The sequence below is a fragment of the Azospirillum sp. VT-I1 genome (assembly GCF_055698305.1).
Window position 1 is genome coordinate 775,001 of sequence record NZ_CP168803.1, and the last position, 109,043, is coordinate 884,043.

Here is a 109,043-nt window from a genome sequence, read left to right on the forward strand (position 1 = left end):
GCAAGGCGGTCGCCAAGCTGCTGACCGAGCACAACATCGCCTATGTGGCGCTGGACCTGGAGCCGCAGCGCATCGCCGCAGCCCGCCATGACGGGCTGCCGGTCTATTACGGTGACGCCAGCCAGGGAAGCGTCCTGCGCGCCGCCGGGATCGAGCGTGCACGCGCCGCCGTCATCACACTGAACCGGCCGGACGCCGCGCACCGCGCAGTGGAAGCCATCCATGCGACGGCGCCGACGCTGCCGATCATCGCGCGCGCCCACGACCTGGGGCAGAGCGCCGCCCTTGCCGGCGCCGGCGCCACCGCCATCGTGCCGGAAACCATGGAGGCGAGCCTGCAACTGGCCGGCCTCGTGCTGCGCAGCGCGGGGGTCGAGACCGCCGCGGTCGACATCAGCCTGAAGGCCTACCGCGACGGCAATTACCGTGCGCTCGCCGACCAGAAGAACACCGACTAGAGTGCGATTCACGCTTCAGACGGGATCGTCTGAAGCGTGAATCGCGCGGAAAATCAAATGCCTTACCGGGCGAAGACCCGCGCCCGGTCGATGTGGATGGCGCAGCGGTCGCCGGCGACGATGCCGAGGGTGGCGAGCCGCTCCCGGTCCATCTCGGCCTCCAGCGCCAGACCGGCGAGGTCGATCTCGATCCGCGCGTCGGGACCGACGACATGGATGCCGGAGATGCGCCCCGGACCGGCCGTGGCGGGCGTGACGCCGAGGTCGTGCGGGCGGACATAGGCGACCGCCGGCCCCTGCACGCCCCCGTCGGTCGGGATCGCCAGGGCGCCGCCGCCGACATGGGCGACCCCGCCCTCCACCGTGCAGTCGAAGCGGTTCACCTGCCCGAGGAATTCATAGACGAAGGCGGAGGCCGGGTGGTCGTAGACCTCCGCCGGGGTGCCGATCTGCTCGATCCGGCCCTGGTTCATCACCACCACGCGGTCGGCCAGCTCCAACGCCTCCTCCTGGTCATGGGTGACGAAGACGGAGGTGATGTGGATGTCGTCATGCAGCTTGCGCAGCCAGCGCCGCAGCTCCTTGCGGACCTTGGCGTCGAGCGCGCCGAAGGGTTCGTCCAGGAGCAGCACCTTCGGTTCGATGGCCAGCGCGCGGGCGAGCGCCACGCGCTGGCGCTGGCCGCCCGACAGCTGCGCCGGGTAGCGGCCAGCGAAGGGCGACAGCTGCACCAGTTCCAGCAGTTCGGCCACCCGCTGGCGGATCTGGGCGCTGCCCAGACGCTCGCCGCGCGGCCGCACCTTCAGCCCGAAGGCGACATTGTCGAACACCGTCATGTGACGGAACAGGGCGTAATGCTGGAAGACGAAGCCGACCTGCCGGTCGCGCGGCTTCAGCCCCAGCGCCTCCTCCCCGTTCAGCAGAAGGCCGCCAGCATCGGGGCTTTCCAGCCCTGCCATGATGCGCAGAAGCGTGGTCTTGCCCGAGCCGGACGGGCCGAGCAGGGCCAGAAGTTCGCCCGACTTCACTTCCAGGTCGACGGAATCGAGGGCGGTGAAATCGTTGAAGCGCTTGGTGATGCCTGAAACCTGGATCGCCATGGGTCGCGTTTTCCTCTCCAGAGTCCGGCGATCAGTGCCGGGCCGCCGCCAGCTCGTCCCCGAATCGCCACTCCAGCGCGGTCTTCACGACCAGCGTGACCAGGGCCAGCATGGCCAGGAGCGAGGCGACCGCGAAGGCGGCGACGAAATTGTATTCGTTGTAGAGAATCTCGACATGCAGCGGCATCGTGTTGGTCTCGCCCCGGATATGGCCGGAAACGACGGACACGGCGCCGAACTCCCCCATCGCGCGGGCGTTGCACAGCAGCACGCCATAGAGCAGGGCCCATTTGATGTTGGGCAGCGTGACCCGCCAGAAGGTCTGCCAACCGGAGGCCCCCAGCACCAGCGCCGCCTCCTCCTCGTCGGAGCCCTGTTCCTGCATCAGCGGGATCAGCTCGCGCGCCACGAAAGGGAAGGTGACGAAGACGGTGGCGAGCACCAGCCCCGGCACCGCGAAGATGATCTGGATGCCAAGATCGCGCAGATAGACGCCGAACAGCCCGTTCATGCCGAACAGAAGCACATAGATCAGGCCCGAGATCACCGGCGACACCGAGAAGGGCAGATCGATCAGCGTGATCAGCAGGTTCTTGCCGCGGAAGTCGAATTTCGCGACGCACCAGGACGCGGCGACCCCGAACACCAGATTGGCCGGCACCGAGATGGCGGCGACGATCAGCGTCAGCTTGATCGCGGCGACGGCGTCCGGTTCGATCAGCGCCGTCCAGTAGGCGTCGAACCCGCGGCGCAGCGCCTCCACGAACACCGCGATCAGGGGCAGCAGCAGGAACAGCGCCAGGAACAGCAGGGCTCCCCCGATCAGGACGGCGCGGACCCAGGCCGGTTCGGTCAGGGCCGACTGGGCGGGCGGCACCGGGATGGAGGCCGGCGCGGAGATGCTGGTATCAGCGGGCATGGCGCGACCTCATCCACTGCTGCAGAAGGTTGAGGATCAGGAGCATGATGAAGGAAACGCCCAGCATCGCCGTGCCGACCGCGGCGGCGCCGGCATAGTCGTACTGCTCCAGCTTGATGACGATCAGCAGCGGGACGATCTCGGTCAGGCCGGGCATGTTGCCGGCGATGAAGATGACCGACCCGTATTCGCCGACGCCGCGGGCGAAGGACAGGGCGAAGCCCGTCACCAGCGCCGGCAGGACGGCCGGAAGGATAATGCTGCGAAAGGTCTGGAAGCGCGAGGCACCGAGGGAGGCCGCGGCTTCCTCCTCCTCCGCCGGAAGATCCTGCAGGATCGGCTGCACCGTGCGGACGACGAAGGGAAGGCCGATGAAGGTCAGCGCGATGGCGATGCCCAGCGGCGTGAAGGCGACCTTCAGGCCGAACAGCTCGTTCAGCGGCTGGCCCAGCCAGCCGTTCGGGGCATAGAGCGCGCTGAGCGCGATGCCCGCCACCGCGGTCGGCAGGGCGAAGGGGAGGTCGACCAGCGCGTCGACCAGCCGCTTGCCGGGGAAGTCGTAGCGCACCAGCACCCAGGCCACCAGGAAGCCGAATACGGCGTTGGTCAGCGCGGCGGCGAGCGATAAGCCGAAACTCACCTCGAACGCGGCGATCACCCGGGGCGTCGTCACCGCCGACCAGAAGCCGCTCCACCCCAAACTGCTGGACCGCAGGATCAGGGCGGCCAGCGGGATCAGCACGATGAAGCTGAGATAGGTGAGCGTGAAGCCCAGCGTCAGCCCGAAGCCCGGGATGACGCTGGGTTTCCGGAAGAGGGGAACGGGGGCGCGGACCGTCACCGCACCCCCTTTCCCGCAAGAGCGCTGTCGCTGTCGGCAGCGGCGACCATAGGTCAGCGCCCCTTCTGGAAGATTTGGTCGAAGACACCACCGTCGGAGAAGTGCTTCTCTTGCGCGGCACGCCAGCCCCCGAATTGGTCGATGGTGACCAGCTTAACATCCGCAAAGCGTCCCGCATACTGGGTCGCCAGCTCCGGAAGACGCGGACGGTAATAGTTCTTCGCCGCGATCTCCTGTCCTTCACGGGTGTAGAGGAATTGCAGGTAGGCCTCGGCCACCTTGCGGGATCCCTTGCGGTCGACGACCTTGTCGACGACGGCGACCGGCGGTTCGGCCAGGATCGACAGGCTGGGCACCACGATCTCGAACTTGTCGGCGCCGAATTCCTGCAGCGACAGGTAGGCCTCGTTCTCCCAGGCCAGCAGCACGTCGCCGATCCCGCGCTGGGTGAAGGTCACGGTGGAGCCGCGGGCGCCGCTGTCCAGGACCGGGACGTTCTTCAGCAACTGCGACACGAATTCCTTAGCCTTGGCCTCGTCGCCGCCGCTGGTCTGCGCCGCATAGGCCCAGGCGGCCAGATAGTTCCAGCGGGCACCGCCGGAGGTCTTCGGGTTCGGGGTGATGACCTGCACGCCCGGCTTTACCAGGTCGTTCCAGTCCTTGATCCCCTTCGGATTACCCTTCTTCACCAGGAACACGATGGTCGAGGTGTAGGGGGAGCTGTTGTTCGGCAGGCGGCTCTGCCAGTCCTTCGGCAGCAGGCCGGCATCGGCGATGGCGTCGATGTCATAACCCAGCGCCAGGGTCACGATGTCGGCGTCCAGGCCGTCGATGACGGACCGCGCCTGCTTGCCGGAGCCGCCGTGCGACTGGCGCACGGTCAGGACACGGCCGGTTTCCGCTTCCCACTTCTTGGCAAAAGCCTTGTTGAACTCAACATAGAATTCCCGCGTGGGATCGTAGGACACGTTCAGCAGGGTGTCCTTGGAATCGGCGGCGGCGACACCCAGCCACGCCAGCGTGAGGCCGGCGGCGAGAAGGGTCAGGCGGCGAAGCGACATGGCAGGGGTCTCCTTCGGTGGCTCCTGAATTGCACGAATTTCTTTCGTGGTATCCGTGCCGTCTTTTCTATTTCTTGTGTAGAGTTTGCCCATTGGTGGTGCGCTTGGGAAGTGGTTTTTTCGCATCCACCCGCGGGAAAAATGCGGATTCCAATCAACCCGTTGGCGTTAAAGCGGAAAGCGCGTCCGGCGACCTCCTTCGGCACGCCCCGGCGGATCCTGCGTCGGATGGGGAACCGCATCCGGAACCGGCAACCTTGCCGCCTCCGCCCTGTTGATTACCGACAGATCGACAAACTCAGGAGCGCACACGATGGCTGGCCCTTTCCGGAAAGTAGGCACTGAACTCCCGAAGGCCGGCACCTCGCGGGGCTTGGGCCGTCCCGCCATGTGGACAATTCTCGGCATTCTCGCGGTCATAGCCCTGCTGCTGCTGTTCTTCCCGACCTGGTGACGGCGGCCGGCGGGGACGGGCCATGCTGGTCTATGGCGACCGGGAGACCTGCGAAGATCCCCGCCGCACCATCGCACGGCTGATGCAGGGGCTTGCCGACGCCGCGCCGCTCGCCCCCGGAACGGAGCGGCACGGCACCCTGGCGGCGCTGTTCATCGAGGCGGCGGAACTGGGCCAGGGCCTCGCCGACTCGGAGTTCCACGGCAGCGGCGAGGATGATTGCACGCCGCTGCAGCGGGCGGCCATGGCGGTCGTGATGGACCTCGCACAGCGGGTCGCCGCATCCTGGCGGCCGGGCGGGCGGGCCGAAGCCGCAGATCCGCCGGACACCTCTCCGCTGGAACGCTTGTCCGCCCTTCCCCTGCCCGACCTGATCCGCATGCGCCGGGCCGAAGGCCATGCCTTCTACGCCCTGTACCCGGAAGCCTATCTGGAGGCTGCGGCGGGATTGCCGCCCCGCTTCCGCGAAATGCCGCCGGTGGTGATCGGGCTGCGCAGCATCGGCACCGGACTGGCGGCCCTGGCGGCGGTTACGCTGAAGGCGCGGCAGCCGGTGACGCTGCGCCCGGTCGGACATCCGTTCCGACGGGAGCTGCGGATCTCGGACCGCCTGCGCGCCATGTTGCTTGCCGATCCGAACGCCGGCTATGTCGTGGTTGACGAGGGGCCGGGGCTGTCCGGCAGTTCCTTCGGGACGGTGGCCGACTGGCTGGAATCACAGGGGGTCGGCGCGGACCGGATCGCCTTCCTGCCCGGCCATGGCGGCGACCTCGGCCCCCAGGCATCCGAGCCGCACCGCAGGCGCTGGGCCGAGGCCGCACGTCCGGTGGCCGATTTCGAGTCGCTGTTCCGATCGGTCGACGGACCGTTTCCACCGCTGGAACGCTGGTTCGAGGATCTGCTGGGCCCACCCACCGCACCGCTGGAGGATTTATCGGGCGGAGTATGGCGGCGGCAGTCCGATTCCGCGGCCACCCTGCCGGCCAATCCGCGGCAGGAACGCCGCAAATTCCTTCTGCGTACCGGCAACGGCCGCTGGCTGCTGAAGTTCGCCGGGCTGGGGCGCGCGGGGAAGGATCTGCTGGACCGTGCCCGCACGCTCCATGCCGCCGGCTTCACCGCCGAACCGGCGGGCCTGCGCCACGGTTTCCTCGCCGAGCGCTGGCTGGAGGATGCCCGGCCGCTGACCGAAGTCCCGCCGGACGCCGTGGCCCGCCTCGCCGGCTATCTCGCCTTCCGCGCCCGGCATTTTCCGGCCGCTCCGGACTCCGGCGCCGGCCTGACCGACCTGCTGACCATGGCCCGCATCAACGTCGCGGAGGCGATGGGTGACGACGCCGCCGCCCTGCTGGACCGCTGGACGCCGGACCGGCTTGCGTCCCTGGAGAGTGGCGTCCGTCGGGTGGTCACCGATGGCCGGCTGCAGCGCTGGGAGTGGCTGCGGCTGCCGGACGGACGCCTGATGAAGGCCGATGCGCTGGACCATGCCGCGGCGCACGACCTGATCGGTTGCCAGGACATCGCCTGGGACGTGGCCGGCGGCATTGTGGAGTTCGACCTGTCCGATGCGCAGGCCGGCACCCTATGCCGTGCGCTGGACTCGGCGGTGGGGCTCGACCGGCTGCTGCTGGAATTCCTGCTGCCCTGCTACATCGCCTTCCAGATCGGCTGTTGGACCTTCGCGCTTGGCAGCGACCCGACCGCCGAGGCGGAACGCCGGCGCTATGAGGAGCAGTGGCGCCGGCGATCGGGGATATCGGTCGGACCGGTTAGGCCATTTCGGCCGACGGCGCCGCGCCGGCCAGCGCCTCGTGCAGGGCCTGCATCAGACTGTCGATGCGGTAGGGCTTCGACAGCACCCGGATGCCTTCGGTCCGCGCCACGTCCTCGCTGTAGCCGGTCGTCAGCACCACCGGCAGGCCGGGACGCAGGACGAGGGCCTCGCGGCAGAGGTCGATCCCGCTCAGCCGGCCGGGCATCACGACGTCGGAGAACAACAGGTCGATGCGCTCCCCGCCGGTCAGCATCGGCAGCGCCTCGTCCGCGGTGGCGGCGCGCAGCACGATCCAGCCGGCATCCTCCAGCGCCGCGGAGACGGAAGAGGCGACCACCGGATCGTCCTCCACCATCAGCACGCGGGCGCCGTCCAGGCGCGGGGCGGCGATGCGGACTTGCGGGGCGCTCGCCCGCGGCGCCTGGGCGGACGCGCGCAGAAGCAGCGTGATGGTGGCGCCCTGCCCCGGCCGGCTGTCGATCCAGACGGTGCCGCCGGCCTGCCGGGCCAGCCCATAGACCTGCGCCAGGCCGAGGCCGGAGCCCTTGCCGACCTCCTTGGTGGTGAAGAAGGGGTCGAAGGCCTTGGCGATCACCTCCGGCGGCATGCCGGTCCCGGTGTCGCTCACCGACAGGCGCACGAACTCCCCCTCCAGGCCGGTGGGGTCGCCGGGGCCGAGCGTCGCGTTCTCCGCCGCGATGGTCAGGCTGCCGCCCTGGGGCATCGCGTCGCGCGCGTTTACCGCCATGTTGATCAGCGCCAGTTCGAACTGGGTCGGGTCGACCTCGATCGGGCGCAGGTCGGGGGCGAAGCGGGTCTCCACCCGGATATCGGCGCGGAGCGCGCGCTCCAGCAGACCGGCCATGGCCAGCACCCGGTCGCGGAGGTCGATAGGCTCCGGACGCAGGCTGTCGCGGCGGGCGAATCCCATCAGCTGCTGGACCAGCTTGCTGCCGCGGTCCACCGCCTGCATCCCGGCCTCCAGCAGCGGCGCCACCCGCGGCTCCGCGGTGCGGCGGCCGATCATGGTCAGGCAGCTGCTGAGCGCCTGGAGCAGGTTGTTGAAATCATGAGCGACCCCGCCGGTCAGCTGGCCGACCGCCTCCATCTTCTGCGCCTGCCGCAGCTGGTCCTCTGCCCGGCGCAGGGCGGCCTCCGACTCCTTGCGTGCGGTCACGTCGCGGCCGACGGCGTGGATGAAACGGTCGTCGGGAACCGCGGTCCAGGAAATCCAGCGGTAGGACCCGTCCCGGTGGCGGTAGCGGTTCTCGAACCGCATGGTGGTCAGGCCCGATTCCAGCCGGGCCGCCTCGGACTGCGTCGCCTCCCGGTCGTCGGGATGGACGTAGTCGAGGAAGAGGGTTCCCGGCAAATCCTCTTCCGGCCAGCCCAGCAGAGCGGTCCAGGCCGGATTGACCGCGGTGATCGTCCCGTCGAAGCGCGCGACCAGCATGATGTCGGTCGACAGCCGCCACATGCGGTCGCGGTCGGCGGTGCGCTCGGCCACCCGCTGTTCCAGCGTCGCGTTCAGTTCGCGCAGGGCCTCCTCGGCGCGCTTGCGGTCGGTGATGTCGTAACAGGCGCCGAGCACCCGCGTCGCGCCCCCCTCCCCCTGCGGCCCGGCTTGGGTTATCGCCTGCGCACGCCGGGCGATCCAGCGCACCTCGCCGCTGCCGTGCCGGAGGATGCGGTATTCGACATAGCCCAGCCCCTCCGCCGGCACGCGGCCGGGCTGCAGGGTCGGCAGGGACGGCCGGTCCGCCGGATGGATCAGGGTGACCAACTCCACGAGGGGGACCAGGGGCCGCGGCTCGACACCCCACAGGCGGCAGAATTCGGGCGACACCGCCAGCATGCCGTCCTCGCGCAGTTCGAAGGTGCCGACCCCGCCGGCATCCTGCGCGATGCGCAGCCGCTGCTCGCTTTCGCGCAGCGCCTCCTCGGTGCGCTTCATTCCGGTGACGTCGTTGCCCTGCACGAACATGCCGGTGACCTGTCCCTGGTCATCCCGGATCGGCTGGAACACGAAGGTGACGAAACGGTCCTCCAGCGGTTCGCCGGGCCGCCGCGCCAGCCTCGCCCGCATGCCTTCACCGACGAAGGGCTCGCCGGAGGCATAGACCCGGTCGGCCAGCTCGAAGAAGCCCTGCCCCACCACCTCCGGCAAAGCCTCCCTCGCCGGCTTCCCGACGATGTCGCGGCGGCCGATCAGGTCGAAATAGGCGTCGTTCGCCATTTCATAGACATGGTCGGGACCGCGCCAGACATACATGAAGCCGGGAGCCTGCCGGAACAGGGCGCGGAACCGTTCCCCCTCCGCCCGAAGCTGACGGTTGGCGCGGCGCAGCTCCGCCTCGGCCTGCACGCGCTCCAGCGCCGACCAGGTGCGCTCCGCCACCTCCTTGACCAGTTCGACCTCGTCGTCGCGCCAGCGCCGCGGCGTCCGGCTGTGGACGTAGAGCGCGGCGACCATCCGCCCCTGCTTCACCAGGCTGGCGGTGATGACGGCGGAGAATTCCAGCGCCTCGAAGGCCGCCCGCAGGGCCGGCGCCGCCGTGCGCGGATCGCCGGCGGCATCGTGGATGACCAGCGTCTCCCCGCTGCGCAGCGCTGCCAGCACCGGTTCCCCGAAGGCCATCAGGTCATGGGTGCCGATGTGGGACTGCACCGTCCCGTCGGTCCAGTTGCGCTCGGTGGTGAAGAAGCGCTCGCCCTCGTCCATCGTGCCGTAGCCGACGCGGCTGACGCCGAGATGACGCCCGATCTCCTCCGCCGCCGCGACCACCACGTCGAGCGGATCCGACAGCTCGCGCAGGCGGTGCTCCAACTCGACATGGAAGGCCATGCGCCGCTGGGCCTGCACGGCCGCCGTCGTCTCCGTCACGATGCAGAGGAAGCCGCCAACCTTTCCCGCCGCGTCCATGATCGGCGTATAGGAGAATGTGAAATAGGCGTCCTCGACATGGCCGCCCCGCTCCAGCGGCACCGTCCAGTTCTCCTGCCTCAGCGCTTCACCGCCGAGGACCTGATGGACGAAGCCCTGCGCCTGCGGCCAGGCATCCGGCCAGACCTGCGCCATCGGCCGCCCCAGCGCGTCCGGGTGCCGGGCGCCGAGAATCTCGAGATAGGCGTCGTTGTAGAGGAAGGTGACCTCAGGCCCCCAGCCGATGAACATCCCCTGCCGGGAGCGCAGCATCATGCCAGTCGCGGCGCACAGTTCCGGCGGCCAGCCGGAGGGCGGACCGAGAGTCGTCGCCGCCCAGTCATGGCTGCACATGAGTTCGCCGACCTCGCCACCTCCGGTCAGGAAGGCGGGCGGCACCGCGAGGGAGGAGGACGGTTTCACCGGCGAGGCCCGGCGTTGGCGGAATTCGGGCAGCCTTGGGCGTCCATCATCGGCAAGCAAATGTTCAGAGTCGAAGCGCTCCGTTATCACACGCCTGCAGGTGCCGAGGTAGCTGTCCAATCGTCAGCCCCGTTCGGGGTATCGCCCGCGCCGAGGGGACGGCACCCATCAACGGGCTTTGCACGGCTCCACCATACTAATATATTGCAATCGGTGCCGCACGCTGCCCCACCCGGTCGCCTCATGCGGCCGTTCCGCGGGGCAGTTTCCGGATGCTCCTCTCGGACTTGAGGCCCGCCGTGCTATTTTGGCCGGCGGCTTCCTTTTCCGTCCTGCGGACGCTCCCCCTTTCAAGACCTGCAAACGGGACCTGGACATGACCTTGCCCTGCCAAGCGGTCCTGTTCGATTTCGACGGCGTCATCGTGGAATCGAACGCGATCAAGCTTGAAGCCTTCCTCAGCCTGTACCGCGGGCACGGCCCGGAGGTGGACCGGGCAATCGCCGATTTCTACCACCGCAACGGCGGGCTGCCGCGGGGGCAGATGCTCCACCACTTCGATCAGGTGCTGCTTGGCCTGCCGCGGGACGACGAACGCATCGAGGAGATGGTCCGCCGCGTCGGCGCGATGGTGGAGGATGCCGTCGCCGCCTGCGAGGAAATCCCCGGCGCGCTCGATTTCGTCCGCCGGCACGGCGAGCGGCACCCGCTGTTCGTTGCCTCCGGCACGCCGGAGACGGAGTTACGGCGGATCGTGGAGCGCCGCGGCTGGACGCCGCTGTTCGCCGAGGTCGCCGGCAGCCCCCGCCACAAGACCGTCGTCGTCGCCGACCTGATCGCCCGCCACGGCATCGACACCGGCCGCAGCGTCTTCGTCGGCGACGCCCTGACCGACCTGGAGGCGGCGCAGACCAATGGGCTTCCCTTCATCGGGATCGTCCGCCCCGGCGCGGAGAACGTGTTCCCCGCCGGCACGCACATCGAACCCGACCTGACCGCGCTGGAAGGCGCCATCGCGATGGTTCTGGGCCGGGCGTGAACGCCCCCGCCCGGACTTGAGCCGATACGGAACGGCTGGCCGTCGACCATTGCGCCGGCCGGCCCGGTTCCCCCGCCGGATGCCCGGCGATCCCGCTGAATTCCCCGTCCCTGCCGCCTCCGCCTGCGGCAAACTGTCCGTCCGGGTCCGGAAGCGCGGAAGCGGTTTGCCTCGCGCTCTAATATATTAGTATAATAATGCCATGATGCTTCCGGTGAGGCCCTGACCATGACATCGGACCCATTGGAAACGGCGCTGCTCCTGCGTGTGGTGATGATCCTGGGGCTGCTGCTTCTCGGTTTCTCTAACCTCTTCCACGGGGATGCCCGGACCATGGCGACCTACACCGACCTGAAGCGCGACGATTACCGCGCCACCATCGACGGCAAGCCGGTGGACCTGTTCACTCTGCGCAACGGCCGGGGCATGGTGGTGCGGATCACCAATTACGGCGCCAAGATCGAACAGATCCTGGTTCCCGACCGCGACGGAGCCCTGGGCGACGTCGTCCAGGGCTATGACACCATCGACGGTGCTATGGGCGGCCAGCCCTCCATGGGGTCCTTCATCGGGCGCTATTGCGGGCGCATCGACGGTGGGCAATTCACGCTGGACGGCGTGGCCCATCAGGCATCGGTCAACAGCCCGCCCAACGCCGTTCATGGCGGCCAGCGCGGCTCGCGCTTCCGCGTCTTCGACGCCCGCCAGCTGGACAAGGCCAGCCTGGAACTGACCTACGTTTTCGAGGACGGGGAGGAAGGCTTCCCCGGCACCCTGCCGGTGCGGCTGGTCTACACAGTCGGCGACGACAACGCCCTCACCATCGCCTGGACCGCCGTGGCGGCCGACAAGACCACCATCGCAAACTTCACCGACCACACCTTCTTCAACCTGTCGGGCGATCTCGGATCGTCCATCCTCGACCATGTCGCCACCGTCCATGCCGGCCGCTATCTGGCACTCAGCGACACCGCGGTGCCGACGGGCGAGGTGGTGGACGTCACCGGCACTCCGCTCGACTTCCGCACCCCGGCCGCCTTCGGCGACCGCATCGCCGATGACCACCGCATGCTGGCGCTCGGCAAGGGCTATGACCTGCATTACGTGATCGACCGGCCGGCGTCCGGACCGGCGCCGGCGCTCCATGCCCGCATCCTCCACCCCGGCAGCGGCCGGACGCTGGAGGTGCTGTCGACCGAGCCCGGCCTTCAGCTCTACACCGGCAATTTCCTGGAGGGCAAAGCCCCCCGCGACGTCGGCAAGGGCGGCACGCTCTACACGAAGCACAGCGCCTTCTGCGCCGAACCGTCGAAGTTCCCGAACTCCGTCAACATCCCCTCCTTCCCCTCGACCGTGCTGCGCCCCGGCCAATGGTATGCCGGGTCCATCGTCTACCGGTTCGGGGTGGCCTGAGGCGGCGACGCCGCCCGCCCCCACTCTTTCAGCCCCGCACGGCCGCCATCTTCTCTCCGGAGCCAGTTACCCCCATGAGCACTGACAAGCCGATCCGCCGTTACCGGCAGACGAAAATCGTCGCCACGCTCGGACCGTCCTCCTCCTCGCCCGCGATGATCCGCCGCCTGTTCGAGGCCGGCGTCGACGTCTTCCGCCTGAACTTCAGCCATGGCAGCCACCAGGACCATGGCGAGCGGGTCCGCGCCATCCGCGCGCTGGAGGAGGAAACCGGCCGCCCCATCGCCATCATGGCCGACCTGCAGGGTCCGAAGCTGCGGCTCGGCCGCTTCGCCGACGGTCCGGTGACGCTGACCCCCGGCCAGTCCTTCTGCCTCGACCTGCTGTCGGAGCCGGGCGACGCCCGCCGGGTCGGCATGCCGCATCCGGAGATCTTCGCCGCCCTGGTGCCCGACGCCGAACTGCTGCTGGACGACGGCAAGGTGCGGCTGCGGGTGACCGCCTGCGGCGCCGACTTCGCCGAGACGGTAGTGGTGTCCGGCACGAAGCTGTCCGACCGCAAGGGCGTCAACGTCCCCGGCGTGGTGCTGCCGCTGTCGCCGCTGACCGCCAAGGACCGCGCCGACCTGGACTTCGCCCTCGACCAGGGGGTGGACTGGGTGGCGCTCAGCTTCGTCCAGCGGCCGGAGGATGTGGCCGAGGCGCGCAAGCTGATCGCCGGCCGCGCCGCCCTGCTGTCCAAGCTGGAGAAGCCGCAGGCCATCCAGCATCTCGACCACATCGTCGAGATGTCGGACGGCGTCATGGTGGCCCGCGGCGACCTGGGCGTGGAAATGCCGCCGGAGGACGTGCCGTCCATCCAGAAGCGCATCGTCCATGCCGCCCGTCTGGCCGGCAAGCCGGTGATCGTTGCCACCCAGATGCTGGAATCGATGATCTCCGCCCCCGCCCCGACCCGTGCGGAGGCGTCCGACGTCGCCACCGCGGTGTTCGACGGCGCCGATGCCGTCATGCTGTCGGCGGAAACCGCGTCGGGCGAGTACCCGGTGGAAGCGGTGTCGATCATGGACCGCATCGCGCGCCGGGTGGAAGGCGACACGCTCTACCGCAAGATGATGGACGCGCAGCACGCCGATCCGGAGCAGACCGCGTCGGACGCCATCACCGCCGCCGCCCGTCAGGTCGCCCACACGATCGGGGCGGCGGCCATCGCCACCTACACCACCAGCGGATCGACCACGCTGCGGGCCGCGCGCGAACGGCCGGAGGTGCCGATCCTCTGCATGACCGAGAAGGCCGCCATCGCCCGCCGCCTCGTGCTGGCCTACGGCGTCCATGCGGTGCTGACCGAGGACGTGCAGAACTTCTCCGACATGGTGCACAAGGCCGCCCGGCTGGCCTTCGTCCATGGGCTGGCCGAGGAAGGGCAGCGGCTGGTCATCACCGCCGGGGTTCCCTTCGGCATGCCGGGATCGACCAACATCCTGCGCATCGCCTGGGTCGAACCGCCGAGCCGTCAGGACCGCGATCGCGACGCCCAGGCCCGCCGGCCGTTGGAGTTGACCGAGGCCTGAGCGCAAAGCGCGACACGACCGCAACCTCCGCCAATAGCCGTGCTTCCGTTTCGAATAAACGGAAGCACGGCCGAGTACAAAACGAATAGCCGATCGGCCTTGCGGACTATCGGCCTCGGAACACTTGACATCGATCAAATTAAGATAGCTTTTTAGCTAACTGCCGGGCGTCACCGCGACACCGGTTCGGCCGTGCCTCCCCGAATGCGACAGTCCCCTAACCCATTTCCTGCCTGAGACGGCGGGTTCCCCGGGATTGGCGGCGGCGGGGGAAGGGGCGGCGCATCGGTGTTTCAGGAGAGTTCCGGGATGACCATAGAACTGGCCGGACTGTGTTTCACGTCGGCGTCCGGCCTGCCCTTCTCCCACCAGCCCTGGCTCGTGGCGCTGTCCTATGCCGTCGCCGCCTTCGCCTCCTACTCCGCCCTCGACATGACGGAGCGGATGCACCGCACCGACGGCGCCGCCCGCCTGCTGTGGCAGGCCTGCGCCGCCGCGGCGCTGGGGGGCGGCATCTGGGCGATGCACTTCATCGGCATGCTGGCGCTGACCATCGCCTTGCCGGTCTCCTACGATCCCTTCAAGACCCTGCTGTCGCTGGCGACCCCGATCACCTTCGCCGCCGTCGGCTTCGCCATCATCCGGCACCGCCGATCCCGCGGCGCCATCGTCGCGGCTGGCGGCATCGTCGGGCTCGGGGTGGCGGTGATGCATTATCTCGGCATGGCCGCCATGGTCCTGCCCGGCCGCATCGCCTACGATCCCGGCCTGTGGGTCCTGTCGCTGGCCATCGCTGTCATCGCCGCCACCGCGGCGCTGTGGCTGTCCACCCGCATCCACCGCCCGCGCGAACGCGCAATCGCCGCGCTGGTCATGGCGGTGGCCGTCTGCGGCATGCATTACACCGGCATGGGCGCCCTGGTGGTCCAGTTCGACCCGCTGCTGATGGCCTCCGCGGACGAGGCGATGGCCGAGGGAGTTTCCAGCGGCCCGCTGGCGGCCGTGGTGGCGATCGCGACCTCCAGCCTCCTGCTGCTGGCGCTGGTCTCCACCGCCGCCGACCGCCGCATCACCGCGGCGGTCGCGCATGAGGCCGCGGCCCTGCGCACCGCCAACCTGGAACTGCAGGCCACGCGTCTCCAGCTGGAAGCCACCCAGCGCGAGATCATCCGCCGCCTGTGCAGCGCCGGGGAGTTCCGCGACAACGAGACCGGACAGCATGTCGCCCGCATGGCCCAGATCGCCCATCATCTGGCATTGGCGGCCGGCTGCACGCCCGCCTTCGCGTCCCAACTCCTGGAAGCGGCCCCCCTGCACGACATCGGCAAGATCGGCGTTCCCGACCATGTCCTGCTGAAGGCCGGCCGGCTGGAGGCCCAGGAATGGGCGATCATGCGCCAGCACGCGATCATCGGCCGGCGGCTGCTGGCCGGCAGCGGGCTGCCCCTGCTTGACCTCGCCGCCGAGATCGCCGGGACCCATCACGAGAAGTGGGACGGCAGCGGCTATCCCGAGGGGCTGCGCGGCACCGACATCCCGCTGTCCGGCCGCATCGTCGCCATCGCCGACGTGTTCGACGCCCTGCTGTCGCACCGCCCCTACAAGGAGCCCTGGCCGGTGGAGGCCGTCGTCGCCCATCTGCGGGAACAGGCGGGACACCATTTCGACCCCGATCTGGTGACGGTCTTCCTCGCCAATCTCGACACCATGATGGCGATCCGCTCCCGCTTCCTCGACGAGGCGGATGAGCATCCCATGCTGATGGAGTCTGGGACTGCCTGACAAATATCAGGGTTTTCCCCAATGGCATTTTCCTGAAAAATTTATGCAGGGCCTGAAATATCATCAAAATAATATGGCGCCTCTTCTTCATGCCTACTGACAACCTGGATGGACTGTTAACGGTTTATTCGGCGATCCACGAATAAGGATGATCCTGGCACTTTAGTGCCGACCCTCGTCATCCTTATCGATCCGGGACAATGCGCCACGCCCTGACCGCCGAACTGACAGCCGGGTTCGACTGGCTCCCGGACCGCGAAGCAGGGTCGGCGTATGCCGTCCATGACGCGCTTCCGGTGGGGATCGCGGTCCTGGATCGACAGCTCCGTTGCCTGCGGATGAACCGGCGCATGGGCGCCATGGCCGGGCTGCCATCCTCCGCCGCGGCGGGCGTGTCGCTGACCGGCCTCTGGCCGGAGGCGGAGGAGGCCCTGCTCGCGGCACTGCCGGCCGTGCTGGACGGCGCGGTGGTGGAGGACATCCCCCTCGCCGGCGGGGCCCTGGCCGCCGCGCTGCATCCCCACGCCGACGGAACCGGAGCCGCCCTGCTCTGCATCGTGGAGGACCGCTCCGAACTGCGGCGGCGGGAAGCCGAACTCCGGCGGTTCGAGGAGCTGCATCGCCACACGCTGGAGCAGAGCAACCTCTATCCCTGGTCCAGCGACCCCGACGGCACGCCGCGGACGACGCCGCGCTGGCGGGAACGCACCGGCCTGAGCGCCGACGAGACCGCCACCGCCGAGGGCTGGAGCGCAGCGCTCCACCCCGACGACCGCGCGCCCTTCGCCGCCGCCTGGACCCTGGCGCTGGAGAGCGGCACACCGCTGGAGATCGACCTGCGCCTGCGCGTCGCGGAAGGGAGGACGCGGGGCGGCGACGGCTATCGCTGGTTCCGCCGCCGCGCCTCTGCCCACCGCGCCGGGGATGGCGGCATCCTTCACTGGTACGGCACCGACGAGGACATCCACGAGCGCCGTCTTGCCGAGGATGCGCTCCGCGAAAGCGAGGACCATTACCGCCATTCGGTCGAGCTTAACCCGCAATTCCCGTTCACGCTCGACGCCGAAGGCCGGCTGCTGGAGATATCGTCGCGCTGGCGCGCCCTGGTCGGCCTGACCCACGAGGAAACGCTGGGCCATGGCTGGATGCGCGTCGTCCATCCCGACGATGTCCGAAGAACCCAGGAAAATTGGGCCGACGCCATGGCGACCGGTGTGCGGATCGACCATGAAAAGCGCATCCGCATGGCCGACGGCAGCTATCGCTGGTTCCGCGGGCGTGCCGCCGCCCGGCGCGATGCGTCCGGCCGGGTCGTCCGTTGGTACGGCTCGACCGAGGATATCCACGAACGGAAGATGACCGAGGCGGCACTGCGCGAGAGCGAGTCCTTCGCCCGCCAGATCCTCGACAACACGCCGGAATGCGTGAAGGTCCTGGACATGGAAGGGCGGCTGACCTTCATGAGCATCCCCGGCCTCGCCCTGATGGAACTGGACAGCTTCGACTGCGTGGACGGCCAGCTCTGGGAGTCCTTCTGGCCGGAGGAACGGCGGGCGGAGCTGCGCGCGTCGGTGGACGTTGCGCGGCAGGGCGGCACCGGCCGCTTCCTCGGCTTCTGCCCGACGGCGAAGGGCACGCCGAAATGGTGGGACAACCTGATCTGTCCCCTGCCCGGCCCCGACGGACGGCCGCAGCGGCTGCTGGCGATCTCCCGCGACGTCACCGACATCCAGACGGCCCGGCAGAAGGTGGACGAGACCACGGCCCTGCTGTCCGGGGTGCTGGAGAGCACGACCGACAGCGTGGTGTTCGTCGACCGCGACTGGCGCATCACCTACCGCAACCCGGCGGCGGCGGCCATCCATGCGGGATGCGGCATCCGGCTGGGCGACGATTTCTTCGGCGCCTTCCCGCAGCAGACCGGCACGCGCGGGCATTTCCGCAAGGCGATGGCGGAGCAGCGGCCGGTGGTCTTCGAGGAGTTCGTGACGGCGCTCGGCGAATGGACGGAGATCCATGCCTTCCCCACCGCGCAGGGCCTGTCGGTCTTCTTCCGCAACGTCACCGAACGCCGCCGCATGGAAGAGGAGCGGCGCGCCGCGCAGGAGAAGATCGCCCGCCTCGCCCGGCTGGATCGCTGACCGGCCTGTCCAACCGCCTCTATTTCCAGGAAAGACTGGAGCAGTCGCTGCGCCAGACGACGCCCGACTGCCTGATGGCGGTCCATTACATCGACCTGGACCAGTTCAAGGCGGTCAACGACACGCTGGGCCACCCGGCGGGCGACGCGCTGCTGCGGCAGGTGGCCGACCGGCTGCGCGGCTGCATCGGCCCGGCCGACCTCGTGTCGCGCTTCGGCGGCGACGAGTTCGCCATCCTCCAGCCCGGACTCTGGGGGGCGGGAGAGGCGGAGGAGCTTGCCCGCTGCATCGTCTCCGCCCTGGCACAGCCCTTCGACATCGACGGCGCACAGATCCAGACCGGCACCAGCATCGGCATCGCCCTGTCCCACCGCGACGGGACCGACGCCGATTCGCTGATGAAGGCGGCCGACATCGCGCTCTACCGCGCCAAGTCCGACGGGCGCAACACCCACCGCTTCTTCGCGCCGGAGATGGCGGAGCGGCTGAAGGCCTTCCACGACCTGAAGCTGGGCCTGCACGACGCCCTGCGCCATGACGAGTTCGAGCTGCATTACCAGCCGCTGATCGCTACCGGCGACGGCCGCATCCGCGGGTTCGAGGCGCTGATCCGCTGGCGCCGGCCCGGCCGCGGCCTTGTCAGCCCGGCCGACTTCATCCCGGTGGCGGAGGAGACCGGCCTGATCGCACCGATCGGCGAATGGGCGCTGCGCACCGCCTGCCGCGAGGCGACGCGCTGGCCGGACGGCATCGCGGTCAGCGTCAACGTCTCCTCCGTCCAGTTCCGCAACAAGGGGCTGGTCGAGGCGGTCCGCAACGCCCTGGCTGACACCGGCCTCGCACCCGGCCGGCTGGAGTTGGAGATCACCGAATCGGTCCTGCTGCAGGACGACGACACCAACCTCGACACCCTGCGGGAGTTGCGGGCGCTCGGCACGCGGATCGTCATGGACGATTTCGGGACCGGCTATTCGGCACTGGGCTATCTCTGCCGCTTCCCCTTCGACAAGGTGAAGATCGACCGCAGCTTCGTCGCCGACCTGCCGCGCTGCACCGGCTCCACCGCCGTGGTGCAGGCGGTGGCCGGCATGGGCCGCAACCTCGGCATCGTCATCACCGCGGAGGGGGTGGAGGACCGGGCTCAGCTCGACGCCGTCCGCCGGCTGGGCTGCCACGAGGCCCAGGGCTACCACGTCTCCCGCCCGATCCCCGCCGCCGACGTCCCGGCGCTGATCGGACGGCTGCAGGGCGGGGGCTGATCGCCGGACCGGCGGGACCACAACGCCCAGCGCAACGCCTTTCCGCCGTGGCTGTTCTGGTGGGGGAACGCTTCCTGCCAGGACACCGACCCGGAGGGCACCGATGGCAAAGACCACCACCGACCACGACGAGATCCGCCGCTGGGCCGAAAGCCACGGCGGCAAGCCCGCCGTCGTCCGCAGCACCCACGACGAAGGCGGCGGCAAGAACCGCAAGACCGGCGTCGGCCTGCTGCGCCTGATGTTCCCCAAGGCCCGCCAGTCCGACCATGGCGAGCTGGAGGAGATCGACTGGACCGAGTTCTTCCAGCAGTTCGAGGATCGAAGTTGGCGCTTCTCTATGAGGAAGGCTCCAACTTCAACAAGCTGATCGGCCGCGATACCGCCGAGAAGCGGGAGCATGGCGACCACAAGGCGGCGCGGCACTGAGGGAGCGCGGCCCGACGACGCACCCGACGCCGCCGGGCCGCGCATCTGGCCGTCCGGCTCGTCAGAAGCTGGTGACCACCGTAGTGCCGGTGCCCTGGAAGCTGTCCATGGCCACCAGGGCGTCGATCGACTCCTCCAGGCCGATTTCCCGTCCGACCAGGCGCTCCGGCTTCAGCTTGCCGGACAGGATCATCGGCATCATCGCGTCGTAACGGTGCGCCTGCATGCCGTGGCTGCCCAGGATCTCCAGCTCGTGCGCGACGATGCGGTCCATCGGCACCGCCGGTCTGCTGTGGTCGCCCAGCATCAGCCCGACCTGAACATGCTTCCCCCGCCGGCGCAGGCTCAGGATCGAATTGAAGCAGGTCTGGGAGTGGCCGAGAGCGTCCAGCGAAACATGGGCTCCCCCTTCGTCGCCTCCATCACCGCCCCGGGCACGTCCTGAACCGACCTGGCGTTGATGGTGACGGCCGCCCCGAGGCTTTTCGCCAGCGCCAGCTTGTCGTCGGCAATGTCCACGGCGACGACGTTGGCGCCGAGCGCGTCGGCGATCATGATCGCGGCGAGGCCGACGCCACCGCAGCCGTGAACGGCCACCCATTGCCCCGCCGAGACCTTGCCCTGGTCCACGACGGCGCGGAAGGAGGTCACGAAACGGCAGCCCAGGCTGGCGGCGGTGGCGAAGCCGACCGTCTCCGGCAGGGCGACGAGGTTCAGGTCCGCCTTGTGGATCGAAACGAACTCGGCGAAGGACCCCCAATGGGTGAAGCCGGGCTGGAACTGGCTGTGGCAGACCTGCTGATGGCCGGCATGGCATTCCGGGCAGGATCCGCAGCCGCCGACGAAGGGCACGGTCACGCGCTCGCCCCCTTCCACCTGCGGACGTCCTTGCCGACCGCCACCACGACACCCGCCAGTTCGTGGCCGGGCACATGGGGCAGCCGGATGTCCGGGTCATGCCCGACCCAGCCGTGCCAGTCGCTGCGGCAGACGCCGGTCGCCTCGACCTTGATGACCACGCCGTCCGCTTCCGGCGCGGGATCGGGCAGGCTGACGAGTTGCGGGCGCTCGTTGAAGGCGGTGTAGAGGACGGCTTTCATCGGTGTCTCTCACGTCTGGCGGATGGACCTGTCGACCTTCGCCGAGGATAGCCCATCGCGGCTGGAGGAGCCTTGCCAAAGACACTTCCGAACTCCCCTGCTTTGCGGCATCCTTTCAGAAATGGCGGAGTTGGAGAAAGAAGCTTCCCCGATGCAGCAGATCGACAGGGTGGATGCCGAGATTTTGGACCGATTGCAGAAGGACGGGCGGCTGACCAATGCCAAGCTCGCCGCCCAGCTGTCGATGAGCGAAACCCCATGCTGGCGCCGCCTGAAGCGGCTGGAGGAGAGCGGGATCATCGAGGGCTATCAGGCAGTGCTGAACCGCCGGAAACTCGGCCTCGGCCTGATGGCCTTCGTCCAGCTCGGCTTCTCGGAGCATAGCGAAAAGGTGACCAGGGAATTCCACGCGGCCATCCAGGACTGTCCCAATGTCCTGTCATGCCACAACACGACGGGAGAGGCGGATTACCTGCTTGTCGTGGTCGCGCGGGATCTGGACGACTACAGCCGTTTCGTCGAGACCGTCCTTCGACATCTGCCCGGCGTCACCAGCATCCGCTCGAACCTGTCGCTCCGCGAGGTGAAATCGTCCAATCAGTTGCCGATCCTGATCGGAACGCCGTGACGGCGGAGGTTCGTCCAAGGGCGGAAATGAAAAGGGCCTAGCCGCGGCAACGGCTAAGCCCTTGAATTCATGGCGGACCCGACGAGATTCGAACTCATGACCTCTGCCTTCGGAGGGCAGCGCTCTATCCAGCTGAGCTACGGGTCCATCGCTGGTGGAGGTGGACCATAGTGCAAGCCTTGCGGCGACGCAAACACTAATTTTGCTCTTCGAACTAACGCCCTCTGCCTTCGGAGGGCAGCGCTCCATCTGGAGGCCAGCGCTCCGGAAACCATTGTCCTCCCACCCCCATGGAAACGTTTCCATTCTTCATGAAACCGTTTTCCTGACGTCACGCGATTGCAACACGCCGCCGTCACTCTGCCCCGCGCCGGATCGGACGGCGATGGAAGGACGGGTGGTCGATGGTGCGGGACGGGATGCGGTTCACGGATGGGCAGACGCCGCGGGGCACCGCCCGCGCGGTGGAACGCGTGGCGACGATCCGCGATGTGGCGGCGCGCGCCGGGGTGTCCATCGCCACCGTGTCGCGCGTCCTCAACGGCAGCGGCAACGCCACGCCGGAAACCATGGAAAAGGTCCGCGTCGCCGCCTCCGACCTGTCCTTCCGCCCCAGCACCATCGGGCGCAGCCTGAAGGCGGCGCGCACGCGCACCGTCGGCGTGCTGGTGCCGTCGCTGACCAACCCCGTCTTCGCCGAAAGCGTCGCCGGCATCCAGGAAGCCGCGGCGGAGGCCGGATACAGCGTCCTGATCGCCTCCACCGACTATGATCCCGGCAAGGAATCGCGCGCCATCGAAGGGCTGCTGTCCAACCGGGTCGAAGGGCTGGTTCTGACCGTCGCCGACGCCGACCGCAGCGGCTCGCTCGACACGCTGGACGAGGTGCGGCTGCCCTATGTGCTGGCCTACAACCAGCCGGAACGCGCGTCCCGCGCCCATGTGTCGGTCGACAATGTCGCGGCCTCCCGCGCGGTGGTGGAGCGGATGGCGGTGCTCGGCCACCGGCGCATCGGCATGATCGCCGGGCGCTTCCGCCAGTCCGACCGCTCGCGCCGCCGCCATGCCGGCTGGCTGACCGCGCTGGCCGACGCCGGCCTGCCGCCCGGCCCGGTGGTGGAGGTCGATTTCAACGATCTGCGGCTGGCCCACCGGCTGGCCCCCCATCTGGACGGGCCGGAGCGGCCGACCGCCCTCTTCGCCTCCAACGACATGCTGGCGCTCGCCACCATCCGGGCGCTGCGCGACCTCGGCCTGCGGGTGCCGGACGACGTGTCTGTCTGCGGCTTCGACGGGATCGAGGTCGGGCGGCTGATGTCGCCCAGCCTCGCCACCCTGGTGCAACCGGCCCGCGCCATGGGTGCCACCGCCTTCGAATGCCTGCGCACCGGCTTTTCCGGCGAGCTGCAGAGCCGCGCCGTGATGCTGCCCTTCACCTTGCGGCCGGGCGAATCCCTCGGCCCCGCACCTTGCGAACCGATCCAAACGCTTCCCGAACGGAGATAGCCCCGATCATGATGAAGCAATTCCTGTTCGGCGCCGCCCTCGGCGCTGTCTCGCTGGCCGCCGCCCTCTCCGCCACGGTCGCTCCCGCCACGGCGGCGGAGCCGACCGCCATCTGCTACAACTGCCCGCCGGAATGGGCCGACTGGGCGTCGCAGCTGAAGGCGATCAAGGCCGATCTCGGCATCACCGTGCCGTTCGACAACAAGAACTCCGGCCAGTCGCTCGCCGCCATGCTGGCGGAAAAGGACAAGCCGGTCGCCGACGTCGTCTATCTCGGCGGGCCGGTCGGCATCCAGGCCAAGGCGGCCGGCGTCGTCGCGCCCTTCAAGCCGGCGGCCTGGGCCGAGATCCCCGACGGGATGAAGGATTCCGACGGCAACTGGTTCGCCATCCACAGCGGCACGCTGGGCTTCTTCGTCAACACCGAGGCGCTGGGCGGCAAGCCGGTGCCGCAGAGCTGGGCCGACCTGCTGAAGCCCGACTATTCGGGCATGGTCGGCTATCTCGACCCGACCAGCGCAGCCGTCGGCTATGTCGGCGCGGTGGCGGTCAATCTGGCGCTGGGCGGCGATTACGGCAGCTTCGACAAGGCGGTCGGCTGGTTCAAGGACCTGCAGAAGAACCAACCCATCGTGCCGAAGCAGACCTCCTACGCCCGCGTGCTGTCGGGCGAGATTCCGATCCTGATCGACTACGACTTCAACGCCTACCGCGCCAAATACACCGACAAGGCGCCGGTCGCCTTCGTCATCCCGAAGGAAGGCACGGTGTCGGTCCCCTACGTGATGGCTCTGGTCAAGAACGGTCCGAACCCGGAGAACGGCAAGAAGGTGCTGGACTACGTCCTGTCCGACAAGGGCCAGACCCTGTGGGCCAACGCCTTCATGCGCCCGGTCCGGGCCGAGGCGATGTCGCCGGAGACCGCCGCCAAGTTCCTGCCGGCCGCCGACTACGCCCGTGCCAAGCCGGTCGACCTCGCCCGCATGGCCGAGGCGCAGAAGGGCTTCATGGACCGCTATCAGGCGGAGGTGAAGTGAGCGCCTGCGCGCAGGGCGCCTCCCTCCCCACCGGCCGGCGGCATCGCCGCGGGCCGGGTCAGGGGGGACGGGCGAACCGCTGCGGCTGGCGGCCCTGCTGGCGCCGGCGGCGGTGGTGTTCGCGGCCTTCTTCCTGCTGCCGCTGGTCCGCCTGATCCTGATCGGCGCCGGCGGGGCGGAGGGATGGTCCGCCTATCTCACCACGCTGGCCGATCCCGGCCATCTCGACAGCCTGATCTCCACCCTGGCGCTGTCGGCCGGGGTGACCCTGGTGACGCTGGCGGTGTCGACCGTCGCCGGACTGTTCCTGGTGCGCCACCATTTTCCCGGCCACGCCCTTCTGGTGGCGCTGCTGACCTTCCCGCTGGCCTTCCCCGGCGTGGTCATCGGCTTCATGGTCATCATGCTGGCCGGGCGGCAGGGGCTGATCGGCACCATCACCCAGGCGCTGACCGGGGGGAAACTGGTCTTCGCCTATTCCATGGCCGGGCTGTTCCTGGGCTACGTCTATTTCTCGATCCCGCGCGTCATCCTGACCGTGATGGCGGCGGCGGAGAAGCTGGACCCGCGGCTGGAGGAGGCGGCGCGCTCGCTGGGGGCGTCCCCCTGGCGCGTGGTGGCCGACGTGATCCTGCCGGCGCTGAAGCCGGCGCTGATCTCCGCGGGCGCCCTGTGCTTCGCGACCTCGATGGGCGCGTTCGGCACCGCCTTCACGCTCGCCACCCGGATCAACGTGCTGCCGATGACGATCTATACCGAATTCACGCTCCAGGCGAACATCGCCGCGGCGGCGGCGCTCAGCGTCCTGCTCGGCCTCATCACCTGGGCGGCGCTGGCGGTGGCGCGCAGCATCGCCGGCACCTCCGTCGCGGCGGCAGGGTGACGGCCATGCGGGATCTGTCAAATCGCCGGGGCTGGGGGTTCTGGCTGCAGCTGGGCTTCACCCTGCTGGTCTGCGCGCTGCTGACCGTGCCGATGGTGATGTCGATGCTGGCCGGGCTGACCGCCAACTATTTCGTGGGCTTGAAGAGCGGCCTGACCCTGCGCTGGGTGGAGGAGGTGTGGCGGGTCTATTCCGGCACCATCCTGCTGTCCCTGCAGATCGCCTTCGCCTGCCTTGCCTGCACGCTGGTGCTGGGGGTGCCGGCTGCCTATGCGCTGGCGCGCCGCCCCGGCCGGATCGCCCGGCTGGTGGAGGAGTTGCTGATGATGCCGGTCGCCATCCCCGGCCTCGCCACCGCGCTGGCGCTGATCGTCACCTATGGCGGTGTCGGCGACCTGCGCAGCAGCTGGCTGTTCATCCTGGTCGGCCATGTGCTGTTCACCCTGCCCTTCATGGTCCGCGCCGTGCTGGCGGTGCTGGGCTCCATCGACCTGAAGACGCTGGAGGAGGGGGCGGCCAGCCTGGGCGCCGGCTTCCTGCGCCGCTTCGCCACGGTGGTGCTGCCCAACTGCCGCTCCGGCATCCTGGCCGGGTCGCTAATGGTGCTGACCCTGTCGGTGGGCGAGTTCAACCTGACCTGGCTGTTGCACACGCCGCTGACCAAGACGCTGCCGGTCGGGCTGGCCGACAGCTATGCCTCGCTGCGGATCGAGATCGGCAGCGCCTACACCCTCGTCTTCTTCCTGATGATCGTGCCCAGCCTGATCCTGCTGCAGGGTCTGGCCAAGCGCGGCCGTCCGTCCGTTTGAGGCCACTCCCAGATGCCCGACAGCCTGATGCCCGACAGCTTCCACCTCGACGCCGTGCCGATCCGCCTGGAGCGCTGCGGCAAGACCTTCGCCGGCAGCGCCCGCGCGCTGGAGCCGCTGGACCTCACCATCCGCGGCGGCGAGACCATCGTCTTCCTGGGCCCCTCCGGCTGCGGCAAGACCACGACGCTGCGCATCATCGCCGGGCTGGAAAGCCCCGACCCTGGCGGCCGCGTGCTGTTCGGCGAGGAGGACGTGACGGCCCTCCCCATCGAGCGGCGCAATGTCGGTATGGTGTTCCAGAGCTACGCCCTGTTCCCCAACATGACGGTGGCGGAAAACGTCGCCTACGGCCTGAAGGTGCGCAAGCTGCCGCGCGCCGACCGCGCCCGCCGGGTGGAGGAGATGCTGGATCTGATGCATCTCGGCGAGTTCGCCGGGCGGCGGATCGACCAGCTGTCCGGCGGCCAGCGGCAGCGCGTGGCGCTGGCCCGCGCGCTGGTGGTGCGGCCGCGCGTGCTGCTGCTGGACGAGCCGCTGACGGCGCTCGACGCCAAGCTGCGCGACAGTTTGCGGCTGGAGATCGACCGGCTGCTGCGCGGGCTGGGCATCACCGCCGTCTACGTCACCCACGACCAGGGCGAGGCGATGGCGCTGGGCGACCGCATCGTGGTGATGGCCAAGGGGCGCGTGGCGCAGATCGGCACCCCGCGGGAGATCTATTACCAGCCGGCGGACGGCTTCGTCGCCGACTTCATCGGCACGATGAACCGGCTGGGCGGCACGGTGCGCAGCGGGATGCTGTCCATCGGGACGGCGTCGCTGCCCTGGTCGGGGCCGGACGGTGCGGTGGAGCTGCTGGTCCGGCCGGAGGATCTGGCGCTGGCAGGCGAGGCCGACGGGCATCTCGGCGGCAAGGTCGCCGCCGCGGTGTTCCTGGGCGACCGCACCCGTCTGGTGGTGGAGCCCGCGGAAGGGCCGGCGCTGACGGTGGACACCGCCGGGCGGAGCGAGCTGGGCCGCGGCGACCGGGTGTGGCTGCGCATCGATCCGGCGAGGGTGCTGGCGGTTCCGTGAGCTCCTTTGATGCAGAGCTAGACCCCCACCTAACCTCCCCGCTGGGCGGGGAGGGACTGCCGCCACTCTCCCGCATAAGCACTTGCTCCTTCCCCCGCCCAGCGGGGGAGGGTTGGGGTGGGGGTCTAAGCCCTCCAAGATTCAATCACTCAAGGCCCACCCAATGATCATCGTTCAGATCACCGACACCCACATCAAGCCCCCCGGCCGCCTCGCCTACCGCCGCGTGGACACCGCCCCCTTCCTGGAGCGTGCGGCCGCCGCGATCCTGGCGCTCACCCCCGACCCGACGTGATCCTCGCCACCGGCGACCTCGTCGATGCCGGCCATGCGGAGGAGTACGAACGCCTGCTCGGCCTGCTGCGTCCGCTCGACATCCCGCTCTTCGCGGTGCCCGGCAACCATGACGAACGCGCCGGGCTCGCCAGCGCCTTCCCCGACCTCAAGGCCCGCGTCGGCGACAGCCCATTCTTCCACTACACGGTGGAGGACTGGCCGGTCCGCCTGATCGCCATGGACACCGTCCTGCCCGGCTCCGGCGCCGGTGAGGTCTGTGCAGATCGCCTGTCCTGGCTCGACGCCCGACTGTCCGAGCAGCCGGACCGGCCGACCATTGTCTTCCAGCACCACCCGCCGTTTGCCACCGGCATCGGCCATATGGACCGGCTGGGGCTGAGCGGGGCCGACGCCATGGCCGCGGTGGTCCGCCGACATCGCCAAGTGGAACGGGTGCTGTGCGGCCATCTCCACCGGCCGATCCAGGTGCGCTGGGCCGGAACCATCGCCTCCACCGCGCCGTCGACCGCGCATCAGGTGGCGCTCGACCTGCGCGACGACGCGCCGTCCGCCTTCGTGATGGAGCCGCCGGGCTACCAGATCCACATGTGGCGCGCCGACACCGGCGTGGTCAGCCACACCGCCGTGATCGGCGACTATGACGGCCCCTATCCCTTCTTCAAGGACGGAAAGCTGATCGACTAACTCGGCTATTCGGCCGGCTGTCACGCGCCTGTCACGGGCTTCGCGTAAGACACAGCTCTCACCGCCGTTCCCACGGAGACGACAGAGATGAAGGCGTTTCTCGCCACCCTCGCCACGGTCCTGACGCTTGCCCTCGGCCACACCGCACTGGCGGACGGCGCCACCGGCAAGCTGGTGCTCTACACCTCGCAGCTGGAGCCCGATGCCCGCCAGACGGTGGAAGCCTTCAAGGCGAAGAACCCCGGCGTCGAGGTGGAGTGGGTCCGCAACGGCACGACCGAGCTGATGAACAAGCTGCGCGCGGAGTTCGCCGCCGGTGCGCCGCAGCCCGACCTGCTGCTGATCGCCGACGCGGTGACGATGGAATCGCTGAAGGCGGAAAAGCGGCTGCAGCCCTATGCCGAGGCTCCGGTTTCCGGCTACCGCCCCGGCACCCACGATGCGCAGGGTTACTGGTTCGGCACCAAGCTGATCACCACCGGCATCGTCTACAACACCGCCGCCCCGTTGAAGCCGACCTCCTGGCAGGATCTGCTGAAGCCGGAGGCCAAGGGCAGCACGGTGATGCCGAGCCCGCTCTATTCCGGCGCCGCCGCCATCCACATGGCTTCGATCAAGGCGCAGCCGTCGCTTGGCATGGCGTATTATGAGGCGCTGCATCGCAATGCCGTCACCGCGGCCAAGGGCAACGGCGGCATCCTGAAGGATGTGGCCGGCGGGGCGAAGCTCTACGGCATGGTCGTCGATTACCTGCCGATCCGCGAACAGCTGAAGGGCGCCCCCGTCGCCTTCGTCTTCCCCAAGGAGGGCGTCAGCGCGGTCAGCGAGCCGGTGGCGATCCTCAGCACCGCCAAGAACCCCACTGCGGCCAAAGCCTTCATCAACTTCCTGCTGAGCCGCGAGGGCCAGGATCTCGCCTCCCGCCAGGGCTTCCTGCCGGCGCTGCCGGGCGTCAACCCGCCGCCGGGCTTCCCCGATCCGGCGACCATCACCCTGCTGCCCTACGACCCGGCCAAGGCACTGGCCGAGGACGAGGCCAACAAGCGCGCCTTCGCCGACCTGTTCGGCGGGTGAGAGTGTTGGTACGGACCGGAAAGGATCCCCTCTCCCCCTGGGGAGAGGGTTAGGGTGAGGGGGTGCGTTGCAGGGATCCTCAAGAATCGCGCACTCCGACCCACCCGTGAAAATCCACGCCATGCGTCCCCCTCACCCCGACCCTCTCCCCGGGGGGAGAGGGGGATCGCCCCGGGTGGTCGAAAAGCCACGGAAGGCTTCTTGCGCACCCTCCCCGGCTGGCCGCTGCTGGTCGGGCTGCTCGTGCTTCTGCCGATCCTGCGCCTGCTGTGGGAGGCCGGCGACCCGGCGGTGCTCGGCCGCGTGCTCGACTCCCCAGCCACATGGCGCGCGACCACCAACAGCATCGCCGTCGCCGCCGGCGCCACGCTGGCGGCCGCCCTGATCGGCGGACCCTTTGCCCTGCTGATCGGGCTGACCGACCTGCGCGCCCGCACGGCGATGACCTTCGCCCTGATCCTGCCGCTGATGATCCCGCCGCAGATCGTGGCGATGGCCTGGACTCACCTTGCCGGGTCCGGCAGCCCGATCCTGAAGCCGCTGGGCCTCGCCCCGCCGGTCGGCACGCCGAACCCGGTGCAGTCGGCGATGGGCATGGTGCTGGTGATGGGCATCGAGCATGCCCCGCTGGTCTTCCTCGCCCTGCGCGCGGCACTTCGCGCAATCCCCGGCGATGTGCTGGAGGCGGCGCGGGCATCGGGCGCCGGCCCGTGGCGCGCGGTGCGCGGCGTGGTGCTGCCGCTCTGCCTGCCGGGGCTGATCGCCGGGCTTGCCCTGGCCTTCGTCGCGGCGCTGGGCAATTTCGGGGTTCCCGCCCTGCTGGGCGTGCCGGCCGGCATTCCGATGCTGCCGACGCTGATCTACCGGCGGCTGGCCGGCTTCGGCCCATCGGCGCTGCCCGAGGTGGCGGTGCTGGCCGCCCTGATCGGCCTCATCGCCTGCCTGGGCATCGCGGCGCAGACCATCCTCCAGGCGCGCATCGCCGCCCGCCTGCCCGGCGGCGCCCGGCCGCTGGCGCCGCTGCCGCTCGGGGCCGCCCGCGCGCCGGTCGAGGGGCTCGCCTGGGGCGTGCTGGCGCTGATCGTCGCGGCACCGCTGGCGGCGCTGCTGGCGACCAGCCTCGTGCGGGTCTACGGCCTGCCCATCGGTCTCGACACGTTGACGCTGGCCCATTACCGCGAGGTGCTGGCGCTCGATCAGGTCGGGCGCGCCTTCGCCAATTCGGTTCTGCTGTCGGGGTCGGCGGCGCTGCTGCTGGCATTGCTGGCGGTGCCGCTGGCCCATGCGATGGCGCTGGGCGGCGGAAGCGGGCGGATCGCGCGGGCGGTCGGCGTGCTGGTGGAACTGCCGCATGCCGTGCCGGGGGTGGTGCTGGGCATCGGCTGCATCCTGCTGTTCCTGAAGCCGCTGCCGGGGCTGGGCGTCAGCCTGTACGGCACGCTGTGGATCATCCTGGCGGCCTATCTGGTCCGCTTCCTGCCGCTGGCCCTGCGGCCGGTGCAGGCCGCCTGCGCCGCGCTCGACCCGACGGTGGAGGAAGCCGCCCGCGCGCTGGGCGCCGGGCCGCTGCGGCGGCTGGTGACGGTGGTGGCGCCGCTGGTCGCCCCCGCCGCCGCGGCTGGCGGGCTGCTGGTCTTCCTGACCGCCTTCAACGAGTTGACCGTCTCCATCCTGCTGTGGTCGCAGGGGCGGGAGATTTTGGGCGTCGTCGTCTATGCGCTGGAGGAAGGCGGCAGCCCGACGTTGGGGGCAGCGCTCGGCATCGTCGCCATCCTGGTCGTCCTGGCCGCTATGCTCGCCGCCGGGGCGCTGGGCCGCCGCCTGCCGCCGGGTGTGGTGCCCTGGCGTGATTAGCCGGTCAAGCCGGCAGCCCCGCCGCCCGGCGCACCGCCTCCAGCACCGCTAGCACGTCGCGCGCCTGCTCCGCCGTCACCGGCGGCGGGGCGCCGTCGAGGATGGCGGCCGCCACGCCGCGGTAGAAGGCGGGATAGTCGCCGCGCAGGGTCTCCACCCGCCGCTCCGTCCCATCGGCCTGGACCAGCAGGGCGAAGTTCTCCGGATCGTCCAGGCCCCAGTCGGCTTCGGTCGGCATGCGCCCGGCGCGCAGGGCCGCCTCCTGCCCGTCCATGCCGTGCTTCAGGAAGCTGCCGCCGTCGCCATGCAGTTGGAAGCGCGGCCCCGGCCGGCAGACCACCGTGCCGCAATGGAGGATCGCCCGCATCGGCCCATAGCCCAGCACGATGTGGAACCAGTCGTCCACCTGCGCGTCCGGCCGCTGGGATCCCACATCGGCGAGGATGCGGTCGGGCATGCCGAACAGGGTCAGCGCCTGGTCGATCAGGTGGGCACCCAGGTCGAACAGCACGCCGGAGCCTGCCAGCGTCTGCTCCCGCCAGCCCTGCTTGATCTGCGGCCGGAAACGGTCGAAATGCGCCTCGTAATGAAAGGGGCGGCCGATCTCGCCCTTTTCCAGGCAGGCGCGCAGCGTCAGGAAGTCATTGTCCCAGCGCCGATTCTGGAAGACGGTCAGCAGCCGGCCCTGCCGCTTGGCGAGGTCGATCAGCTCGCCGGCCTCCGCCGCGGTGGTCGCCATCGGCTTGTCGATCACCACATGCTTGCCGGCCAGCAGCGCCGCGCGGGCCAGGGGGGCGTGGCTGGTGTTGGGGGTGGCGATCACCACGAGGTCGATGGCCGGATCGGCGATCACCGCCTCGGCCGTCGTCGCCTCCGCTCCCGGTGCCGCGCGGCGGATGTCGTCGATGCGCGAGCTGGCGATTGCCGTCAGGCGCAGGCGCGGTTCGCTGAGGATCAGCGGCGCATGGAACACCGACCCGGCGAGGCCGAAGCCCAGCAGACCGACCGACAGGCTGTTCATCGTCGCAAAACCTCCTATTCAAAGTGCCGGAACGTCCGGCTTTCCAAACGGTCGCCATCAACCCCTCTCCCGCCCCGGGAGAGGGAAGGGGCCCATGCAGAGCATGGGAAGGGTGAGGGGTTAGGCACGAAGCCATGCGGTTCGGGATTCTCGGACTCCCCCTCACCCTCCCCACTTCGTGGGTCCCCTCCCTCTCCCGGGACGGGAAAGGGTATTTATCAGGGCGCCCAGCAGACCATGGTGTCCGCCCCGCCCCGGCGCAACAGGGCACGCACCGGCATGGCGTCCTCCGGGCCGGCGGCGCGGGCCTGCTCCAGCACCGCGCGCTTGGCGCTGCCGGAGATCAGCACGACGGTCCGCCGGCTGTCGAGCAGGCGCGGCAGGGTCAGCGTCATGCGCGGATGCGGCGCGGTGGGGAGCGCATCGCCCGGCAGGGTGCCGGACCTTCCCAGGCGGAGGCGAGGTTCGGCGCATCGGGAAACAGCGAGGCGACATGCCCGTCCTCCCCCATGCCGGTCACCATCAGGTCGAAGGGGCCGTCGATGGCGCGCAGCGCTTCGGCGCAGGCGGCCTCCCCCTCCTCCGGCGTGGCGGCACCGGTGTAGAGCGGGATGAAGCGGATGGCCGGCGCGGCGGCGAGCAGCGTGGCGTGCAGGGTGGCCGCGTTGCTGTCCGGGCTGTCGGGCGGGAGCCAGCGGTCGTCCACCAGCGTCGCCGTCACCCGCCCCCAATCGACATCGCGCCGGCCGAGCGCCGTCAGGAAAGGCGTCGGCGTCCGCCCGCCCGGCAGCGCCATGGTGGCGGACCCGCGTGCCGCGATGGCGGCGGTCAGCAGGGCCGCCGTCTCGCCGGCCAGCGTTTCGGCAAGGTCCTGGGCATCGCGGAAGACACGAAGGCGCGCGGTCATGGTGGACGCTCCCCACTGGTTCTTGTCAGTTTGCACGGACCATAATCCGCCCGCCCGGCCGGGGCGCGGCCATCTGTGTAACAGCTGCGTAACAACGCGGGCGCCGGGAAAGCGCCGCGTTACCAAATTGTCCGCCCCGCGCATCATCGGCAGCGTACAGTGACCGCCAAGCGAACGACCGCCGGACGAACGACCGTCTCGCAGCGGTCCAACAGCAACGTGTCACGGGAGGGAACCGACATGCGCGACCTGCATCCGTGTGCGACGCCGGCCCTGAAGCCGGCGAGGATCGCACCATGACCTTGCAGACCCCATCCTACCGGCCGTCCGCCGGCGAGGACGCCGGGGCCGCACCCGACAGCGCCACCCCGCCGCGGGCGAACGGGCTGCGCGCCGCGGCGCAGCGGCATCTGTCGAAGCTGGTGGTCGCCCCGTCCTTCGCGGCGATCCTGCTGTTCGTCTACGGCTTCATCGCCTGGACCGCCTATATCAGCTTCACCAATTCCAGGATGCTGCCGTCCTATGAACTGGTCGGGGCCGACGCCTTCGCCAAGCTGTGGCGGATTGAGCGCTGGTACGTCGCCATCGAGAATCTGCTGATCTTCGGCGGGCTGTTCATCGGCATCAGCCTGGTCATCGGCATCCTGCTGGCGGTGCTGCTCGACCAGCGCATCCGCGGCGAAGGGGCGTTGCGCACGGTCTATCTCTATCCGATGGCGCTCAGCTTCATCGTCACCGGCACCGCCTGGAAATGGATCCTGAACCCGTCCATCGGCATCCAGCAGTTCGTGCGCGACCTGGGCTTCCCCGGCTTCACCTTCGACTGGATCGTCCAGCAGGACACCGCCGTCTACACGCTGGTGATCGCGGCGGTCTGGCAAAGCTCCGGCTTCGTGATGGCGCTGTTCCTGGCGGCGCTCCGCGGCGTCGATCAGGAGATCATCAAGGCGGCCTATCTCGACGGCGCCAGCCTGCCGCGCATCTATTGGGGCATCGTCCTGCCGTCGATCCGGCCGGTGTTCATGAGCGCCTTCGTCATCCTCGCCCACCTCGCGGTCAAGAGCTACGACCTCGTGGTGGCGCTGACCGGCGGCGGTCCGGGCTATGCGTCGGACCTGCCGGCGACCTTCATGTACGAGATGACCTTCCGCCGCAACCAGATCGCCATCGGCTCGGCCAGCGCGCTGATGATGCTGGCGACGGTGGTGGCGATCATCGTGCCCTACCTCTATTCCGAACTGAAGGGAGGCAAGCGTGTCTAGCCTGACCTCCGCCCTGCCGCCGGCGCAGGGCACCGGCGCCCGCATCGCCCGCTGGGGCCTGTACCTGATCCTCCTGCTGTTCGCGGCCTATTACCTGCTGCCGCTGCTGCTGATGATCACCACCTCCTTCAAGAGCCCGGAGGAGATCCGCACCGGCTCGCTGCTGTCGCTGCCGCGCGACTTCAGCCTGGATGCCTGGAGCTATGCCTGGAACCGCGCCTGCATCGGCGCCGACTGCCGCGGCATGGCGCCCTATTTCCTCAATTCCCTGGTCATCGTCGTGCCGGCGGTGGTCATCTCCACCTTCTTCGGGGCGCTGAACGGCTATGCCCTGACCAAGTGGCGGTTCCGCGGCGCCAACATCGTGTTCGGCATGATCCTGTTCGGCAGCTTCCTGCCGTCCCAGGTGATTCTGCTGCCGATGGCGCAGACGCTGGGCGCGCTCGGGCTGGCCGGCAGTGCCGGCGGGCTGATCCTGGTCCATGTGGTGTACGGCCTCGCCTTCACCACTTTGTTCTTCCGCAACTATTACGTCAGCATCCCCGACGATCTGGTGAAGGCCGCGACCATCGACGGCGCCGGCTTCTTCCAGATCTTCACCAAGATCATGCTGCCGCTGTCGCTGCCGATCCTGGTGGTGACGATCATCTGGCAGTTCACCCAGATCTGGAACGACTTCCTGTTCGGGGCGTCCTTCGCGGCGGGCGGCGCCCAGCCGGTGACGGTCGCGCTGAACAACCTCGTCAACACCACCACCGGCGTGAAGCAGTACAACGTCGACATGGCGGCGGCGATGATCGCCGGCCTGCCCACCCTCGTCGTCTATGTGCTTGCCGGGAAATACTTCATCCGCGGTCTGACCGCCGGCTCCGTCAAGGGGTGATCTTCCGATGGCGACTCTCAGCATCAACAACGTCCGCAAGCAGTATGGCAGCGTCGAGGTCCTGAAGGGCATCGACCTGGACCTGACGGACGGCGAATTCCTCGTCCTGCTCGGGCCGTCCGGCTGCGGGAAATCCACCCTGCTCAACATGATCGCCGGCCTGGAGACGATCAGTGCCGGCGAGATCCGCATCGACCAGCGCGTGGTCAACGAGGTCCATCCCAAGGATCGCGACATCGCCATGGTGTTCCAGTCCTACGCGCTCTATCCCAACATGACGGTGGCGCGGAACATCGGCTTCTCGCTGGAGATGCGCGGCCAGCCGAAGGCGGAGCGCGACGGCGCCATCCGCCGCGTCGCCAAGCTGCTGCAGATCGAGCATCTGTTGGACCGCAAGCCGGCGCAGCTGTCGGGCGGCCAGCGCCAGCGCGTCGCCATGGGCCGCGCCCTGGTCCGCGACCCCAAGGTGTTCCTGTTCGACGAGCCGCTGTCCAACCTGGACGCCAAGCTGCGCGTCGACATGCGCACCGAGATCAAGAAGCTGCACCAGCGGCTCGGCACCACCGTGGTCTACGTCACCCACGACCAGATCGAGGCGATGACGCTGGCCAGCCGCATCGCCATCATGAAGGAGGGGGTTGTCCAGCAGTTCGCCCCGCCGCAGGAGGTCTACGAGCGGCCGGCCAACATGTATGTGGCGAGCTTCATCGGCTCCCCCACCATGAATTTCGTGCGCGGCACGCTGTCGGCCGAGGGCGACCGGCTGGGCGTCAGCGTCGGGCGCGAGCGCAGCGGCTTCCTGCCGCTGTTCCAGGCGCCGGAGCAGGCCGGCCACTGGCTGGGCCAGGAGGTGATCCTGGGCATCCGTCCTGAGGCCATCACCTGCTACGACCCGGCACTCGCCGCCGGCAACCCGGCGCTGGTGAAGGTCGCCTGCGGCGTCAACGTCCTGGAGCCGACCGGCGCCGACACCATCACCTATGTCGAGCTGAACGGGCATGAGGTGGTCGCCCGCATCAAGCCGAGCGACCGGGTGGCCGAGGGTGAGACCGCCGACTTCATGATCGACATGGCGCGGGCCAACCTGTTCGACCCGAAAACCGAACAGCGGATTTGATCGGCTGATAGCCCTCTCCCGTCCCGGGAGAGGGAGGGGACCCGCGCCGTAGGCGTGGGGAGGGTGAGGGGTAAGGCAAGGATCAAAAATCCATGTCTGGATCACCCCTCACCCTTCCCATGCTCCGCATGGGCCCGAGGTCGCTCGCAAGTCTCGCGACCGCACTTCACCTACGACCGCTTTGCGGTCGTCCGGCCTTTGGCCGTCGGTTCCGTGCCCTCTCCCGGGGCGGGAGAGGGTTTTTCTCACCACCCAGCGTGATTTCCAGCGCCGCTGACGGTTAACAGGCCGGCCCAATCCGTCCGGATGGCGGAGGGCAGGCCGCGGGCTGCCGTCGGCCAGAACCCGTTCCGAATTGGGGAATGCGCTGATGAACTTCACGATCAATGGACAAAGCGTCGAGGTCGAGGCGGATGTCCGCAGTTCGCTGCTCGACCTCCTCCGCAACAGTCTGGGATTCACCGGGACCAAGAAGGGCTGCGACCAAGGCGCCTGCGGCGCCTGCACCGTGCTGGTCGACGGCGAACGCATCAATTCCTGTCTGGCGCTGGCGGTCCAGTATCAGGGCCGCAGCATCACCACCGTCGAAGGGCTGGGCAGCGACGGCGCCCTGCATCCGCTGCAGCTGGCCTTCGTCGAGCATGACGGCTTCCAGTGCGGATACTGCACGCCCGGACAGCTCTGCTCCGCAATCGGCATGGCGCGCGAGATCGAGCGCAACATCCCGAGCGTCGTCACCGCCGACCTTACGGCGGCCGGCGTCACCATCGACGAGCGGGAACTGCGCGAACGCATGAGCGGCAATCTCTGCCGCTGCGGCGCCTACAACGGCATCATCGAGGCCATCTCGGAAACGCTGGAAAAGATCCCGGCCTCTACTCAGGAGAGGGTGCGGGCATGAACCCCTTCACCTATGAACGGGCGTCCGACGCGTCCGCCGCCATCGAGTTGGCGAAGGGCAACGCCGCGGCGCGCTATCTCGGCGGCGGCACCAATCTGGTCGATCTGATGCGCGAGACGGTCGAACGGCCGGAAATGCTGGTCGATGTCACCGGCCTGCCGCGCAAGATCGAGCCGCGCGCAGACGGCGGATTGCTGATCGGGGCGGCGGCGACCAACACCGCGCTCGCCGCCGATGGCCATGTGCGCGCCCACTATCCGCTCCTCGCCCGCGCGATCCTCGCCGGGGCCAGCGCCCAGATCCGCAACATGGCGACGGTCGGCGGCAACATCCTGCAGCGCACGCGCTGCCGCTATTTCTACGACATTGCTGCGGCCTGCAACAAACGCCAGCCGGGGGCCGGCTGCGACGCGCGCGACGGCTTCAACCGCTACCACGCCATCCTCGGTGCGTCGCCGGCCTGCGTCGCCACCCATCCGTCCGACATGTGCGTGGCGCTCGCCGCACTCGACGCGACGGTGCATCTGGACGGCCCCGCGGGACCGCGCAGCATCGCGTTTGCCGACCTGCACCGCCTGCCGGGCGACCGGCCGGACATCGAAACGGAGTTGAAACCGGGCGAGCTGATTACTGCCGTCGAGATCCCGCCCCTGCCCTTCGCCCGCCGCTCCACCTACCGCAAGGTGCGCGACCGCGCGAGCTACGCCTTCGCGCTGGTCTCGGTCGCCGCCGCCCTCGATATCGACGACAGCGGCGTGGTGCGCGACGTGAGGCTGGCGCTCGGCGGCGTCGCCCACAAGCCGTGGCGGGCCTCGGCGGCGGAAGCCGCGCTGAAGGGCCGGCCGGCCGGCCCGGAGAGCTTCCGCGCCGCCGCGGAGGCGGAACTCGCCGCCGCAACCGGGCTTCGCGACAACGCCTTCAAGATCGAGCTGGCGAAACGGACGATCGTCGCCGTCCTCGGCGAGCTGACGGGAGACGACGCATGAGCATGCAATCCGACTCCACAAACACATCCGCAAACTCCCTGCCCGGCCGCTGGCGACCGGCGGTCACGCAGGATCCGATGCTCCACAAACATGGGGCACTGGGGCAGCCGGTCTCGCGCATCGACGGGCCGCTGAAGGTTCAAGGGAAGGCGCGCTTCGCCGCCGAGTTTCCCTATGAAGGGCTCTGCTACGCGGCACTCGCCTACAGCACCGTCGCGCGCGGGCGGATTACGGCACTCGACACCGCGGCGGCGGAGGCGGCCCCCGGCGTGGTGCTGGTCATGACCCACCGCAACGCGCCGCGGATGAAGGCGCCGTCGCTGATGATGTCGTCGCCGAGCGCCGCCGGGGCGAGCGACCTGCCGGTCATGCAGGATGACGAGATCCACTGGAACGGCCAGCCCATCGCCGTCGTCCTCGCCGAGACGCAGGAACAGGCCGACCATGCCGCCTCGCTGGTGACGGCCGACTATGCGCCGCTGCCGGCCGTAACGTCCTTCGACGAGGCGAAGAAGACGCCGCGCCAATTGGACAACATCTTGGGGCAGCCGCCGGTCGTGGAGATCGGCGATGCCGAAGCCGCCCTGAAAGCCGCTGCGGTACAGGTGGACCAGATCTACCGGACGCCGCGCCACAACCACAATGCCATCGAACTGCATGCGGCGACCGTCGCCTGGACCGGTGACGAGCTGCGGGTGCATGACGCCAGCCAGCTTCTCGACCTGACGGCGGGACAGCTGGCCGACATCTTCGGCCTGGAGCCCGACAAGGTCCGCGTCTCCTCCCCCTTCGTCGGTGGCGGCTTCGGCGGGAAATGCCTGTGGGACCACCAGATCCTCGCCTGCGCCGCCGCGAAGCTCGCCGGCAGGCCGGTGCGCATCATGCTGTCGCGCGAAGGCGTGTTCCGGATCGTCGGCGGCCGGACACTGACGGAACAGCGGGTGGCGCTGGGCGCCGGCACCGACGGCCGGCTGGATGCGCTGATCCACACCGGCATCGTGGCGATGACCACCCACAACTCCTGCCCCGAACAATTCACTTTCCCGGCCCGCCACCTTTATGCCGCCAAGTCCATCCGGCTGGCCCAGGAGGTTGCCGACATGGACATGCTGGCGAACACCTTCATGCGGGCGCCCGGCGAGTCCGTCGGCACCTTCGCGCTGGAATGCGCCATCGACGAGCTTGCGGAAAAGCTGGGACTCGACCCCATCGAGCTGCGGCGGCGTATCGAGCCGGCGACGGATCCGACCAGCGGCAAGCCCTTTTCCTCCCGCCACCTGATCGACGCCTATGACAAGGGCGCGGAACGGTTCGGCTGGAACCGCCGCAGCCCGACTCCGCGCCAGCAGCGAGACGGCGAGTGGCTGATCGGCATGGGCTGCGCGACGGCCACCTATCCCTACCACCGCTTCCCCGGCGGTGCGGCGCGGATCAGGCTGACGGCCGGCGGGCAGGTCACCGTCTCGACGGCGGTACATGACATGGGCATGGGCACGGCGACGGCGCAGGTCCAGCACATCGCGGCACGGCTCGGCGTTCCGCTTACCCAAGTCAGTTTCGAGTATGGCGACACCACCCTGCCGCGCGGGGTGATCGCCGGCGGCTCGACCCAGACGGCTTCCATCGGCGGCGCCGTCATCGCTGCCGCCGAAGTCTTCGTCGAGGAGTTGCTGAAGCTCGCCGGCAATGATTCGCCGCTGGCCGGCTTGTCGCTCGCCGAGGTCGAGACGCGGGATGGCGGTATCGGCCACCGCGAGGATGCGGCGCGCTTCGAAAGCTATGAATCGATCCTGCGACGCGCCGCACGCGACGAGCTGGTCTGCGAGGCCGACGCCCCGCCGCCGGCGGAGATGGAAGCCTTCTCCATGCACTCCTACGGCGCGCAGTTCTGCGAGGTCCGGGTCAGCGAGATCACCGGGGAGGTCCGTGTCTCACGCTTCCTCGGCTCCTTCGACGCCGGCCGCATCCTCAACGCCAAGACGGCGACGAGCCAGTTCAAGGGCGGCATCATCATGGGGATCGGGCTGGCGCTGACCGAGGAAACCAACTTCGATCCGCGCAGCGGCCGCATCGTCAACGCCTCGCTCGCCGACTATCACGTGCCGGTGCAGATGGACGTTCCCGCCATCGAGATTCTCTACACCGACATCCCCGACCCGCAGGCGCCGATGGGGGCCCGCGGCATCGGCGAGATCGGCATCACCGGCGTCGGCGCAGCAGTCGCCAACGCCGTCTACAACGCCACCGGCAAGCGCATCCGCGACCTGCCGATCACGCTCGACAAGCTGATGTGACGCTCTGCCGGGTTCGATCTGGGAATTGAATTCACAAGTGATATGGCGGGAGAGGCGGTTTGCAGACCGCCCTTCCCGCCATATGTCTGCATCGACCCAAGTGACGCGCCCCAGTGACCCGCAACGGCGCAGTTCAGGAGAGCAAGCAGGATGCAGACAGTGAAGGCCAATGGCGCCGAGATCCCCGCCCTGGGGTTCGGCGTGTTCCGCATGTCGGACGAGGAGGTCGAACGGGTGGTTCCGGCGGCGCTGGAGGCCGGCTTCCGCCATTTCGATACCGCGCAGATCTACCGCAACGAGGCGGCGCTCGGCCGCGCCCTGCAGGCCGCCGGTGCCCGCCGAGACGATTTGTTCCTGACCACCAAGGTCTGGGTCGACCAGTACAGCCCCGACCGCTTCGCCGCGTCGGTCGACGAAAGCCTGGACAAGCTGAAGGTCGACCGGGTGGACCTGCTGCTGCTGCACTGGCCGGGCGACCAGGTCGCCATCGCCGACCAGATCGGGATGCTGAACGCCGTGCAGGCCGCCGGCAAGACCCGCTTCATCGGCGTCAGCAACCAGAACATCGCCCAGCTGCGGAAATCGGTACAGCGCAGCCAGGCCCCCATCGCCACCAACCAGATCGAGGTGCACCCCTATCTCGACCAGGGCGCGATGGCGGCGGCGGCGCGGGACCTGGGCGTGGCGATCACCGCCTATTACGCCATGGCCGACGGCAAGGTGCCGCGCGATCCGGAGTTGCAGCGGATCGGCGCCAAGTACGGCAAGACCGCGGCCCAGGTGACGCTGCGCTGGCTGATCCAGCAGGGCCACATCGTGCTGTCGAAGACCGCCCGGCCGGAACGGGTGGCGGAGAATTTCGCGGTGTTCGACTTCGCGCTGGACGACGGCGACATGGCCGCCATCGCCAAGCTTGCCCGGCCCGACGGGCGGATCGTGAGCCCGGCGGGGCTGGCGCCGGTTTGGGACAAGTGAGCAAGGGGTAATCGCGTCGCGGGGTGGGAGAGTCGTTATACGACCATCCAATCGGCCATCCCATCGGCAACCCGCGGGCATGTCGGGCTGTTAACCAGGGCGATACCGAATCCGAACGGAAGGGTCGCCCCAATGCTCCGCCCCCTGATGCTCCTGCCCGCCGCATTGCTGCTGATGTCCGGCACCGCTATGGCCCAGACCGCGCCGGCGCCCGGCGCCACGCCCGACTCCGCAGCGCCCGACACCATGGCGCAGGGGACCGCACCGCCGCTGATGACCGCACCGCGGCCGGACGACCGGCCGGCCACGGGCGAGGTCACCTCCCCGCCGGGCGTCAGCGGCGAGGCCCCCTCGCGGGAGATGCAGAACCAGGCCCCGCCGGTCGCCAGTTCGCCGGCCGGCTCGCCCGCCGGCTCACCGCCGGTGGCCGCCCTGCCCTCCGCCGCCCTCAACCCCGATCAGGCGCGGTCGATGGTAGGGACGGAGCTGCGCACCCGCGACGGCCAGCCGGGCGGCCGCATCCTGGACTTCACCCTGAGCCAGCCCGGCGACCGCATCGACCGCATCGTCGTGGCGCCGAACGACGTGCTGGGGCTGGGCGAAAAGCTGGTGGCGGTGCCGGCCGGCGCCCTGACCAACGGCCCGGACGGGCCGGTGCTGGACATGGAGCAGGCCGACCTTGGCCGGGCGCCGGTCTTCGCCTACGGCAACGAACCGACGGTGACCCGCCCCGACGGCCAATAAGTTGCGACCGCCAGTAATGGCTCAGGCGGCCGGGCGGCGGCGGAAGAAACCGGTCAGGCAGGCGACCGCGCACAGCCCGGCGCCCAGCCACAGCACCGTGACGCTGCCGTCCGCCTTGCCCACCGCGCTGAAGACCAGCCCGACCGTCGCGGCACCCAGCGTCTGGCCCAGCAGCCGGCCGGTCGCCTGGATGCCGCTGGCGCCGCCGCTGCGTTCCTTCGGCGCGCTGCTGACCAGCACCTTGTTGTTCGGGGTCTGGAACAGGCCGAAGCCGAAGCCGGCCAGCGCCATCCGCCATACCACGTCCAGCGTCGCCGGGTCGGGCGGCAGCAGCGCCATCAGCGCCAGCCCGGTCGCGAACAGTGCCAGACCGGCCGCCGCCAGCCGCGTCGGCTCGTAGCGGTCGGCCAGCCGGCCGGAGATCGGCGCCACCAGCGCCACCATCAGCGGCCAGGGCGTCATCAGCAGCCCGGATTCGGCCAGCGACCGGTGCAGCACGTCCTCGAAGAAGAAGGGCATCGCCACGAAGACGATGTTCTGCGAGGCGAAGGAGCAGACCGAGGTCACCACGGTCAGGGCGAAGACCGGCCGGCGCAGCAGGTCGACCGGCAGCAGCGGCGCCGTCTGCGACAGCTCCCGCCGCACCAGCGTCACACCCAGGATCAGCGCGCCAGCCAGTTCCGCCGCGACCAGCCAGCCGGGCTGGCTGCCGTCCACCCCCTTGAAGCCGACGATCAGCAGGCCGAGCATGCCGGCGTTCAACAGGGCGCTCACCCAGTCGAACCGGTGGCCGGCGGGGGTGGAGACCGGCATCGCCCGCGCCGCCACCACCAGCGCCGCCAGCCCCAGCGGCACATTGACGGCGAACAGCCAGGGCCAGGAGGCAACCGACAGGATCAGCGCCGCCAAACTCGGCCCCGCCGCGGAGGACACCGCGACGATCATCGCGTTGTAGCCGACGCCGCGCCCGAGATGGGTGGAGGGGTAGATGTGGCGGACCAGCGCCAGATTGACGCTCATGATCCCGGCGCCGCCGATGCCCTGCACGACGCGCGCGGCGGTCAGGACCGACAGGCTGGGCGACAGGGCGCAGGCCAGCGACGCCAGTGTGAAGACGGCCAGCCCGCACCAGTAGACCTTGCGGTAGCCGATGATGTCGCCCAGCGAGGCCAGCGGGAACAGGGAGACGGTGACCGCCAGCTGATAGGCGTTGACCACCCAGATGGCGCCCGCGGCGTCCACACCGAACTCGCGCTGGATGGTCGGCAGGGCGATGTTGGCGACCACCCCGTCCAGCACCGCCATGATCAGCGCGACGGTCATCGCCTCCATCGCCCAATAGCGTTGCGGGACCGGCAGACCGTCGGCGACGGCCGGCGGCTTCGGGACTGCGGACGGGGCGGCGGAGACGGTCGGCATGGAGGGACTGGACATGGTGGTCAGCATAGTGGCCGACCCCCATTGCGCGGTCGCAGCAATTTCGCATGAAAGCATTGCGGAAGCCGAGCGCGCCGGTCGGTCTCTCACTCCGGCGCGGAACCCCTCCCCCGCCCTCCTGTTGGAAGGAAACGCGAGCCAACAAAAGGAGCGCCATCATGACCAAGCACATCCCGCCCGTCCCGCCCGAGGGCCGCAGCGACAAGGGTCCCGGCGAGCCGGCGACCAGCGCCTCGCCCGACGACGGCGCCGGCAACCGCGGCGCCCCCAACACCAAGGAACAGGGCCAGCCCGGCAACACCCGGCAGAACACCACCCACCAGGGCTACCAGCAGGATCGGTGAGGCATGACCAAGCGCCATGACGCGACCGACCGCCACCATGGCGGTCCCGGCAGCAGCCAGCAGAACGCCGACAAGCCGGAAGCGCCGCCGGAAAAGCACCCGCATCCGGGTGAACCCACCAACAGCCGCCAGTCCGGCAGCTCCAGCGGCGGCGGCGAACGCGACATCCACCACACCCACGATCCGAAGACGAAACGGTAGGGTGTGACGCCCTTCCCCCCGGGGATTCCCCCCCCCCCGGGGAGAGGGTCGGGGTGAGGGGGAAGCATGGGGTGGATTTTCTGAAAAATGGAGCGTGGCTTCGGTTCAACAGGCCACGCCGCGCATCCCCCTCACCCTAACCCTCTCCCCGGGGGAGAGGGGATCCAGGGGCGGTAGAGGGAATCCTCCCTCACGACGACAAATCCTTCAAAATCGGACATTCCGGCCGTTCGTCGCCGTGGCAGGCGTCGGCAAGCTCGTGCAGCGTGTCGCGCATCGCCTGCAGTTCCGCGATCTTCGCCTCCAGCTCGTCAATGTGCTGGAGCGCGATCCGCTTGACCTCCGAACTGCAGCGGGAACGGTCCTGCCACAGCCCGACCAGCTTCTGGATCCGCTCGATCCCGAAGCCCAGCGTCCGCGCCCGCTTGACGAAGCGCAGCACATTCACGTCTGTGCCGCTGTAGACGCGGTAGCCCGACGCCGTCCGCCCGGCCTCCGGGATCAAGCCGATGGATTCGTAATAGCGGATCAGCTTGGCGTTGACGCCCGACGCCTTGGCGGCGTCGCCGATGGTCATGCCGTCCTTCATCACAGAGCCTCATTCTTCGGCGGCGCCCAGCCGCGCAAGGTCAGGGCGTTCACCACCACGCTGACCGAACTCAGCGCCATCGCCGCCCCCGCCAGCACCGGGCTGAGATTGCCCGACGCTGCCAGCGGGATGCCGACCACGTTGTAGGCGAAGGCCCAGAACAGCCCCTGCCGAATCTTCGAATAGGTCCGGCGCGAGACGTCGATGGCTCCGGCCACCAGCCGCGGGTCGCCGCGCATCAGGGTGACGCCGGCGCTGTGCATCGCCACGTCGGTGCCGGTCGCCATGGCGATGCCGACATCTGCGGCGGCCAGGGCGGGCGCGTCGTTGATACCGTCGCCGACCATGCCGACGCTCTTGCCCTCCCCCTTCAGGGTCGCGACGACGGCGGCCTTGTCGCCGGGCAGCACCTCGGCGAACACCCGCCCGATGCCCAGCGCCGCCGCGACGGACCGGGCGGCTCCCCACCCGTCGCCGGTCACCATCACCGGCTCCACCCCCTGCGCCTTCAGCGACGCGACCGCCGTCACCGCACTGTCCTTCACCGTATCGCCGAAGGCGACGAGGCCCAACAGGCGCGGCGCCTCGCCGACCTCGATCAGCCAGGACAGGGTGCGGCCGGATGCCGCCAGATCGTCGGCCCGTTCGGCCAGCGCGCCCGGCCGCAGGCCGGCCTCCTCCACCGCGCGGGCGTTGCCGAGTTGCAGGCGCCGCCCGGCTACCGTGCCGGCGACGCCGCGGCCGGGCAGCGCGCGGAAGTCGCTCACCGGCTCCGCCGCCATGCCGGCTGCCTTGGCCCGCTCCCGCAGCGCATGGGCGAGCGGATGCTCGCTGCCGGCCTGGAGCGCGGCGGCGAGGCGCAGCAGGGTCTCGCCATCGGTGCCTTCGGCCGGGATCAGGTCGGTGACCTGCGGCTTGCCCTCCGTCAGGGTACCGGTCTTGTCGAAGGCGATGGCGGTCAGGGCGTGGGCACGCTCCAGCGCCTCGGCGTCCTTGATAAGGATTCCGTGGCGGGCGGCGGCGCCGGTGCCGACCATGATGGCGGTCGGCGTCGCCAGACCCAGCGCGCAGGGGCAGGCGATGACCAGTACCGACACCGCGGTGACGATGGCGGCCTCCAGATCGCCGCCGACGATCCACCAGCCGGCCAGCGTCAGCACCGCCACCACCAGAACCGCCGGGACGAAGACCGCGCTGACCCGGTCGACCAGCCGCTGGATCGGCGCCTTCGATGCCTGGGCGCCCTCCACCATGCGGACGATCTGCGCCAGCATGGTTTCGGTGCCGACCGCCGTCGTTTCCACCACCAGCAGGCCGTCGCCGTTGATCGAGCCGCCGGTGACGCGGGCGCCCGGCTCCTTGTCGACCGGCAGGCTCTCCCCGGTCAGCATCGATTCGTCGACGCCGCCGCTGCCCTCCACCACCCGGCCGTCGACCGGCACCCGCTCGCCGGGACGGACCACCACATGGTCGCCGACGCGCACGCGCTCCACCGGCACCTCGGTTTCCACGCCGCCGCGGCGCAGCCGGGCGGTGGCCGGCCGCAGATCCATCAGGGCGCGGATCGCCGCAGCGGTCTGGCCCTTTGCCCGCGCCTCCAGCCATTTGCCGAGCAGCACGAAGGTGATGAGGACGGAGGAGGCTTCGAAATACAGGTGCGGTTCATGCCCACCGTGAGCGGTCAACATCAGGTACAGGCTGAGCCCCCAGGCCGCCGAGGTGCCGAGCGCCACCAGCAGGTCCATGTTGCCGGCCCCCGCCCGCACGGCGTTCCAGCCGGCACGGTAGAAGCGCGCACCCAGCCAGAACTGCACGATGCTGGCAAGGATCAGCTGCACCCAGCCCGGCAGCATCCAGTCCGCCCCGAACGGGTCGCCGACCATTCCGGCCAGCAGCGGCAGCGACAGCGCCGAGGCGATCAGCACATGGCGCAGGTCGCGCCGGCCGCGGTCGGCCCGCGCCTCCTCCTCCGCATTACCGCCGTCCTCGACGACCGGAGCGGCGCCGAATCCGGCCTTCTCCACCGCGGCGGCCAGATCGGCGGCCTCCAGGCTGCCGGCGAAGGCAACCACATGGGCACGCTCGGTCGCGAGATTGACCGCCGCCGACTCGACGCCCGGCAGCCGCTTCAGCGCCTTCTCCACCCGGCCGGCGCAGGAGGCGCAGGTCATGCCGGTGACCGACAGGTCGAACTTCCGCCGTTCCGCCTGGAAGCCGGCGGCCTCGACCGCTTCAGCCGCGGCCTTGGCGTCGGGCGGGCCGGCGAAGGTCAGCCGCGCCCGCTCCGTCGCCAGATTGACCGAAACGGCGGTGACGCCCGGCACCCGGCCCAGCGCCTTCTCCACCCGGCGGACGCAGGACGCACAGGTCATGCCCGACACGCCGAGGTCGAGGTCGGTCGGGGGTGCGGCAGCCGTCGCGGTGCTGCCGCCGTGCTGGGTCGTGGTCATGCCGGTTCTCCTTCGATTTCTCTCGGCATGGAGTGATATGGGGCTTCCAGCCATTGGAAGGTCAAGGGGCCGATCGACGCAGATTGGCCCGCTCATGAACAAATGTCCGCGTGGGTGCGTTCGTGTCCTGACCGCAAGCCAGAGGAAGGGACCAGCCCCTTGACCCGCCTGACCATTGCCGAGGCGCAGAGCCGCGTTTCCCGCATGCTGACCCATGACGTGGTCGAGGACCTGCGTGCCGTTGAGTATGAGACGCCGCCGCTGGCCGACGCTCCATCCGCCACGCCGCTGAACGAGCTGCGCCGGGCGGAGGTCACCTTCAGCCATGCGCCCGGCTCGCCCGACTGCCTGTACCGCATCGGCGCCTTCGGTGATTCGCTGCTGATGCGGTTGCAGCTGAATGTCTGGCGCTTCGTCGCGATCTATCAGGTGCCGGTGAAGGACCCAATCGACAGCAACACCATCGCCCCGCATTTCGAACGCTGGGCCATCGGCGCCGGTCATGCCGGCTGGACCATCGGGTGGCGCGACGGCGTCGATCCGTGGAAGCCGGATGTCCGGGTGGTGGAAACCTACTGCTACGCCATGATGCCGGAGGATTTCCTGGACGAGCCGCTGACCCAACTCTATTGGCGCACCGACCTGCTGCAGATGACCCGCGCCTTCATGCTGGAGGCGCGGCGGATGGGCATCCGGCTGTCGGCACCCGACACCGTGTAGCGCAGGTTTCGCTTGGCTCCGCGGGGGTGGCCGTGCTCAATCGGTGGGCATTTCATTCCCCCGTCCGAGTCCAGTCATGCCGCCGATCCCTCTTCCGATGCCGACCGACCTGTCCGCCCTGCTGACGGTGATGGATTTCGTCGGCGTGTTCGTCTTCGGGCTCAGCGGCGGCACGCTGGCGGTGCGCAAGCGGCTGGACCTGTTCGGGGTGATGGTGCTGTCGCTGGCCGCGGCGCTGGCCGGCGGCGTGGTGCGCGACCTGCTGATCGGCGCGTTGCCGCCCGCCAGCCTGCAGGACGACCGCTATCTGATGGTGGCGCTGGCCGCCGGGCTGACCGCCTTCCTGTTCCACAAGCCGATCAACCGGCTGGGCAAGCCGGTGATGGTCCTGGATGCTGCCGGGCTTGGGCTGTTCACCGTCGCCGGCTGCGGCAAGGCGCTGGCCTTCGGCCTCAGCCCGCTGCCGGCAGCCCTGCTGGGCGCATTGACCGCCTGCGGCGGCGGAGCGGTGCGCGACCTGCTGGTGGCCGAGGTGCCGCGCGTGCTGCGCGAGGAGATCTACGCCATGGCCTCGCTTCTGGGGGCCGCGGTGGTGATCGTCGGCCAGCAGTTGGACCTGCCGCCGGTGCCGGTCGCGGTGGTCGGCGCGCTCGCCGTGTTCGTGCTGCGCGTGGTGAGCGTGCTGCGCAACTGGAGCGCCCCGCGGGCACCGGGGAGTTGAGAAGCGCCCTCTCCCGGTACGGGAGAGGGCGACCAGATCATCGCAGGCTTACGCCCGCTTACCCCAGCCCGGCATCGGGAAGACCGGCTCGGCTTCGGCCGAGGCCTTCGGCAGCACAACGGTCGGGCGCAGCTTGTGGTTCTGGATGCAGGCGGACACCAGGCTGGTGTTCTGGCCCTTGTCGTCGAAGGTGATCGCCGGCCCGACCATCAGCTTGTCCGACAGGTTGGTCTGGCGCAGCGCCGTCAGCAGGGCCGCGGACTCCGCGGTGCCGGCGCGCTTGAAGGCGTCGGCGGCGACCAGGATCGCCTCGAAGGTGAAGGCGACGTTGAAGGCGTAGCCCTCGAACCGGTCGTTGGGGAACTGCTTCTTGAAAGCCGCCTCGACGCGCTTGGTCATCGCCGCCTTGGGGTCGTACCAGGGCAGGTTGGTGATGGCGAAGTCGGCGTATTTGCCCAGCACCTTGTAGAACTGCTCGTCATACAGGCCGGGCGAACCGGGGGAAACGATGCCCTTCGGCTCCCACCGCTGCTTCACCATCTCGCGCACCATCATGATGGCGTCGTTGGCGCGGGTGGTGACGATGGCAAGCTCGGCGCCGGTGGCTTTGGCCTTCGCCACCTCCACCGCCAGATCCTGCGCCTTGGGGTCGTAGGCGATGGATTCGAGGATCTGGAAGGGCATGTCGAGCTTCGGGAACAGCGCGTCGATGGCCGCCTTGTTCGCCATGCCGAAGGTGTCGTTGGCGTGCAGGAACACCGCCGTCTTCGGCGTGGTGCCGGTCGCGGCGAACAGGTCCTTCATCAGCGACATCCCGTTCGACACCAGCATGGTGGAGGTCGGGAAGTTGCGGAAGACGGTCTTGTAGCCCTGCTCGGTCAGCTTGTCGGCGGCGGCGATGTTCATCACCAGCGGCACGCCGCGCTGTTCGCACACCTGGGCGGCTGCGGCGGTCTGGCCGCTGTCGAAGGCGCCGACGATGACATGGGCGCCGTCGTTGATGAGCTTTTCCGTGCGCGAGCGGGCGACGTCGGCGTTCGATTCGGTGTCGGCCGACATCACCTCCACCTTGTAGCCGAGGTCGGACAGAACCGCCGGCGCGATGTCGGCACCGCGCTGGCAGGCCTGCCCCGCCTGGGCCAACAGGCCGGACCGCGGCAGCAGAACGCCGACCTTCAGCGTCTTGTCCTGGGCGAAGACCGGAGCGCGGCCGAAGCCGGCCAGCACGCCGCCGGCAATCGCCGCCTGGCCGAGCGTGCGGCGGGAAAGGGCGAGTCCTCCGATGGAACGGTTCTTATGATCGTTGGTCATGATGCGACGGGGGCCTTTTGGCTGGACGCGGTGCGATTTGGTCGACCGAAGAGTCCAACGGTACGCCCCTTCCTGTCAAAGTAGAATCGTCCAGGGCCTTCGATGCGCAATGGAATGGCGGGAACGCGGGAGCAAGTGGCGTTTTGCGGTGCAACAGGATGATCCGTTCGAAAAGGCTCTTGAAGGACGGGCAGCCCGTCCACAGGTGACGGAACGGGATGTGACGACTTCGAGAACGACCACGTGTTGAGCTTGGCGCGGAAGCTGTGGACGGAGGCCATGTCGGGTGGCCCCTCAGCCGGTCGCTTCGGCGGTCGGGGCGGACCCGCGTCGGTGCCGCGCGGCATGCGCGTCTATGCGGTCGGTGACATCCACGGCCGGCTCGACCTGCTGGACCAGATGCTGGGCCAGATCGCCCGCGACGCCGACCAGACGCCGAACCTGCTGAAATACCTTGTCTTCCTTGGCGACTATGTCGACCGCGGACCGGATTCGCGACTGGTGATCGAACGGCTCGCCTGCGGGCTGCCGCCGGCCTTCGGCGCCGTGTTCCTGCGCGGCAACCACGAGGACACGATGCTGGGCTTCCTGTCCGACCTGCGCGTCGCGCCCGGCTGGCTGACCTATGGCGGCGACGCGACGCTGGAAAGCTACGGTATCCCGTCACCCGATCCCGATGCCCCGCCGGAGCATCTGCTGCAGGCGCAGACGATGCTGAACAGCCTGCTGCCGCCCCACCACCGCGCCTTCCTGACCGGCCTTCGCAACCACCTGACCATCGGCGACTATCATTTCGTCCATGCCGGCGTCCGCCCCGGCGTCCCGCTCGACCGGCAGGAGGACAAGGACCGGCTGTGGATCCGCGACGCCTTCCTGACCTCGCGCGCCGACCATGGCAAGATCGTCGTCCACGGCCACACCATAGCACCCGAACCGGAGATGCTGCCCAACCGCATCGGCATCGACACCGGTGCCTACGCCACGAACCGGCTGACCGCCCTGGTCCTGGAGGGGGCGGAGCGGCGCTTCCTCTGCACGATCTGAGCGGCGGCCCCTTGCCCTGCGCAAGATTGCCAAAAGGTTAAGCACTTTATCGGGAAGGGTTGCGAATTGACGGGACGGCTCCGGAGAATCATCTGAATGGAGCATATCCCGGGAGCCCCGCGTCGCGAGAGCGGTCACGGCGGCCCGGCGCCGGCCAGGGAGGAAGCGCATGCGGACCGTCAGTCTCGCCGTCGTCGCGGTTTGCACCCTGGCAGCCGCAACACCCGCTGCGACGCCCGCCACCGCTGAAACGCTCAGGATCTACAGCGTCGATGCGCCGCCGTTGACCATGGAGCGGCCGGACCAGCGCGGCTTCGTCGCGGAGATCACGCTGGAGGCGCTGAATCGCGCCGGATACCGCGGAGAGATGAGCTTCATACCGTGGAAACGCGGACAGCAGGAGGTCGCCGAAGGCGAGAACCTCCTGATCATACCGTTCGCGCGATCTCCGGCACGGGAACCGCACTACACCTGGATCGCCAACATCTACACGCTGGACCGAAGCTTCGCGGCGGTGGGCAAGTCGATCGACAGCTACGATCAGGCGAGGGCGGAACTGACCAGCATCATCGTCGGCCAAGGCACCGCGCAGGAAGAACTGCTGAAAAGCAAGGGCTTCCCGCCAAGCCAGCTTCGCATCATCCGGGTCGGGCAGAAGGAAACCGAAGTCCTCAGCGCCAACGGCGACGAAGCCTGGTTCAACGGGACGCCGGAGACCCTGTGGAAATGGAAGAATTCCGGCCGCCCGGAAAAGATCGTGATCGGCAAGGCCGTCGATCGGAACGACGTCTATCTCGCCTGTTCCCTCAGATGCTCGCCGCAGATCGTCGAGAGGCTGAAGGCGGCGGTCGATGGCATGAAGGCCGACGGCACCGCCCAGCGCATGATCGACGCCTATCTGAACTAGCCGCCCTGGAAATGCCTGCGAAAAGAAAAAGGGCTTCCGGATTTCTCCGGAAGCCCTTTTCTGTTGGTCGGAGAGAGAGGATTCGAACCTCCGGCCCCTGCCTCCCGAAAGCAGTGCTCTACCAGGCTGAGCTACTCTCCGGTCCTGTCACCGCCGGACATGTCGTCCGCCGGTGGAGCGGGTGTATAAACGGTTCCGCGCCGCCGCGCAATGCAAAGTCACAGGTTGGATGCTGCATCTTTGCCATTCGCGAAACACATGAAGTCCGGGTCGCCAATGCCCGCAGATCGTGGTCGCGAAAAGGAAAAGGGCCTCCGGATTTCTCCGGAAGCCCTTTTCTGTTGGTCGGAGAGAGAGGATTCGAACCTCCGGCCCCTGCCTCCCGAAAGCAGTGCTCTACCAGGCTGAGCTACTCTCCGGTCCTGTCACCGTCAGACGTGTCGTCCGCCGGTGGAGGGGGTGTATAAACGGTCCGGCCCCGGCGCGCAACGCAAAAAATGCGTCATCTGCAAAAAGATCCGGTCCGCCGATCCACCCCTTCCAGCCGGGTCAGAAATCGCGATCGATCACGAAATCAATGACTTCCAGCAGGGCCTGTTTGATCGGCCCCTCGGCGAACAGCCCCAAGCTGTCGCGGGCAATGGAGCCGTAATGGCGCGCCCGCTCCACCGTGTCCTTCAGGGCGTTGTGGCGGGCCATCAGAGCCTGGGCATGCTCCAGGTCGCCGTCCTTCTGGTCGAGATCCTCCATCACCCGGCGCCAGAAGGCGCGCTCCTCGTCGTTGCCGCGGCGGAAGGCCAGCACGACCGGCAGGGTGATCTTGCCCTCGCGGAAATCGTCGCCGACCGTCTTGCCCAGCTTCGCCTGAAGGGCCGAGTAATCCAGCACGTCGTCGACCAGCTGGAAGGCGATGCCCAGATTCATGCCGTAGTCGTAGAGCGCCATCTCCTCCGCCTGCGGGCGGTTGGCGACGACAGCGCCGACCCGGCAGGCGGCGGCGAACAGCTCGGCCGTCTTGCCCTTGATGACCTCGAGATAGGCCTGCTCGCTGGTCTCGGTGTCGTTGGTGGTGCGCAGCTGCAGCACCTCGCCTTCGGCGATGATGGCGGACGCACCGGACAGGATGCGCAGCACGTCGAGCGACTGCACCTCCACCATCATCTCGAAGGCGCGGGAGAACAGGAAGTCGCCGACCAGCACGCTGGCCTTGTTGCCGAACACCGCGTTGGCCGACGCCATGCCCCGCCGCAGGTCGCTTTCATCGACCACGTCGTCGTGCAGCAGGGTCGCGCTGTGGATGAACTCCACCACCGCGGCCAGCAGCCGGTGATGCTCGCCCTGATACCCGCACATGTTGGCGGCGGCCAGCGTCAGCACCGGGCGCAGGCGCTTGCCGCCGGCCGCAATCAGATAGCCGGCCAACTGGGGGATCATCTCGACCTGCGACTGCATGCGGTCGAGGATGATCTGGTTGACGGCGCTGAGGTCCTCGGCCACCAAAGCGGTCAGGTCGTCGAGCGGGGTAGACTTGCGCCGTTTCGGCTCGAAGTTGGTCACGACCGCCAAGGTCGACTCCACGGATGATTGACGCCAGAATTTGCGCTAGGGAGCATAACGGCCTAGCCTCTTCGGTCAAGTCCGCAGGGGACCGTTCTTTCGAGACGCCCATTCTTCCGAGACGCGATGATCGAGCTGCTGCGCACCACCGACCCCGTCCGCCTGTCCTGGCTGGTCGCCCTGCTGGCCGACGCCGGGATCGAGGCGGTCGTGCTGGACACCCACACCAGCATCCTGGAGGGGTCCATCGGCGCCATCCCGCGCCGGCTGATGGTCGATGCCGACGATGCCGACCAAGCCGTCCGCATCCTGCGCGAGGCCGGCGAAGCGTGAGTGACGACATCGTTCCGCATCCGGAAGCATCCCTGGAAACAGTGCCTGGGACGAAGCCGGACTTCCTGCTGAACGGGCGGGTCCGGCTGTTGCAGCCCGACGGCGGCTATCGTGCCGCCATCGACCCGGTCTTCCTCGCCGCCATCACCGCCGCGACCGCTGGCGAACGGGTGCTCGACGTCGGCACCGGCACCGGGGCCGCGGCATTGTGCCTCGCTGTCCGGGTGCCGGGCGTCGCCGTCACCGGGCTGGAACAGCGGGCCGACGCCTGTGCCTTCGCCCGCCGCAATGCGGTCCTGAGCAGGGTGGCCGAGCGGGTTGAGGTCGTGCAGGGCGACCTTCTGGCCCCGCCCGACGCCCTGCCTGCCGGCGGATTCGACCGGGTGATGATGAATCCGCCCTATCTGAAGGCCGGCGCCGCCAGCCGTCCGCCCGACGACTGGAAGGCCGCCGCCAACATGGAGGGAGCGGCGCAGCTGCCCGATTGGATCCGCTTCGCCGACGCGATGCTGAAGCCGCGCGGCACGCTGACGATGGTCCACCGCGCCGACCGCATCGACGACATAATGCAGGCGCTGCGCGGCCGGTTCGGCAGCCTCGTCCTGGTGCCGCTGTGGCCCAAGCCGGGGGTGGAGGCCAAGCGGCTGCTGCTGGTCGCCCGCAAGGGCGGCAGGGCGCCGGCCCGGCTGACCGCCGGCCTGACCGTGCACAATGCCGAAGGCGGCTACAGCCCGGCGGCGGAGCGGGTGCTGCGCGACGCGGAAGCGTTGGCGGTCTAGCCGATTTTTAGCGGTGGCGGAGCCTTTCAAACGGGAGACTTCAATCCCATCTCTGCCGGCATGAGCCTGCAATCCTTCCTCGCCAAACTCCCCTTCGGCCCCTGGCGCAAGGCCGGGCCGCTGGTGTCCGTCGTCCGCCTGACCGGCGTCATCGGCCAGGGCGGTCCGTTCCGCTCCGGCCTGTCGCTGGCCGGCGTCGCCCCGCTGCTGGAGCGCGCCTTCGCGCCCAAGGGCCAGAAGGCGGTGGCGCTGATCGTCAATTCGCCCGGCGGGTCGCCGGTGCAGTCGGCACTGATCGCCAAGCGGATCCGCGATCTGGCGGAGGAGAAGAAGGTGCCGGTCTTCGCCTTCTGCGAGGATGCGGCGGCGTCGGGCGGCTATTGGCTGGCCTGTGCGGCGGACGAGATCTGGGCCGACGAAAGCTCCATCGTCGGGTCCATCGGCGTGGTGTCGTCGGGCTTCGGCCTGCATGAGCTGATCGAGCGCCACGGCATCGAGCGGCGCCTCTACACCGCCGGCGACAAGAAGGTCCTGCTCGACCCCTTCTCGCCGGAACGCGAGGACGGCGTCGCCCACCTGAAATCCTTGCAGGCCGACATCCACGAGGCATTCAAGGCGATGGTGCGCACCCGGCGCGGCGCCCGCCTGACCGGCCCGGAGGAGGAACTGTTCTCCGGTGCCTTCTGGGCCGGGCGCAAGGCGCTGGCGCTGGGGCTGATCGACGGGCTGGGCGACCTGCGCTCGGTCATGCGCGGCCGCTTCGGCGAGAAGGTTCGGCTGCGCGTTGTGCAGCAGGAGCGCGGCATGCTGCGGCGGTTCGGCCTGCGGACCGGCGGAAGCGCGCCGCTTCCGGAGGCGGGAGCGCCGGAAGCCTTCGCCGACGCCCTCGTGGCCGCCGCCCGCACTTCGCTGGACGACTGGGCGGCCTGGGCAAGGCTGGGGCTATAGGCTCAACTCACGCAGCCGAGTTCTGGGTCAGCAGGGTGGTCAGCCAGCGGAAGTTCGTGCCGTCGCCGGCCTGGATGGCGCTTTCCACCACCTGCATCGCGGTGGCCGGGTCCTGGGGGTCCGGCACCGCGGCAGCGGCGTCCATGGCGGCATCGGCCTGCCCCACGTCCTGGGCGAACAGGGTGACCGCGCCGACGCCGAGCCGCACCGCCGGCTGCGCGTTCGGCACGACCCCCGTGCCGTCGGCGCTGGAGACGCCGCTCTCCCCCACCCCGTTGAGGGTTTCCAGCATCGCCGCGAACTGGCCGGCCAGCGCACCCGCCTGCCTGGACGCGGACGTCCCTTTGCGCTCCAGGACGTCTTCCGCCCGGATGCGCATGGCTTGCGTGGCCTCGCTGTTGGCCATCATCGACATGGGACGATTCCCTGCGGTTAGTGGCGAACCGCGGAGGTACACGCAAAAATCACGCCATCAGCGCAACCGGCGGATCGCAAGGCCCGTGGCCACGCCTGCGACGATTTGACCGGCAAAAATTTCCCAGCCGCCCGGCAGAAGTTTCCCAGCGGCCGGCAAGGCTTGCCGACCGCCGGCGGCCGATCAGTAGCGGCCGATCAATCGCGGCCAATCAATCTCGAAAGTTCTGGTACTGCAGCGGCTGCTCGATGCCCATCCGCTTGACCAGGGCGATGGCGTCCTGCAGGTCGTCGCGCTTCTTACCGGTCACCCGCAGCTCGTCGCCCTGGATCGAGACCTGGACCTTCATCTTGCTGTCCTTGATCCCCTTGACGATGGTCTTCGCCAGATCCTGCGCGATTCCCTGCTTGATCGTCACGGGCTGGCGCAGCGCGTCGCCCGCCGCCCGCTCCGGCTTGGCGGAGAAGTCCAGTGCTGCGGCGTCCAGCTTGCGGCGGGTCACATAGACGCGCAGCAGCTCCTGCATCTGTTCCAGCTTGGTGGCATCGTCGGCCAGCAGCACGATCTCGTTCTCGGTGCGCTCGACCGTGCATTTGGAGCCCTTGAAGTCGAACCGGGTCTCGATCTCGCGACGGACGCCGGCGATGGCGTTGTCGACCTCGTGGACGTCCGTCTTGGACACGATGTCGAAGGACGGCATGGCGGCTCTCTCCCTGATAAGGACTTCTCATGAACGAATCGGGTGCACCGTAAAGAAGAGCGGCGCCACACTCAACAGCAGCCTGACGGCGGGCAGTCTCAACGCGCGGGCGGACGGAACGGCAGGGCGATCTCCCGCAGCTCCTTGCCCGGCAGCAGCAGGGTCGCCACCGCCCGCTCCGGCTCGAACCGCCAGCTCCGCGCATCCCGCAGGTCGGGACCGTCGCACTCCGCCGACAGGTCGGGGCCCAGCGCCGTCCGGCAGGCGGCGGTGGCGGCCTTCAGCCAGGACGACTCGCCGAACATCTGCGCCGGGGTCGGCAGGCGGCCACTCCCGAGATCCACGGTCAGAGCCGCCGCATAGCGGAAGCCGTTGCCTTGAACCCCTTCGCCGAGGAACTGGACCGACAGCAGACCGGGAGCGACGGTATAGACGTCGGCGGTCAGGACCAGTTCGGCCTCCATCCCCTCCGGCAGGTCGGTCGCCTCTTTCCGGAACGCTGCAAGTTCGCCCTCGACGAATCGGCGGAGTGTCTCGTTGAAGAAGGCCGCGCCAGGAGTGGCCGGATCGGCGATCTCCGGCCGTTCGGCACGGATGTGAAGGCGGGTTCGGGGCTTCCCTTCGGTCAGCGGAACCGTGCGCAGCCGGGCGCCGAGCGCCGGATCGGCCCGCAGGGCGGCCAACTGCTTCGTCCGCCGCTCCGTTTCCGCTCGCAGGCAGGCTGCCGGATCGTCGTATCCGCCCGCCGCCACCGTGCCAGCGGGAAGACCGAAACCGCAGGTGCGGTTCCGACGCCCGGTCCAGGCCCGCTGTTCGGCACGGGCGAAGCCGCGTCCCGCCTCGTCGGCCGCCAGCCTGTCGAGCAGGGACTTGTAGCCGGCCCCCATCGCCGCATCGGCGGCATTCAGCGGCGGAGTCGAACAGATCAGCTTTTCCTCGGCACCGCGGGCCCGGGCGCAATCGAAGCTGGCCGCAACGGTCGGTGCGGCAAGACCAAACAGGACCGGCAGGCAGAGGGCGGCGGCGTGGCGAAAGGCCATGTTGCGGGCTCCATCGGAGGGAAGCCGCAACAGTGGACCAGAGATAGCCCGGCCGCCGCAACAGCGGCCGGGGTCTTCGTCATCACGCCGGTCAGTTCATCTCTTCGGCGTAATGGCAGGCGACCAGCCGCTCGTCGACGGGGCGCAGCGGCGGAACCTCCGCGGCGCAGCGGTCGGTGGCGAAGGGACAGCGCTTGTGGAAGGCGCAGCCCGGCGGCGGGTTCAGCGGCGAGGGCAGCTCGCCCTTCGGCACAACCCGCTCCACCCGCAGGTCAGGGTTCACCCGCGGCGTCGCCGCCAGCAGGATGCGGGTGTAGGGATGGCGCGGCCGGGTGAACACCACGTCCTTGGCGCCATGTTCCACCGGCTTGCCCAGATACATCACCATCAGCGATCGGCGATGTGCCGAACGACGCTGAGATCGTGGGAGATGAACAGATAGGCGAGGTTCAGCTCTTCCTGCAGATCCATCATCAGGTTCAACACCTGCGCCTGGATCGACACGTCGAGCGCCGACACCGGCTCGTCCGCCACGACGACGCGCGGGTTCAGCATCAGCGCGCGAGCGATGGCGATGCGCTGGCGCTGGCCGCCGGAGAACATGTGCGGATAGCGGTCGACCTGATCGGGACGCAGGCCCACCTTGCCCATCATCGCCACCGCGCGGTCGCGCCGCTCGTGCTTGTCCATGGCGGTGTTGATGACCAGCGGTTCGGTCAGGATGGAACCGACGGTCTTGCGCGGATTCAGCGAGCCGTAGGGGTTCTGGAAGACCATCTGCACCGTGCGGCGCAGCTCCTTCATCTCCGCGGCACTGCGCCCGACCACGTCGCGGCCGTCATAGTGCAGCTCGCCCGAGGTCGGCGGCTCGATCATGGTGACGGAGCGGGCGAGCGTCGACTTGCCGCAGCCCGATTCGCCGACCACCGCCAGCGTCTTGCCGGCCTGCAGGCGGAAGGACACGCCGTCCAGCGCCTTCACCGTCGCCATCGGCTTGAAGGCGCCGCGCTTGACGGCGTAATGCTTGCGCAGGTCGCGAGCCTCCAGCACGACCGACCGGTCGGCCGAAGCCTCGATGATGGGGGACTCGGTCTCGGTGCTCATCACAGCGCCTCCCCGGCGGCGAGATGGCCGTCCGGCAGCGGGTAGAAACAGCGCGCGCGCCCGTCGTCCACGTCGAACAGGGCCGGGCGCTCGGCACGGCAGCGGGCGTCGGCGAAGCGGCAGCGCGGGCTGAACAGGCAGCCGGCCGGCCGGTCGGCGATGCCCGGCACCATGCCGGGGATGGTCGGCAGCCGGCGCTTGCCCAGCGCCCGTTCCGGCAGGGCGTCCAGCAGGGCGCCGGTGTAGGGATGGCGCGGCCGCTCGAACAGCGAATGGACGGGCCGCGTCTCCGCAACCTGGCCGGCATACATCACGACAACGCGCTGGGCCGTCTCCGCCACCACGCCCATGTCGTGGGTGATGAGGATCAGCGCCATGCCGCGCTCGCGCTGCAGCTGGACCAGCAGGTCGAGGATCTGCTTCTGGATGGTGACGTCCAGCGCCGTCGTCGGCTCGTCCGCCACCAGCAGGCGCGGGTTGCAGGCGATGGCGATGGCGATCATCACGCGCTGGTTCATGCCGCCCGACAGCTGGTGCGGGAAGGCGGACAGCCGGGTTTCCGGCGCCGGGATGCCGACCTGTTCCAGCAGGGCGATGGCGCGGTTGCGCAGCGCCTTGCCGGACAGCCCCTCATGCACGCGCAGAGTCTCCATGATCTGGAAACCGACGGTGAAGCAGGGGTTCAGGCTGGTCATCGGCTCCTGGAAGACCATGGCCACGTCCTTGCCGGTGATCTTCCGGCGCTGGGCGGCGGGCATGGTCAGCAGGTCCTTGCCGGCGAACATCATCCGGTCGGCGACCACCCGGCCGTTGGAGCCGAGAAGCCCCATCACGGCCAGCGAGGTCACGGACTTGCCGGAACCGGATTCGCCGACGATGCCGACGACCTCGCCCTCGTCCACGGTCAGGTCGATTCCGTCCACCGCGCGGAAGGTGCCGGCGCGGGTGGTGAACTCGACCGACAGGTTCTTGATGTCGAGAAGAGGCATGAGGTCAACGCTTCAGCTTGGGGTCGAGCGCGTCGCGAAGACCGTCGCCCAACAGATTGAAGGCCAGCACGGTCACCAGGATGGCGACGCCGGGCCAGGTCACGACCCAGGGGGCGCGCTGGAGGAACTGCAGCGAGGAGGCCAGCATGGTGCCCCATTCCGGCGTCGGCGGCTGCGCGCCGAGGCCGAGGAAGCCCAGGGCGGCGGCGTCCAGGATGGCGGTGGAGAAGCCCAGCGTCGCCTGCACGATCAGCGGCGCCACGCAGTTCGGCAGCACGACGATCAGCATCAGGCGCAGCGGCCCGGCGCCGGCGACGCGCGAGGCGACGACATAGTCCTTGTTCACCTCCGCCAGCACGGCGGCGCGGGTCAGGCGGGCATAGTGCGGGATCACCACCACCGACACCGCCAGCATGGCGTTCACCAGCCCCGGCCCGAGGATGGCGGCCACCACGACGGCCAGCAGCAGCGACGGCAGCGCCAGCAGGATGTCCATCGCGCGCATGATCAGCACGTCGACGATCCCGCCGAAGAAGCCGGCCAGCAGCCCCAGCCCCAGCCCGACGGCCAGCGACAGGGTCACGACGATCAGGCCGATCATCATCGAAAGCCGCGCGCCGTACATAAGGCGCGACAGCATGTCGCGGCCGATGTCGTCGGTGCCCAGGATGTAGGTCCAGCTACCGCCCTCCTGCCAGACCGGCGGCGTCAGGATGGCGTCGCGGTACTGGATGTCGGGATGGTGCGGGGCGATCACGCCGGCGAAAATGGCGATCAGCGCGATCAGCACGATCACCACCAGGCCGGCCAGCGCGCCCTTGTTCTGCCTGAAGTGATACCAGAACTCGGTCAGCGGGTGCGGCGGGCGCGAAACGGCGACCGTATCCGGGGTGGCGGGCTCTGCGTTGGTCGAGAATTCAGCGGACATGGATTGGCCTCACCGCGCGTGACGGATGCGGGGGTTGAGGACGCCGTAAAGCACGTCCACCAGCAGGTTGACCAGGATCACCGAGGTGGCGATCAGCAGGACGCCGCCCTGCAGGGCCGGATAGTCGCGGCGGTTGATCGATTCGATCAGCCACTTGCCGACGCCCGGCCAGGAGAAGATGGTCTCCGTCAGGATGGCGCCGCCCAGCAGTGTGCCGACCTGCAGGCCGATGACGGTCACCACCGGGATCAGCGCGTTGCGCAGCGCATGCATGCCGATGACCCGGCCGTCGGCCAGACCCTTGGCGCGGGCGGTGCGGATGTAATCCTCGCCCAGCACCTCCAGCATCGCCGAGCGCGTCATGCGCGCCACCACCGCCAGCGGCACGGTGCCCAGCACGATGGTCGGCAGCACCAGATGGCCGAGAGCGGAGCGGAACGCCTCGTATTCGCCGGCCATCAGCGTGTCGATCAGCATGAAGCCGGTGACCGGTTCGACGTAATGGATCAGGTCCAGGCGCCCCGACACCGGGGTCCAGCCCAGCCCGACCGAGAAGAACAGGATCAGCAGCAGGCCCCACCAGAAGATCGGCATCGAATAGCCGGTCAGGCTGATGCCCATCACGCCATGGTCGAACAGCGATCCGCGTTTCACCGCCGCCAGGATGCCGGCGGGCAGCCCGACCAGCGTCGCGAACAGCATGGCGCACAGCGCCAGTTCCAGCGTCGCCGGGAACAGGGTGATGAACTCGCTCAGCACCGAATTGTGGGTCACCAGCGACAGGCCGAAATCGCCCGACAGCACGTTGCCGACATAATCGAGGAACTGCTGCCAGAGCGGCCGGTCCAGACCCAGTTCATGGCGAAGGGCGGCCAGCCGTTCGGGCGCGATGCCCCGTTCGCCGACGCGCACCTCGATGGGGTCGCCGGGAACCAGCCGGATCAGGATGAAGGTCAGAAAGGTGATGCCGAGAAAGGTCGGAATCACCAAGCTCACCCGCGTCAGGATGAAGCGAAGCATCGACGGGTACTCGTTTTTTAAAACTACGGTGAAAACTGGAACGGAGCGCTGCCTAGACAACGCCCCGTTCCGTCAGGGGCACTTGCCCCACCCTTGACCCTTCCTCGCTTGCGCGGAGGCGGGAACGCAACTCATTTCAAAGAGATGGGAAGCGCGGCATGCACGCCCCCACCCCCTTGCTCTCCTTCGCACCCCCATTTTGCAGGAGGTGCGCGCCACATCACTTCAGGTCGACGCCTTCGAAACGATGGATGCCGAACGGATCCATCTTGTAGCCGACGACGTTCTTGGCGAGGCCCATGTAAACCACCGAGTGGGCGATGGTGTACCACGGGGCCTCTTCCTTGAAGATGACCTGGGACTGTTCGTACAGCTTGGTGCGCGCGGCGATGTCGGTGGTGCGCTTGGCCTGGACGACGAGGTCGTCGAACTCCTTGTTGCACCACTTCGACAGGTTGTTGCCGCCCGGACGCGCCGCCTCGCAACCCAGCAGGGTGTAGAGGAAGTTGTCGGGGTCGCCGTTGTCGCCGGTCCAGCCGAGCATGCCCATCTGGTGCTCGCCCTGCTGCATGCGCTTGCGGTACTCACCCCATTCGTACTGCACGATCTTCGCCTTGATGCCGACCTTGGCGAGGTCGGCCTGCATCATCTCGGCGATGCGCTTGGCGTTGGGGTTGTACGGGCGCTGCACCGGCATCGCCCACAGGTCGGTCTCGAAGCCGTTGGGGTAGCCGGCGTCGGCCAGCAGCTTCTTCGCCCGCTCGATGTCGTACGGATAATCCTCGATCGCGTTGTTGTACGACCACATGGTCGGCGGGATCGGGTTCTTGGCCGGCACGCCGGCGGCCTGATAGACCGCGGCGACCATCGCCTTCTTGTCCATCGCCATGCTGACGGCGCGGCGGACGCGGACGTCGTCGAACGGCTTCTTCGTGACGTTGAAGGAGACGTAGCCGACGTTCAGGCCTTCCTGCTCCTGCACGACGATCGAGCCGTCCTTCTTCATCGCGTCGATGTCGGCCGGGTTCGGATACGGCATCACCTGGCATTCGTTGGCCTTCAGCTTGGCCAGACGAACCGCCGCATCGGGCGTGATCGCGAAGACGAGGTTGTCGAGCGGCTGCTTGCCGCCCCAATACTGCTCGAACGCCTTGTAGCGGATGACGGCGTCCTTCTGGTAGGCGACGAACTGGAACGGGCCGGTGCCGACCGGAACCTGATCCAGCTTCTCCGGCGTGCCCTTCTTCAGCAGCATCGCGCCGTACTCGGCCGACATAATCGGCGCGAACGGCATGGCGAGGTTGGCCAGGAACGGCGCCTCGACCGCGTTCAGCGTGAAGCGGACCGTCAGGTCGTCCACCTTCTCGATCGACTTCAGCAACTTGGGCATCGCCATGTCGTTGAAGTAGTCGTAGGCGCCGCCGGAAATCTTGTGGAAGGGATGGTCCGCCTTCCACTGCCGCTCGAACGAGAAGATCACGTCGTCGGCGTTGGCGTCGCGGGTCGGCTTGAAATCGCCGACGCTGTGCCACTTGGCACCGGCGCGCAGCTTGAAGGTATAGACCAGCCCGTCGTCGGAGATGGTCCAGGATTCGGCCAGGCCGGGAATGACCTTGGTGCCGCCATGCTCGAACTGGACCAGGTTGTTGTAGACCGGGAGGGCCACATCGAAGCTGGTGCCGGTCGTGTTCAACATGGGGTTGAAGTTTTCGGGGCTACCCTCGGAGCAATAAACAAGGGTCTTCGCCGCCTGGGCCGGCGCCGACAGCGCCAGCGCCGCGGCCATACCAAGCCCGGCACCCAGCAGGATGCGCTTCATTCGTCTTGCCTCCCGATTCCGGTTGGAGCGTACGGAAAATTTGCCAGAACGCCGTTGGAAATAGCGTCGCCATTTGGCGCGTGCCAAAGGCGCCTGTCAACGTCAACATGCATACGTGGCTATACCGTGGCGCAGAGCACATTTTGAGGAGCCGATACGTCCGTATGGACACATTTCCGACCCCCAAAACGAAATAGTTGCAAAGCCAACCATCCGCTTGACCGAATCGGCAGGTCCCTTCCCCTGCGAATCAGGTTATCCGGGTGGGCGGCCTCGGCTATGCGCGCAGCCGACGGGATCCGGCCGGCTGCCATGCACACCCGCCGTGAAGCCCGGCGCCGGCCGCCATGCTAGGCTGGGTTGCACCATCCATGGAACCCCCTTTCGGACACCGATCCGTCGATGCCCTTCCCGTCCCTGCCGCCCTCCCTGCGCAGCGGCCCCTTCGCCGCCTACAGCCTCTACATCGTCGGATCGGCGCTGCTGGCCTCCAACCCGGTGGTGGGCCGGGCGGCGGCCCATGTGGTGCCGCCGATCGGGCTGGCCTTCTGGCGATGGCTGATCGCCTTCCTGATCGTGCTGCCCTTCGCCCTGCCCGGCCTGCTGGCCCATCGCCACCGGCTGAGGGAGCAGTGGCGCCGCTACCTGCTGCTGGGGGTTCTGGGGCAGGGGATTTCCGGCGCCATCGTCTATTACGGGCTGGAACGGACCAGCGCCACCAACGCCAGCCTGATCTATGCCACCAGCCCGGCGATGATCCTGGCGCTTGCCGCCCTCTGGCTGGGCGACGCGATCCGGCCCCGGCAGATCCTGGGCATCCTGCTGGCGATGGCGGGGGTGCTGGCGATCCTCACCCGCGGCGATCCGGAAGCGCTGCTGCGGCTGTCCTTCAATGTCGGCGATCTCCTGGTGCTGACGGGGGCGGTGTCCTGGTCGGTCTACACCATCCTGCTGCGGCAATCGGGCACGCCCCTGCCGGTGGTCACCGCCTTCGCCGCCAACGCGCTGGCCGGCGTCCTGGTGCTGGCGCCCTTCTATGCCTGGGAGACGGTGGCGGTGCGGCCGGTGCCCTTCTCGGCCTCCACCGTCCTGTCGATCGTGGCGGTTGCACTGTTCGCCTCGGTCCTGGCGCTGCTGGCCTATCAGAAGACCATCGCGATGATGGGGGCCGCCCGCGCCTCCACCGCGCTGTATGTCTCGCCCCTGTGGGCGGCGCTGGCCTCCTGGCTTCTGCTGGCGGAACCGCTGCAGGGATTTCATCTGTTGGGGGTGATGCTGGTGCTGCCCGGCGTCATGCTGGCCACCCTGCCCGCCCGCAAGCCGCGGGCCGAGACCGCGTCCGAGACGGCTTGATCGGCGGCGTCCGTCCGCCCATCTTGCGCGGACCCGCCCCCTCCCGAACCCGTCCGGCCATGTCCCAGACCACACCCACCCCGCTCCTGCTCTGTGCCGACGATTACGGGCTGGCGCCGGGCGTCAACGCCGCCATCCGCGACCTGATCGGCTGCGGCCGGCTCACCGCCACCTCGGTGATGAGCCTCTGCCCGCACTGGCGCAGCGATGCCGCCGCCCTGCACGACTTGAAGGACAAGGCCGACGTCGGGCTGCACTTCACCCTGACCGACCAGCCGCCGCTGGGGCCGATGCCGGTGCTGGCGCCGGACGGGCGGCTGCCGCCGCTGGGGCGGCTGATGGGCTGGGCCTATCGCGGGAAACTGAACGCGCCGGCCGCGCGGGCCGAGATCCGTGACGAACTGTCGCGCCAGATCGCTGCCTTCACCGATGCCTGGGGGGCCGCCCCCGACTACATCGACGGCCACCAGCACGTCCACCAGTTGCCGGGCGTGCGCGACGCGGTGGTGGAGGCGCTCGGCACCCTGCCCGGCGCCTATGTCCGCCTGTGCGGGGAACCGGTGTCGGCGGTCCTGCGTCGCGGTGTCGCAGTGCCAAAGACGCTGCTGATCGGCGGGCTTGGCGGCGGGCTGGCCCGCATGGTGCGGGCGCGCGGCATTCCCGCCAACGACCGCTTCGCCGGAGTCTACGACTTCGCCGCCAGCCGCCCCTTCGCCGATCTGATGCCGCGATTCCTGGACGGGCTGGGCCGCCGCAGCCTGGTGATGGTGCATCCCGGCCTGCCCGACGAGGAGCTGCGCCGCGTCGACAGTCTGGTCGAACCGCGGCGCGCCGAATACGACTATCTCCGGGGGCCGGAGTTCGCCGCCCTGCTGGAGCGGCGCAACATCCGCCTCACCCGATTCTCCGGCCTGTCGCCGGACGGGGCGTCCGGCCGGTAGGTCCGGTTATTCCTCGTCCGGCTGCCAGGCGCGGCGGCGCAGCTTGAAGCGCTGAACCTTGCCGGTCTCCGTCCGCGGCAGCGCGTCGAGGAACTCAACCGCGCGCGGGTATTTGTAGGGCGCGATGTGGTCCTTGACGAAGCTCTGCAGCTCCTCGGCGAGACGCTCGTCGGGGCGGACGCCGTCGCGCAGCACGACGAAGGCCTTGGGGATGGTGCCGCGCACGGGATCGGGTGCGGCGATCACCGCGCATTCCTGCACCGCCTCATGGCTCAACAGGATGTTCTCGACCTCCAGGCCGGAGATCTTGTAGCCGGCCGAGACGATCAGGTCGTCGGTGCGGGCGTGATACCAGAAGAAGCCGTCCTCATCGACGTGGAAGGCGTCGCCGGTCAGGTTCCAGCCCTGCTGGACATAGCTTTCCTGCCGGGGATCGTCGAGATAGAGGCAGCCCGTCGCACCGCGCACCGCCAGCCGGCCGACCTGCCCCGGCGGCAGCCGGCGGAACTGGTCGTCCACCACCATCGCCTCGTATCCCGGCACCGGCTTGCCGGTGGAGCCGGGCCGGACGTCGCCGGGCACGGCGTGCAGCACCGCGTTCAGCAGCTCTGTGGTGCCCAGGCTGTCGAGGATCTCCAGACCCGTCGCATCGCGCCAACCCTCGAAGGTTTGCTGGGGCAGCGGTTCCCCGGCCGAGACGCAGAGCCGCAGGGAAGCCAGCCCCTTCGCCAGCGCCGGGTCGGCGGCCATCCGGCCGATCATGCCGCGGTAGACGGTGGGCACGGTGAACATCACCGTCGCCCTGTGGCGGGTCGCCGCCTCCAGCAGCCGGTCCGCGGTCCCGCGCTCCAGCAGGATGACGGAGGCGCCGATGCGCAGCGGGAACAGCAGCAGTCCGCCCAGCCCATAGGCGAAGGCCAGCGTCGGCGAGCCGCAGAACACGTCGTCCGGCCCGGTGCCCAGGACCGAGCGCGGCGACAGGTCGGTGATCGCCAGCAGATGGCGGTGCAGATGGGCCGCCGCCTTCGGCGTACCGGTGGTGCCGGAGGTGAAGGCGATCAGCGCGACATCGTCCTGCGCCGTGTCGGCGGCCTGGAAGCCGGCCGGCTTGGTGGCGATGCGGTGTTCCAGTTCGCCGTCGCGGAAGCCGACGATGCGCAGCGACGGCACCGCCGCCTCTTCCAGATCGTCGAGGAAATGGGTGTCGCACAGCGCCATGTCGATCGCCGCACGCTTCAGCACGTCGGCCAGTTCGGGCGCACGCAGCAGCGGCATGGTCGGCACCAGCACGCCGCCGGCCTTGATGACCGCCAGCCAGCAGGCGGCGAGCATCGGCGTGTTGGGGCCGCGCAGCAGCACGCGGTTGCCGGTGACCAGCCCGTAATCCTCGGTCAGGACGCGGGCGATGCGGTCGACGGTGTCGCGCATCCGGCCATAGCTCCACACCTCCCCATCGCCGCCGATCAGGCAGGGGCGGTCGTCCCACCCCCGCTCGCGCCAGCCGTCGATCAGGGCGGAGGCTGCGTTGAGGCGTTCGGGATACTGGAGTTCGGGGCGTTCGAGAATCAGGTCGGGGCGCTGGGACGGCGCCGGCAGACGGTCGCGGGTGAAGCTGTCGAGGTGGCCGGAGGGTGCCATCTGCACTGGGCGCTCCGGCGCAGCAGGCTCCGGCGCGATGCGCTGGGCTGCCTCCGCCCGTTGGAGGACGGGAAGAACGGGACCGGCGTAATCGGTGGGCGGACCGGTCCGCCACACGCGCGGTTCAGAAACGGCCATGCCGTCGGCCGGCGCAAAAGCGCATCCCTTCATGGGCAATGCTCCATCTCCCCCGCAGAGGACGCATGAACACGCCTCCGTCTTATCTTTTATGATCCGACTATAGTGCCAGGGAGCGGATGTGAGCCATGCAACGAACGAATGGTGGATGCACCATCAATCGCCATTCATGCCGGGACAAGTGATCGAAACGGCCGATTTTCCGTTGGTAAGACGCACGATTCGCAACGAAAGTATGGGACCGCGCAGAAAAACTCATCCGTTCTGCAGATAAAGATCGATCTCGCCCTGCTCCATCACATGGGCAGTGCCGTGTATGATTCCGTTCGCCACCTGGATAATGCGGTGGATCATCGCGACGGAGGTCTGGCAGTCCATCCGGAGCTTGTCGGGATCGCCGCTGTCGATGTCTGTGCCGATGCGCTCCAGCGTGTGGGCGATCACCTGATGGGCCTGGGCGATGGTGTCCTCGAACGGCCGGCGGAACTTGGACGGCACATGGCCGTAGGCTTCGATCGCCAGGTCCTTGTCGGAGAAGCCGCTGTCGCGGAAATGCTCGGCATAGCTCTTGGGCTGCCAGATGCGGCATTCCTCCAGCATGTCCGGCATGTCCGGAATCATCTCGATCAGCATCACGATTTCGTTGAAGTGATTGAGATAATCGGTGGCGAGCAGGGTCTTTTCGGAGATGTTGGTCCCGCGCACGCGATCCCGCCACCGGCCGAAATCGGCCAGTTCATCCGGCGGAATGCCGTCCATCAGGGACCGATCCAACTCTTGGTCTTCCATGCACAAACCCGGACCCGATGCGGCAGCCATGCGGTGCTTTGGCGCGGTGTTTCGGCGCGATGTCCCGGCCGGAGGACCGGCACGGATCGGCCACCCTTCCCTAACCGACGGCACGCTTCAACGGTGAAGCGATGTCCTTAACGTCGGATTAAACGCGTTGCAAGCACCGGGTTGCGAAAGCCCCCAATTGACGCGCGGAAACGGCGCCCCCGCCCGCCCCTGTCAAAAATTCGCCGCCGGCGCCAGCCGCATGCTGCAGCGGCGCCCGGCGGCGAGTGACTGGCGGTTCAGGGAGGAATCACACCATTGCCGGTTCCAACACGACCACCGGCGGTTGGTTCCTGCTGCTGGTGGGATTTTCGCCCGCGGGTCCGGCGGAAAGAAAAAAGCGCCGGCCTGGGGGAAGGGCCGGCGCTTTCGAGGATCGGGAACACTCGCCTCGCCCTCGAACGGCGGGTCGCCTGAGGGCAATGTCAGAGTAACCTTGTAAGTCTTTCAGAACGGTTAAGGCTCTCCCTCCGGCATCCCCTATGCGGGGATGGTCATAGGCCGGCTTTCCAGGCCGCCGGACCATGTCCTGCCGGTTTTCATACTATTCATAGAGAGTAATCCTTTAACGGTATCTCGAATAAATCTTTCGGGTTCACTCCCGTTAGGCCGTGGACTGCGCCATATGAATTTGACCGTTGCAGGCCGGGATGCGTCAGTCTGTTGTTCGAAGCAGCGCCGACGGCATTGGGGCCTTCAGCGGCACCGCCCGCCGCAATCGCCGTCGGACTCGCAAACCGGGAAGGAGCGGCCGCAGCCGGGCAACCGGACGCGGCACAACGGGTAGGACGCCAGGAACACGCGCCGCAGAAAGGCACGGGGAGAGAGATGGAGCAGTACACCGGTCACTTCATGCAGCATTTGCCCTACCTGCGCCGCTATGCCCGCGCGCTGACCGGGACGAACGGGCGGGGGGACGCCTTGGTGACCCGCACCCTGGAATGGTATCTGGAGGCGGACGAGGCCGAGACCGGCCGCGGCGACGACCTGTCGCGCGGCGTGCTCTACCGCCATCTGAACAAGCTTCAGGACCAGGAAGGGGCGCCGCCCGCGGTCGCCCCCTACCATCCGGTCGAATCCGCGCTGATGACGCTGGACGAGACCGACCGGCGGCTCTACCTGCTGGTCAACCTGGAGGACCTGCCGGTCGGCGATGCCGCCGCCGTGCTGGAGCTTGCCCCGGAAGACGCGCTGGAACGGCTGACCCACGCCCGCGAGCGCGTGCGCGCCCGGCTGACCGCCACCATCCTGATCGTCGAGGACGATGCGATCATCGCCTATGATCTGGCGGAGACGGTGCGCGGCATGGGCCATATCGTCTGCGGCAACGCCGCGACGATGGACGAGGCTCTGTCGCTGGCGGCGGAGCATCGGCCGACGCTGGCGCTGATGGACATCCGGCTGGCCGACGGCGACAACGGGCTTGAGGTGGCGCGCGAACTGCGGTCCCGCCGCTTCCTGCCGGTGATCTTCGTCACCGCCTTCCCCGACGATCTGGCCAAGCACGGGCTGGAGCATCTGGGTCCGGTGATCCCGAAGCCCTTCACCCGCGACCAGATCGAACAGGCCATCACCCGGGCGGTGTTCATGCCGCAGCCGGAGGACGCCCGCGAGACGGCGCAGCCCCACTGAGGGCGCGCCGCGCGGCGGCGGTGGCCTGACGGAAGCAGGCTAGCCGGAAGTGGCTTAGCGGAAGACGACGGTCTTGTTGCCGTTCAGCAGCACGCGGTGCTCCACGTGGTAGCGGACGGCGCGGGCCAGCACGATGTTCTCGATGTCGCGCCCGATGGCCACCAGGTCGTCGGGCGTCATCGTATGGTCGACGCGCTCGGCCTCCTGCTCGATGATCGGGCCTTCGTCCAGGTTCGAGGTGACGTAGTGCGCGGTGGCGCCGATCAGCTTCACGCCGCGGGCATGGGCCTGATGGTAGGGCTTGGCCCCCTTGAAGCTGGGCAGGAAGCTGTGGTGGATGTTGATGACCCGGCCGGCCATCCGCTCGCACAGGGCACCGGACAGCACCTGCATGTAGCGGGCGAGCACCACGAGATCGACCTTCTCCTCGTCCACGATCTCCAGCAGGCGGGCTTCCTGCTGCGCCTTGTTGTCGGGGCCGACCGGCAGATGGTGGAACGGGATGTTGTGCCAAGCCGCCAGCTGGTAGAAGTCCCGGTGGTTGGAGACGATGGCCGGGATCTCGATCGGCAAATAGCCGGTGCGGTAGCGGTACAGCAGGTCGTTCAGGCAATGGCCGAATTTCGACACCATGATCAGCACGCGCGGGCGGCGCCGGGCGTCGTGGATCTTCCAGGTCATGCCGAAGCGTTCCGCCACCTGGGCGGCGAAATCGGCCTCCAGCTGCTGCTTCGTCGGCCCGCCGTCGCTGCCGTTGAAGCTGACGCGCATGAAGAACAGGCCGGAGATGCGGTCGCCGAACTGCGCGCTGTCGATGATGTTGCAGCTCCGCTCCGCCAGGAAGCCGGACACCGCGAAGACGATGCCGACGGTGTCGGGGCAGGAAACGGTGAGGATATAGTCGGAGCCGGTCTCAGACATCGCGCGTCCACCATGACGTACAGCATGAAAAGGGGGAGGCTTCCCTAGCACGAACGCCGCGATGTTGCACTTGCTTCATGAACGGTCCCGCACATGGCAGCACCGTAAGCTGGGGATTGCCCCGATATGCGGCCGTCCACGCCGCTCTGGCGCCCGCCGCCCGGCGGTGCGACAATCGATATGGGACCAACGGTCGGCAAGCAACAGGGCGGAGTCATCCATGGCATCCGGCGGCAAGATCATCGGCGAATATTCCAAGGGCAAGGTGGACAAGCTTCTGACGGCCGACGCCGCCGACAGCAGCCGGAGCCAGCGCATCCGCCGCTTCCTGGAGAACATGGACTCCGCGATCCTGGAGGCCAACTGCGAGGTCATCGGCCGCGAACTGCCGAACCTGGACCGCGACTCCTTCCTGCGGATGGCGGTCCGCGTCGCCGAACTGCGCGCCGACTATATCCGCGCCGGCCTGCACATGTCGGAGGCCCGCCACCCGGAACCGTCCACCGTCGCCGAACTGGCCCGCCTGCGCACGGCGTACGAGGAGATGCTGGCGGTGTACGAGGCGGCCGAACGGGTGATCGAACGCGGCTATGCGAAGTTGGGGTGAATGCCCCGAAAACAAAAACCCCTCCCCCGCGGTCTTGCGGAGAAGGGGAGCGACCGGTCGATTTCGAACTCGGCCCGGTCGAATTCAGTGGCGACCTCCATAGCGACACCCGGTGGCCGGGGTAGCGGCCGGGACCCCAGGGTCAGACGTCGCGGAAATGCTCCAACTCACGTCGCAGGCTGGTTGCTTCCTGCCGCAGACCGACGATCCGACGGGCATCAGGCCTCGGCTGCTGTTCCTCGCGTTCGAGCTCACCCTCGACTTCGCGCTGCTCTTGCCGGATGATGTTGAACAAGGCTTTCCTCAACATCGACACCTCCCGAGCTGATCGCTAAAATTTTAGCGCTTTTTCAGACTGCCATCAAGCAACCAATCACGTCTGTCGAATCCTCGTTCCGTCAAGTCTGCCCGGATGACGGGACGCTCACAAATATTCAGGGATGGTAACCTGCCCGGCCTTGACAATACTTATTCGCACCCGCATTGGTTAACGAATCGGGGTAGAGCAACGGATAGGGCAATCGCAGGCCGCAGCCCTTCACTCCTCTTGCAGCACGGTATTTTTCGCCATGGATCGTCGACAGCTGCTTGGGCTCGGGCTCAGCAAGCTTTGGTTAACCGGGATCGGCACGGCGGGGCTGGCGCTGGCGCAGCCACTCTCGGCCGCGTCCGCTTTCGCCGGCCAGCAGCGGCCGGAGCGCAAGCCGTCCAGCGGCACTTCGCCGCAGACCGCCACGAAATCCCGGCTGGTGATGCTCGATCCCGGCCATGGCGGCGCCGATCCCGGCGCCATCGGCACCCGCGGCACCCATGAGAAGGCGGTGACGCTGGACATCGCGCGCGAGGTCGCCCGCCTGCTGGCCGACCGGCACGGCATCGCGGTGAAGCTGACGCGCCGCGACGACCGCTTCCTGGCGCTGGACGAACGGGTTGCCCTGACGCGCAAGGCCGACGCCGACCTGTTCGTGTCGATCCATGCCGACAGCGCCCCCAATGCCGACGCCCGCGGCATGTCGGCCTACATCCTGTCGGAAAAGGCCTCCGACGCCTTCGCCTCCCGGCTTGCCCAGCAGGAGAACGAGGCGGACCGATTCGGCAAGCGGGGGACGGGCGGCGGCAACCGCGTCGTCAAGGACATCCTGCTGGACCTGACGGCGCGCCACACCCGCCATGCCTCGCTCGCCGCCCGCCAGCTTCTGGTGGAGGGGGCGGGGAAGGAGCTTCGCCTGCTCGAGAACCCGATGCGCGCGGCCAATTTCGCCGTGCTGAAGGCGCCGGACGTGCCGTCGGTGCTGGTGGAGACCGGCTTCCTGTCCAATCCCAAGGACGAGGAAATCCTGAGCGATCCCACCGCGCGCCGGGTGGTTTCCCGCGTCCTGGCGCGAGAGATCGCGGGCGTGCTGTCCAGCCCAGCTTTCGCCTGATTTTGCCCTGAGACTGCCCGAAACGTTGCGGCGACCATCCCTTCGCAGCCGCAGCGACTGCAACATCCGTGCATCACCTGGGGACAAAGTGACGATGACTGGTGAAGGCTCCGAATTTCCCCATTGCAAACGCCGTTCCGCCGTGACTTTTTCCGGCCGCGCGCCGCATCCGCCCGGCGCTGGGCACGCTGGCGAAGGGAGGCACGCTGTGACGGGTTTGAGCCGCCTGGGGACGTTGTTCGCGCTCGCCTGCACGGCGGGTGTCTCGCTGGCCGGCTGCGGGCCGCTGCTGCTCGGCACCGCCGGCGGCGCCGCGGTCGTCGCCTCGCAGGAGCGCGGCTTCGGCGGCTTCGTCAGCGACACCGAAATCCGCGCCCGCATCAACTCGCTGTGGCTGCAGCATTCGGTCGACATGACCAACCGGATCGGGCTGACCGTCGACCAGGGCCGCGTGCTGCTGACCGGCCGCGCCGCCGACCCGCAGATGCGGCTCGACGCAGTGCGCCTCGCCTGGCAGGCGCAGGGCGTGAAGGAAGTCATCAACGAGATCCAGATCGACAACGGCTCCAGCATCGTCGACACCGCGCGTGACACCTGGATTTCGACCCAGATCCGCAGCCGGATCACGTTCGATGCGGATATTCATAGCCAGAACTACAGCATCGATACCGTCGATGGCGTTGTCTATCTGATGGGTGTCGCCAGTTCACAGGAAGAGCTGGACCGCGCGATCCAGCACGCCCGTTCGGTGCCCAACGTCCAACGCGTCGTCAGCTACGTCCGCCTGCTCTCAAACCTCCAGGGTTGAACCCCGACCGCCATGGCCTCCGCCCTTTCCCGCGTCCTCGCCGCACTCCGCACCGCCACCGTCGCCGCCGCCCTGATCCTTCCGGCGGCGACCGTGGCCGGTCCCGTTCTGGCGCAGGACGCGGTGACGGCCGGGTCCGTGGCAGGCATCGCGGCGGGGCCGGTCGCGGTGGAGAGCGCGGTGACGGAGGACGGCGGCGGGGCGGACAACCCGACCGCCGGCACGCCCGGCCCGGCCAACCGCCTGTTCGTCCAGGCGCTGCAGCTGATCCGGCAGGCCGACAACACCTTCGACGTCGCCGAGGAGTCCCGCCTGCTGAAGGACGCGGACAAGCTGTTCAACGAGATCGTGACGAAGTATCCCGACAGCCCGCTGGCGGTGCAGCTCGTCACCAACCAGTTCGTCGGCGACTTCGACTTCTACGAATTCCGCTCGCGCATCCGGGCGCTGGTCTGCAACGACGCGCTCAGCAGCCTGTGCTTCCTCCACCGCATCGGCGAGATGCTGCCGCCGGTGGAGACGCCGATCAGCGCCGCCCGCTGGGACTGGCTGTCGCTGGCCGTCGCCTACCAGCAGCTGGGCGACACCGGCCGCGCCAAGGAGATCATGGCGCCCTTCGTCAGCGCGGTGCGCCGCGGCGGCGTCGCCGACAGTTCCGGCCAGGACCTGTTCGTCGCCCGCGCCCTGTCGCTGATGGGGCAGACGCCGCTGGCGCTCGACATCACGCGGCAGATCAACGACTGCTCGACCCGCATCTACAACCTCGCCGACATCGCCAAGGCGGCGTCCTGGCGCGGCGACGCCGCCCTGACCAACGCGCTGGCGGACGAGGCCAAGAGCTATGCCTCCAGCCACAACTGCGCCTGGGAGCTGGGGCTGGTCGCCCAATCGCTGCTGCGCGCCGGCAAGGAGGCGCAGGCCCGCACCCTGTTCCTGAACACGGTCGAGACGCAGTTCTCCAAGTTCAAGGAAACCCGCGGCGACTGCTGCCCGCCGGAACTGGCGGTGGCCGCCGCCGACATCGGCGAGCCGAAGCTGGCGCTGGGCCTGCTCAGCACCGTGCAGGACGAGAATCCCTGGACGATCCCGGCCGTGCTGGGGCGGCTGGCCAAGCGCGGCGAGACCGGCATGGCCGTCGCCTATGCCGAGCAGGTGGCGGACATCGACACCCGCGGCGAGGCCTTCGCCGAACTGATCGAGGCAGCGATGAAGCGCGGCGAGCCGGCCGTCGCCAACGACCTGATGAACCGCCTGAACAAGCTGGTGGACGATGCCGCCGGCCGTCGGCCCGGGGTTCTGGCCCAGCGGGCCAAGGCGGAGAAGACCTTCTACAACGACGACCGCTGGCGCCGCAGCTTCCAGCTGTCGATCAACACGGCGGAAAAGGCCAGCAACTTCGTCCGCCGCGACATCGGCGCCCCGCTGCTGGCCGCACTGGTCAGGATCGAGACCGGCCTGCCGATGCTGGATTGAGGGGGAGAAGCCCTCTCCCACCCTGGGAGAGGGACGCTCTCACCCCACCGTCAGCACCAGCTTCCCGACATGCTGGTTGCTCTCCATCAGCCGGTGGGCATCAGCAGCCCGTTCCAGCGGAAACAGCTCGTGGACGACCGGCTTGACCCTGCCTTCCGCGATCAGCGGCCAGACGCGGGCCTTCAACTGCCCGGCCACCGCCTGCTTGTAGGCGACTGGGCGCGCCCGCAGGGTGGAGCCGGTCAGCACCAGCCGCTTGGTCATGACGGGGAAGAAGTTCACGGTCGCCGTCGCCCCGCGCACGAAGCCGATGCAGACATAGCGGCCCTCGACCGCCAGCGCGTCGATGCTGCGGGCGACGTAATCGCCGCCGACGATGTCCAGCACCACATTCACGCCGGCGCCGCCGGTCGCCTCCTTCACCACCGCGACGAAATCCTCGGTGCCGTAGTCGATGGCGCGTTCGGCGCCCAGGCTGACGCAGGCATCGCATTTCTCCGGTCCACGGGCGGTGGCGAAAACCCGTGCGCCGAAGGCCGCACCCAGCTGGATCGCCGTGGTGCCGATGCCGGACGTGCCGCCATGGACCAGCAGCGCCTCGCCGGGCTGCAGCGCGCCGCGCTCGAACACGTTGGACCAGACGGTGAAGAAGGTCTCCGGCAGGGCCGCCGCCTCGGCCATCGTCAGGCCGGCGGGGATCGGCAGGCATTGGGCGGCCGGCACGACGCAGAACTCGGCATAGCCGCCGCCGGCCAGCAGGGCGCAGACGGGATCGCCGACAGCCCAGCCCTCCACCCCCTCCCCCAGCGCATCGACGGTGCCGGCGACCTCGAGGCCGGGAATGTCGCTGATGCCCGGCGGCGGGTTGTACTTGCCGAGCCGCTGGAGCACGTCCGGCCGATTGACCCCGGCCGCTTGGACCGCGATGCGGATCTCGCCGGGAGCCGGATCGGGGACCGGGCGGCGCGCCGGGACCAGCACCTCCGGTTTGCCGGGCTGGCTCACCTCGATCGCCATCATGATTCTGGAGTCTGTCATTCGTATCGCTCCCCTGCCCTGTCATGGTGATGGGTTTGGGGCGCACTGTGTCGCCGCGGGGGAATGCCCGTCCACGCGGCGATGGATCCGATTTCGTCCTGCGGAAAAAGCAAAAAAATGGCCGTGCTGCACACAGCACGGCCAGTCTCCGAGAGAAGCGCGAACATGCAAAACAACACATCCGCCCGATGAGAAAGGAACGCCTTTCCCGAGACAGACAATCGCACAATCCAGCGGCCAATTCCCGAGAAATCCGTCTATTTTCCATTCCGTGGAAACGGCATTCTTCTCAAGAAAGAAGGCCGCGCTCCGTCGGGAACGCGGCCTCTAGTGCGCCAGGGAGGATATGCCGACGTGCACCACCTGCCGTCAGCTCTTGGCGTTCTTGTCCGTCGTGAGGGTCAGTTCGGGACCGGGACGCGCCCGCCCAGCTCCTGCGTCACCGCGGCGGCGGCGCGCTTGACCATCTCGCCCAGGGCGCGCAGCCGCGCGTCCTCGATGCGCCGGCTGGAACCGGACAGCGACAGGGCGCCCATCACACGGGAATTCTCGTCGAAGATCGGGGCGGCGACACAGCGCAGGCCCGACACCCGCTCCTCCTGGTCCAGGGCATAGCCGCGGGTGCGCACCAGCGTCAGGTCGCGGTACAGCGCCGGCAGCGACGACAGGGTGCTGCGGGTGAACTGGCGCATGCCGCGCTGGGTCACGATGGTCTGCACCTTGGTCTCGGTCATGCCGGCCAGCAGCGCCTTGCCGACGGCCGAGCAGTGCAGGAGCGTGCGGTCGGTCTGCGGCACCGCCACCTGGGCGGCGCGGGGGCCGCCGACGCGGGCCAGATAGATCGCCTCGCCATTCTCCTCGACCGCCAGATTGACGATCTCGCTGCTCTCCTCCATCAGGCGGCGCATGCGGGGACGGGCGACGTCGACCAGATTGCGGGTCTTCAGGAAATTGGCGCCGGTCATGTAGGCCTGGACGCCGACCACCCAGCCGCGCGCGCTCTGGTCGAAGCGGACGTAGCGCTCGTACTGCAGGGTCGTCAGCAGGCGGTGGGTGGTGGAAGGCGACAGGTTCGCGGCCTCCGCCAGTTCGGTCAGGGTCATCGGACCGTCATTGGCGCCGAGAATGGTCAGGATGTTCAGCGCGCGGCAGAGCGACTGCACCACCTGACCGCGTTCGGCCTTGGCGTCGGCCTTGCCGTTGTCGTTCTTCACCCGCGGCGTCTCGATGATCGCCGTCTTGATGATGGCCGCGGCGCCCTCGCTGGGGTCGTCATGGATGATGCGGCGGGCCAGGGTGCTGTTTTGGGCTTGCGCTTTCATGTCCCATCTCCCTCGGGGTCCGGCGCGTTGGTTGCGCCTGTCTGTTGCGGCTGATGGCGTGAGTGACAGAAGCTTCGCTTGAACCGCGGGGCCGTCGCGGACGGCAGCCCCGCGGGGTACCGGTCAATTCTTGAAAATCGACTGCATGGTGGAGCCCAGGCTGGCGGGGCTGTCGGCGACGGCGATGCCGACCGACTTCATGAAGTCGATCTTGAAGTCGGCGGTGTCGTTGCCGCCGGAGATCACAGCACCGGCATGGCCCATGCGGCGGCCCGGAGGAGCCGTGCGGCCGGCGATGAAGCCGACGACCGGCTTCTTCGTGCCCGACGCCTTGATGAACTCGGCGCCGCGGACTTCGGCGTCACCACCGATCTCGCCGATCATGATGATGCCCTCGGTCTCCGGGTCCTTCACGAACAGCTCCAGGCTGTCGACGAAGTTGGTGCCGTTGACCGGGTCGCCGCCGATGCCGATGCAGGTGGTCTGGCCCAGGCCGGCCGCCGTGGTCTGCGCGACGGCCTCATAGGTCAGCGTGCCGGAGCGCGACACGATGCCGATCTTGCCGCGCTTGTGGATGTGGCCCGGCATGATGCCGATCTTGCACTCGTCCGGCGTGATGATGCCGGGGCAGTTCGGGCCGATCAGGCGCGTGGCCGAACCATCCAGGGCGCGCTTGACGCGGACCATGTCCAGCACCGGGATGCCTTCGGTGATGCAGACCACCAGCGGGATCCCGGCGTCAATCGCCTCCAGGATCGCGTCCGCGGCGAAGGGCGGCGGCACGTAGATCACCGAGGCGTTGGCGCCGGTCTTCTCGACCGCTTCCGAAACGGTGTCGAAGATCGGCAGGTCGAGGTGCTTGGCGCCGCCCTTACCGGGGGTCACGCCGCCGACCATCTTGGTGCCGTAGGCGATGGCCTGCTCGGAGTGGAAGGTGCCCTGGGCGCCGGTGAAGCCCTGGCAGATCACCTTCGTGTTCTTATCGACGAGAACAGCCATATCACGCGGCCTCCTTCTTGACGGCGGCGACGATCTTCCGGGCTGCGTCGTCCAGATTGTCGGCGGAGAGGATCGGCAGGCCGGATTCGGCCAGGATCTTCTTGCCCAGATCGACGTTGGTGCCTTCCAGGCGCACCACCAGCGGCACATGCAGGTGCACTTCGCGGGCGGCGGCGACCACACCCTCGGCGATCACGTCGCAGCGCATGATGCCGCCAAAGATGTTGACCAGGATGCCTTCGACGTTGCTGTCGGACAGGATCAGCTTGAAGGCCGCGGTGACGCGCTCCTTCGTGGCGCCGCCGCCGACGTCGAGGAAGTTGGCCGGCTCGGCGCCGTACAGCTTGATGATGTCCATCGTCGCCATGGCGAGACCGGCGCCGTTCACCATGCAGCCGATGTTGCCGTCGAGCTTGACGTAGTTGAGGTCGTGCTTGGCCGCCTCGATCTCCGCCGGGTCCTCCTCGGCCTCGTCGCGCAAGGCGGCGACATCCTTGTGGCGGAACAGCGCGTTGTCGTCGAAGCTCATCTTGGCGTCGAGTGCCAGGATGTCGCCCGAACCGGTGACGATCAGCGGGTTGATCTCGACGATGGCACAGTCCAGCTCGGTGAAGGCCTTGTAGGCGGCGGCGATGAAGCGCGCGGCGGCCGAAACCTGCTTGCCTTCCAGCCCCAGCGCGAAGGCGACCTTGCGGGTGTGGTAGCCCTGGATGCCAGTAGCCGGGTCGATGGCGACCTTGACGATCTTCTCCGGCGTGTTGTGGGCGACCTCCTCGATCTCCATGCCGCCTTCGGTCGAGGCGATGATGGTGACGCGGCCGGTGCCGCGGTCGGTCAGCAGGCCGAGATACAGCTCGCGCTTGATGTCGGCGCCTTCCTCGACATAGAGGCGCTTGACCTCCTTACCCGCCGGGCCGGTCTGCTTGGTGACCAGCACCCGGTTCAGCATCTCCGCGGCGTTGGAGGCCACCTCGCCGATGGACTTGACGACGCGGACGCCGCCCTTGCCGTTCGGGTTGTCCTGGAAGCGGCCGGCGCCGCGGCCGCCGGCATGGATCTGGGACTTCACCACCCAGACCGGACCGCCCAGTTCGCGGGCGACCGATTCAGCCTCTTCCGGGGTGAAGGCCACGCCGCCGCGCGGAACGGCGACGCCATACCCCCGCAGCAGATCCTTGGCCTGATATTCGTGAATGTTCATGGCTTGCGTCTCGACCCTATTCGGGAATTGTCTTTTGGAGGCCGCGGGGAGCCGGGAATTCATCGGCTGACGGGCGGCGGATTTTTTAAAAACTTCGGGCTTCGGCTCTCAGGCGACCGGGAAGGGGACGGTCGAGGGAGAGGGAGGCGCGATGGTATGAATGTCGTAGGCGTTTCAAAATTTGGGGCGTTAGACCCCCACCTAACCTCCCCCGCTGGGCGGGGAGGGACTGCCGCCACTCTCCCGCCCTAGTACCTGCTCCCTCCCCGCCCAGCGGGGGAGGGTTGGGGTGGGGGCATCGGAGCGAGAGCGTTACTCCGCCGCCAGCCGCTCCACGGCGCCGGTGGCGCCGCTGTCGCGGATGTCGACGATCTCACGCTCGCTGAAACCCAGCACGTCGCGCAGGATCTCGTCGGTGTGCTCGCCCAGCAGGGGGAGCGGGTGACCTCCGTCGGGCTGTCGGACAGCTTGATCGGGTTGCCGACCGTCAGGTAGCTGCCGCGGGTCGGATGCTCCACCTCGACCAGCGTGCCGGTCTCGTAGAGCGACTTGTCCTCGGCAATCTCCTTCATCGACAGGATCGGGCCGCAGGGGATGTCGTACTTGTTGAGGATGTCCATGACCTCGAACTTGGTCAGGGTCTTGGTCCACTCCTCGACGGTGCCGAAGATCTGCATCAGGCGCGGCAGGCGGGCCACCGGGGTGGCATAGTCGGGATCGGTGATCCACTCCTCCTTGCCGATGACCTTGCAGATCGACTTCCACACCGGCGCCTGGGCGATGAAGTAGATGTAGGCGTTGGGATCGGTCTCCCAGCCCTTGCACTTCAGGATCCAGCCCGGCTGGCCGCCGCCGGACGCGTTGCCGGCGCGCGGCACGGTGTCGCCGAATTCGCCGTTCGGGTATTGCGGGTATTCCTTCATCGGCCCGTGGGCCAGACGCTGCTGGTCGCGCAGCTTGACGCGGCACAGGTTCAGCACGGCATCCTGCATGGCGGCCAGCACCTTCTGGCCCCGGCCGGTTTCCTTGCGCTGGTAGAGCGCCGTGACGATGCCGAGCGCCAGATGCAGGCCGGTGCCGCTGTCGCCGATCTGGGCGCCGGTGACCATCGGCGGGCCGTCGTCGAAGCCGGTGGTCGAGGCCGCACCGCCCGCACACTGGGCGACGTTCTCGTACACCTTGCAGTTCTCGAACGGCCCGGGCCCGAAGCCCTTGACCGACGCGACGATCATCGCGGGGTTCAGTTCCTGGATGCGTTCCCAGGTGAACCCCATGCGATCGAGCACGCCGGGGGCGAAGTTTTCGACCATCACGTCGCAGGACTTGATCAGAGCCTCCAGCACCTCCTTGCCCTTGGGCGTCTTGGTGTCGAGGGTGATGGACCGCTTGTTGTGGTTCAGCATGGTGAAATACAGGCTGTCGGCGTCCGGCAGGTCGCGCAGCTGGCTGCGGGTGATGTCACCCTCGCCCGGCCGCTCCACCTTGATGACGTCGGCGCCGAACCAGGCCAGCAACTGGGTGCAGGTCGGTCCCGACTGCACATGCGTGAAGTCGAGAATCCGCACGCCCTGAAGTGCCTTGCCCATGTATTTCTCCCCCTGCTTTTTAGTGTCGTGTGGTCGGCTCGGCCGCTTCCCCGATGCCGCCCCTTAGGACGGCATCTTGCGGACCGAGCTGGTCGGGTTCAGGCTGCCGATGTTGCCGCTTTCGGTGCCGGCGGCCGGGTCGATGACGGCGTTGACCAGGGTCGGGCGGCCGCTGTCCATCGCCTCGGTCACGGCGCGGTACAGCTCGTCCGGATTGGTGACATGGACGCCGACGCCGCCGAAGGCTTCCATCATCTTGTCGTAGCGGGAGTCAGGCACGAAGACCATCGGCGACGGGTCGGCCCCGCCGGTCGGGTTGACGTCGGTCCCGCGATAGATGCCGTTGTTGTTGAAGATGACGATGCAGACCGGCAGGTTGTAGCGGCAGATCGTCTCCACCTCCATTCCGGAGAAGCCGAAGGCGCTGTCGCCCTCGACCGCCAGAACCGGCTTGCCGCTCTCCACCGCCGCGGCGACGGCATAGCCCATGCCGACGCCCATCACGCCCCAGGTGCCGACGTCCAGGCGCTTGCGCGGCTGGTACATGTCGATGATGCCGCGGGCGAGGTCGAGGGTGTTGGCGCCCTCATTGACCAGCAGGGCGTCCGGACGCTCCTTGATGACGCGGCGCAGGGCACCCAGCGCACCGTGGAAGTTCATCGGCGACGCGTTGCTCATCAGCTTCGGCGCCATCTTGGCGACGTTCTGCTCACGCTTGGCGGCGACGGTGGCCATCCAGTCGGTCGGCGGCGTCAGCCCGCCCTCGATGCCCTTCAGCAGAACTTCCATGACCGACGCGATGTCGCCGACCAGCGGAGCATGGATTTCGACGTTGCTGTCCATCTCCCGCGGCTCGATGTCGATCTGGATGAACTTCTTGGAGCCGGGCTTGCCCCAGGTCTTGCCCTTGCCGTGCGACAGCAGCCAGTTCAGCCGCGCGCCGACCAGCATGACCACGTCGGCCTCCTGCAGCACCAGCGAGCGGGCGGCACCAGCCGACTGCGGATGGGTGTCGGGCAGCAGGCCCTTGGCCATGCTCATCTGCAGGAAGGGGATGCCGCTCTTCTCGACGAAGGCGCGGATGGTGTCGTCGGCTTGGGCATAGGCGGCGCCCTTGCCGAAGATGACCAGCGGACGCTTGGCGCCCTTCAGCAGGTCGAGCGCGCGGTTCACCGCTTCGGCCGACGGATACTGCGCCGGGGTCGGATCGACCACCTTGACCAGCGACTTGGCGCCCTCGGCCGCGTCCATCACCTGCGAGAACAGCTTGGCCGGCAGGTCGAGATAGACGCCGCCCGGACGGCCCGACACGGCGGCGCGGATGGCACGCGCCACGCCGATGCCGATGTCCTGGGCGTGCAGGATGCGGAAGGCGGCCTTGCACAGCGGCTTGGCGATGGCCAGCTGGTCCATCTCCTCATAGTCGCCCTGCTGGAGATCGACGATCTCACGCTCCGACGAGCCGCTGATCAGGATCATCGGGAAGCAGTTGGTGGTGGCGTTCGCCAGCGCGGTCAGGCCGTTCAGGAAGCCCGGCGCCGACACCGTCATGCAGACGCCCGGCTTCTTGGTCATGAAGCCGGCGATGGCGGCGGCGTTGCCGGCATTCTGTTCGTGACGGAACGAGACGACGCGCATGCCCTCGGCCTGCGCCATGCGCAGCAGGTCGGAAATCGGAATGCCGGGGACGACATACAGGTTGTTGATGTCGTTGAGCTTGAGCGCGTCGATGACGAGCTGGAAGCCGTCGGTCAGCGCCGGCGCGTCTTCGACAACAGATGCTTCCGTGGCCTGGTTCTTAGTGATCGTTGCAGCCGCAGTAGACATATGGGTGACTCCTCCCCGAGGCTCCAAAAAGGTTCAAGATCGGTTAGTCGAGGAAGGCGCAATGCCGTTCCACGTACTGTGCGAGACCGAGCGTGTGTTCCCGCACCCGACGTTCCGCGAGATCGGCATCGCGGGCGGCCAGCGCCTCGATGATGTCCCGATGCTCGTGGATGGACTGGTCGGCACGGTCGCCGAGGCCCATGGTCGCGCGGCGGATCGCACGCATATGGATGAAGAAGCGATCGGTCAGATCCGAGATCAGCGTGGAGCCCGAAGCCTGGACGATGCTTTGATGGAAGACGATGTTGGCGTCGGAATACTCGGCGACGTGTTCCGCCAACTCGGCTTTCGTATATTTGTCGAAGGCGGCGTGCAGGAGTTCCAGCTTCTCCGTGGTGGCGTTCTCGACGAACAGGCGTGCCGCCATGCCTTCCAGGGCGGCACACACCGTGATCATCTCCACCAGTTCGGCCTTCGTCTTGCGCACCACGAAGATCCCGCGCCGCGGTTGGGAGCGGATGAACCCCTCCTGTTCCAGCAGCGCCATCGCCTCACGCACCGGGGTGCGGCTGACACCCAACGCTTCGCACAGCCGGCGTTCGTCCAACCTGATCTCGCTGCTCTGGCCGTAGATGTTCATCTGCGTGATGGCCTGGCGCAGCGACTGGTAGGCTTTCGCCTTGAAACTCATCCCTTGTTCCAGGGGTTCGACACTGAATCTTTCTCGGTTCATCACGGTTCCGACCCTTTGCGCGCCGACGCCGGCGGCGCCGCTTGTTGTCGTGAGCGTTCCTGTGCGAGCGTTCGGATGATCGCCCTGTGGCGCGTCGTTTTGAATTATCGATACGGTATACCAGATGCCAGATGCCCGCAAGGTTAATTGCGGGCACATCGAACTATTTCCGCTGCCGACGGAGTTGGGGCCGCTTTCGTTCGATTTTTCTGGTCAATGCGCGATAATCGCCCTATTTTGGCGCCTCAGGATCGTTCTTCGGGGAAGGGACCCGCGCATGGCCGAAACCCAGCATCTGGCCGGGGCCGCAGACAAGTCGTCGTCCGGTGCGGCGGAAGAGGCGTCCGACCCGAACTTCATGACCTCGCTGGCGCGCGGCCTGTCGGTGATTCGCGCCTTCACCGAACGCGAACCGAACCTGACCATCGCCGACATCGCCAAGATCACCGGCCTGCCGCGGGCGGCGGCGCGGCGCTGTCTGCTGACGCTGATGCAACTGGGCTATGCCGGGTCGGACGGCCGGACCTTCCATCTGAGGCCGAAGATCCTGGCGCTGGGCTATTCCTTCCTGTCCTCGGCCCCGCTGGCGACGATCCTGGATCCGCTGATCGAGCAGGTCAGCGGCGCCGTGCAGGAATCCTGCTCCGCCGCCGTGCTCGACGAGGACGACGTGGTCTATATCGCGCGTGCGGCGACCAAGCGATCATGTCGGTCGGGCTGAATGTCGGCAGCCGCCTGCCGGCCTACTGCACCTCGATGGGGCGCGTGCTGCTGGCGGCCCTGCCGGAGTCGGAATTGGACGCCTACCTGTCGCGCGTCCCGCTGAAACCCTACACGGAGCGCACCATCACCGCGGCCGATGCCCTGAAGCGCGAGCTTGAACGGGTGCGCGACCGCGGCTTTTCGCTGGTCGACCAGGAGCTGGAACTGGGGCTGCGCTCCATCGCCGTGCCGATCCGCACCGCCGCCGGCGGCGTTGTCGCAGCGATGAACGTCAGCGCCCAGGCTGCCCGCGTCACCTGCCCGGAGATGGAGGTGCAGTTCCTCCCCCACCTGCACCGGGCGGCGGAGGATGCACGGGTTCTGCTGGTCCGGTCGCGGGCGCTCTGACCGTCATCGGGCCCGAATCAGCATCTCTTCGAGATTGCGGTTGATCGCCTCGACCCCGGTCTGGGCCTGACGCATGTTGGACACCACGCCGGACGTCAAGGACATTTGCTCCTCGGCTCCCGTGGTGACGCCATGGACCGTGGACTTCACGCTGTCGACCGATTTGGCGATTCCACTCAACGCCTCCACCACCTGACGGACGACTTCCTGCATGGCGACGATCTCGACGCCGATGCGTTCGGTTGCACCGGAGGTCTGTTCGGCCAGCGACTTCACTTCCGTCGCCACCACGGCGAAGCCGCGCCCCGCCTCTCCGGCCCGTGCCGCTTCGATGGTGGCGTTCAGCGACAGCAGCTTGATCTGCGACGCAATGGCGTCGATGAATTTGGCGACGCCGTCCATCGCCGCTGCGGCCTCGTTCAAGCGGCCGGTGGCGCTGTCCGCCGCGGCGGTCCGGCGGTCGATTTCGTCCACCACATCACGCGATTTCAGGATGTCGGCCGAAATCTGCGTCGCGGAGTTGCACAGCTGTTCGACCGCTTCGGTAACGGTGCTCACCTTCTGTGCCGTCTGCTTGGCGAAATCGATGGATTTCAGCCGCGATTGGATCATGGCCGTCACATTGGACGCGAACTTCACGACCTTCAGCACCTCGCCGCTGCCCGACAGCACGGGATTGTAGCTGGCGCTGATCCAGACCTCCGATCCATCCTTCGCCCGCCGCCGGTACAGCGAGGTGTGGAATCTCCCGCTGCGCAGGATCTGCCAGAACTCGCGATACTCGGCAGTGTCCCGCTGCTCGGGGAAAACGAACATGCTGTGGTTATGCCCGACCACCTCCTCCCGCCGATAGCCGACCGCGTTCAGGAAATTGTCGTTGGCGTCGAGGATCGTGCCGTCGGGCCGGAAATGGATCACCGCCTGCGATCGGTTGATCGCTTCGATCTGGGCACGGAAATCGTCGCTGCGGCGGCGCTGTTCCGTCACGTCGGTCGCGAACTTGACCACCTTCCACACACGCCCGGCCGGGTCGCGGATCGGCGTGTAAGTCGCCTGTATCCTGACCTCGCCGCCGTCCTTCGCAAAGCGCCTGAATTCTCCGGCCTGGAATTCCCCCTGGCGGAGCTTGTCCCAGAAGGCGGCATAGGCGGGGCTGGCGGCCTCGGCCCGATCCATGAAAATCCTGTGATGCTTCCCGCGCACCTCGTCCAGACCATACTGCATCAGGTCCAAAAAGCACCGGTTGGCGGTCAGAACCGTTCCGTCCATGGCGAACTCGATCACAGCCTGGCTGCGGTCGATGGCGGCGATCCGGCCCTCCGCATCGGCCGCCTTCAGCTTTTCCTCGGTGATCACGGTTGCGAACTTGATCACGCCGGTCAGGCGTCCGCCCGTTCCGACGATCGGATTGTAGGTGGCGCGCAGCCAGATTTCCTGTCCGGACCGGGTCACACGGCGGAACTCCGACGACTGGAACCGGCCGGCACGAAGATCGTTCCAGAAACGCCGGTATTCCTCGCTTCGGGCATAGTCGGGATCAACGAACATGCTGTGGGGGCGACCCTTGATCTCCTCCAGCCGATACCCCATCGCATCCAGGAAATTCTTGTTTGCGTTGACCACCGTCCCGTCCATCGTGAACTCGATCACAGCCTGCGACCGGTCCAGCGCGTCGAGTTTGGCCCTCTCGCCGTTTGACTCTCTGGTGAACAGCAACATGGTTTCTCCATCCCACTTTGGGCCGGATGGATGCACGACAGCCTTCAATCACGGATCCGACAATTCACTTCCAGGGTACGGCACAAGTCGAGCTGGGAAGTGAAATCAAGGATCGAAACAAGCGGCACCTGCATACGGCGTTGCTGTTATTAAAAAATGAGAAGACCCTCCAAACCAGTCGGGATTCCCCCTGATCCCGGCGCCGCCTATCACAGGATGGTTTCCACCCGTATCGCTGTAAGAACCAATCTCATCTTTGTCACCATATGATCGGCAAAGGCTCACACCTTAGCAGGTCCAGGCCTGCGGCAAGGATGGAGCACCGCGGGCTTTACCTCCCCGGAGACAGAGATGCGGCTCCCTCCGAGCCTGCACCGCATGCCGGAATTGCCCCCATCCCGCAGGTGCACCCGCGCAGGCATCAAGGGAAACGTCGCGGTGACGGTCATTGGCCGGGCAGCGGGCCAGCGCCCGCTCCACCACCAGTGTCTTCAGGGGGCGCGGGATCCGGGTGCGGTCGATCCAGACCACATGAATGCCGGCTGCCTTGCATTCCGCTGCGAGTTCCCGCCCATTCTCGTAGCGATGCTGATCCAGCATCGGCCAACAATCCAACTGTCGATAATCGAACGGTCGCCCGGCCTGGAAGTCGAGGAATCCCAGAAAGAGCTTGGGATGAAGCAGGACCGGCTTGGCCTGACGCCATGACAGCGCCCCGCGGATGCGGTTGTTGGTCACGCCGCTCATTGCAGGGTCAGCGAGGACGGGGTGGAGGTTTCGCCGACCGCTTCGCCCAGACGCGCCAGCAAGCGGCTCGTGCTGACGGGACCGTTCAGGGCGGCAAGGCGATTGACCGCTTCGACGACCATCGCCCAAGCCAGCGAGCGGTCCGACACGTCGTCATTGCCCCACACGGCGCGCACGATGCTGATTGCACGCGTGAAGTCCTCGGGAACGCTGAAGGGATCGTCGGCACTTCCAGCCATCGCCTGTCCTCAGGAAGGATGTGTTATGATATATCATAACTATCCCTACTCTGCACGGTCCGGCAGCGGCTGGCAAGACCGCGATTTGCGGGGCAAGGGGCAAGCTCGAGTCCAAAAGGCTTCCCCTCCGGACCTCTCCAGCCGATCAGCAGAAGATGCGCTCAGACGATGCTGTCCGGAGAGATCGCCGTCAGCGCCGCCTTGATCTTCGGCACCATATGGTCGGCAAAGGCCCGCACCTTGGCCGGCACCAGCGCGCGGTGGGGATAGAGCACAGCCAGCGTCACCGGCTCCGGCGGATAGTCGGGCAGGACCGGCACCAGGGCGCCGCTCGCCAGATGCTCGGCGACCTCCCACAACGGTTTCATGGCGACGCCGCGGCCGTCCAGCGCCCAGCCGGTCAGCACGTCGCCGTCGTCGGCGTCGAAGCGGCCCGACACCGGCAGCTTCACCGGCTCGCCGCCCTCCAGCACGCTCCATTGATATTGCTGGGTGCCGGGAAAGCGCAGAAGCAGGCAATTGTGCCCGGCGAGATCCGCCGGCATCGAGGGCCGGCCGCGCTCCGACAGGTAGGAGGGGGCGGCCACCAACACGCGGCGCACGTCGGCGATCTTGCGCACAACAAAGCTGGAATCCTTGAGCGCCGCCATCCGCACCGCCACGTCCACCGCCTCGCGCAGCAGGTCGAGCAGATGGTCGGACAGGCGCAGCCGCACCTCCACCAGCGGATGGGCGGCGCAGAAATCCGGCACCAGCGGCGACAGGATGCGGCGGCCGAAGCCCAGCGGCGCCGTCACCCGCACGCTGCCCGACGGCACGCCGGACCCGGCGGCAATGCTGCTGTGGGCGCGCTCCACCGCCTCCAGCACCTCCAGGCAGCTCTGGTAGAAATCCATGCCGGTCTCGGTCGCCTGCAGCTGCCGCGTCGTGCGGTTCAGCAGCCGGACGCCGAGATGGGTTTCCAGCTGCTGGATGCGGTGGCTGACCATGGCCGGCGACATGCGCAGGTTCCGCCCGGCGGCCGACAGGCTGCCCAGTTCGACGACGCGGACGAAGATGCGCATGTTCTCAAGCAACGCCATGCTCGCGCGGACTCCCTGCCGGACCGGTGGGTTTTGGTGCGGCAGCGACGCTAGCACGGCGGCCGCGGAGAGGGGAATTCCGCGTTGCAGCACGTCGCGCAAAAGAAAACCGCCGGGACGCATCGGCGCCCCGGCGGCTTCAGGCTGGATCAGGATGGGGCCGGACGGGATGGGGCCGTCAGACCAGAACGGTTTCGCTCTCCTCCACCGGCAGGTCCAGCGTCTCCTCGAACTCGGTCACATTGTCGATGTCGGTGCCCATGGAGATGTTGGTCACCCGCTCCAGCACCAGTTCGACGACGACCGGCACCTGATACTCGTCCATCCAGGCCTGGGCCTGGGCGAAGGCGTCCTGGATGCGGTCGGGCTCGGTAACGCGGATCGCCTTGCAGCCAAGCCCCTCGGCCACCGCGACATGGTCGACGCCATAGACGCCGATCTCAGGCGCGTTGATGTTCTCGAAGGACAGCTGGACCTGGAAGTCCATCTGGAAGGCGCGCTGCGCCTGCCGGATCAGGCCGAGATAGGCGTTGTTCACCAGCACATGGATGTAGGGCAGCTTGTGCTGGGCGCCGACCGCCAGCTCCTCGATCATGAACTGGAAGTCGTAGTCGCCGGACAAGGCGACGATGCGCCGCTTCGGATCGGCCACCCGGACGCCGAGCGCCGCCGGCAGGGTCCAGCCCAGCGGGCCGGCCTGGCCGCAGTTGATCCAGTGGCGCGGCTTGTAGACGTGCAGGAACTGGGCGCCGGCGATCTGCGACAGGCCGATGGTGGTGACGTAGGTGGTGTCCTGGCCGAAGGCGCTGTTCATCTCCTGATAGACGCGCTGCGGCTTCATCGGCACCTGATCGAAGTCGCTGCGGCGGTGCATCGACCGCTTGCGGCCCTGGCAGTCCTTGACCCAGCCGCCGAGATCCTTGAAGCGCCCTTCGGCCTTCCACTCCCGCGCCACCTCGATGAACATGTCGAGCGCGGCGCCGGCGTCCGAGACGATGCCGAGATCCGGCATGAAGACGCGGCCGATCTGGGTCGGCTCGATGTCGACATGCACGAACTTGCGACCCTTGGTGTAGACCTCGACCGAGCCGGTGTGGCGGTTGGCCCAGCGGTTGCCGATGCCCAGCACGAAGTCGGACTTCAGCATCGTCGCATTGCCGTAGCGGTGGGCGGTCTGCAGCCCCACCATGCCGGCCATCAGCGGATGGTCGTCCGGGATGGTGCCCCAGCCCATCAGCGTCGGGATCACCGGCACGCCCAGCAGCTCGGCGAACTCCACCAGCTTGTCGGACGCATCGGCGTTGATGATGCCGCCGCCGGCCACGACCAGCGGACGTTCCGCCGCCGCGAACATCGCCAGCGCCTTCTCGACCTGGGCACGGGTCGCCGAAGGCTTGTAGACCGGCAGCGGTTCATAGGTCTCGTCGTCGAACTCGATCTCCGCCATCTGGACATCGATCGGCAGGTCGATCAGCACCGGGCCGGGCCGGCCGCTGCGCATCAGGTGGAAGGCCTGCTGGAAGACGTAGGGCACCTGCGCCGGCTCCAGCACGGTCAGCGCCCACTTGGTCACCGGCTTGGCGATGTCCGGCACGTTGATCGCCTGGAAATCCTCCTTGTGCAGGCGGGCGCGCGGCGCCTGCCCGGTGATGCACAGGATCGGGATGGAGTCGGCGATGGCCGAATAGAGGCCGGTGATCATATCGGTGCCGGCCGGGCCGGAGGTGCCGATGCACACGCCGATGTTGCCGGCCTTCGCCCTGGTGTAGCCTTCGGCCATATGCGAGGCGCCCTCCACATGGCGGGCCAGGACATGGCGCATGGTGCCGCGCCGCTGCATCGCCGCGTAGAAGGGGTTGATCGCGGCGCCGGGGACGCCGAAGCAGACGTCGATGCCCTCCCGCTCCAGCACCCGCACCGCCGCTTCCGCCGCCGTCATTCTCGCCATCGCTCGACTCCTCACCAAACGCGATTGTTCGTGAGGACAGCTAAGCGCGCTGATGGTGTGTGCGGCAAACCAATGGGTTGCCTTTTCCACAGGCTGGAAAGCGGCACCGAAAGGGGAATCAGCTGCCGCGGTAGGTCGAATAGGCCCAGGGCGAGACCAGCAGCGGCACATGATAGTGCTGGGAGGTGTCCTTGATGCCGAAGCGCAGCGGCACCTCGTCGATGAAGTCGGGGCCATCACCGGTGATCGTGCCGATGCGGCGGAAATACTCGCCGGCCATGAACAGCAGCTCGTAGCGGCCGGGCTGGAAGGCATCGCCCTGCAGCGCCGGGGCGTCGAGGCGGCCGTCGGCGTTGGTGGTGAACTCGCCGAGGACAGTGCCGCTGTCGAGCGCCGTCAGGCGAATGCGCATGCCCGGCGCCGGACGCCCGGCGGCGATGTCGAGGACGTGGGTGGTCAGGCGGCCCATGGGTGTGTGGTCTCCATTTTCAGACGTCGGCGTTAGACCCCCACCCTGACCCTCCCCCGCTGGGCGGGGAGGGGATCGGACCTTTGTCGGCGTTCGGCGGCAGTCCCTCCCCGCCCAGCGGGGGAGGTTAGGTGGGGGCATCGTCAGCCGACGACATTTCACAACCCCCAGCCTAATCCCAACCCCCGCCCCTGCCCACCCGCGGAAATCCGGAAACTGTCTTCACCCCTGCGCCCAATCGGCCGATTGAACCCCCTGCCGCCAATGGCTTAGCGTAGTCCCCGCTTCGACTGCAGCGTTAAGAGCGAGACGACGATGACCGACACCGCTTATCCCCGCGACATGATCGGCTATGGCGCCACCCCGCCGCAGGCCAACTGGCCGGGCGGCGCCCGCGTGGCGGTGCAGTTCGTCATCAATTACGAGGAGGGCGGCGAGAACTGCGTCCTCCACGGCGACGCCGCGTCGGAAGCCTTCCTGTCGGAGATCGTCGGTGCCCAGCCGATCCCCGGCGCCCGCCACATGAACATGGAGTCGATCTACGAATACGGCTCCCGCGCCGGCTTCTGGCGGCTGCACCGCATGTTCACGGAGCGCGGCATGCCGGTCACCGTCTACGGCGTCGCCATGGCGCTGGAGCGCAACCCCGACGTGGTCGCCGCCATGAAGGCTGCGGGGTGGGAGATCGCCACCCATGGCTGGCGCTGGATTGACTATCAGCATCTCCCGGCGGAGGTGGAGCGCGAACATATGCTGCGCGCCATCGAGGTCCACACCCGCGTGACCGGCGAGCGTCCGCTCGGCTGGTATCTCGGCCGCTGCAGCCCCAACACCTGGCGGCTGGTCGCCGAGGAGGGCGGCTTCGTCTACAACGCCGATTCCTATGCCGACGACCTGCCCTATTGGGACGACAGCCACGGACGGCCGCAGCTGATCGTGCCCTACACGCTCGACGCCAACGACATGCGCTTTGCGACGAACCAGGGCTTCAACAGCGGCGACCAGTTCTTCGCCTACCTGAAGGACAGCTTCGACACGCTCTATGCGGAGGGGGAGACCGCGCCGAAGATGATGTCCATCGGCCTGCATTGCCGTCTGGTCGGCCGGCCCGGCCGCGCCGCCTCGCTGGCCCGTTTCCTCGACTATGTGCGCGGCCATGACAAGGCGTGGGTGGCGACCCGGCTCGACATCGCCCGCCACTGGATCGCCGAACACCCCTACACCGCGAAGTGAGAGCGCAGATGCCCTACAACCTGGACAATCTGAACAGCATGGACCGCGACGCCTTCGTCGCGGCGCTGGGTGCGGTGTTCGAGGAAAGCCCCTGGGTGGCCGAGGCCGCCTGGGACAAGCGCCCCTTCGCCGATGCCGCCGGATTGCGCGCGGCGATGATCGACATCGTCCGCAATGCCGGGACGGAGCGTCAGCGCACTCTGATCCTGTCCCACCCCGACCTCGCCGACCGCGCCAGCCGCCCGGCCAACCTGACCGCCTTCTCTCAGACCGAACAGGCGAAGGCCGGCTTGAACGAGTTGACCGAGGCGGAGGCGCAGGAACAGCGCGACCTGAACCGCGCCTATCGCGAGCGCTTCGGCTTCCCCTTCATCATGGCGGTGCGCTTCAGCAGCAAGCAGGAGATCCTGGCGGCGATGCGCGAGCGCGTGGCGAACGATCCGGAGGTGGAGTTCGGCCGGGCGCTGGAGGAAATTTACAAGATCGCGGGGTTCAGGCTGGACGATCTGGTGGTGGAGTAGTGTCGGCTCCGAATTCCCCTCCCTAACCCTCCCCCGCTGGGCGGGGAGGGGATAAGCACTTGATCGGAAAGGCAGCGGCAGTCCCTCCCCGCCCAGCGGGGAGGTTAGGTGGGGGCATTCGCCAGCCGACACCCCTCCAAAAAGAAAGCGCGCCGCCCCAACCGGAGCGGCGCGCTTTTCAACTGAACACCCCCTACGCCTCCATCGCCTTCACCACCTCTTCGGTGACCTTTTTGGCGTCGCCGAACAGCATCATGGTGTTGGGCCGGAAGAACAGCTCGTTCTCGACGCCGGCATACCCCGCGGCCATGCCGCGCTTGATGAAGAACACCGTCTTGGCCTTCTCCACATCCAGGATCGGCATGCCGTAGATGGCGCTCGTCGGGTCGGTCTTGGCCGCCGGGTTGGTCACGTCGTTGGCGCCGATGACGAAGGCCACGTCCGCGGTGCCGAAGTCGCGGTTGATGTCCTCCAGCTCGAACACCTCGTCGTACGGCACGTTGGCTTCGGCAAGCAGCACATTCATGTGACCGGGCATGCGGCCCGCCACCGGGTGGATGGCGTACTTCACGTCCACGCCTTCATGCTTCAGGCTGTCCGCCATCTCGCGCAGGGCATGCTGCGCCTGGGCGACTGCCATGCCATAGCCCGGCACCACGATCACCGACTGGGCGTTCTTCATGATGTAGGCGGCGTCCTCGGCCGAGCCGGCCTTGACCGAGCCCTGCGGACCCTTGGCACCGCCGGCCGCAGCGGCACTCTCGCCGCCGAAGCCGCCGAGGATGACGTTGAAGATCGAGCGGTTCATGCCCTTGCACATGATGTAGGACAGGATCGCGCCCGAGGAGCCCACCAGCGCGCCGGTGATGATCAGCAGGTTGTTCTGCAGCGTGAAACCGATGCCGCAGGCCGCCCAGCCGGAATAGCTGTTCAGCATCGAGATGACCACCGGCATGTCCGCACCACCGATCGGCAGGATCAGCAGGAAACCGAGAGCCAGGGAGACCACGACGATCATCCAGAGCGCCGCATCGGCATTCGACTGCACCAGCCAGCCGATCAGCAGGACGGTCAGCACGCCCAGCGCCGCGTTCAGCGGGTGCTGCATCGGGAAGACCAGCGGCTTGCCGGTGACGAGGCCCTGCAGCTTGGCGAAGGCGACCAGCGAGCCGGTGAAGGTGATGGCGCCGATAGCGGTGCCCAGCGCCATCTCGACCAGCGAGCCCTTGGCGATGGCGCCGCGGATGCCGATCCCGTAAGCCTCCGGCGAGTAGAAGGCGGCGAGCGCCACGAACACCGCGGCCAGACCGACCAGCGAGTGGAAGGCGGCGACCAGCTGCGGCAGCGCCGTCATCTCGATCTTCTTGGCCACCACATAGCCGATGGCGCCGCCGATGGCGATACCCAGAACGATCATCCAATAGGACTGGACGATGGGCGAGGCCAGCGTGGTCAGGATGGCGATGGTCATGCCGACCATGCCGTAGATGTTGCCCTGGCGCGAGGTCTCCGGGCTTGAGAGCCCGCGCAGCGCCATGACGAAGCAGACGGAAGCGACCAGATAGAGAAGGGCCGACAAGGTTTCCATGGTCTTACTTGCCCTTCTTCTTGAACATGGAGAGCATGCGCTGGGTCACGAGGAAGCCGCCGAAGATGTTGACGCTTGCCAGGATGACGGCGAGGAAGCCCATGACCTTGGAGAAGCCGAAGCCTGCGGGGCCGGCGGCGACCAGTGCGCCGACGATGATGACCGAGGACACGGCGTTGGTGACGGCCATCAGCGGGGAATGCAGGGCCGGGGTGACGCGCCAGACGACGTAGTAGCCGACGAAGCAGGCCAGCACGAGCACCGTCAGGCCGGTGACGAAGAAGTCGCCATGGCCGGCGGCGTCGGCGACGGGGACCGGCGACAGCTGCGCCACCTGCAGGGCCAGCGCGTCGACCTGGTTGGTCAGGGCCGCCAGGGTCTGGCGGAAGGCGGCGATGTTGCTTGCGGGATCCGGGTGTTCCATGGGATCCGCCTCCTCACGCGGGTTGCGCTTCGCGGGCGTCCGCGAAGGCGGGATGCACGATTGCGCCGTCGCGGGTCAGCGCGATGGCCTTGACGATCTCGTCGTCCCAGTTGACGGCCACGCCGGTGTCCTTGCCGTGCAGCGACGTCAGCAGCGCCAGCAGGTTCTTGGCATAGAGCAGCGACGCGGACTCGGCGATGCGGCTGGCGTAGTTGGCGTGGCCGACGATCTTCACGCCGTTGGCCGTGGTCACCACCTCGCCCAGCTTGGCGCCCTCGACGTTGCCGCCCTGCTCCACCGCCAGATCGACGATCACCGAGCCAGGCTTCATCGACGCCACATGCTCCGCCGTCACCAGGATCGGCGCCTTGCGGCCGGGGATCAGCGCCGTGGTGATGACGATGTCCTGCTTCTTGATGTGCTCGGCGACCAAAGCCGCCTGCTGGCGCTTGTAGTCGTCGGACATCTCCTTGGCATAGCCGCCGGCGGTCTCGGCCTGCTTGAACTCGTCGTTCTCGACGGCGACGAAGCTGCCGCCCAGCGACTGCACCTGCTCCTTCACCGCCGGGCGCACGTCGGTGGCCGAGACGATGGCGCCGAGGCGCTTGGCGGTGGCGATGGCCTGCAGGCCGGCGACGCCGACGCCCATGATGAAGGCGCGCGCGGGCGGCACGGTGCCGGCGGCGGTCATCATCATCGGGAAGGCACGGCCGTATTCCGAAGCGGCATCGACGACGGCCTTGTAGCCGGCGAGGTTGGCTTGGGAGGACAGCACGTCCATGACCTGGGCGCGGGTGATGCGCGGCATGAACTCCATGGCGAAGGCGTTCACGCCGGCATCGGCGTAGGCCTTCACATGGTCGCGGCTGTTGTAGGGGTTGAGGATGGCGAACAGCAGCGCGCCCCTGCGGAGCAACGCCAGTTCATCGACATCGCCTTCCGCGGCGATCAGCGGACGCTGCACCTTCAGCACGATGTCGGCGTCGGCCAGCGCCGAGGCCGCGTCGGCGGCGATGGCGGCCCCCGCCGCCTCATAGGCCGCATCGGTGATGCTGGAGCCGAGGCCGGCCCCGCTCTCCACCACCACGTCCAGACCGAGAGTTTTGAGTTTCTTGACGGTTTCGGGAGACGCGGCGACGCGGCGCTCGCCCGGGCGGCGCTCCCTGGGTATGGCGATCTTCATGTCGTTTGCTTTCGAAGGCCGGCCCCGGCAGCAGGCATGGGGCAGCGGACAGGGCGGCGGCCATGGCCCGCCCAGGTCGGTCCGCCCGCTTCCGGTTCATGGCCGGGGATGCGCCGAAGCGGCGAAAATCACAAAAAGGCACCGTCTTGCGGGCAAGGCCGCGCGGCCGGCGACGGAACCGCGCCGGCCGATTGCGCACCGCTTACTGGTTGGCGACGACCGGATAATCCCAGGCGTCGGAACCGGCGGCTGCGACCGGCGCGAGGTCGTCGGCCCGCATGTCTTCCAACTGCCGGCGGATCAGGTCGCGGACGCTGACGACGCCGACCAGGGTCGATCCCTCCAGCACCGGGACATGGCGGATGCCGTGCTCGTCCATCAGGCTCAGCACATGGCGCACCGGGTCGGACGGGCTGCAGCAATAGGGATCGCGCGTCATCAGCGCCGACACCGCCAGTTCCAGGATGCCGGGTCCGCGGTCGACCAGCGCGCGGACCACGTCGCGTTCGGAGATGACGCCCACCACCGTGTTGCCCTCGGTCCGGCAGACGTCCTTGACCACCAGCGCGCCGGTGTTCTCCGCCTTCATCAGGCGCAGCGCGGTGGCGACCGTTTCGTTGATGCGCACCATGCCGATGCGCGTGCCCTTCTTGCGGAGAATGTCCTCGACCTTCATGACGGTCCTCCCCATTCGATGCGGCCGGCCCGGTCCTTCGGGATCCGCGCCGGCCGCGCCACCTGCGTTGCTTATTGGGCGGCCGCCACTTCCCGGGCGGGCTCGGGAGCCGCCGCGGCCTGGGGCCGGCTGTAGCAGCCGGCGGTCTCGCCGCGCTGTTTCACCAGGGCCAGCACCACGTCGATGGTCGGGGTGGCCACACCGACCATGCGGCCCATCTCCTGGACCACCGACAGCAGCGGGTCGATCTCCATCGGCCGGCCGCGCTCCAGGTCCTGCAGCATGGAGGTCTTGTGGGCACCGACCGCGGCGGCGCCGTTGATGCGGCGCTCCACATCGACGCGGAAATGGACGCCCAGCCTGTCGCCGATCTCCTTGGCCTCCAGCATCATCGCCTTGGCGACGGCGCGGGTCTCCGGATCGCCGCAGATGACCTCCAGCGTGCCGTGGGTCAGCGCGCTGATCGGGTTGAAGCACAGGTTGCCCCACAGCTTCAGCCAGATCTCGTCGCGGATACGGTCCAGGACCGGCGCACGCAGGCCGCCGGCCTCCATCGCCTTGGACAGGGCGACGACGCGGTCGGACTTCGAGCCGTCCGGCTCGCCCAGCGAGAACTTGTCGCCATAGACATGCTGGATGACGCCGGGCTCCACCACCTCGGTCGCCGGATAGACGACGCAGCCGATGGCGCGTTCCGGCGCCAGCCCTTTCCATTGCACCCCGCCCGGATCGACCGTCTCCAGGGTGCGGCCGTCGAACTCGCCGCCGGTGCCGTAGAAGTACCAATAGGGGATGCCGTTGACGGCGGTGACGACGGCGGTGTCATCACCGAGCAGCGGCTGCATCGCGGGGACGACGCCGGGGACGGAATGGGCCTTCAGCGCGATGATGACGTAGTCCTGCGGGCCGAGTTCGGCCGGATTGTCGGTGCAGCGGGGGTGGACGACGGTCTTTTCCTCCCCCATCAGCAGGGTGACGCCATTCTCGCGCATCGCCGCCAGATGCGCACCGCGCGCCACCAGACTGACTTCGGCACCCGCCTGGTGCAGGCGAACGCCGAGATAGCCGCCGATGGCCCCGGATCCGTAGATGCAGATCTTCATGCCGGATTCCCCTCTCCCCCGATTTCACTTTTTGAATGCTGTGGGGCTGGACGACGCCAGCCTGCCCACACCGGCCGCATCCATCGGCTGACCGGTTGCTATTGCAGCGGCATCCAACAGTCTGTCGCGCAAACTGTGCTTGGAGTTTGGTATACCACATACCGTATGTCAATGCGGAATGTGGGGGCACCGGAGAGAATGCGGCACCTGTTTTTCCCCGACCGGATCAGGCTCCCTTCGCAAAAAAGTACAGGGTCAGCACCGTTCCGATGAGGACGACCAGGGTCTTCAGAATCTTCGGATCGACCCGTTTCGCCCCCATGGCACCGGCATAGCCGCCGGCCACTGCCGCGACCGCCATGGCGCTGGTCTCGGGCCAGGACACCGCCCCGGCGACGATGAAGGCGCCGACCGCCGCCGCGTTCATCAGCATCGCCAGCAGCAGCCGCAGCCCGTTCATCGCGTGGATGTCGCGCAGCCCGAACAGGGTCAGCGCCGCCAGCATCAGGAAGCCGATGCCCCCGCCGAAATAGCCGCCATAGATGGAGATGACGAACTGCACGACCAGCACGCTCCGCCCGCCCAGCCGCAGCCGCGACACGATCCACGGCGCATAAGCCCCCACGGCGAAGACGGCGGTCGCGAACAGCAGAAGCCAGGGCACGAAGCGTGCGAACACCGCGTTCGGCGTCACCAGAAGCAGCAGGGCGCCGGCCAGGCCGCCGACGAGGCTGAGGACGGCGAAGACCGGGACATTCACCTGACCGCCGGCCGCGATCTCGCGCCTGTAGGCCCAACTGCTGGCGGCCTGCCCCGGGAACAGCGCCACGGTGCTGGAGGCATTGGCCGCCACCGGCGGCACGCCGGCGAACAGCAGGGCCGGAAAGGTGATGAAGGCGCCACCCCCGGCAATCGCGTTCAGCGCACCCGATGCGAAGGCGGCCAGCATCAGGACAGCGAGACTCAGCATGATCGATCCACCCCTTTCGATCCATGTTGACCGGCTCTTCCGTATTCTGTATACAGAATATCATCCTTCGAAGCGGGCGTCCGGTTGGTTCCTGGAAAGCCGGCCCCAGAACGCGACAAACCGACACCGGAGCCAATGCGGTGGCTCCGATGCCGGTTCGTTTCGCGGCCGGTTTGCATCCCGGCGGTCAGACGACCACTATCTCCTCTCCCGGCCGGCCCCCCGGTCGGCCGGGATGTTTTCGGCCGGGCTCCTCCTTCAGTCGGCGCCCTCGGTCGCCAGCTTGCCGATCGGCTGTTGGGTGTCTTCGGCGATCTGACGGGCGCGCATCGGCTTCAGGACGAACAGGGCCATGAAGGCGGCGATGGCGTTGACCGCGGCGGCGAAGAAGAACACCGTCTGCCAGCTGCCGGTGGACGCCACGATCACGTTGGCGAAGGGCACCACCAGCGACGCCGTTCCCTTGGCGGTGTAGAGCAGGCCGGCATTGGTGGTCGCGAACTTAGACCCGAAGCTGTCGGCGCAACAGGACGGGAACAGGCTGTAGATCTCGCCCCAGGCGAAGAACACCAGACCGGTCAGGATGACGAAGGCGACCGGGTTGTGGCCCCACTGGTTCAGCGCCAGGATGCCGACGGCCTCGATGGCGAAGGCGACGAACATGGTGTTCTCGCGGCCGATATGGTCGGACACCCAGCCGAAGAAGGGACGGGTCACGCCATTCAGCACGCGGTCGATGGTCAGCGCGAAGGTCAGCGCCGGCAGGGTCAGGCCCATGATACTGACGGGGGCGCCGTCGAGGTGGAAGTCCTTGGCGATCGGGCCGAGCTGGGCGGTGGCCATCAGACCGCCGGCGGCGACCATGACGAACATCAGGTACATCACCCAGAAGACCGGCGACTTCAGCGTCTCCTGCGGGGTGTAGTTGCGGCGGCTCTGCACGATGTTGGACTTGGTCTTCGGCAGCAGAGCGGGATTCGCCTCCCGCAGGAACCAGGCCAGCACGAAGACGACCAGCCCCTGGCCGAGGCCGAACACCAGGAAGGTCTGCTCGAAGCCCGACGTCTCGATCATGGTGGCGATCGGCACGACGGTGAGGGCGGAGCCGGCACCGAAGCCGGCGGCGGTCAGGCCGGCGGCGAGGCCGCGGCGGTCGGGGAACCACTTCAGGGCGTTGCCGACGCAGGTGCCATAGACGCCGCCGGCGCCGATGCCGCCGATGGCCGCGCCCAGATAGAGCAGCGCCAGCGAGTCGGCGAACGAGTTGATGACCCAGGCGAGCGCGCACAGCACGCCGCCGATCAGAACGACGATGCGGGGACCGAATTTATCGACGAACCAGCCTTCGACGGGGACCAGCCAGGTTTCGGTCACGACGAAGATGGTGAAGGCGACCTGAATGGCGGCACGACCCCAATGATACTTTTCTTCGATGGGGTTGACGAACAGCGTCCAGCCATACTGCAGATTGGCGATCATCGACATACAGATCACGCCGATGACCAACTGCATCCAGCGGCCACCGAACGGAGCGCCATGCGCCTCCGAGTTCGTATGCTGCATCTATCTATCTCCTCCTAGGAAGCGGTTTTGTGCCGGTTCGGGCGTCGCTTCTGTTTTGATGCTTGAGCGTTTTGTTTGTGCTTCAGAGCTTTTGACGCGGTTCTTTGCTGACGGTGGTCGTGCGGCGAGGATGCGGCCTCGGGGCACTCCACGGTTTTTAAGGGGCGGTTTTTTGCCCCCCGCCAGACCGATGCGGTCCTGGGTTCGGTCTGGAATTATCAATATGGTATACCAGATGCCGAGCAGCAGACAAGTAGCTAGTGGGCTGCGCGAACTGTTTCCTTGCCCCGCATTTGCGGCGGCTGGTATGCGGCGTCGGCATACTGATTTTCCGTTAGGCGGAAAGTAGCGGCGGCCGCCTTTGGCCGGAGACGATGCTGGCATATGGTATGCCAGCGCCGGAGACGGACGGATCCCTGCATTGGAGGCCGACGCTCGGGCCCATCCCGGCAGAACCCATATTGATAAGGAGTCGACCGCCATGGACCAGCAGCAGACCATCGAGATCGCCGTGGCGCGGGACGATGCCGATATCGCCGCCAGCTATCCGGTCATGAAAGAGCTGCGGACCCACATGACCGACGCCGACGCCTACCGCGCGCAGATCCGCCGCCAGATGGACGACGGCTATAACCTCGCCCTGCTACGGATCGACGGCGAGATCGCCGGCTGCGGCGGCTTCCGCGTCCACGAGACGCTGTCACGCGGCCGCTACATGTATGTCGAGGATCTGGTGACCAGCGCAGCCAAGCGGTCCTACGGGCTTGGCGACAAGCTGTTCGACTGGCTGGCCAACGAGGCGCGGGAACGCGGCTGCGCCCAGATGGAGATCATCTCCGGCATCCAACGCGGCGAGGCCCACCGCTTCTATCACCGTAAGCGGATGACCATCAAAAGCTTCCAGCTGGTGCTGCCGCTCGCCTGAGCGACGGACTCCGGACAACAAAAAAGACGGCCTGCGAAGGCCGTCTTTTCGTATCGACGCGACCGGAAACCTGGATCGCGGCGCTCAGAGGGCGCGCGGGAAGCTGGCCCAGGCCGGACCGGGCGGCAGTTCGTCTTCCTGTTCCTTCAGGTCGGCGGCGGTGGGGTTGGCAAGGCGAAGCGGCGCCGCGGAGAAATCGCGCTGCGACTTGCCGGCGTTGGCGACCTGCATCGACAGGATGTAATGGACGGTGCCGCCGAAGACGGACAGCACAAGCGCCAGAACCAGGATTTCCAACATGTTCATCGCTCCAGTGTCTCGGTGGGGTGTTTTTGTCCGAACGGCTTCGGCTTGGCTGCACTCTTATGACGCGCCGCAAAAACTGGATCAAGTTTTTTGGTATACAAGGTACATGATACCGGCCATGCGATGGACGCATGCGGCAGTCTGTTTGCATGCGAATCAAACATACCGTAGCACCAACATTTCCGCTCTGGTGCTTTGGTACGATGGTTCAACGGCTTGAGCTTGAATGGGCTCCCGCCCCGATCTGATTGGCTGACAAAACTGTTTGATTGGCGTACTGTATTTGGTATACCATATTTATAGCGTGGTGCCGGATCGGGCGCCCCGCCACCCCATCAGCCGCTCAGCCGCCAGGAGCCACGCCATGAATGTCGAACACATCCTGCGCACCAAGGAAGCCCGCGTCGTCGCCGTACGGACCACCGCCACGGTCGCCGAGGCCATCCGCCTGATGAAGGCGGAGAACACCAGCGCCGTCGTCGTCAAGGACGTCTGCCGGACCGAGGGCAACACGCTGGCCGGCGTCCTGTCGGAGCGTGACATCGTCCACGCCCTGCTGGACCGCGGCGCACCGCTGCTGTCCATGCCGGTGTCGCAGCTGATGACCCGCCAGCCGGTGACCTGCGCCCCGTCCGACAGCGTCCGGCAGGCGCTGCAGCTGATGGACCAGCACCACATCCGCCATCTTCCGGTCCTGGAGGACGGCCATCTGGTCGGCGTCGTCAGCGCCCGCGACTTCACCCGCCTGCAGCTGCAGGAGCTTGAAGGCACGGTCGCCGCGACGCCGGAGCCGCCGGCGACGACCGCCTACGCCCACTGACCCGTCCTTCCCGAATCCGGCGCCGTCGGCCCCTTCGAGGCCGGCGGCGCCTTTCCCATGGGAGAAGCCGCCCCGTGACCACCCTGATCTTCACCCATCACGATTGCTTCGCCCACGACACCGGTCCCGGCCATCCGGAGGCTCCGGACCGGCTGGCCGTCGTGTGGCAGGTCCTCGACCGGCCGGAGTTCCGCGACCTGGAGCGCCGGTCCGCCCCCGAAGCCGACGTGGAGCAGCTGTCGCGCGTCCATGACCGCCAGTATGTGGAAGCGGTGCTGGCGGCGGTTCCCGACGACGGATATTGCCGGCTGGACGGCGACACGCTGCTGTCGCCGGGGTCGCGCGGGGCGATCCTGCGCGCGGCGGGGTCGGTCTGCGCGGCGGTCGATGCGGTCCTGGCCGGCGAGGCGACGAACGCCTTCTGCGCCGTGCGCCCCTGCGGCCACCATGCCGAACCGGCGCGCGCCATGGGATTCTGCGTCTTCAACAACATCGCCGTCGGGGCGGAGCACGCCCGCAAGATCCATGGGCTGACGCGCGTCGCCGTCGTCGATTTCGACGTCCATCACGGCAACGGCACCCAGGCGATGTTCGCCGACGACCCCGACCTGTTCTTCGCCTCCACCCACCAGTCGCCGCTCTATCCCGGCACCGGCAATTCGTGGGAGCGCGGGGTGGACGGCAACATCCTGAACCTGCCGCTGGAGCCCTACAGCGGGTCCGTCGAGTTCCGCCAGGCGGTGGAACGCGCGATCCTGCCGGCGCTGGAAGCCTTCCGGCCCGAACTGCTGCTGATCTCCGCCGGCTTCGACGCGCACAAGCGCGACCCGCTGGCCCAGCTCGGCCTCACCGCCGAGGATTTCGAGTGGGTGACCCGCAAGTTGGTCGATGTCGCCGACCGGGTCTGCGGCGGGCGCGTCGTCTCGGCACTGGAAGGCGGCTATGACGCGACCGGCCTGGCGGAGGGGTGCGCGGCGCATCTGACGGCGTTGATGCGGGGGTAGAGTTGTTGGTGCGAATTGCCCCCACCTAACCTCCCCCGCTGGGCGGGGAGGGACTGCCGCCGCTCTCCCAATCAGGCACTTGTCCCCTCCCCCACCCAGTGGGGGAGGGTTAGGGTGGGGGTCTAACCCCGACAATCCAAAACTCTCAATCCGCCGCGAACCCCACCCCACACTCCCGCGCCCACTCCAGCAGGCGCGCGACGGCGCCGTCCAGCTCCGGCCGCTGCAGGGGGGCCGTGCCCAGCACCACCGCCCCGCTGCTGCCGTCGATGGTCAGCAGATCGCCGGTGCGGACCGTCACCTCGCCCACCTGCATCACCCCCGCCTCGACGTCGATGCGCAGGGCGCGGGCCCCGCAGACGCAGGCGCGGCCCATGCCGCGGGCGACGGTGGCGGCGTGGCTGGTGAAACCGCCGCGCGCGGTGACGATGCCGGCGGCGGCCTGCATGCCGTGGATGTCCTCCGGCGAGGTCTCCGGCCGGCACAGCACCACCGGCGCGCCGCCGCGGGCCAGACAGATGGCGTCCTCGGTCGTGAAGGCGGCGCGGCCCGTCACCGCGCCGGGCGAGGCTGGCAACCCCATGGCGAGCGCGCCGGCCAGCGCCTCGGGCGCCAGGGTGGGGCGCAGCAACTCGTCCAGCGCCTGGGGATCGACGCGGCGCACCGCCTCGTCCCGGCTGATGATCCCCTCCTCCGCCATGTCGACGGCGATGCGCACGGCGGCTTCGGGCGACCGCTTGCCGCTGCGGGACTGCAGGATGAACAGGCGTCCGGCCTCCACCGTGAACTCGATGTCCTGCATGTCGCCGAAGGCACGCTCCAGCCGCTCCGCCACCGCGCACAGCTCGGCGAAGACCGCGGGCTGCCGGCATTCCATCGACCGGTCCGGATGCGGCTGCGCGGCGCTGAGCGGATCGGGGTCGCGGGTGCCGGACACCACGTCTTCGCCTTGGGCGTTGGCCAAGAACTCGCCGCACAGGCCGGGGACGCCGGTGGAAGGATCGCGGGTGAACAGCACGCCGGTGCCGGAATCCTGCCCGCGGTTGCCGAACACCATCGCCTGCACCGTCACCGCCGTGCCCATGTCCTCCGGAATGCCGTGCAGGGCGCGGAAGGCGACCGCCCGCGGATTCATCCAGGAACGGAAGACCGCCGCCACCGCCATCCGCAGCTGTTCCGCCGGTTCCTGCGGGAAAGGCCGGCCGCAGCGCGTCTCCACCAGCTGCAGGAAGCGCGGCAGCAGGGTCTGCCAGTCCTGCGCCGTCAGGTCGCCGTCGCGCTGAAGCCCCCGCTCCTCCTTGTGCTCCTCCAGCAGATCCTCGAACCGGTGGCCGGGCACGCCCATGACGACGCAGCCGAAGGACTGCACCAGCCGGCGATAGCAGTCATGGGCGAAGCGGGCGTCGCCCGACGCTGCCACCAGCCCCGCCACCGAGCGGTCGTTGAGCCCCAAATTCAGGATGCTGTCCATCATGCCCGGCATCGACACCGCCGCCCCGGAACGCACCGACAGCAGGAGCGGCCGGCCGGCATCGCCGAAACACCCGCCCGCCCGGTCCTCCAGCGACGAGATCGCCTCGTCGATGGCGGCGCACAGCGCGGCCGGCAACGGATCTCCGGCGACCAGCCCCTGCCCGGCTTCCGCCGCGATGACGAAGCCCGGCGGCACCGGAATGCCGAGCCCGGCCATCTCCACCAGCCGCGCACCCTTGTTGCCCAGGCGCCCCACATCGGCCGACCGGACCAGACCGGAGCCGAAGGGAACGATCGAATCCGGCGACGGCGCGCACTGCGGCGCCGCGGTGGTCGGGGCGAGATAACGGGTGGGGGCGAGGTGCGGCATCATGGCTGTGGTCATCCTGCGCTCAACGCACAATCGGCCTCGTCGAAGGCCATCAGGCGCAGCAGCCGGTGCAGCCCATCCGGATCCCTGTCGGTCCAACCGGCGGTCCGGCCGCCGAGCCGTTCCAGGCGCGCCCGCTGTCCGTCCCCGGGCCACCGGCCCGCCCGACTATGGAGGTAAACACCCGCAGCAGCGATTCCGCCCACGCGCAGGCCGCAATGCTGCCGCCTAGGTCGATCCTGTACCCCTCCGCCCCGCCGCTGACCGGCGCATCGACCAGTTCCCCGCCCAACTCCGCGATGCGGGCGGCATTGGCCGCGGCCGACGCGGGCGGCAGGGAGGACAGGTCGATCAGCAGCCCGCCGCCGGGCAGGGCGGCGGCAAGCCCGTCATCGGCGAACAGCGCCTTTTCCACGGCGCGGGCATCGGGCAGCAGCATCATGACGGCGTCGCAGCGTCCGGCGAGCGCGCGGAGAGACCCGCGGGCATCGGCATGGCGATGGGCGTGATGATGGACCCGGTGTCCCACCTCCTGCAGCTTGTCCATGATCGCATCGGCCACCTCTCCGCCCCCGATGAACCCGATATCCATTGCGCGATCCTCCCCGTTTCCGCCCGCACGCCCTGTCGGACGGCAGGGCGTCGGAGGAGAGCTTCGTTGCGCGCTTCGCATCGCACAATAGCACCATCGCGCAATTTTCACATCGCGGAAACCCGCCTGAACTTACCTATTCTTACCCAAGCCTAACATGTTCGGCCGATGTCTCCAGTGGCAAAAAGCCGCATGCCGCCGGAATCCGCCAGACCGGCCCGGCGTCCGTCTCAACCAGACATGGCAGAATCGGTTGCGGCAATTCCGTCCCGCCGGTCGCGCAGGCCAGCGCCGCCGCCATGTCGGCGCAGCCCGCCAGCCGCAGCAGAACCATCCGCGTGGCGAAGACCAGCCGGCGGCGCCCGGCGCTCTCCTCCTCCAGCAGGCGGCGCGGGGTGGCCCACAGCGCGGCGACCGCCTCGCCGCCGTCGCAGAGCGGCTGCTGTCCCGGCGGCGCCGGGGCCAGGAAGAACAGCGTGTCGAAACGGCGCGGCAGCGCCTCCGGCGTCACCCAACGCGCCAGCGGCGCCATCCGCTCCAGTGCCGGGACCAGCCCCGCCCGCGCCAGGGCCGCCCCGAACCCCTGCCCTGCCGCCAGCGCCGTGCGCAGGCCCGCCAGGGTTGCGGCTTGCGGCGGATCGCGGGACAGCAGAATCGCGCATTCCTCCATGCATTCCCGAACGGCGGCGACGCGGTGGGCCAGATCGGCCGGCACGCCCGCGGCCGTCACGCCCCCATCGGGCCAATGGTCCCGCCAGGACGGGTCATGGTCGGCAGCGTCGAGCCGGCCGCCGGGGAAAACGGTGGCGCCGGGGGCGAAGCGCAGGCCGGCGTGGCGCTCCATCGCCAGCAGTTCCAGCCCGTCCGGCCCGTCGCGCAGCAGGATCAGGGTGGCAGCGGGCCGGGGCGGAACGGGGGTGTCGGGGGCGGTGTCGGACATGCCCCAAGTGTCGCCGACCGCCCCTTCGCCTGTCCATGCACGGCATGGGGAACCACTCTCACGATGCGGAATACAAAACGGGCGGCGTTTGACCGTCCGGCCTATCCCTTCCAGCATCCCGCCATCACCGCCATTCAGCGCACCATCATTCGCCAGTCCCGCCCCTCCATGCCGAGGGCCGGGCGGAGGAAGGCTGTCGTCATGCCGTTTCACCGCAGCACCAAGATCGTCGCCACGCTGGGTCCCGCCAGCTCTTCGGAAAGCCAGATCACCGCCCTGGCCCAGGCCGGCGTGAACGTCTTCCGCCTGAACGCCAGCCACGGCACCCAGGCCGAGCATGCGGAGCGCTATGCCCGCATCCGCGCCGCCGAGGAGCGGCTGGGCCGGCCGATTGGCGTGCTGCTCGACCTCCAGGGGCCGAAGCTGCGGGTCGGGACCTTCGGCTTCGGGCCGGTGGACCTCGCCATCGGCGACCGCTTCCGCCTGGACCTCGACCGCCGGCCGGGCGACAGCCGCCGCGTCTGCCTGCCCCATGCGGAGGTGTTCGCCAGCCTGGAACCTGGGCTGGACCTTTTGCTGAACGACGGGCGCATCCGGCTGCGCGTCCTCGACTGCGGCCCCAACTTCGCCGAGACGGAGGTGGTGGCCGGCGGCACCCTGTCCGACCGCAAGGGCGTCAATGTGCCGGGTGCCGCGCTGGCACTCAGCGCCTTGTCGGAGAAGGACCGCAGCGACCTCGCCTTCGGGCTGGACCTGGGGGTGGACTGGATCGGCCTCAGCTTCGTCCAGCGGCCGGAGGACATCCTGGAGGCGCGCGAGCTGATCGGCGGGCGCGCCCATGTGATGACGAAGATCGAGAAGCCGGCGGCCCTGCCGACGCTGGACCGCATCATCGAACTGTCCGACGCGGTGATGGTGGCGCGCGGCGACCTTGGCGTGGAACTGCCGCCGGAAGACGTGCCGGGCCTGCAGAAGCAGATGATCCGCCTCAGCCGCGCCATGGGCAAACCTGTGATCGTCGCCACCCAGATGCTGGAATCCATGGTTTCGGAGCCGACCCCGACCCGGGCCGAGGCGTCGGACGTCGCCAATGCCGTCTATGACGGGGCGGATGCGGTGATGCTGTCGGCCGAATCGGCCTCAGGCCGCTATCCGGTGGAAGCGGTGGCGATGATGGAGCAGATCGTGCGCCGGGTTGAGGGCGACCCGCTCTATCGCCGCATCATGGACGCCGACCATCCGAGCCCGGAGGCGACCGCCCCCGACGCGCTGACCGCCGCCGCCCGGCAGGTGGCAGAGACCATCAGCGCCGCCGCCATCGTCACCTACACCACCACCGGATCGACCACGCTGCGCGCCTCGCGCGAGCGGCCCGGCGTGCCGATCCTGGGGCTCAGCGCGCAGCGCGAGACCGCGCGGCGGCTGTCACTGGCCTGGGGCGTCCATGCGGTGCTGACCGACGACGTGGCGAATTTCTCGGAGATGGTCGGCCGCGCGCTGACCGCGGCGGCGGATGCCGGGATCGGCAAGCCGGGCCAGTCGCTGGTGGTGACCGCGGGCGTCCCGTTCGGCACGCCGGGCAAGACGAACGCCCTGCGGGTGGTTACCATCGGCGGGGAGGATGCGCCCAAAGTGGAGGCGGTGCAGAGGGAGGCGGTGACGGCGTGATGGGAAGCGCCGGCGGTCGGAGCCCCTCCCCACCCCTCCCCCGCTGGGCGGGGGAGGGGGCAAGTGCTTATGCGGGAGAGTAGCGGCAGTCCCTCCCCGCCCAGCGGGGAGGTTAGGTGGGGGCAATCAGCGGGGACTTACCACCCTCACTCCAGAAAATCGCAGTGCTTCTGCACATGCGCCGCCAGCCCCATGGTGTGCTCGCGCACCAGCCGTTCGGCGAGGTCGGCGTTGCGGTCCTCCAGGGCCTTGATGATGGCGCGGTGGTCGTGGATCGAACGTTCGGCCCGGTCCTCCTGGCCGATGGTCAGCTTGCGGATCGCCCGCATGTGGATGAACAGGTTGTCGGTGACGTCCTGGATCAGCTTCGACCCGCTCAACTGGATGATGCTCTTGTGGAAGGCGATGTTGGCGTCGGAATACTCGCTGACATGGTCCTTCGGGCTTCGCTGCTCGAAGCTGCCGAACAGGTCCCACAGCTTGTGGATCTCCGCCGCCGGGGCGTGTTCCGCGGCCATGCGGGCGGCCATGCTCTCCAGCGCCGCCCAGACCTGGATCATCTCGATGATCTCGGTCTTGGTCTTGCGCACCACGAAGATGCCGCGGCGCGGCTGCAGGCGGATGAAGCCCTCCTGCTCCAGCAGGGTCAGCGCCTCGCGGATCGGGGTGCGGCTCACGCCGAGCTTGTCGCTGAGCTGACGCTCGTCCAGCCGGATCTCCCGGTCGTGGTCGTAGATGTCCATCTCCGTGATCGCCTGCTTCAGCGCGTGATAGACCTGACTGCGGAAGGTCGTTCCGGTGTCGAGGGGCTGAACGTTGAGAGCGGGAACGGTCATGAAACGGATGTCCTTATGTCTCGCCGGCAGTTGCGGCGCGCCCGGTCAGGCTCCGGCCCGTCGGGCGCGGGC

General features: G+C 68.2%; 96 protein-coding genes, 3 tRNA genes and 4 pseudogenes (1 of these 103 cut by a window edge). 49 read left to right on the top strand and 54 right to left on the bottom strand.

Going from position 1 to position 109,043, the window contains the following annotated elements; translation table 11 throughout:
- Positions 1-458 carry the 3' end of a monovalent cation:proton antiporter-2 (CPA2) family protein gene (locus tag AB8P05_RS21980; RefSeq protein ID WP_472760356.1) on the top strand. It extends 1,240 nt beyond the left edge of the window, so 458 of the gene's 1,698 nt are visible here — the last part of the coding sequence; its start codon lies beyond the left edge, outside the window; the stop codon is at positions 456-458.
- Positions 459-520: 62 nt separating this feature from the next.
- On the opposite strand, the gene AB8P05_RS21985 is transcribed toward AB8P05_RS21980, so the two are convergent.
- The 5 genes from AB8P05_RS21985 to AB8P05_RS22005 form a co-directional block, all read right to left on the bottom strand.
- The gene (locus tag AB8P05_RS21985; protein ID WP_472760357.1) at positions 521-1,558 is read right to left on the bottom strand and encodes a sulfate/molybdate ABC transporter ATP-binding protein; all 1,038 of its coding nucleotides are present in this window, start codon (positions 1,556-1,558) and stop codon (positions 521-523) included.
- A gap of 31 nt (positions 1,559-1,589) precedes the next feature.
- Positions 1,590-2,477 (bottom strand): sulfate ABC transporter permease subunit CysW, encoded by an 888-nt coding sequence (gene cysW, locus AB8P05_RS21990; RefSeq protein ID WP_472760358.1) that lies wholly within the window; start codon positions 2,475-2,477, stop codon positions 1,590-1,592.
- The gene (gene cysT / locus AB8P05_RS21995) at positions 2,467-3,318 is read right to left on the bottom strand and encodes a sulfate ABC transporter permease subunit CysT (RefSeq protein WP_472760359.1); all 852 of its coding nucleotides are present in this window, start codon (positions 3,316-3,318) and stop codon (positions 2,467-2,469) included. The genes cysW and cysT overlap by 11 nt, the downstream gene beginning before the upstream one ends.
- Before the next feature lie 53 nt (positions 3,319-3,371).
- Complete coding sequence (locus AB8P05_RS22000) at positions 3,372-4,379, bottom strand: sulfate ABC transporter substrate-binding protein (protein ID WP_472760360.1); 1,008 nt, start codon at positions 4,377-4,379, stop codon at positions 3,372-3,374.
- A gap of 2,223 nt (positions 4,380-6,602) precedes the next feature.
- On the bottom strand, positions 6,603-9,953 hold the full coding sequence (locus AB8P05_RS22005) for a PAS domain S-box protein (RefSeq protein WP_472760361.1): 3,351 nt from the start codon (positions 9,951-9,953) through the stop codon (positions 6,603-6,605).
- 376 nt (positions 9,954-10,329) lie between these two features.
- On the opposite strand from AB8P05_RS22005, the gene AB8P05_RS22010 reads away from it, so the two are divergent.
- The 7 genes from AB8P05_RS22010 (at position 10,330) to AB8P05_RS22040 (ending at position 19,531) form a co-directional block, all read left to right on the top strand.
- Complete coding sequence (locus AB8P05_RS22010) at positions 10,330-10,992, top strand: HAD family hydrolase (RefSeq protein ID WP_472760362.1); 663 nt, start codon at positions 10,330-10,332, stop codon at positions 10,990-10,992.
- Positions 10,993-11,220: 228 nt separating this feature from the next.
- On the top strand, positions 11,221-12,405 hold the full coding sequence (locus tag AB8P05_RS22015; protein WP_472760363.1) for an aldose epimerase family protein: 1,185 nt from the start codon (positions 11,221-11,223) through the stop codon (positions 12,403-12,405).
- 74 nt (positions 12,406-12,479) lie between these two features.
- On the top strand, positions 12,480-13,979 hold the full coding sequence (pyk, locus tag AB8P05_RS22020) for a pyruvate kinase (protein WP_472760364.1): 1,500 nt from the start codon (positions 12,480-12,482) through the stop codon (positions 13,977-13,979).
- Between the two features lie 309 nt (positions 13,980-14,288).
- A complete protein-coding gene (locus tag AB8P05_RS22025) occupies positions 14,289-15,761 on the top strand; it encodes an MHYT domain-containing protein (RefSeq protein WP_472760365.1) in 1,473 nt (490 codons plus the stop codon).
- A 200-nt stretch (positions 15,762-15,961) separates the two neighbouring features.
- Positions 15,962-17,902, top strand: a complete 1,941-nt coding sequence (locus AB8P05_RS22030) for a PAS domain-containing protein (RefSeq protein WP_472760366.1) — start codon at positions 15,962-15,964, stop codon at positions 17,900-17,902.
- 47 nt (positions 17,903-17,949) lie between these two features.
- Entirely contained in the window at positions 17,950-19,161 is a 1,212-nt protein-coding gene (locus AB8P05_RS22035; RefSeq protein ID WP_472760690.1) for a putative bifunctional diguanylate cyclase/phosphodiesterase, read from the top strand.
- 103 nt (positions 19,162-19,264) lie between these two features.
- Positions 19,265-19,531, top strand: coding sequence for a hypothetical protein (locus AB8P05_RS22040; protein ID WP_472760367.1), 267 nt, complete (start codon positions 19,265-19,267; stop codon positions 19,529-19,531).
- A gap of 120 nt (positions 19,532-19,651) precedes the next feature.
- Here the strand turns inward: AB8P05_RS22040 and AB8P05_RS22045 are convergent.
- Positions 19,652-20,690: pseudogene (locus AB8P05_RS22045) on the bottom strand (zinc-dependent alcohol dehydrogenase family protein).
- 151 nt (positions 20,691-20,841) lie between these two features.
- Here AB8P05_RS22045 and AB8P05_RS22050 point away from each other — a divergent pair.
- Complete coding sequence (locus AB8P05_RS22050; RefSeq protein WP_472760368.1) at positions 20,842-21,318, top strand: Lrp/AsnC family transcriptional regulator; 477 nt, start codon at positions 20,842-20,844, stop codon at positions 21,316-21,318.
- Between the two features lie 70 nt (positions 21,319-21,388).
- On the opposite strand, the gene AB8P05_RS22055 is transcribed toward AB8P05_RS22050, so the two are convergent.
- Positions 21,389-21,465, bottom strand: a tRNA-Arg gene (locus tag AB8P05_RS22055).
- Positions 21,466-21,737: 272 nt separating this feature from the next.
- Here AB8P05_RS22055 and AB8P05_RS22060 point away from each other — a divergent pair.
- From AB8P05_RS22060 to AB8P05_RS22095, 8 genes and pseudogenes are all read left to right on the top strand, one after another.
- A complete protein-coding gene (locus AB8P05_RS22060) occupies positions 21,738-22,823 on the top strand; it encodes a LacI family DNA-binding transcriptional regulator (protein WP_472760369.1) in 1,086 nt (361 codons plus the stop codon).
- An 8-nt stretch (positions 22,824-22,831) separates the two neighbouring features.
- Positions 22,832-23,860 carry an ABC transporter substrate-binding protein gene (locus AB8P05_RS22065; protein WP_472760370.1) on the top strand — a complete coding sequence of 343 codons (1,029 nt, stop codon included), beginning with the start codon at positions 22,832-22,834 and terminating at the stop codon, positions 23,858-23,860.
- Positions 23,861-23,939: 79 nt separating this feature from the next.
- A complete protein-coding gene (locus AB8P05_RS22070) occupies positions 23,940-24,743 on the top strand; it encodes an ABC transporter permease (protein ID WP_472760691.1) in 804 nt (267 codons plus the stop codon).
- 5 nt (positions 24,744-24,748) lie between these two features.
- Positions 24,749-25,552: an ABC transporter permease gene (locus tag AB8P05_RS22075; protein WP_472760371.1), complete on the top strand. Its 804-nt coding sequence runs from the start codon at positions 24,749-24,751 to the stop codon at positions 25,550-25,552.
- 27 nt (positions 25,553-25,579) lie between these two features.
- Positions 25,580-26,629, top strand: coding sequence for an ABC transporter ATP-binding protein (locus AB8P05_RS22080; RefSeq protein ID WP_472760692.1), 1,050 nt, complete (start codon positions 25,580-25,582; stop codon positions 26,627-26,629).
- Between the two features lie 163 nt (positions 26,630-26,792).
- Positions 26,793-27,610 (top strand): annotated as a pseudogene (locus AB8P05_RS22085) (phosphodiesterase).
- Positions 27,611-27,697: 87 nt separating this feature from the next.
- Positions 27,698-28,684, top strand: a complete 987-nt coding sequence (locus AB8P05_RS22090; protein WP_472760372.1) for an ABC transporter substrate-binding protein — start codon at positions 27,698-27,700, stop codon at positions 28,682-28,684.
- A gap of 201 nt (positions 28,685-28,885) precedes the next feature.
- Complete coding sequence (locus AB8P05_RS22095; protein WP_472760373.1) at positions 28,886-30,538, top strand: ABC transporter permease; 1,653 nt, start codon at positions 28,886-28,888, stop codon at positions 30,536-30,538.
- A gap of 4 nt (positions 30,539-30,542) precedes the next feature.
- Here AB8P05_RS22095 and AB8P05_RS22100 read toward each other — a convergent pair whose 3' ends face one another.
- The 3 genes from AB8P05_RS22100 to AB8P05_RS22110 form a co-directional block, all read right to left on the bottom strand.
- Positions 30,543-31,559: an oxidoreductase gene (locus AB8P05_RS22100; protein WP_472760374.1), complete on the bottom strand. Its 1,017-nt coding sequence runs from the start codon at positions 31,557-31,559 to the stop codon at positions 30,543-30,545.
- A 218-nt stretch (positions 31,560-31,777) separates the two neighbouring features.
- Positions 31,778-31,954, bottom strand: coding sequence for a 6-phosphogluconolactonase (locus tag AB8P05_RS22105; RefSeq protein ID WP_472760375.1), 177 nt, complete (start codon positions 31,952-31,954; stop codon positions 31,778-31,780).
- Positions 31,951-32,466 carry a 6-phosphogluconolactonase gene (locus tag AB8P05_RS22110; protein ID WP_472760376.1) on the bottom strand — a complete coding sequence of 172 codons (516 nt, stop codon included), beginning with the start codon at positions 32,464-32,466 and terminating at the stop codon, positions 31,951-31,953. Before AB8P05_RS22110 ends, AB8P05_RS22105 begins: the two co-directional genes overlap by 4 nt.
- 296 nt (positions 32,467-32,762) lie before the next feature.
- Between AB8P05_RS22110 and AB8P05_RS22115 the strand changes: the two genes are divergently transcribed.
- The 8 genes from AB8P05_RS22115 (at position 32,763) to AB8P05_RS22150 (ending at position 41,628) form a co-directional block, all read left to right on the top strand.
- Positions 32,763-33,728: a carbohydrate ABC transporter permease gene (locus AB8P05_RS22115; RefSeq protein ID WP_472760377.1), complete on the top strand. Its 966-nt coding sequence runs from the start codon at positions 32,763-32,765 to the stop codon at positions 33,726-33,728.
- Entirely contained in the window at positions 33,721-34,611 is an 891-nt protein-coding gene (locus AB8P05_RS22120; protein ID WP_472760378.1) for a carbohydrate ABC transporter permease, read from the top strand. Before AB8P05_RS22115 ends, AB8P05_RS22120 begins: the two co-directional genes overlap by 8 nt.
- 7 nt (positions 34,612-34,618) lie before the next feature.
- Complete coding sequence (locus tag AB8P05_RS22125; RefSeq protein WP_472760379.1) at positions 34,619-35,728, top strand: ABC transporter ATP-binding protein; 1,110 nt, start codon at positions 34,619-34,621, stop codon at positions 35,726-35,728.
- Positions 35,729-36,098: 370 nt separating this feature from the next.
- Complete coding sequence (locus tag AB8P05_RS22130; RefSeq protein WP_472760380.1) at positions 36,099-36,629, top strand: 2Fe-2S iron-sulfur cluster-binding protein; 531 nt, start codon at positions 36,099-36,101, stop codon at positions 36,627-36,629.
- A complete protein-coding gene (locus AB8P05_RS22135) occupies positions 36,626-37,615 on the top strand; it encodes an FAD binding domain-containing protein (protein WP_472760381.1) in 990 nt (329 codons plus the stop codon). Before AB8P05_RS22130 ends, AB8P05_RS22135 begins: the two co-directional genes overlap by 4 nt.
- Positions 37,612-39,909 carry a xanthine dehydrogenase family protein molybdopterin-binding subunit gene (locus AB8P05_RS22140; RefSeq protein ID WP_472760382.1) on the top strand — a complete coding sequence of 766 codons (2,298 nt, stop codon included), beginning with the start codon at positions 37,612-37,614 and terminating at the stop codon, positions 39,907-39,909. The genes AB8P05_RS22135 and AB8P05_RS22140 overlap by 4 nt, the downstream gene beginning before the upstream one ends.
- Positions 39,910-40,059: 150 nt before the next feature.
- Positions 40,060-40,884, top strand: coding sequence for an aldo/keto reductase (locus tag AB8P05_RS22145; RefSeq protein WP_472760383.1), 825 nt, complete (start codon positions 40,060-40,062; stop codon positions 40,882-40,884).
- A 132-nt stretch (positions 40,885-41,016) separates the two neighbouring features.
- A complete protein-coding gene (locus AB8P05_RS22150) occupies positions 41,017-41,628 on the top strand; it encodes a PRC-barrel domain-containing protein (protein ID WP_472760384.1) in 612 nt (203 codons plus the stop codon).
- Between the two features lie 21 nt (positions 41,629-41,649).
- Here the strand turns inward: AB8P05_RS22150 and AB8P05_RS22155 are convergent, their stop codons facing one another.
- Positions 41,650-43,074 (bottom strand): MFS transporter, encoded by a 1,425-nt coding sequence (locus AB8P05_RS22155; RefSeq protein WP_472760385.1) that lies wholly within the window; start codon positions 43,072-43,074, stop codon positions 41,650-41,652.
- Positions 43,075-43,223: 149 nt separating this feature from the next.
- Here AB8P05_RS22155 and AB8P05_RS22160 point away from each other — a divergent pair, with 149 nt between their 5' ends.
- Positions 43,224-43,409 carry a hypothetical protein gene (locus AB8P05_RS22160; RefSeq protein ID WP_014188092.1) on the top strand — a complete coding sequence of 62 codons (186 nt, stop codon included), beginning with the start codon at positions 43,224-43,226 and terminating at the stop codon, positions 43,407-43,409.
- A 3-nt stretch (positions 43,410-43,412) separates the two neighbouring features.
- The gene (locus tag AB8P05_RS22165; protein ID WP_472760386.1) at positions 43,413-43,610 is read left to right on the top strand and encodes a hypothetical protein; all 198 of its coding nucleotides are present in this window, start codon (positions 43,413-43,415) and stop codon (positions 43,608-43,610) included.
- A gap of 190 nt (positions 43,611-43,800) precedes the next feature.
- On the opposite strand, the gene cueR is transcribed toward AB8P05_RS22165, so the two are convergent.
- Both cueR and AB8P05_RS22175 read right to left on the bottom strand, forming a co-directional pair.
- Complete coding sequence (gene cueR, locus AB8P05_RS22170) at positions 43,801-44,187, bottom strand: Cu(I)-responsive transcriptional regulator (RefSeq protein ID WP_455174602.1); 387 nt, start codon at positions 44,185-44,187, stop codon at positions 43,801-43,803.
- Between the two features lie 11 nt (positions 44,188-44,198).
- Positions 44,199-46,649 carry a heavy metal translocating P-type ATPase gene (locus AB8P05_RS22175; RefSeq protein ID WP_472760387.1) on the bottom strand — a complete coding sequence of 817 codons (2,451 nt, stop codon included), beginning with the start codon at positions 46,647-46,649 and terminating at the stop codon, positions 44,199-44,201.
- Positions 46,650-46,808: 159 nt separating this feature from the next.
- On the opposite strand from AB8P05_RS22175, the gene AB8P05_RS22180 reads away from it, so the two are divergent.
- A complete protein-coding gene (locus AB8P05_RS22180; RefSeq protein ID WP_455174210.1) occupies positions 46,809-47,369 on the top strand; it encodes a hypothetical protein in 561 nt (186 codons plus the stop codon).
- A gap of 76 nt (positions 47,370-47,445) precedes the next feature.
- Positions 47,446-48,090 (top strand): trimeric intracellular cation channel family protein, encoded by a 645-nt coding sequence (locus AB8P05_RS22185; RefSeq protein ID WP_455174209.1) that lies wholly within the window; start codon positions 47,446-47,448, stop codon positions 48,088-48,090.
- Between the two features lie 48 nt (positions 48,091-48,138).
- On the opposite strand, the gene AB8P05_RS22190 is transcribed toward AB8P05_RS22185, so the two are convergent.
- On the bottom strand, positions 48,139-49,401 hold the full coding sequence (locus tag AB8P05_RS22190; RefSeq protein WP_455174208.1) for an ABC transporter substrate-binding protein: 1,263 nt from the start codon (positions 49,399-49,401) through the stop codon (positions 48,139-48,141).
- Positions 49,402-49,644: 243 nt separating this feature from the next.
- Between AB8P05_RS22190 and AB8P05_RS22195 the strand changes: the two genes are divergently transcribed.
- Together AB8P05_RS22195 and AB8P05_RS22200 are read left to right on the top strand one after the other, a co-directional pair.
- A complete protein-coding gene (locus AB8P05_RS22195) occupies positions 49,645-50,445 on the top strand; it encodes a metallophosphoesterase family protein (protein ID WP_472760388.1) in 801 nt (266 codons plus the stop codon).
- A gap of 169 nt (positions 50,446-50,614) precedes the next feature.
- On the top strand, positions 50,615-51,352 hold the full coding sequence (locus tag AB8P05_RS22200; RefSeq protein WP_472760389.1) for a substrate-binding periplasmic protein: 738 nt from the start codon (positions 50,615-50,617) through the stop codon (positions 51,350-51,352).
- Between the two features lie 64 nt (positions 51,353-51,416).
- Here AB8P05_RS22200 and AB8P05_RS22205 read toward each other — a convergent pair.
- From AB8P05_RS22205 to AB8P05_RS22215, 3 genes are all read right to left on the bottom strand, one after another.
- Positions 51,417-51,493 (bottom strand) — tRNA-Pro (locus tag AB8P05_RS22205).
- 201 nt (positions 51,494-51,694) lie between these two features.
- Positions 51,695-51,771 (bottom strand) — tRNA-Pro (locus AB8P05_RS22210).
- Between the two features lie 130 nt (positions 51,772-51,901).
- Entirely contained in the window at positions 51,902-52,918 is a 1,017-nt protein-coding gene (locus tag AB8P05_RS22215; RefSeq protein WP_111068714.1) for a polyprenyl synthetase family protein, read from the bottom strand.
- A 117-nt stretch (positions 52,919-53,035) separates the two neighbouring features.
- Between AB8P05_RS22215 and AB8P05_RS22220 the strand changes: the two genes are divergently transcribed.
- Genes AB8P05_RS22220 through AB8P05_RS22230 form a run of 3 tightly spaced genes read left to right on the top strand, consistent with a single transcriptional unit; the run spans position 53,036 to position 54,969 of the window.
- Positions 53,036-53,242, top strand: coding sequence for a putative signal transducing protein (locus tag AB8P05_RS22220; protein WP_455174204.1), 207 nt, complete (start codon positions 53,036-53,038; stop codon positions 53,240-53,242).
- Positions 53,239-54,021: a tRNA1(Val) (adenine(37)-N6)-methyltransferase gene (locus tag AB8P05_RS22225; protein WP_472760390.1), complete on the top strand. Its 783-nt coding sequence runs from the start codon at positions 53,239-53,241 to the stop codon at positions 54,019-54,021. The genes AB8P05_RS22220 and AB8P05_RS22225 overlap by 4 nt, the downstream gene beginning before the upstream one ends.
- Positions 54,022-54,081: 60 nt before the next feature.
- Complete coding sequence (locus AB8P05_RS22230) at positions 54,082-54,969, top strand: S49 family peptidase (RefSeq protein ID WP_472760391.1); 888 nt, start codon at positions 54,082-54,084, stop codon at positions 54,967-54,969.
- 7 nt (positions 54,970-54,976) lie between these two features.
- On the opposite strand, the gene AB8P05_RS22235 is transcribed toward AB8P05_RS22230, so the two are convergent.
- The 8 genes and pseudogenes from AB8P05_RS22235 to AB8P05_RS22270 form a co-directional block, all read right to left on the bottom strand.
- Complete coding sequence (locus AB8P05_RS22235) at positions 54,977-55,384, bottom strand: hypothetical protein (RefSeq protein ID WP_472760392.1); 408 nt, start codon at positions 55,382-55,384, stop codon at positions 54,977-54,979.
- Positions 55,385-55,595: 211 nt separating this feature from the next.
- Positions 55,596-56,084, bottom strand: coding sequence for a YajQ family cyclic di-GMP-binding protein (locus AB8P05_RS22240; protein WP_455174200.1), 489 nt, complete (start codon positions 56,082-56,084; stop codon positions 55,596-55,598).
- A 98-nt stretch (positions 56,085-56,182) separates the two neighbouring features.
- Positions 56,183-57,124, bottom strand: coding sequence for a lysozyme inhibitor LprI family protein (locus tag AB8P05_RS22245; RefSeq protein WP_472760393.1), 942 nt, complete (start codon positions 57,122-57,124; stop codon positions 56,183-56,185).
- Between the two features lie 91 nt (positions 57,125-57,215).
- Positions 57,216-58,228: pseudogene (locus AB8P05_RS22250) on the bottom strand (peptide ABC transporter ATP-binding protein).
- Positions 58,228-59,217, bottom strand: a complete 990-nt coding sequence (locus tag AB8P05_RS22255; protein ID WP_472760394.1) for an ABC transporter ATP-binding protein — start codon at positions 59,215-59,217, stop codon at positions 58,228-58,230. The pseudogene AB8P05_RS22250 and the gene AB8P05_RS22255 overlap by 1 nt, the downstream one beginning before the upstream one ends.
- A 4-nt stretch (positions 59,218-59,221) precedes the next feature.
- Entirely contained in the window at positions 59,222-60,145 is a 924-nt protein-coding gene (locus tag AB8P05_RS22260) for an ABC transporter permease subunit (protein ID WP_455174196.1), read from the bottom strand.
- Positions 60,146-60,154: 9 nt separating this feature from the next.
- A complete protein-coding gene (locus tag AB8P05_RS22265; protein WP_455174195.1) occupies positions 60,155-61,165 on the bottom strand; it encodes an ABC transporter permease subunit in 1,011 nt (336 codons plus the stop codon).
- A 220-nt stretch (positions 61,166-61,385) separates the two neighbouring features.
- Positions 61,386-62,984 carry an ABC transporter substrate-binding protein gene (locus AB8P05_RS22270; protein WP_455174194.1) on the bottom strand — a complete coding sequence of 533 codons (1,599 nt, stop codon included), beginning with the start codon at positions 62,982-62,984 and terminating at the stop codon, positions 61,386-61,388.
- Between the two features lie 402 nt (positions 62,985-63,386).
- On the opposite strand from AB8P05_RS22270, the gene AB8P05_RS22275 reads away from it, so the two are divergent.
- Positions 63,387-64,337 carry a DMT family transporter gene (locus tag AB8P05_RS22275; protein ID WP_472760395.1) on the top strand — a complete coding sequence of 317 codons (951 nt, stop codon included), beginning with the start codon at positions 63,387-63,389 and terminating at the stop codon, positions 64,335-64,337.
- Positions 64,338-64,396: 59 nt separating this feature from the next.
- A complete protein-coding gene (locus tag AB8P05_RS22280; protein ID WP_472760396.1) occupies positions 64,397-65,278 on the top strand; it encodes a ChbG/HpnK family deacetylase in 882 nt (293 codons plus the stop codon).
- Between the two features lie 6 nt (positions 65,279-65,284).
- Here the strand turns inward: AB8P05_RS22280 and AB8P05_RS22285 are convergent, their stop codons facing one another.
- Positions 65,285-66,916, bottom strand: coding sequence for an AMP-binding protein (locus tag AB8P05_RS22285; protein ID WP_472760693.1), 1,632 nt, complete (start codon positions 66,914-66,916; stop codon positions 65,285-65,287).
- Between the two features lie 393 nt (positions 66,917-67,309).
- A complete protein-coding gene (locus AB8P05_RS22290; protein WP_472760694.1) occupies positions 67,310-67,813 on the bottom strand; it encodes a hypothetical protein in 504 nt (167 codons plus the stop codon).
- Positions 67,814-68,719: 906 nt separating this feature from the next.
- Between AB8P05_RS22290 and AB8P05_RS22295 the strand changes: the two genes are divergently transcribed.
- Positions 68,720-69,523 (top strand): response regulator, encoded by an 804-nt coding sequence (locus AB8P05_RS22295; protein ID WP_472760397.1) that lies wholly within the window; start codon positions 68,720-68,722, stop codon positions 69,521-69,523.
- Positions 69,524-69,577: 54 nt separating this feature from the next.
- Here the strand turns inward: AB8P05_RS22295 and purU are convergent, their stop codons facing one another.
- The gene (purU, locus tag AB8P05_RS22300; RefSeq protein ID WP_455174189.1) at positions 69,578-70,444 is read right to left on the bottom strand and encodes a formyltetrahydrofolate deformylase; all 867 of its coding nucleotides are present in this window, start codon (positions 70,442-70,444) and stop codon (positions 69,578-69,580) included.
- Positions 70,445-70,664: 220 nt separating this feature from the next.
- Here purU and AB8P05_RS22305 point away from each other — a divergent pair, with 220 nt between their 5' ends.
- The gene (locus AB8P05_RS22305; RefSeq protein WP_472760398.1) at positions 70,665-71,051 is read left to right on the top strand and encodes a hypothetical protein; all 387 of its coding nucleotides are present in this window, start codon (positions 70,665-70,667) and stop codon (positions 71,049-71,051) included.
- Positions 71,052-71,193: 142 nt separating this feature from the next.
- On the opposite strand, the gene AB8P05_RS22310 is transcribed toward AB8P05_RS22305, so the two are convergent.
- The gene (locus AB8P05_RS22310) at positions 71,194-71,346 is read right to left on the bottom strand and encodes a hypothetical protein (protein WP_455174187.1); all 153 of its coding nucleotides are present in this window, start codon (positions 71,344-71,346) and stop codon (positions 71,194-71,196) included.
- A gap of 274 nt (positions 71,347-71,620) precedes the next feature.
- Between AB8P05_RS22310 and AB8P05_RS22315 the strand changes: the two genes are divergently transcribed.
- The 3 genes from AB8P05_RS22315 to AB8P05_RS22325 all read left to right on the top strand — a co-directional run bounded on the left by AB8P05_RS22315 (position 71,621) and on the right by AB8P05_RS22325 (position 74,756).
- Positions 71,621-72,475 (top strand): N-acetylmuramoyl-L-alanine amidase family protein, encoded by an 855-nt coding sequence (locus tag AB8P05_RS22315; RefSeq protein ID WP_455174186.1) that lies wholly within the window; start codon positions 71,621-71,623, stop codon positions 72,473-72,475.
- 208 nt (positions 72,476-72,683) lie between these two features.
- A complete protein-coding gene (locus AB8P05_RS22320; protein ID WP_472760399.1) occupies positions 72,684-73,283 on the top strand; it encodes a BON domain-containing protein in 600 nt (199 codons plus the stop codon).
- A 12-nt stretch (positions 73,284-73,295) separates the two neighbouring features.
- The gene (locus AB8P05_RS22325) at positions 73,296-74,756 is read left to right on the top strand and encodes a hypothetical protein (RefSeq protein WP_472760400.1); all 1,461 of its coding nucleotides are present in this window, start codon (positions 73,296-73,298) and stop codon (positions 74,754-74,756) included.
- Between the two features lie 39 nt (positions 74,757-74,795).
- Here AB8P05_RS22325 and AB8P05_RS22330 read toward each other — a convergent pair whose 3' ends face one another.
- From AB8P05_RS22330 to AB8P05_RS22360, 7 genes and pseudogenes are all read right to left on the bottom strand, one after another.
- Positions 74,796-75,794 (bottom strand): NAD(P)H-quinone oxidoreductase, encoded by a 999-nt coding sequence (locus AB8P05_RS22330; RefSeq protein WP_472760401.1) that lies wholly within the window; start codon positions 75,792-75,794, stop codon positions 74,796-74,798.
- Positions 75,795-76,195: 401 nt separating this feature from the next.
- Entirely contained in the window at positions 76,196-77,116 is a 921-nt protein-coding gene (locus AB8P05_RS22335) for an IclR family transcriptional regulator (RefSeq protein WP_472760402.1), read from the bottom strand.
- Between the two features lie 123 nt (positions 77,117-77,239).
- A complete protein-coding gene (gene sucD, locus AB8P05_RS22340; RefSeq protein WP_472760403.1) occupies positions 77,240-78,115 on the bottom strand; it encodes a succinate--CoA ligase subunit alpha in 876 nt (291 codons plus the stop codon).
- A 1-nt stretch (position 78,116) separates the two neighbouring features.
- Positions 78,117-79,316, bottom strand: coding sequence for an ADP-forming succinate--CoA ligase subunit beta (gene sucC, locus AB8P05_RS22345; RefSeq protein WP_472760404.1), 1,200 nt, complete (start codon positions 79,314-79,316; stop codon positions 78,117-78,119).
- Positions 79,317-79,628: 312 nt separating this feature from the next.
- A pseudogene (gene frc / locus AB8P05_RS22350) lies at positions 79,629-80,902 on the bottom strand (formyl-CoA transferase).
- A gap of 63 nt (positions 80,903-80,965) precedes the next feature.
- On the bottom strand, positions 80,966-82,729 hold the full coding sequence (oxc, locus tag AB8P05_RS22355; RefSeq protein ID WP_472760405.1) for an oxalyl-CoA decarboxylase: 1,764 nt from the start codon (positions 82,727-82,729) through the stop codon (positions 80,966-80,968).
- A 43-nt stretch (positions 82,730-82,772) separates the two neighbouring features.
- Positions 82,773-83,420 carry a GntR family transcriptional regulator gene (locus AB8P05_RS22360; RefSeq protein ID WP_211101124.1) on the bottom strand — a complete coding sequence of 216 codons (648 nt, stop codon included), beginning with the start codon at positions 83,418-83,420 and terminating at the stop codon, positions 82,773-82,775.
- 319 nt (positions 83,421-83,739) lie between these two features.
- Here AB8P05_RS22360 and AB8P05_RS22365 point away from each other — a divergent pair, with 319 nt between their 5' ends.
- Complete coding sequence (locus AB8P05_RS22365; protein ID WP_472760406.1) at positions 83,740-84,183, top strand: helix-turn-helix domain-containing protein; 444 nt, start codon at positions 83,740-83,742, stop codon at positions 84,181-84,183.
- Entirely contained in the window at positions 84,168-84,572 is a 405-nt protein-coding gene (locus AB8P05_RS22370) for an IclR family transcriptional regulator domain-containing protein (protein ID WP_472760407.1), read from the top strand. Before AB8P05_RS22365 ends, AB8P05_RS22370 begins: the two co-directional genes overlap by 16 nt.
- 3 nt (positions 84,573-84,575) lie before the next feature.
- Here AB8P05_RS22370 and AB8P05_RS22375 read toward each other — a convergent pair whose 3' ends face one another.
- The 6 genes from AB8P05_RS22375 to uraH all read right to left on the bottom strand — a co-directional run bounded on the left by AB8P05_RS22375 (position 84,576) and on the right by uraH (position 90,776).
- Positions 84,576-86,291, bottom strand: a complete 1,716-nt coding sequence (locus tag AB8P05_RS22375) for a methyl-accepting chemotaxis protein (RefSeq protein WP_472760408.1) — start codon at positions 86,289-86,291, stop codon at positions 84,576-84,578.
- 288 nt (positions 86,292-86,579) lie between these two features.
- Positions 86,580-87,038, bottom strand: coding sequence for a hypothetical protein (locus tag AB8P05_RS22380; protein WP_472760409.1), 459 nt, complete (start codon positions 87,036-87,038; stop codon positions 86,580-86,582).
- The gene (locus AB8P05_RS22385; RefSeq protein WP_472760410.1) at positions 87,035-87,277 is read right to left on the bottom strand and encodes a hypothetical protein; all 243 of its coding nucleotides are present in this window, start codon (positions 87,275-87,277) and stop codon (positions 87,035-87,037) included. Before AB8P05_RS22385 ends, AB8P05_RS22380 begins: the two co-directional genes overlap by 4 nt.
- 161 nt (positions 87,278-87,438) lie before the next feature.
- A complete protein-coding gene (locus AB8P05_RS22390) occupies positions 87,439-88,359 on the bottom strand; it encodes a LysR family transcriptional regulator (protein WP_472760411.1) in 921 nt (306 codons plus the stop codon).
- Positions 88,360-88,537: 178 nt separating this feature from the next.
- On the bottom strand, positions 88,538-90,307 hold the full coding sequence (gcl, locus tag AB8P05_RS22395; RefSeq protein WP_472760412.1) for a glyoxylate carboligase: 1,770 nt from the start codon (positions 90,305-90,307) through the stop codon (positions 88,538-88,540).
- Positions 90,308-90,425: 118 nt separating this feature from the next.
- On the bottom strand, positions 90,426-90,776 hold the full coding sequence (gene uraH, locus AB8P05_RS22400) for a hydroxyisourate hydrolase (protein WP_472760413.1): 351 nt from the start codon (positions 90,774-90,776) through the stop codon (positions 90,426-90,428).
- 315 nt (positions 90,777-91,091) lie between these two features.
- Here uraH and puuE point away from each other — a divergent pair, with 315 nt between their 5' ends.
- A complete protein-coding gene (puuE, locus tag AB8P05_RS22405) occupies positions 91,092-92,009 on the top strand; it encodes an allantoinase PuuE (RefSeq protein ID WP_472760414.1) in 918 nt (305 codons plus the stop codon).
- Between the two features lie 8 nt (positions 92,010-92,017).
- Complete coding sequence (gene uraD / locus AB8P05_RS22410) at positions 92,018-92,530, top strand: 2-oxo-4-hydroxy-4-carboxy-5-ureidoimidazoline decarboxylase (protein ID WP_472760415.1); 513 nt, start codon at positions 92,018-92,020, stop codon at positions 92,528-92,530.
- Between the two features lie 193 nt (positions 92,531-92,723).
- On the opposite strand, the gene AB8P05_RS22415 is transcribed toward uraD, so the two are convergent.
- The 7 genes from AB8P05_RS22415 to oxlT form a co-directional block, all read right to left on the bottom strand.
- Positions 92,724-94,118 carry an NAD(P)(+) transhydrogenase (Re/Si-specific) subunit beta gene (locus tag AB8P05_RS22415; protein WP_472760416.1) on the bottom strand — a complete coding sequence of 465 codons (1,395 nt, stop codon included), beginning with the start codon at positions 94,116-94,118 and terminating at the stop codon, positions 92,724-92,726.
- A 4-nt stretch (positions 94,119-94,122) separates the two neighbouring features.
- Complete coding sequence (locus AB8P05_RS22420; protein ID WP_472760417.1) at positions 94,123-94,542, bottom strand: NAD(P) transhydrogenase subunit alpha part 2; 420 nt, start codon at positions 94,540-94,542, stop codon at positions 94,123-94,125.
- Positions 94,543-94,555: 13 nt separating this feature from the next.
- On the bottom strand, positions 94,556-95,725 hold the full coding sequence (locus AB8P05_RS22425) for a Re/Si-specific NAD(P)(+) transhydrogenase subunit alpha (protein WP_472760418.1): 1,170 nt from the start codon (positions 95,723-95,725) through the stop codon (positions 94,556-94,558).
- 202 nt (positions 95,726-95,927) lie between these two features.
- On the bottom strand, positions 95,928-96,401 hold the full coding sequence (locus AB8P05_RS22430; protein WP_455174168.1) for a CBS domain-containing protein: 474 nt from the start codon (positions 96,399-96,401) through the stop codon (positions 95,928-95,930).
- A gap of 71 nt (positions 96,402-96,472) precedes the next feature.
- Positions 96,473-97,504 carry a 2-dehydropantoate 2-reductase gene (locus AB8P05_RS22435; protein WP_455174167.1) on the bottom strand — a complete coding sequence of 344 codons (1,032 nt, stop codon included), beginning with the start codon at positions 97,502-97,504 and terminating at the stop codon, positions 96,473-96,475.
- Positions 97,505-97,730: 226 nt separating this feature from the next.
- Positions 97,731-98,474 carry a sulfite exporter TauE/SafE family protein gene (locus AB8P05_RS22440; protein WP_472760419.1) on the bottom strand — a complete coding sequence of 248 codons (744 nt, stop codon included), beginning with the start codon at positions 98,472-98,474 and terminating at the stop codon, positions 97,731-97,733.
- A gap of 258 nt (positions 98,475-98,732) precedes the next feature.
- A complete protein-coding gene (oxlT, locus tag AB8P05_RS22445; RefSeq protein ID WP_455174165.1) occupies positions 98,733-100,037 on the bottom strand; it encodes an oxalate/formate MFS antiporter in 1,305 nt (434 codons plus the stop codon).
- 481 nt (positions 100,038-100,518) lie between these two features.
- Here oxlT and AB8P05_RS22450 point away from each other — a divergent pair, with 481 nt between their 5' ends.
- Complete coding sequence (locus tag AB8P05_RS22450) at positions 100,519-100,962, top strand: GNAT family N-acetyltransferase (protein ID WP_455174164.1); 444 nt, start codon at positions 100,519-100,521, stop codon at positions 100,960-100,962.
- 84 nt (positions 100,963-101,046) lie between these two features.
- On the opposite strand, the gene AB8P05_RS22455 is transcribed toward AB8P05_RS22450, so the two are convergent.
- Positions 101,047-101,262, bottom strand: coding sequence for a hypothetical protein (locus AB8P05_RS22455; protein ID WP_455174163.1), 216 nt, complete (start codon positions 101,260-101,262; stop codon positions 101,047-101,049).
- Between the two features lie 370 nt (positions 101,263-101,632).
- Between AB8P05_RS22455 and AB8P05_RS22460 the strand changes: the two genes are divergently transcribed.
- Together AB8P05_RS22460 and AB8P05_RS22465 are read left to right on the top strand one after the other, a co-directional pair.
- Entirely contained in the window at positions 101,633-102,088 is a 456-nt protein-coding gene (locus tag AB8P05_RS22460) for a CBS domain-containing protein (protein WP_472760420.1), read from the top strand.
- A 74-nt stretch (positions 102,089-102,162) separates the two neighbouring features.
- Positions 102,163-103,092, top strand: coding sequence for a histone deacetylase family protein (locus AB8P05_RS22465; protein ID WP_472760421.1), 930 nt, complete (start codon positions 102,163-102,165; stop codon positions 103,090-103,092).
- A 145-nt stretch (positions 103,093-103,237) separates the two neighbouring features.
- On the opposite strand, the gene AB8P05_RS22470 is transcribed toward AB8P05_RS22465, so the two are convergent.
- From AB8P05_RS22470 to AB8P05_RS22480, 3 genes are all read right to left on the bottom strand, one after another.
- Positions 103,238-104,950: a pyruvate, phosphate dikinase gene (locus AB8P05_RS22470; RefSeq protein ID WP_472760422.1), complete on the bottom strand. Its 1,713-nt coding sequence runs from the start codon at positions 104,948-104,950 to the stop codon at positions 103,238-103,240.
- Between the two features lie 37 nt (positions 104,951-104,987).
- Positions 104,988-105,527, bottom strand: coding sequence for an NAD(P)-binding domain-containing protein (locus tag AB8P05_RS22475; protein WP_472760423.1), 540 nt, complete (start codon positions 105,525-105,527; stop codon positions 104,988-104,990).
- A gap of 142 nt (positions 105,528-105,669) precedes the next feature.
- Positions 105,670-106,467 (bottom strand): NUDIX hydrolase, encoded by a 798-nt coding sequence (locus AB8P05_RS22480; RefSeq protein WP_472760424.1) that lies wholly within the window; start codon positions 106,465-106,467, stop codon positions 105,670-105,672.
- 201 nt (positions 106,468-106,668) lie between these two features.
- Here AB8P05_RS22480 and pyk (AB8P05_RS22485) point away from each other — a divergent pair, with 201 nt between their 5' ends.
- On the top strand, positions 106,669-108,135 hold the full coding sequence (gene pyk, locus AB8P05_RS22485) for a pyruvate kinase (RefSeq protein ID WP_472760425.1): 1,467 nt from the start codon (positions 106,669-106,671) through the stop codon (positions 108,133-108,135).
- A 146-nt stretch (positions 108,136-108,281) separates the two neighbouring features.
- Here the strand turns inward: pyk (AB8P05_RS22485) and AB8P05_RS22490 are convergent, their stop codons facing one another.
- Positions 108,282-108,971 (bottom strand): GntR family transcriptional regulator, encoded by a 690-nt coding sequence (locus AB8P05_RS22490; RefSeq protein ID WP_455174156.1) that lies wholly within the window; start codon positions 108,969-108,971, stop codon positions 108,282-108,284.
- Between the last annotated feature and the right edge of the window lie 72 nt (positions 108,972-109,043).

Coding starts and splice junctions, on each gene's coding strand:
- puuE (WP_472760414.1), top strand. CDS start 91,092: ATGACCGACACCGCTTATCCCCGCGACATGATCGGCTATGGCGCCACC.
- AB8P05_RS22365 (WP_472760406.1), top strand. CDS start 83,740: ATGGCCGAAACCCAGCATCTGGCCGGGGCCGCAGACAAGTCGTCGTCC.
- AB8P05_RS22290 (WP_472760694.1), bottom strand. CDS start 67,813: ATGGACGGCATTCCGCCGGATGAACTGGCCGATTTCGGCCGGTGGCGG.
- oxc (WP_472760405.1), bottom strand. CDS start 82,729: ATGTCTACTGCGGCTGCAACGATCACTAAGAACCAGGCCACGGAAGCA.
- AB8P05_RS22140 (WP_472760382.1), top strand. CDS start 37,612: ATGAGCATGCAATCCGACTCCACAAACACATCCGCAAACTCCCTGCCC.
- AB8P05_RS22190 (WP_455174208.1), bottom strand. CDS start 49,401: ATGACCAACGATCATAAGAACCGTTCCATCGGAGGACTCGCCCTTTCC.
- AB8P05_RS22150 (WP_472760384.1), top strand. CDS start 41,017: ATGCTCCGCCCCCTGATGCTCCTGCCCGCCGCATTGCTGCTGATGTCC.
- AB8P05_RS22125 (WP_472760379.1), top strand. CDS start 34,619: ATGGCGACTCTCAGCATCAACAACGTCCGCAAGCAGTATGGCAGCGTC.
- AB8P05_RS22155 (WP_472760385.1), bottom strand. CDS start 43,074: ATGCTGACCACCATGTCCAGTCCCTCCATGCCGACCGTCTCCGCCGCC.
- AB8P05_RS22335 (WP_472760402.1), bottom strand. CDS start 77,116: ATGAAAGCGCAAGCCCAAAACAGCACCCTGGCCCGCCGCATCATCCAT.
- AB8P05_RS22315 (WP_455174186.1), top strand. CDS start 71,621: ATGGATCGTCGACAGCTGCTTGGGCTCGGGCTCAGCAAGCTTTGGTTA.
- AB8P05_RS22295 (WP_472760397.1), top strand. CDS start 68,720: ATGGAGCAGTACACCGGTCACTTCATGCAGCATTTGCCCTACCTGCGC.
- AB8P05_RS22385 (WP_472760410.1), bottom strand. CDS start 87,277: ATGGCTGGAAGTGCCGACGATCCCTTCAGCGTTCCCGAGGACTTCACG.
- AB8P05_RS22425 (WP_472760418.1), bottom strand. CDS start 95,725: ATGAAGATCGCCATACCCAGGGAGCGCCGCCCGGGCGAGCGCCGCGTC.
- AB8P05_RS22025 (WP_472760365.1), top strand. CDS start 14,289: ATGACCATAGAACTGGCCGGACTGTGTTTCACGTCGGCGTCCGGCCTG.
- AB8P05_RS22230 (WP_472760391.1), top strand. CDS start 54,082: ATGAGCCTGCAATCCTTCCTCGCCAAACTCCCCTTCGGCCCCTGGCGC.
- AB8P05_RS22105 (WP_472760375.1), bottom strand. CDS start 31,954: ATGACGCTGACCCTGCCGCGCCTGCTCGACAGCCGGCGGACCGTCGTG.
- AB8P05_RS22460 (WP_472760420.1), top strand. CDS start 101,633: ATGAATGTCGAACACATCCTGCGCACCAAGGAAGCCCGCGTCGTCGCC.
- gcl (WP_472760412.1), bottom strand. CDS start 90,307: ATGGCGAGAATGACGGCGGCGGAAGCGGCGGTGCGGGTGCTGGAGCGG.
- AB8P05_RS22325 (WP_472760400.1), top strand. CDS start 73,296: ATGGCCTCCGCCCTTTCCCGCGTCCTCGCCGCACTCCGCACCGCCACC.
- AB8P05_RS22090 (WP_472760372.1), top strand. CDS start 27,698: ATGAAGGCGTTTCTCGCCACCCTCGCCACGGTCCTGACGCTTGCCCTC.
- AB8P05_RS22015 (WP_472760363.1), top strand. CDS start 11,221: ATGACATCGGACCCATTGGAAACGGCGCTGCTCCTGCGTGTGGTGATG.
- AB8P05_RS22450 (WP_455174164.1), top strand. CDS start 100,519: ATGGACCAGCAGCAGACCATCGAGATCGCCGTGGCGCGGGACGATGCC.
- AB8P05_RS22010 (WP_472760362.1), top strand. CDS start 10,330: ATGACCTTGCCCTGCCAAGCGGTCCTGTTCGATTTCGACGGCGTCATC.
- cueR (WP_455174602.1), bottom strand. CDS start 44,187: ATGACCATCGGCGACGCCGCCAAGGCGTCGGGCGTCAACGCCAAGCTG.
- AB8P05_RS22370 (WP_472760407.1), top strand. CDS start 84,168: ATGTCGGTCGGGCTGAATGTCGGCAGCCGCCTGCCGGCCTACTGCACC.
- AB8P05_RS22480 (WP_472760424.1), bottom strand. CDS start 106,467: ATGTCCGACACCGCCCCCGACACCCCCGTTCCGCCCCGGCCCGCTGCC.
- AB8P05_RS22305 (WP_472760398.1), top strand. CDS start 70,665: ATGGCATCCGGCGGCAAGATCATCGGCGAATATTCCAAGGGCAAGGTG.
- AB8P05_RS22440 (WP_472760419.1), bottom strand. CDS start 98,474: ATGCTGAGTCTCGCTGTCCTGATGCTGGCCGCCTTCGCATCGGGTGCG.
- pyk (WP_472760364.1), top strand. CDS start 12,480: ATGAGCACTGACAAGCCGATCCGCCGTTACCGGCAGACGAAAATCGTC.
- AB8P05_RS22040 (WP_472760367.1), top strand. CDS start 19,265: ATGGCAAAGACCACCACCGACCACGACGAGATCCGCCGCTGGGCCGAA.
- pyk (WP_472760425.1), top strand. CDS start 106,669: ATGCCGTTTCACCGCAGCACCAAGATCGTCGCCACGCTGGGTCCCGCC.
- AB8P05_RS22065 (WP_472760370.1), top strand. CDS start 22,832: ATGATGAAGCAATTCCTGTTCGGCGCCGCCCTCGGCGCTGTCTCGCTG.
- AB8P05_RS22330 (WP_472760401.1), bottom strand. CDS start 75,794: ATGACAGACTCCAGAATCATGATGGCGATCGAGGTGAGCCAGCCCGGC.
- AB8P05_RS22050 (WP_472760368.1), top strand. CDS start 20,842: ATGCAGCAGATCGACAGGGTGGATGCCGAGATTTTGGACCGATTGCAG.
- AB8P05_RS22375 (WP_472760408.1), bottom strand. CDS start 86,291: ATGTTGCTGTTCACCAGAGAGTCAAACGGCGAGAGGGCCAAACTCGAC.
- AB8P05_RS22100 (WP_472760374.1), bottom strand. CDS start 31,559: ATGAACAGCCTGTCGGTCGGTCTGCTGGGCTTCGGCCTCGCCGGGTCG.
- AB8P05_RS22185 (WP_455174209.1), top strand. CDS start 47,446: ATGCCGCCGATCCCTCTTCCGATGCCGACCGACCTGTCCGCCCTGCTG.
- AB8P05_RS22075 (WP_472760371.1), top strand. CDS start 24,749: ATGCGGGATCTGTCAAATCGCCGGGGCTGGGGGTTCTGGCTGCAGCTG.
- AB8P05_RS22260 (WP_455174196.1), bottom strand. CDS start 60,145: ATGTCCGCTGAATTCTCGACCAACGCAGAGCCCGCCACCCCGGATACG.
- AB8P05_RS22270 (WP_455174194.1), bottom strand. CDS start 62,984: ATGAAGCGCATCCTGCTGGGTGCCGGGCTTGGTATGGCCGCGGCGCTG.
- AB8P05_RS22080 (WP_472760692.1), top strand. CDS start 25,580: ATGCCCGACAGCTTCCACCTCGACGCCGTGCCGATCCGCCTGGAGCGC.
- AB8P05_RS22390 (WP_472760411.1), bottom strand. CDS start 88,359: ATGGCGTTGCTTGAGAACATGCGCATCTTCGTCCGCGTCGTCGAACTG.
- AB8P05_RS22030 (WP_472760366.1), top strand. CDS start 15,962: ATGCGCCACGCCCTGACCGCCGAACTGACAGCCGGGTTCGACTGGCTC.
- AB8P05_RS22110 (WP_472760376.1), bottom strand. CDS start 32,466: ATGACCGCGCGCCTTCGTGTCTTCCGCGATGCCCAGGACCTTGCCGAA.
- AB8P05_RS22220 (WP_455174204.1), top strand. CDS start 53,036: ATGATCGAGCTGCTGCGCACCACCGACCCCGTCCGCCTGTCCTGGCTG.
- AB8P05_RS22420 (WP_472760417.1), bottom strand. CDS start 94,542: ATGGAACACCCGGATCCCGCAAGCAACATCGCCGCCTTCCGCCAGACC.
- AB8P05_RS22415 (WP_472760416.1), bottom strand. CDS start 94,118: ATGGAAACCTTGTCGGCCCTTCTCTATCTGGTCGCTTCCGTCTGCTTC.
- AB8P05_RS22275 (WP_472760395.1), top strand. CDS start 63,387: ATGCCCTTCCCGTCCCTGCCGCCCTCCCTGCGCAGCGGCCCCTTCGCC.
- AB8P05_RS22200 (WP_472760389.1), top strand. CDS start 50,615: ATGCGGACCGTCAGTCTCGCCGTCGTCGCGGTTTGCACCCTGGCAGCC.
- sucC (WP_472760404.1), bottom strand. CDS start 79,316: ATGAACATTCACGAATATCAGGCCAAGGATCTGCTGCGGGGGTATGGC.
- AB8P05_RS22490 (WP_455174156.1), bottom strand. CDS start 108,971: ATGACCGTTCCCGCTCTCAACGTTCAGCCCCTCGACACCGGAACGACC.
- AB8P05_RS22115 (WP_472760377.1), top strand. CDS start 32,763: ATGACCTTGCAGACCCCATCCTACCGGCCGTCCGCCGGCGAGGACGCC.
- AB8P05_RS22360 (WP_211101124.1), bottom strand. CDS start 83,420: ATGAGTTTCAAGGCGAAAGCCTACCAGTCGCTGCGCCAGGCCATCACG.
- cysW (WP_472760358.1), bottom strand. CDS start 2,477: ATGCCCGCTGATACCAGCATCTCCGCGCCGGCCTCCATCCCGGTGCCG.
- AB8P05_RS22470 (WP_472760422.1), bottom strand. CDS start 104,950: ATGACCACAGCCATGATGCCGCACCTCGCCCCCACCCGTTATCTCGCC.
- uraD (WP_472760415.1), top strand. CDS start 92,018: ATGCCCTACAACCTGGACAATCTGAACAGCATGGACCGCGACGCCTTC.
- oxlT (WP_455174165.1), bottom strand. CDS start 100,037: ATGCAGCATACGAACTCGGAGGCGCATGGCGCTCCGTTCGGTGGCCGC.
- AB8P05_RS22280 (WP_472760396.1), top strand. CDS start 64,397: ATGTCCCAGACCACACCCACCCCGCTCCTGCTCTGTGCCGACGATTAC.
- AB8P05_RS22240 (WP_455174200.1), bottom strand. CDS start 56,084: ATGCCGTCCTTCGACATCGTGTCCAAGACGGACGTCCACGAGGTCGAC.
- AB8P05_RS22160 (WP_014188092.1), top strand. CDS start 43,224: ATGACCAAGCACATCCCGCCCGTCCCGCCCGAGGGCCGCAGCGACAAG.
- AB8P05_RS22165 (WP_472760386.1), top strand. CDS start 43,413: ATGACCAAGCGCCATGACGCGACCGACCGCCACCATGGCGGTCCCGGC.
- AB8P05_RS22435 (WP_455174167.1), bottom strand. CDS start 97,504: ATGAAGATCTGCATCTACGGATCCGGGGCCATCGGCGGCTATCTCGGC.
- uraH (WP_472760413.1), bottom strand. CDS start 90,776: ATGGGCCGCCTGACCACCCACGTCCTCGACATCGCCGCCGGGCGTCCG.
- AB8P05_RS22135 (WP_472760381.1), top strand. CDS start 36,626: ATGAACCCCTTCACCTATGAACGGGCGTCCGACGCGTCCGCCGCCATC.
- AB8P05_RS22245 (WP_472760393.1), bottom strand. CDS start 57,124: ATGGCCTTTCGCCACGCCGCCGCCCTCTGCCTGCCGGTCCTGTTTGGT.
- AB8P05_RS22380 (WP_472760409.1), bottom strand. CDS start 87,038: ATGAGCGGCGTGACCAACAACCGCATCCGCGGGGCGCTGTCATGGCGT.
- sucD (WP_472760403.1), bottom strand. CDS start 78,115: ATGGCTGTTCTCGTCGATAAGAACACGAAGGTGATCTGCCAGGGCTTC.
- AB8P05_RS22060 (WP_472760369.1), top strand. CDS start 21,738: ATGCGGTTCACGGATGGGCAGACGCCGCGGGGCACCGCCCGCGCGGTG.
- AB8P05_RS22235 (WP_472760392.1), bottom strand. CDS start 55,384: ATGTCGATGATGGCCAACAGCGAGGCCACGCAAGCCATGCGCATCCGG.
- AB8P05_RS22285 (WP_472760693.1), bottom strand. CDS start 66,916: ATGGCACCCTCCGGCCACCTCGACAGCTTCACCCGCGACCGTCTGCCG.
- AB8P05_RS22430 (WP_455174168.1), bottom strand. CDS start 96,401: ATGAAGGTCGAGGACATTCTCCGCAAGAAGGGCACGCGCATCGGCATG.
- AB8P05_RS22475 (WP_472760423.1), bottom strand. CDS start 105,527: ATGGATATCGGGTTCATCGGGGGCGGAGAGGTGGCCGATGCGATCATG.
- AB8P05_RS22255 (WP_472760394.1), bottom strand. CDS start 59,217: ATGCCTCTTCTCGACATCAAGAACCTGTCGGTCGAGTTCACCACCCGC.
- AB8P05_RS22175 (WP_472760387.1), bottom strand. CDS start 46,649: ATGACCACGACCCAGCACGGCGGCAGCACCGCGACGGCTGCCGCACCC.
- AB8P05_RS22145 (WP_472760383.1), top strand. CDS start 40,060: ATGCAGACAGTGAAGGCCAATGGCGCCGAGATCCCCGCCCTGGGGTTC.
- AB8P05_RS22130 (WP_472760380.1), top strand. CDS start 36,099: ATGAACTTCACGATCAATGGACAAAGCGTCGAGGTCGAGGCGGATGTC.
- AB8P05_RS22000 (WP_472760360.1), bottom strand. CDS start 4,379: ATGTCGCTTCGCCGCCTGACCCTTCTCGCCGCCGGCCTCACGCTGGCG.
- AB8P05_RS22265 (WP_455174195.1), bottom strand. CDS start 61,165: ATGCTTCGCTTCATCCTGACGCGGGTGAGCTTGGTGATTCCGACCTTT.
- AB8P05_RS21985 (WP_472760357.1), bottom strand. CDS start 1,558: ATGGCGATCCAGGTTTCAGGCATCACCAAGCGCTTCAACGATTTCACC.
- purU (WP_455174189.1), bottom strand. CDS start 70,444: ATGTCTGAGACCGGCTCCGACTATATCCTCACCGTTTCCTGCCCCGAC.
- AB8P05_RS22455 (WP_455174163.1), bottom strand. CDS start 101,262: ATGTTGGAAATCCTGGTTCTGGCGCTTGTGCTGTCCGTCTTCGGCGGC.